The sequence below is a fragment of the Noviherbaspirillum sp. L7-7A genome (assembly GCF_019052805.1).
Classification (GTDB): Bacteria; Pseudomonadota; Gammaproteobacteria; order Burkholderiales; family Burkholderiaceae_D; genus Noviherbaspirillum_A.
Genome location: NZ_JAHQRJ010000001.1, coordinates 338276 through 453060, shown reverse-complemented (window position 1 = coordinate 453060; position 114785 = coordinate 338276). Strand labels below are relative to the sequence as shown.

The following is a 114785-nucleotide window of genomic DNA, read 5'->3' as shown; positions in this document are numbered from 1 at the left end:
CTGTCCTGCAACAAAGCTTCTTTACAAAAACCGCCAATGATTCGCCGAAATTCATATATACCCATTACCAGCCTTCTTTCACGATAAATGGATTTTCACCTACTTATATAGATACCAAGGCACCGATATCTTCTCTATTTCAAATAATTAATGACGAATAAATTTTTTATCAAATTTGCAATCCAAACAGTACGGCAGACTTTGCTGTTGAAAATATATTGCGTTAAGATTTTCTACATACGGTTATGCGAAAAGTGTTTTGCAAGCTAACAAGCGAAATGAATTATTAATTATCAGACTTCATTTCATTTCGAAGAAAAACATCTCAATCTCTCAATATAGCCACACCACAATGTAATAACTTGTCCGTCAATAAGGTCGGAATGCATGGAATTCTGAAGTTATCAATTGGGCTGCCCTGCAAATGTTCCGAGCACTTGAGGCCATCACGGTGCTGTGATCGTTACCCTTCTGCTCACTACTCGCTGCACAGTTTGCTTGTATGCGCACTATTCGAACATTAAGTATCGGACATACCTGCTTCGTTCCTCGCAGGGTTCACGGCTTTGAAAAAATGGTTTGAGTTCGCTTGTCTGTATGCACAAAAAAGCCCGCATCGCGGCGGGCTGGAAGGGAGTATGCAGGACAAGCCTACTCGCTATCACCGTCATCGGCAGCCGCTTCCTCTACAGGCAGTGACAACGATGCAGGTGGCTGATAAGAAGCCAGCAATTCCACCCGGCTCTGCGGCGTCTCCAGGCTCACCCTGCCCAGCGCGCCACTGCGGTAATCCTGCAGCAAGGTGTGTGCCGCCTTCTCCAGATCCGGCTCGCCGCCCTTCAGACGATAAGCCCGGCGCTGGGCGACACCCTCGATCACCGCAACGCCATCGATGCCCTCGGTCGGAAAGCCATAGCGGGCGCTCACCAGCGCCGGATAGCGCGCCAGCAGCATCTCGGCAAGAAAGGTGGCGACCTCCTCCTCGATCAGTGCATTGCTGCCAATGGCATGGCTGGCGGCCAGCATCAGGCCATCGCTTGGATGTTCGATTTTTGGCCACATCATGCCGGGGGTGTCGATCAGCACGATGTTATTGCCCAGGTAAAGACGTTGCTGCGTCTTTGTGACGGCCGGTTCGTCGCCGACCTTGGCGACGCGTTTCTTCAGCAGCGCATTCATCAAGGTCGACTTGCCGACGTTGGGTATGCCCATGATCATGATGCGCAGTGGCTTCAACGCGGTGCCGCGGTTGGGTACCAGCTTGATGCACAGTTGCGGGATCTTGGCGACGTCGGACGGCTTCTTGCAGCTCAAGGCCACCGCATTGACGTCCTTCTGCTGGTTGTAATGCTTGATCCAGGCGCTGGTGGCGGCCGGGTCGGCCAGGTCGGCCTTGTTGAGGATTTTCAGGCAGGGCCGCTGCCGGAACAGGCGCAGCCTTTCGATCATGGGATTGCTGCTGGCCTGGGGAATGCGCCCGTCCAGCACTTCGATCACCATGTCGACCTTCTCCATGGATTCTTCCGCCTTCTTGCGGGCGGCGTTCATGTGACCGGGGAACCATTGAATAGACATGTGGCGCTTCTCTGAAAATGAAGGCCGTATTCTACCCGCAGCGACCGCGCCGGCCGCGCTTACTCCAGTTCGGCCAGCGCCTTCAGGTGCGCCACCACGCTGCGCGCCAGCGCTGACAGATTGTAGCCGCCTTCCAGGCAGCTGACGATGCGACCTCCCGCATGCTCGTTCGCCACCGCCATGATCTGGCGCGTGATCCACGCGTAGTCCGCCTCGACCAGGCCCATCTGCCCCATGTCGTCTTCCCGGTGCGCGTCGAAACCGGCGGAAATGAAGATCATCTGCGGCCGGAAGGCACGCAGCGCCGGCAGCCATAACTCGGTGACCAGCTGCCTGACCTTTTCGCCGCCGGTATAGGCAGCCACCGGCACATTGACCATGTTGGGATTGAATTGCGACTCGCCGCCGACGCCGCTGTACGGATAGAAGGGATGCTGGAAAAAGCTCACCATCATCACCCGCGGCTCATAGACGAAGGCTTCCTCGGTGCCATTGCCGTGATGGACGTCGAAATCGACGATGGCCACCCGCTCCAGGCCATGCACTTCAAGCGCATGGCGGGCGGCAATGGCGACATTGTTGAACAGGCAGAAACCCATGGGCTCGGATGGCCTGGCATGGTGGCCGGGCGGACGCACGGCACAGAAGGCATTGTCCAGGTCGCCGGCGATTACCGCGTCCGTGGCCGCGATCGCGGCGCCGGCGGCGCGCAGCGCCGCTTTCCAGCTGTGCGCATTGAGCAGCGTGTCGCCGTCGATCGGGTAGTAGGCGTCAGCTGGGCTGCCGGGTGGCGGCACGTTGTCCCGTACCCGGGCGATGGCGTCCTGGTGATGCACCCGGGCGATGGCTTCGACGTCAGCCAGCGGTGCATCGCGGTGGTCAATGCAGCTGTCGATACGGCTGGCGATGAGCTGGTCTTCGATCGCCTGCAGCCTGGCCGGCGACTCGGGATGCCAGCCGCCCATTTCATGGGCCAGGCAGTCGGTGTGGCAGTAAATGGCAGTGGTCATGTTGAGGAACGCTGCACGCACGTTCTCGCATAGAATGCCCGTAGTTTAACGAAAAACCGGTTTTTGCATGCCATTTTATTCACTGCTGCTCAAACAAATGGTTTATCGGAAGCAATAAAACAGGACGTTGCCATACTACAATAAGGTCCTGCATCCGGTTTTTCATATCGCCCCAGCTCCCAACAGGAACACTATGTACTCCAGAATTCATGCCGTTGCCGCGCAGGTCGGAGAAGTCATCGTTGGCAAGGAAATGCAGATACGGCAGGCGCTGGTGTGCCTGCTGGCAGGCGGGCATCTGCTGATCGAGGATGTGCCGGGCGTGGGCAAGACGACGCTGGCGCATGCGCTGGCGACGTCACTGGGGCTGAAATTCAACCGGGTGCAGTTCACCAGCGATCTGCTGCCGGCCGACGTGGTGGGCATCTCGGTGTTCGACCGCGACAAGAACGGTTTTTCCTTCCACCCAGGCCCGGTATTCACCCAGGTGCTGCTGGCCGATGAAATCAACCGCGCCACGCCCAAGACCCAGTCAGCCCTGCTGGAGGCGATGGAAGAGCGGCAGGTATCGGCCGACGGCATGACGCGCGAGTTGCCCGACCCGTTCTTCGTCATCGCCACCCAGAATCCGACTCACCAGATCGGCACCTTCCAGTTGCCCGAGTCGCAACTGGACCGCTTCCTGATGTGCCTGTCGCTCGGCTATCCGGATGCGGCGGCGGAACGGGCGCTGCTGATGGGAGAGGACCGGCGCGCCATGGTCAAGGCGATGCGTCCAGCGATGACGCCGGGCGAGCTGGCCGATGCCCGCGCAGGGCTGCGCGACGTGCATGCCTCCGCGGCGCTGGTGAGTTATGTGCAGGCGCTGGTGCAGGCGTCCCGCCAGGGCGGCCTGTTTGCCGAGGGCCTCAGTCCGCGTGCGGCAATCGCGCTGCTGCAGGCGGCACGCGCCTGGGCGGCGCTGGAAGGCCGCAACCATGTGCTGCCCGAGGATGTGCAGGCAGTCCTGTTGCCGGTTGCGGCGCACCGGCTGCGGCCGCTGCGTTCGGCCGGCGGCAGCGCCGCTTCCAGCCGCGACCTCGTGCTGCAACTGATGAAAACCGTTCCCGTCTGACGCCTCCCATGCGCACGACGATGACGCAAACCTTGCGCGGCGCAACGGATCGCTGGCTGTTCAGGCTGCATGGCGCCGAACGCGGCGAAGTGGTGCTGAACCAGCGCCGGGTCTTCATCCTGCCAACCAAGCCCGGGCTGGCGTTTGCCGCCCTGCTGATGCTGCTGTTTGTCGGATCGCTGAATTACAACCTGGCCATGGGCTATGGACTGACTTTCCTGCTGCTCAGTTGTGCGCTGATCGCTATGCATCTGAGCTTTCGCAACCTGGCCTATCTGCATCTGAACCCAGGCCGCGCCAGCCCGGTATTCGCCGGCGAGGAGGCGCAGTTCGAATTGCACCTGTCCAACCGCCGTCCCTACTGGCGTCATGCGATCTGGATCGGGTTCACCGGCGACGGCCTGCCGGCGCGCGAGCAGCCCTGCGACATTCCGGCCAGAGGCGACTGCGTGATCGCGCTGCAGGCGCCCGCCACGCATCGCGGCTGGCTGGCCGCGCCGCGCATCCGGCTGCACACCAGCTTTCCGCTCGGGCTGCTGCGCGCCTGGAGCTACTGGCAGCCGGAGCAGAAGGTGCTGGTCTATCCGCGTCCGGAAGACCATGCGCCGCCACTGCCAATTGCCGAGGCGCTGATGAACGAGGGCCACGGCATCGGCGGCGAGGATGATTTCGCCGGCGTGCGCGCCTACCAGACTGGCGATTCGATGAAACGACTGGCCTGGCGCCAGATTGCCCGCCTGGGCAATGATGGCACGCTGGTCAGCAAGCATTTCGAAGGCGGCGCCGCGAGCGAGATGCGCATCGATTTCGCCGCCCTGCCCGCTGCCATGGATACCGAAGCCAGGCTGTCCCGCATGACGCGCTGGGTGCTGGAAGCCGAGGCGCGCGGCATGCCCTATGCCTTTCGCCTGGGATCGGCAAGCCATCCGTCTGCGCTGGGCGGCGCGCACCGGGAAAGCTGCCTGCGCGCGCTCGCGCTGTACGGGCAGGAAGCATGAATAGCACTGCTGCGCGCGTGGCCACGTGGCGCGAACGCCTGATGCGCGGCCTGCCGCGCGAAAAGTCCGACACCCTGTTGCTGCTCGGCGCCTGCGCGCTGGTGATGATGCCGCATGCCTGGCACCTGCCCAGCTGGGCCAGCCTGGCGGCGTCGGCACTGCTGCTCTGGCGCGGCTGGATCACCTTTCACGGCAACCGCATGCCGCCGCGTCTGCTGCTGCTGCCGGTAGTGGCGCTGCTGATGCTGGGCGTGTATGCCAGCTACGGCACCTACCTCGGGCGCGAGGCCGGCGTTTGCATGCTGGTACTGCTGCTGGCGCTGAAGCTGCTGGAAATGCGGGCGCGACGCGACCTGTTCGTCGTCACCTTCCTCAGCTTTTTCGTGTTGCTGACCACCTTCTTCTATTCGCAGACGATTGCCAGCGCCCTGCTCGCCAGCGCCGGCGTGATTGCGGTCCTGACGGCGCTGATGTCCTTCCAGTACACGGGCGTGCATCCACCGCTGCGTCGGCGGCTCATGGCCGCATCGCAGCTGTTCCTGCTGGCCGCGCCGCTGGCCGTGGTGCTGTTCGTGTTCTTCCCCCGCATACAGGGGCCGCTCTGGGGCATGCCGCAGGATGCGGTGCGCAATGGCACCGGCCTGTCCGACAGCATGGAGCCGGGCAGCATTTCCGAATTGACTCTGTCGCCGGAAATCGCCTTCCGGGTGCGCTTTTCCGACGCGGCGCCGCCACCGTCCGCGCTGTACTGGCGCGGTCCGGTGCTGGGCCACTACGACGGACGCCGCTGGACGCCCCTGGCAAGCGCATTGCCTTCGTCGCGCCAGGTGCTTGGCCGCGGCAAGCCGGTGCATTACCAGGTCACCCTGGAAGCCAGCGGCAGGCGCTCCCTGTTCGCGCTCGACCTGCCGGCCGGCCCGCCGCAGCTGGAGAATAATCCGGTGCAGATCCAGCCGGACTTCCAGCTGCTGGCCAGCCAGCCCATCAGCCAGCGCATACGCTACGACGCCGTCTCCTCGCTGGACTACCGGCTGCAGGCCAATGAATCGGCGGTGACGCTGCGCGACTGGATGGACCTGCCGCCGGGCTACAACCCGCAAACCCATGAATTCGCGACCCGCCTGCGGGCACGGTCGGCCAACGACATGGACCTGGTCAACGCGGTGCTGCAGATGTTTCGCGAGCAGAATTTCCGCTATACCCTGCGCCCGCCCACGCTGGGCCGGCATGGAGTGGATGAATTCCTGTTCGCCACCCGTGCCGGATTCTGCGAACACTATGCCGGCGCCTTCGTGGTGCTGATGCGCATCCTGGACATCCCGGCGCGGGTGGTGACGGGTTACCAAGGCGGGGAACTGAACAAGGTCGATGGTTATCTGACTGTTCGCCAGTCGGATGCCCATGCCTGGGCCGAAGTCTGGCTGGCCGGACGCGGGTGGGTCCGCGTGGACCCTACTGCCGCCGTGGCGCCGGACCGGGTCGAGCGCAACCTGTCGGCGGCGCTGGCGCCCGGCGCGTTCGGCAGTTTCTGGTCCCTGCAAGGGCCGCAGGGCCCGTGGCTGACGGTGCTGCGCAAGCTGCGCGACAACCGGGACGCGATCGATAATGCCTGGAACCAGTGGGTGCTGAACTACACACCGGCGAAGCAGCGCGGCTTCCTGCAGTCGCTGGGCATCGACAATCCTGACTGGAGCACCCTGGCGATCCTGGTGATGACCCTGGGCGCGGCGGTCACCGCGCTGGTTGCGTTGCCCCTGATCCGTCACCGTGAAAAGACCGACCCGGCCGATATGCTGTACAAAAAGCTGTGCCAGGAGCTGGCGCGCCAGGGCCTGCCGCGGGCGGCGCACGAGGGCCCGCTGGCCTACCGCAAGCGCCTGCAGCAGAGCGGATTGTCAGCGGAGCGCCGGCTTGCCGTGCTGGGTTTTCTCGAACTTTACGAGACAATACGTTACGGCTCCCCAGCCACGGTCGACGCATTGCGCCGCACCCGCTATGGCACGCCCATCCAACAACTCAAGACCTTACTGATTCAATCCCGATGAACTGCACCCGGCTTTTTCTTTCCCTTTTTCTCGCCTCCGCTATCCTCAGCGGTTGCCACACCATGGCCGCCGAACCGGCGCAGCGCGCAGCCAAGGCGCGCAAGCCAGCCGTCGAGGCGGACGACGCCGGCGAGTTCGCCAGCTTTGCCCAGTGGCGCGAAGTCAGCGCCTTCATCGATGACATGGTGGCCAGGCACGGCTATTCCCGCGCCGAACTCGAGGGCACGCTTTCCAGGGTGCGTTTTGTCGACAGCGCGATCCAGTTGATGAAGCCGGCCCCGGCCAGCAAACCCAAGAACTGGGTAGCCTACCGCGCCCGCTTCGTCGAGCCGGTTCGCATCAATGCCGGCGTGAGATTCTGGAACGACTATGCCGACGCCCTTCAGCGCGCCGAAGAGCAATTCGGCGTGCCGGCCGAGATCATCGTCGGCATTCTCGGCGTTGAAACCGTCTATGGCCGCAACACCGGCAACTTCCGCGTAATGGACGCCATCACCACGCTCGCCTTTGCCTATCCGGACACCCCTACCCGGCAGGCCCGCATGGAATATTTTCGTGGCGAGCTCGCCAACACCCTGCTGTTTGCACGCGACAATGGCATCGACCCGTTCTCGCTGCGCGGCTCCTATGCCGGCGCAATAGGCTGGCCGCAGTTCATGCCCGGCAGCATCCGCAAATATGCGGTCGACTTCGACGGCGACGGCAGGATCGACCTGCGCAATTCGCCGGTCGACGCCGTCGGCAGCATTGCCAACTTCCTGGTCCAGCATGGCTGGAAACGCGGTGAACCCACGGTCTTCCCCGCCTCCCTGGACCAGTCGTCAGGAAGCGGCTGGGAAATGTTCCTGAACCAGGGACTGGAGGCAAAGTTCCGCCTCGATGAAATCCGCGCGGCTGGCGTCCAGACCCCGGCGGAACCGCCCAATGACATGCTGTTTGGCCTGGTCGATCTGCAAAACGGCGCCGCGCCGACCGAGTACTGGCTGGGCGCCAATAATTTCTTTGCCATTACACAGTACAACCGCAGCTTCTTCTACGCGATGTCGGTAATCGAGTTAGGGCGGGCGGTGCGTGGCGCGCGCGGCATCTGAACAGTGTCGCCGGCGTTGTCACAAAAAGGTTTTTCCGGAGAAATTCCTGCACATACGTGCCAATTTTGTATCATTTGAAGCCTGAAGCAGCATCGCGCGGCGCCTGAAGATTGCAAACGCAAGGGACTTTCGCAAGGTTCCTTGCGCTTTGGTGCAATCCGCCGGGTTCCAGCCATTACAATACCGGCGTTGCCCGATCCCGGGATCGACCGCAATATGTTCAAGTCGTTATATCAAGGTGGAGAGTGTTATGCAGGGTGATACAGCAATCATCGGAGTCCTGAACAGTTTGCTCACCGGCGAACTCACCGCGGTCGACCAGTACCTGATCCATGGCGAGATCTACCGGCATCTCGGCCTGAACCGCCTGGCCGACATGAGCCTGCACGAGTCCGACCATGAACGCCAGCATGCGCGCGCGCTGATCCAGCGCATCCTCTTCCTCAACGGCACGCCCGACCTCAGCAAGCGCGACCCGCTCAACATCGGCCGCACCGTGCCCGACATGCTGCAGGCCGATCTCGACCTCGAATACCATGTCGCCGACGCACTGAGGAAGGCCATCGCCGCCTGCGAGAGCGTGAAGGACTATGTCACCCGCGACATGCTGCTGGTGCAGCTGGAAGACACCGAAATGGATCATGCGTATTGGCTGGAACAGCATATGGAACTGATCAGACTGGTTGGCCTGCAGAATTATCAGCAGAGCCAGATGGATGCGTCCTCCCCCACTTAAACAGGAGAAAAGAATATGAAAGGCAATCCCCAGGTCCTGAGCACGCTCAACCAGGTCTTAAAGAACGAACTCACCGCCATCAACCAGTACTTCCTGCATGCGCGCATGTTCCGCAACTGGGGCCTGGAGCGGCTGGACAAGTACGAATACAAGCAGTCGATCCGGGTGATGAAGGAAGCCGACAAGCTCATCGAGCGCATCCTGTTCCTCGACGGGCTGCCCAACCTGCAGGACCTGGGCAAGCTGCTGATCGGCGAGGATCCGGCCGAATGCCTCAACTGCGACCTGCAATACGAGCGCAGCTTCCATCCGGTGCTGACCCAGGCGATTGCCCTGTGCGAATCCACCCAGGACTACGTCACCCGCGACCTGCTGGAAGAGCTGCTGGAACACTGCGAATATGCGATCGACTGGCTGGAAACCCAGGAACGCCTGATGCAGGACATCGGACTGCAGAACTACCTGCAATCGCAGATGGGCGAGAAGGACGACTGATACGGAGATGAAGTTTGCCGGCGCCGCTGGATGGCGTCGCCGGCAAAATGCGGAACAGCGCAGCAGACCCGCCCCGTCATGGATTGCCATGACGGGGCGGATTCACATGGGCGATCAGAAATCGATCGTGGCCGACACCGTCAGGGTGCGCGGCGCGCCCAGCACCAGATAACCCAGGCCCGGATAACCGCCGGCCGATGCCCAGTAGTCCCGGTCGGTCAGGTTCTCGATCTGGCCACGCAGGGTGACTGCCTGCTTGCCCCAGTTCGTCACATAGCGCACGCCGGCGTCGAAACGGTTCCAGGAGGGCAGCTTCTGCGTATTGGCCGCATCGGCGTATTGCGAAGCGGTATGCAGCATGCGGCCGTTCAGCGCCAGTCCGCGCACGCCGGGCACATCCCATTCGGCGCCGAGGTTGGCCTGCATCTTCGGCGCGCCGATCACGTCGCGGCCATCATTGACGCCGCCTGCCGTCTTCCGCTGTTCCGCGTCGAGCAGCGTGAGGCCGCCCAGCAGGCGCAGCCCGCGCATGGGCGCGCCATACACGGTCAGTTCAGCGCCGCGGTTACGCTGCTCGCCATCGATGCCGAACAGGTTGGTGGCGCTGTTGATCACGCCCATCGGCTGGGAGGTGGAGAACAGCGCCAGGGTCACGCCATATTGGCCGGCATCGTATTTCGCCCCGATTTCCTTCTGCCGCGAGCGATATGGGGAAAATACTTCGCCCACATTGCGCACGGTGCCGCTCGCCACCGCGCCGCGCGTCAGGGCTTCCACATAGTTTGCATATAGCGACAGGTTCTGCATCGGCTTGACCACCAGGCCGGCAATCGGCGTCACCGCGCTCTTGTCATAGCTGCCTTCTTGCGCGCCGGTAGCGTATGCGTAGCTGCGGTCCTTGATGCTCTGCTGGCGCGCGCCGACGGTGACCAGCACCCGGTCCTGCGCAAACGACAGCGTGTCGGCCAGCGCGAAGCTGGACAGCTCGGTGCGTTGCGTGAGCAGAGGATTGCCCAGCACGCCGCCGGTGAAGAAGCTGGGCGCTGGCGCCGCTACCGCAACCGGCGCATACAGATTGGAGGCAAAGCCGCTGAAGTCGCTCAGTCCATACGCATTGCGCGATTTCTGGTCGAAGCTCGATGCGGTAGCGCTCAGCGTATGGCCGATCTCGCCGGTACGCAGCTTGCCGCGGATGCCGATCTCGCCGGTGCGCACCGTGTCGCGCCGCGCATTGTCGAAGCGATAGGTGCTGGTATCGCCGGCGGCATTGATCACCGTGGGATTGGCCAGGCTGTTGCGCTCGGTGCCATGGCGCGCGCCAGCGGCGGCCCAGGCGGTGACATCCGGCGACAGGTCGAATTCACCCCGCACCGTTCCAAAGGTGTCACGCTCATTCGAATAAGACCATGGCTGTGCGAAGTTGGACGAAGCATTCGGCGCATCCGGCACCGGCACGCCGGCGCCCAGCATCACGCTGGGGCGGGCCTGCTTGAGATTGTGTTCCTGGAAGCCGACATCGGCGGACAGGCGGAAATTACGGCCGCGGTGATCCAGGCCTAGCGACGCCACGCTCAGTTCGCGCTTTTCGCGGTCGATTGCGGTATTGCCATCGCGACGCACCAGGTTCAGGCGTGCGCCAGTGGCATTGTCTTCACCGAAGCGGCGGGCAAGATCGGTTGCCAGGTAACCCTGGCCACCGCTGTCAAAGCCAGCGGTGAATTGGGTCAGCGGCGTGTTCGGTGCGCGCTTGGGCACCAGGTTGATCGCGCCGCCAATGCCGCCGCCGCCCGGCGTTGCGCCATTGATGAAGGTGTTCGCGCCGCGCAGCACTTCCACCCGCTCCAGCAGTTCGGTAGCGACGAACTGGCGCGGCAGCAGGCCATACAGGCCGTTATAGGCCAGGTCATCCGAATTGACCGGGAAGCCGCGAATCATGTACAGCTCCTGGTAATTGCCAAAACCGCGCGCCACCCGCACCGTCGGGTCATTCTGCAGCACGTCCGCCACGCTGCGCGCCTGCTGGTCCTGGATCAGCGCCTGGGTGTAGGCAGTGCTGCTGAACGGCGCACTCATCTGGTCGACATTGCCAAACAGGCCGAGACGGGCGCCGCGCGCCACCTGGCCGCCGGCATATTCGGCCGGCAGGCCGCCGGCGGATGCATCGGCGGAAGCATTGACGTTAACAGTCGGCAGCGTCTGCGCCGCGGTGGTTTCTTGCGACTGGGCCTGGGCGCCGGCACACAGTGTCATCAATACGGCAAGGCTGATTCTGGAACGTCGAAACTGAAAAGCGGGCATGAAAGTTGACCTGGTTAGTGAAGCAACAATTGTAAATGTAAATGAGAATGATTATTATTGCATGAACGTATTTCATGTTGGCAATCACTTTTTATTGCCGATGTTGCGGTGAACGCACACAAAATTTCCAAAACTCAATGACACCCACTGCCATTCGCCGCTGGTCCTTGATCCATAAATGGAGCAGCCTGGTCTGCACGGTTTTCATGCTCCTGCTCTGCCTGACGGGCCTGCCACTGATCTTCCATCATGAAATCGGCCACCTGCTGGGCACCGAGGTGGAAGCGCCCCAACTGCCGATAGCAACGCCGCGCATCAGCCTGGACCGGGTAATGGAAACGGCGATCGCCCGCTATCCCGGCAAGCAGGGCATGTTTGTGTCGCAGGAGCCGGACGACGACCGGGTCTGGTACGTGACGCTGGCCGATACGCCAACCTCGGACAAGGATCTGAAACAGGTTGCGGTAGACGCCCGCACCGGCCAGCCGCTGGCTGAACCCAAGCTGGACGAAGGCTTCATGCACATCATGCACAGCCTGCATGTGGACCTGTTTGCCGGACTGCCCGGCACCCTGTTTCTGGGCTTCATGGGCGTGCTGCTGATGGTGGCGATCGTGTCCGGCGCGGTGCTGTACGCGCCCTTCATGCGCAAGCTGGCATTCGGCACGGTCCGACGCGACCACACGCCGCGCACGCGCTGGCTGGACATGCACAACATGCTGGGCATCGTCACGCTGGCATGGGCATCGGTGGTCACGCTGACCGGCATCATCAACACCCTGGCCGACCCGCTGATCGACCTGTGGCGTTCCGACCAGGTCAGCGAGATGACGGCCCGGTACAAGGGACTGCCGCCACCGGCGCGCATGGGTTCGCTGCAGGCGGCGGTCGATGCGGCGATGGCACTGGAGCCGGAAATGAAGATCCGCTTCATCGCCTTCCCCGGCACCACGTTCTCCAGTCCGCATCATTACGGCGTCTTCCTGCGTGGTGAATCGCCGCTGACAGCGCGCCTGTTCAAGCCGGTGCTGGTCGATGCCCGGACCGCGCAGGTGACCGACAGCCGCGCCCTGCCCTGGTACGTGACTGCGCTGTTGCTGTCGCAGCCGCTGCACTTCGGCGACTACGGCGGCACGCCAATGCAGATACTTTGGGCTCTGCTGGATATCGCCACCATCATCGTGCTTGGCAGCGGACTCTATCTATGGCTGCGGCGTGGGGTCCGCACGATGGAAAACAGCAGGCTGGCAAAACCGGGCGGCATGCCGCGCGACGTGGCAGCGCAACCGCCCCTGCTTTCCGGGAAAAACCAATGAAGCGTTCGCTCCTGCAAATGTGGGGCTGGCCCATTGCGATTGCGGTCTCGACGCTTGCGGGCCTGATCGCCGGCCTCGTCGGCGATGGCGCCTGGGATCTGCTGGCCGCCGTTGCGCTCGGCGTTCCGGCACTGGCCTGTGTCTGGCTTGGCAGCCGGCGCAGCACCAGACGGCACAGGCAGGCTAACCGGGCGCCTTGAGCAGCGTGAAGTCGACCTGCAGCGGCTCGCTGCCGTTGCTGATCCAGATCTGGCCATCCTGTACCGTGCATTGCAATTGCATGCTGCGGTTGGCCATGGCTTCCAGCGCCAGGCTGGTTTCGCTGGCAAGGTTATAGACCGACAGATTGCGCGCGCGCTCCACCCGGTTCCCCATCTGCCCCCACCAGATGGCGCTGGTGCTGCTGTAGCTGTAGACCACGACCTGGCTGGCGCGTCCGCAGGCCTTGAGCATACGACGCTCATCCGGCTGGCCAACGTCGATCCACAGGTCGATCGCGCCGGTCAGGTCCTTCTGCCAGAGATCCGGCTCGTCGACATCCGACAGGCCCTTCGCAAACACCAGCGATTCATTGGCATGCCGCACGAAGGCAAGCAGCCTTACCATCAGGCGTTCATCGGTTTCGGAAGGATGCCGCGCCAGCGTCAGGCTGTGATCCTGGTAGTAATGCCGATCCATATCCGCAATCTGCAGATCGGCTTTATAAATCGTCGACTTCAAGGCCATAATTCGAGTCCAAACATTTCAAACATTTTCCAAGGAGCGCAAGAATAGCCGATCAGCGCAGTGCAAAAGGCATGCGCGGCTCTTCTCGCATCAAAAAACATGACGACCACTCATTCCGGCTCGCATCAGGAGGTAATCAATGCAGTTTCAACCTGGCTGGAGCGCGCCGTGATCGGGCTCAATCTCTGCCCTTTTGCCAAGGCGGTTCATCACCGCGGCCAGGTCCGCTATACCGTCAGCGAAGCGACTGAACCGGAGCAATTGGTTAGGGACCTGACGCAGGAACTGCAGCACCTGCATGACTGCGACCCTGCAGTGACCGACACCACCCTGCTGATCCATCCCTGGATCCTGCAGGATTTCGCTGAATACAATGAATTCCTTGGCATTGCCGAACTGATCCTGTCCAGCATGGGAATGGAGGGAGAAATTCAGATTGCCAGCTTCCATCCCGACTACCAGTTTGCCGATACCCACCGGGATGACATCAGCAATTTCACCAACCGCTCGCCCTATCCCATCCTGCATTTGCTGCGTGAGGACAGTATCGAAAGAGCTGTCGCAGCGTATCCGGATCCCGATGACATATACAAGAGGAATATTTCCACACTGGAAAAGCTTGGTCAAAAAGGCTGGAATGCCTTATTCAATAAAAACGAACGAGATTGAAAGAATCTATGGTTTTGTGCGGTAAAAGAATTGTCGATTCCCATATTAATCAATATCTTGCAATTTAAAGCACGATTGCAAAATACTCATCCACTTTTCGTGACAACGATTAAAGCCTTGGATAGAATTCCCCGCCAGAGCTAACGCTGAGCTCATCAGGAGAACAGCACTCGGTTTCTCAGTGGAAAAATTATTTCTTTTTTTCTATTTTTTTGAGAAACTTCGCGTCTGCACGAAATTATCTGTTGGCATATTGCACTAACGAATTGTCAGTTTATTAAATACTGGCGCTTTGTGGACCGGAAAGACGTGCAGCGTCACTAACGCCTTTCTCGTCCTTGACCTAGTACCGTGGAAGTCATCCCGACCATGAATAATCCCCATGAACAACCTGCCAGCCTGCTTAATGAGCCGGTCGGTTACGATCCGAACAATCTTCTGGACTCGCTGATCGAAAGGCTGAATCTGAAAAATGATGCGGCGCTTTCCCGCGCTCTTGAAGTGGCCCCTCCCGTGATCAGCAAGATCCGGCATCGCCGTCTGCCGGTGGGTGCATCGCTCCTTATCCGTATGCATGAAGTGAGCGATCTCACCATCCGCGAATTGCGCATCCTGATGGGCGACCGGCGGGAAAAATTCCGCATCAGCGACAAGCAGTTCAAGCCGAAAAGCGCCACGGCCGACGCTGCTTCGGACGAGTAATCCGCTTTGAAGACTGGATGCCGTCCTCAGGCGGGAAACACACCGGTAGAGAGGTAACGATCGCCACGATCGCAGACAATGAAGACAATCGTGGCGTTTTCCACCGTCTGCGACACGCGCAAGGCCACCTCGCAGGCACCAGCAGCAGAAATCCCGCAGAAAATTCCTTCTTCCACTGCCATGCGGCGCGCCATATGCTCCGCTGCCGCCTGGCTGACGTTCTCCACCTGATCGATCCTTGAACGGTCGAAGATTTTCGGCAAATACGCTTCCGGCCATTTACGGATGCCGGGGATCTGCGACCCTTCCTCCGGCTGCGCGCCAATGATCCGCACTTCCGGGTTCATTTCCTTCAGATAGTGCGATACACCCATGATCGTGCCGGTCGTGCCCATCGCACTGACAAAATGGGTAACCCCGCCTCTGGTATCACGCCAGATTTCCGGGCCGGTCGTTTCGTAATGCGAGCGCGGGTTATCCGGATTGGCAAACTGGTCGAGGATGATGCCCTGCCCTTCCTTCTGCATCTGCTCCGCGAGGTCGCGGGCGTATTCCATGCCACCGGTCTTGGGTGTCAGGATGATCTGGGCGCCATAGGCCGCCATGCTCTGGCGCCGCTCGAGGCTCAGATTCTCGGGCATCAGAAGCACCATCTTGTAGCCGCGCATCGAGGCGGCCATTGCCAGCGCGATGCCGGTATTGCCGCTGGTTGCTTCAATCAGCGTGTCGCCAGGCTTGATGTCGCCGCGCGCCTCGGCACCCTTGATCATGGCGAGCGCTGGCCGGTCCTTCACGGAGCCTGCGGGGTTATTGCCCTCCAGCTTGCCCAGAATGACATTGTTGCGCCGGGCAGCCTCTTCTCCTGGGATACGCTTCAACTGGACCAGGGGGGTATTGCCTACGGTGTCTTCGATGGTGGGATATTGCATGGTGGTGTGCATCCACGTTAAGTAAAACAGCATTCTAATCGGAGACGCCAGCGGCCGCAGAAAGCCCTCAGCGCTAATAAAGAGCCTCGACCATGAAAAAGCCCCGCACTGGCGGGGCTGGTGCAGCAGGCAACGATTCGTTCAGGATTTCTTCGCTTCGTCTTTCTTGGCAGGCTTGCCCGCCGGTGCTGCCGCAGTCTTTCCGACTGCCTGCCCATTAACGCGCAGCCCGGCTTCGGACAGTTTTGCGGCCTTTTTCTCCTTGACGCCCTTGACCCGTTTTTCAACATCGGACCAGTCCTTGAAATCGCCTTTCTTGCGCTCTTCAACGATGGCCTTGGAGAGTGACGGACCGATACCCTTGACGCCGTCAAGCATGGCTTGATCAGCCTTGTTGATTTCCACATCGGCCGCGAAGGCGGCACCCATGGCGGACAGGCAGAAGACGAGAGACAACAGGACTTTTTTGAACATAAGAATTTCCCGAAAGCACTTCAAACGACAAAGGTGATTCGGACATGATCCATGCCTGCCCGCCTTAACGGCTCAAGCCATCCACGGTTGACACAGCGGCATTCAGAACCCGAACAATTCTTCCCGGGTGACAGTCGCTGTACCCAGCTTGCCCACCACGATACCGCCTGCTCGGTTAGCGATCTCCACTGCGTCCTCCAGCGGCACCTTGGCGCCCAGCATGCTGGCCAGGGTAGCAATCACGGTGTCACCCGCGCCGGATACGTCATACACCTCGCGTGCCATCGCGGGGAAATGCCTGACGCCGCCTGCCGTATAAAGCGTCATGCCTTCTTCCGAGCGCGTCACCAGCAACGCTTCCAGGGCGAGTTCTGCCCGCAGGTTCTGGGCCTTGACGGTCAGTTGCTCCTCGGTCTTCCAACTGCCGACAATGTGCTGCAGTTCAGCGCGGTTCGGCGTAAGCAGAGAAGCGCCCGCATAGGGTGAAAAATCATCGCCCTTGGGGTCGACCAGCACCTTTTTCCCCAAGCTACGTGCGGCCTTGATCATGGCCGCGACATTGACCAGGGCACCCTTGGCATAGTCGGACAGCACCACGATGTCGTACTCGGGCAGGAGGGCGTTGAACTTGCTGAGCTTGTCGCGCAGCACGATGTCGCTCGGCGCTTCCTCGAAATCGATGCGCAGCAACTGCTGCTGGCGACCGATGACGCGCAGCTTGATGATGGTTGAAATCGCTGTATCGTGGTTCAGATAGCTTGCCGTGCCGGTCTCCTTCAGCATGCGCTCGACAGCAGCACCCGCTTCGTCCTCGCCAACCACGCCCATCAGGCCAGTCTGCGCACCGAGCGCACTGGCATTGCGCGCTACATTGGCCGCGCCACCAAGGCGCTCTTCCCGCCGCTGCACACGCACTACCGGGACCGGCGCCTCGGGCGAGATGCGGCTGACTTCACCAAACCAGTAGCGGTCCAGCATGATGTCGCCGGCAATGAGCAGGCGGGCGGAATGGAGGGCGGCAGGGGCCGGTACATGTTCGGACGGCGTCATCGATGGAGGAGTCATGGAATAGTCTGCTCAGTTCATTACATTCAATTCTTCGGTGCGGCGCGGCGGATAGGTTTCCCACTGGCTGCAACCCGGACACTGCCAATAGAACTGCCGCGCCTTGAAACCGCAGTGGCTGCACTGGTACCGCGCCAGCTTCTGGGCATAGCCATGAACCAGATTGCGCACCAGTGCCAGATCCGACTGGTATTCTGCCGGGGCGCTCATCATTCGCGCTTCCAGCATCTTGTCCAGTCCCAGCAAGGTCGGAGTACGCTTCAGTTCGTCACGCACCAGCTGGTTGGCCGCTTCCACGCCATTCAGTTCCAAAACCGCCTTGTAGACCACTTCCAGCAAATCGATCGACGACGCTTCCGTCAGATAAAATTTCAACAGGCTGACGCCCTCCTGAGGCCGCCCTAATAAGCGATAACCGTCCATCAGGCGCTGTGCCACCAGGGCTACATGCGGCACGCTTTGCTGTTCCACCCGGCGCCACGTCAGCAGAGCCGCCTCGGTGTCGCCGCGCGCCAAGTGCACATCGCCCATCAGCATGGTAGCGCGCACATTCTTGCGATCCGCGGCAACCGCATTTTCCAGCATGACCAATGCCGCGTCCGGATGGGTATGCACCAGTTCATCCTGCGCGAGTTCGCAATAGAACTGGGCAATTTCCTTTTGCCGACTGCCGGCGCCGGATTCCTGCAGTCCACGGGCTGCCTCGATGGCGCGGGTCCATTCCTTTTCACGCTGATAGATTTCCAGGAGCGCGCGGCGGGCCTGCACCGAATAATTGGAGGCGACGAGCTTGTTGAACGCCTCTTCCGCGCGGTCCAGCAAGCCGGCCTTCAGGTAATCCTGTCCCAGCTCATACTGGGCCTGCGCCTGGTGTTCGGGCGGCAGGTCCGGCCGGGCAAGCAGGTTCTGATGGACCCGGATGGCGCGCTCGGTTTCTCCCCGCCGCCGGAACAGGTTGCCCAGCGCGTAATGCAGCTCGATGCTCTCGGGGTCGAGCTTCATGATCTCGATGAAGGCGTCGATGGCCTTATCCGGCTGATCGTTGAGGAGGAAGTTCAGCCCCTTGAAATACCCCGTCGGCAGGGTACGCGACTCGGACACCAGTTCGCGGATATCGACGCGGGCGGCAATCCAGCCCAAGGCAAAGAAGATCGGGATGCCAAGCAGCCACCAGGTTTCAAATTCCATGCGGATTCATCTGTTGTTATTCGGAGGCGGCTCGGCGGCCGGCTCTCGGTGTAAGTCGCTCAATAAGCGTCGGGATGCGCCGGCTGGCCGGTTGTTTGCGCCTCGTGGCCGGCGGGCGCGGCCGTGGCGACGGTTTTCTGGCGCACCTGGCTGCGACGATAGCGCAGCAGCGTCGGCATCATTGCCAGCACGCCCAGCACCGCGCCACCGCCGAAAAAGGCCAGCAGCATCAGCACCAGGGGCGCATGGACCTCGTAGCCAAGAAAAAAGCGCAGTGCGACTTCCTGGGTGTTTTTCAGTGCGAAGCCGAAAAACAGGACGAACAGGACAATGCCAGCGATGCGGGATAAGAACTTCATGTCCGGGATTCCTTGTCTTCCGGGCCAAAAACAGCCGAAATTGTACGCGAAAAAAAACGGCATCCGAGAATGCCGTTTTTCTTGTGCCGCAAATGACTCAATCTTCCTTGATCGGCTGCCCAACCATGGCGTCGACCCGCTCCCGCAGCTCCTTGCCTGGCTTGAAGTGCGGCACCCGCTTCTCGGGCACCATCACCTTGTCGCCTGACTTCGGATTGCGGCCGGTGCGCGGAGGCCGGATATTCAGCGCAAAGCTGCCGAATCCCCGGATTTCAATGCGTTGCCCGGTGGCAAGCGCATCGGCCATCGCATCCAGCAGCGTCTTGACCACGTAATCCGCATCCTTTGCAACCAGCTGCGGATAACGTTCGGCCAGACGGGCAATCAATTCCGACTTAGTCATCGATTACGACCTTATTGCTTGTTGTCGAGCTTCGCTTTCAGCAGCGCGCCCAGGCTGGTAGTGCCCGAAGCCGCGTTCGAATCGACAGCCATCTTCTGCATGGCTTCCTGAGTCTCGGCATTGTCTTTCGCCTTGATCGACAGCTGAATGCTGCGAGCCTTGCGGTCGATGTTGATCACCAGTGCTTCGACCTTGTCGCCGACTTTCAGGTGGGTACCGGCATCTTCCACGCGGTCGCGGGAGATTTCGGATGCACGCAGATAGCCTTCAACTTCTTCGGACAGCTGGATCACGGCGCCCTTCGGCTCCACCGACTTGACGGTGCCGTTAACCAGCGAACCCTTGTCGTTCATGGCCGCGAAGTTGTTGAACGGGTCGCCTTCCAGCTGCTTCACGCCCAGCGAAACACGCTCGCGCTCGACGTCGATGGCCAGAACCACGGCTTCCAGTTCGTCGCCCTTCTTGAAGCGCCGCACGGCTTCCTCGCCGCTTTCGGTCCAGGACAGGTCGGACAGGTGCACCAGGCCGTCGATGTTGCCAGGCAGGCCGATGAAGACACCAAAGTCGGTGATCGACTTGATCGCGCCGGAGACGCGGTCGCCCTTCTTGTGGGTCATGGCGAAGTCGTCCCATGGGTTCGGCTTGCACTGCTTCATGCCCAGGCTGATACGACGACGCTCTTCGTCGATTTCCAGAACCATGACTTCGACTTCGTCGCCCAGCTGGACAACCTTGTTCGGTGCCACGTTCTTGTTGGTCCAGTCCATTTCGGAAACGTGCACCAGGCCTTCGATGCCCTGCTCGACTTCCACGAACGCGCCGTAGTCGGTCAGGTTGGTGACCTTGCCGAACAGACGGGTGCCCTGCGGGTAACGACGGGACAGACCGGTCCACGGATCGTCGCCCAGTTGCTTGACGCCCAGCGAAACACGGTTCTTTTCCTGATCGTACTTGAGGACCTTGGCAGTGATTTCCTGGCCAACCGACAGCACTTCCGACGGATGGCGCACGCGACGCCATGCCAGGTCGGTGATGTGCAGCAGGCCGTCGATGCCACCCAGGTCAACGAACGCGCCGTAGTCGGTGATGTTCTTGACGATACCGGTGACGACGGTGCCTTCCTTCAGGGTTTCCATCAGCTTCTGGCGCTCTTCGCCCATCGATGCCTCGATGACGGCGCGGCGGGACAGCACGACGTTGTTGCGCTTGCGGTCCAGCTTGATGACCTTGAATTCCAGGGTCTTGCCTTCGAAAGGCGTGGTGTCCTTGACCGGACGGGTGTCGACCAGCGAGCCCGGCAGGAAGGCGCGGATGCCGTTGGTCAGAACGGTCAGGCCGCCCTTGACCTTGCCGTTGACGGTGCCGGTGACGATCTCGCCGGATTCCATCGCCTTTTCCAGCGACAGCCAGGATGCCAGGCGCTTGGCCTTGTCACGCGACAGGATGGTGTCGCCGAAACCGTTTTCCAGGGACTCGATGGCAACGGAGATGAAGTCACCAACATTGACTTCCAGTTCGCCGTTGTCATTCTTGAATTCTTCGATGGGGATGAACGCTTCGGATTTCAGGCCGGCGTTGACGATCACGAAATTGTGGTCGAGGCGCACGACTTCGGCGGAAATCACTTCACCCGAGCGCATGTCTTGACGCGACAGCGATTCCTCGAACAGAGCTGCGAAGCTGTCTGCTCCAGGAGTTCCGGACGCAGGGGACATTAATACTGTAGACATAGGTTAGATTGGGGTTAGCCAGTGCAACGCGACATGCGAAACATCTGGGTTAAGGTTTTTCAACACCGCGCAGGGCTTGGATCATGCGCGGCACCAGGTACTGCCAGAACTTCCTAAATGCCGCCGGAACGTGCGATTTTCAACCGGCGTCATGCCTTTTCTTTACAGCCGCGTACCAGTTAAGAACCTGACTGACGGCCTCATCGGCGCTCATGTCGGAAGTATCCAGCAGGTATGCCCCTTCGGCAGGTTTGAGGGGTGCTATAGAACGGTTGGCGTCGCGCGCGTCACGTTCAGTCAAATCTTGAAGAAGGTCGGCCATGTTAGCAGCAAAACCTTTTTCAATCAATTGCTTATAACGCCTCTGCGCACGAGCTTCCACACTTGCGGTGAGGAAAACCTTGAGTTGTGCATTGGGAAAGATCACCGTGCCCATGTCGCGCCCGTCGGCGACCAGTCCGGGCGGCTTGCGAAAGCCCAGCTGCAGGCCGGCCAGCGCATGCCGCACGGTGGGCAGCACGGCGATGCGGGAGGCGGTGTTACCGACTTCCTCCTTGCGGATCGCCTGGCTGACATCTTCCTTGCCCAGGTAAATATGTTCGCCGACGAAGGAACACGGCAGGTGCTCGGCCAGCTTGGCCAGCGCATGCTCATCCTTGAGCGAGGTGTCCTGGCGCAGCGCGCACAGCGCCGTCAGCCGGTACAGCGCGCCGGAGTCCAGGTAATGGAAACCCAGCCGGTCGGCGACGCGGTGCGCCACCGTGCCCTTGCCGGAAGCGGTGGGGCCATCAATGGCGATAACGGGAATGGGATGGCCAGGCATTAGAACAGCTCGTCCTTGGTGATCGATGCAAAGGCGTCGAAATAATCGGGAAAGGTCTTGGCGACGCATTTCGGATCGTTGATGCGGATGCGGCTGCCGCGCCGTGCCTGGCCAGTCAGCGAAGCCAGGGAAAAGCACATGGCCATGCGGTGGTCGTCGTAGGTATCGATTGCCGCCGGAAGGATGGTGGCCGGCGGTGTCACCCGCAGGTAATCGGCGCCCTCTTCCACTTCGGCGCCCAGCTTGCGCAACTCGGTGGCCATGGCTGTCAGGCGGTCGGTTTCCTTGACCCGCCAGCTGCCGATATTGCGCAGCGTCGACGGGCCGTCGGCATACAGCGCGGCCACCGCAATCGTCATTGCCGCATCCGGTATGTGGTTGAAGTCGGCGTCGATCGCCTTGAGTACGCCGTTGGAACGCGCCTCAACCCAGTTCTCGCCCATGCTGATGGACGCGCCCATCTGCTCCAGCGCCTCGACGAAGCGCAGGTCACCCTGGATGCTGTCGCGCCCCACGCCCTCGACCCTGACCGGGCCGCCCGCGATCGCGCCGGCGGCAAGGAAATAGGAGGCGGAGGAAGCGTCGCCCTCGACATGGATGCTGCGCGGGCTGGCATAGCGCGCGCCGGCCGGCACCGTGAAGGATTGCCAGCCATCGCGCTCGACCTCGACGCCAAAGCGGCGCATCAGGTTCAGCGTGATTTCGATATAGGGCTTGGAGATCAGCTCGCCGACCACGTTGATCGTCACCGGCTGCTCGCGAGCCATCAGCGGCGCGGCCATCAGCAAGGCAGTCAGGAACTGGCTGGACACATTGCCGCGCACCGCCATGCGGTGGGTATGGATCATGCCGCGCTGGATATGCAGCGGCGGATAGCCGACCTCGCCGGTATAGGCAATCCGGGCGCCAACCGCATTGAGCGCGTCGACCAGGTCGCCGATGGGCCGCTCATGCATGCGCGCCACGCCGTGCAGCGTGTAGTCGCCGCCGCTGACCGCCAGCGCCGCCGTCAGCGGCCGGATCGCGGTGCCGGCATTGCCCATGAAGAGGTCGGCCTGGTGGGTTGGAAATGCGCCTGCCACGCCGTGCACGGTGTAATCCTGGCTCTCGCCGGCCTGCTCCCAGCGCACGCCCAGCTTTTGCAAGGCCATCAGCATCACATGGGTGTCGTCGGACGCCAGCAATTCGCGGATGTCGGTCGTGCCCTCGGCCAGCGCGGCCAGCAGCAGCGTACGGTTGGAGATGCTTTTCGAGCCGGGCAGCCTGACCGTGCCGGCGGCATGGATAGCCGGCTGCAGGTCAAGTGTATGGGGATAGCGCTTCATCAGTCACCGCCTTGTCTTGTTTGCTTTTCCGCGGCTTCGATGGTGCTGATCCAGTCGTGCCGCGCTTTCTGCGCGTTCGCATACACCGCTTCCAGCGCGGCGCCGTCGGCAGCGGCCAGCATGGTGCGCAGCCGCTGGAGTTGTGCCAGGTAGGCATCGAGTTCGACCAGCATCGCGTCCTGGTTGGCCAGCGTGATGTCGCGCCACATTTCCGGCGAGGAGCCGGCAATGCGGGTAAAGTCCCGGAAACCGCTGGCGGCATACTGGAACAGCAGGTCGGCATGCGGCTTGCGGGCAATGTCGTCCACCAAGGCATAGGCCAGCAGATGCGGCAAATGGCTGACCGCGGCGAAGACCCGGTCATGCTCTTCCGGGCTCAGGGCATGGATCACCGCTCCGCAGTGTCGCCACGCCTGGGCTATCCGTTCGACATCGCCGACGGCATTTTCCGGCAAGGCGGCCAGCACCACTTTCTTGCCGACATACAGGTCGGCAAGCGCGGCATCCGGCCCGTTCTGCTCGCGTCCCGCGATCGGATGGCCGGGGACGAAACAGGCAATCTTGCTGCCCAGCGCGGCGCGCGCCGCAACGACCACGTCGGTCTTGGTGCTGCCGGCGTCGGTAACCACAGTGCCGGGCGCGAGATGGGGCTGGATGGACGCCAGAATCGCGCCGGTCTGCGCCACGGGCGCTGCGATCAGCACCAGGTCGGCGCCGTCGACCGCCTCGGCCGGCGATGTGGTGTAGGCATCGATGATGCCGAGCTCGCGCGCACGCTCGAGGGACTGCCGGGTACGTCCGGCGCCAACGATCTGCACGACGGCGCCGGCCTTCTTCAGCGCCAGCGCGAAAGAGCCACCGATCAAGCCAACGCCAAAGATGGCGATCTTGCGAAACAGTGGCGTTGCCATGCCTTGCTCCCGCTGCGCACCGGTCACTCGGCCAGCGCCTTCTTCAGCGCATTCAGGAATGCCGTGTTTTCCTGCGGCAGGCCGATGGAAACCCGCAGCCATTGCGGCAGGCCGTAGTTGTTGACCGGCCGCACGATCACGCCTTGCTTCAACAAGGCCAGATTGACGCGGCTGCCGGCGGCGTCGTCACTGCCCGCCTTCATCAGCACGAAGTTGCCGTAGGAAGGCACATATTCGATGCCCATTTCATCAAACGCCTCGGTCAGCTGTACATAGCCGGCCGCATTCATCTGCGCGCTCTTGTGCAGGAATTCCTTGTCGTTCAGGGCTGCGATGGCCGCCGCCTGCGCCAGGCTGTTGACGTTGAAGGGCTGGCGTATGCGGTTCAGCAGGTCGGTCAGCTGCGGCTGGGCGATCGCAAACCCAACGCGCAGGCCGGCCAGGCCGTAAGCCTTGGACATGGTGCGCGACACCAGCAGGTTGGGGAAACGCCGGACCCATTCCACCGACTCGTACTGCAGCTGCGGCGCCAGGTATTCGTTATAGGCTTCGTCCAGCACCACCACAACCTCGGGCGGCACCGCAACCAGGAACTTCTCGATCTCGGCAGCGGGCACGAAGGTGCCGGTTGGATTATTGGGATTGGCAATAAAAACCAGCCGCGTGTCAGCCTCGATGGCGCGTGCCATGGCGCCCAGATCGTGGCCATAGTTCACCGACGGCACCACGATGGCCCGCGCGCCCACGCCCTGGGTTGCCAGCGCATAGACGGCAAAGGAATATTCGGAATAGACGATGGACTGCTGCGGCTGCACGAAGGCATGCGCGGCCAGCTCGAGGATGTCGTTGCTGCCATTGCCCAGGGTGATCCAGTCTTCCGGCACCTTGTATTTCTCGCTGATGGCCTTCTTCAGTTCGAAGCCGTTGGCGTCGGGATAGCGGCCAATGTCAGCCACCGCCGCCAGCATGGCCTGGCGCGCCGATTCCGGCATGCCCAGCGGATTTTCGTTGGAGGCAAGCTTGACGATGCCCGCCTCATCCAGGCCGAATTCACGGGCCACTTCGGAAATCGGCTTGCCGGCCTGGTAAGGCGCCAGGCGGCGTACATATTCGGGTCCAAATTCTGTAGGCATGATGATCTGTAATTCAGTGGTTGACGTGACAGCAGCAGGAAGCAAGCGTCATGCGGCGAACGACCGCGGCTGACGCTCTAGGAGAGACTGCAGGGATAGGAACCCAGCACCTTGAAGAAGGCGGCGTTTTCCTTCAGTTCGGTCAGGGCCCGGGCCATGCGCTCGTCGTTGCAGTGGCCTTCGACGTCGACGTAGAAATAATATTCCCAGGTACCCATGCGGGCCGGCCGCGATTCGAAGCGCGTCATGGACACGCCATGCTTGGCCAGCGGCGCCAGCAGGTTATAGACCGCGCCCGCCTTGTTGGCCACCGACAGCACCAGCGAGGTATGGTCATGCCCGCTTGGCGCAGTGCGCAGCCGGCCGATCACGGCGAAGCGGGTACGGTTATGCGGATCGTCCTGGATATGGGCATTGACCACCTGCAGGCCATGCTTTTCACCGGCGATCTCGCCAGCGATCGCCGCCACCGCCGGGTTCTCGGCGGCCAAGCGCGCCGCTTCGCCATTGGACGATACCGGATTGCGCTGGATGGACGGATAGTGCTGGTTCAGCCAGGCCTGGCATTGTGCCAATGCCTGCGGATGCGCGCAGATCTGGCTCACGCCTTCCATCGAGCCGCTTTTCGTCATCAGGCTGTGATGCACCGGCAGCGACACCTCGCCGCTGATGGTCAGCGGCGTCTGCAGCAGCAGGTCAAGGGTGCGATTGATTGCGCCTTCGGTGGAATTCTCCACCGGCACCACGCCGAAGTCGGCCGTGCCAGCCTCGGCGGCGCGAAACACTTCGTCGATCGAGGCGCACGGCATGCCTTCCACTGCATGGCCAAACTGCTGATACACAGCCTGCTCACTGAAGGTGCCAACCGGACCGAGGTAAGCCACCGTGACCCGCTTCTCCAGGGCCCGGCAGGCCGACATGATCTCGCGGAAGATGGTCTGCACGTCTGCATCCGCCAGCGGGCCCGAATTGCGCTGCGCCGCATTGCGCAGCACCTGCAGTTCCCGTTCCGGCCTAAACACCGGCGCATTGGTTTCCGCCTTCACATGCCCGACTTCCTGGGCCACGCCGGCGCGCTGATTCAGCAAGTCGAGAATCTGGCTGTCGATCGCGTCGATGCGTTCCCGCAGCGGGGTCAGCTTGTCATCACTCATGTCTTGGTCCCTTGCGCCCGCCTGGTTTATTCCTGTTCCGCCGCCGGCGTGTCGGGCGCCTCTGAAACATCGGCGCTGTCTTCATCCGCTTCGGCCACATCCGATTCCACGATACGCTGCAGACCCGACAGATGGGTGCCGTCTTCCACCGCAATCAGGGTCACGCCCTGGGTGGCACGGCCCATCTCACGGATTTCTGCAACCCGGGTGCGGATCAGCACGCCGCCGGTGGTGATGAGCAGGATCTCGTCACTGACATCGACCAGGGTCGCTGCCACCACCTTGCCATTGCGCTCGCTGGTCTGGATCGCGATCATGCCCTTGGTGCCGCGGCCATGACGGGTGTATTCCGTGATCGGCGTACGCTTGCCGTAGCCGTTCTCGGTGGCCGTCAGCACGGATTGCTGCTCGTTTTCCGCCACCAGCAGCGCAATGACCTGCTGCCCTTCTTCCAGGCTCATGCCACGTACGCCGCGTGCGGTACGACCCATTGGACGCACATCGTTCTCGTCGAAGCGCACCGCCTTGCCGGAGTCGGAGAACAGCATCACGTCATGCTCGCCATCGGTCAGTGCAGCGCCGATCAGGAAGTCGCCTTCGTCGAGATCGACCGCAATGATGCCGGCCTTGCGCGGATTGCTGAAGTCGGACAGCGGCGTCTTCTTGACCGTACCCAGGCTGGTTGCCATGAAGATGTAATGATCTTCCGGGAAGGTACGGTTCTCGCCCGACAGCGGCAGCACGACGGTGATCTTCTCGCCGTCCTGCAGCGGGAACATGTTGACGATAGGCCGGCCACGCGAATTGCGCGAACCCTGCGGCACTTCCCATACCTTGAGCCAGTACAGCCGGCCGCGGTTGGAGAAGCACAGGATGTAGTCGTGGGTGTTGGCGATGAAGATCTGGTCGATCCAGTCGTCATCCTTGGTCGCCATCGCCTGCTTGCCGCGGCCGCCACGCTTCTGGGCGCGGTATTCCGAGACCGGCTGCGATTTCATATAGCCGGTATGCGACAGCGTGACCACCATGTCCTGCGGCGTGATCAGGTCTTCGGTGCCAAGGTCGGTGGCATTGTTCTCGATGGTCGAGCGACGCGGATCCTTGCCGCCGCCATACTCGTTGCGGGCGGCGTTCATCTCGTCGGCGATGATCGAGGTAACCCGCTCCGGCCGCGCCAGGATATCGAGCAGATTGGCGATGGTTTCCATCACTTCGCGGTACTCGTTGACGATCTTGTCCTGCTCCAGGCCGGTCAGGCGCTGCAAGCGCATCTGCAGGATTTCCTGCGCCTGGTCGTCCGACAGCTTGTACATGCCATCGGGCTGGATGCCATAATGACGCGGCAGGTTGGCCGGACGGAAGGCATCGATGCCACCAATATTGTTTTCGCCGGTGCGGGCCAGCATTTCACGGACCATGGACGAATCCCAGGCACGGGCCATCAACTCGCCCTTGGCCACCGGCGGCGTCGGCGCAGCCTTGATGATGGCGATGAAGTCGTCGATGTTGGCCAGCGCAACAGCCAGTCCTTCCAGCAAATGCCCGCGCTCGCGCGCCTTGCGCAATTCGAACACGGTGCGACGCGTCACCACTTCGCGACGGTGCGACAGGAAGGATTCCAGCAGCTGCTTCAGGTTCAGCAGCTTGGGCTGACCGTCCACCAGCGCGACCATGTTCATGCCGAAGGTGTCCTGCAGCTGGGTCTGCTTGTACAGATTATTGAGCACGACCTCGGCGACTTCGCCGCGCTTGAGCTCGATCACCACGCGCATGCCCGACTTGTCGGACTCGTCGCGGATATCGGAGATGCCTTCCAGCTTCTTGTCGCGCACCAGTTCGGCGATCCGTTCCAGCAGCGACTTCTTGTTCACCTGATAAGGCAGTTCATCGACGATGATCGCCGTGCGATGCTCCTTGCCGAATTCCTCGAAATGGGTCTTGGCGCGCATCACCACGCGTCCGCGGCCGGTGCGATAACCATCACGCACGCCGGAGATGCCATAGATAATGCCGCCGGTCGGGAAATCGGGCGCCGGGATCCGCTCGATCAGTTCATCGACCGTAGCGTCGGGGTTGTGCAGCACATGCAGCGCGCCATCGATGACTTCCGTGATGTTGTGCGGCGGAATATTGGTGGCCATGCCCACTGCGATGCCGGAAGAGCCGTTGATCAGCAGATTGGGAATCCGGGTTGGCAGTACCGACGGCTCTTTTTCCTTGCCGTCGTAGTTGGGCACGAAGTCGACGGTTTCCTTGTCGATATCGGCCAGCATCTCGCTGGCAATCTTGTCCAGCCGGCACTCGGTGTAACGCATCGCCGCAGCGCCGTCGCCATCGACCGAGCCGAAGTTGCCCTGCCCGTCCACGAGCATGTAGCGCAGGGAGAACGGCTGGGCCATCCGCACCAGCGTGTCGTAAATCGACGCGTCGCCGTGGGGATGGTATTTACCCATGGTTTCGCCAACGACACGCGCGCATTTTACGTAGGGCCGGTTCCACACATTGTTCATTTCATGCATGGAAAAGAGGACCCGCCTGTGCACCGGCTTCAAACCGTCCCGCACATCTGGAAGCGCGCGTCCAACGATTACGCTCATCGCGTATTCGATATAGCTCTTGCGCATTTCTTCTTCCAAAGAAATGGGAATAGTTTCTTTTGCGAATAAATCCATGGGATGTTCAGTTCAACTGATTCAGGTTGGAAGCAAGGCAGGCACAAGGGATTAAGCCGGCCTCAAAACCCATCATTTTATCATGACGCGGCAAGTGGCAGGCGTTGTGCCCTGGGAAACAACTCACCGAAATCGTGGCGCTTGCCGACAAGGGAAGATTCAAAGTTCAACAACCGGCAAGGCGTTCCTTGCTGCAGAAAAATAAGTCTACAATTGACAACACTTTGCTATTTTGCAATACCGAAAAGCGTGGGAGGTTCAAAATAAACTGAAGTTGCACCGTAGAAGAACGAACGCATTCCTGGCTCCGCCCAAAGACGTTGCATAAAAACTACAAAGTATCAAAATCGTGGTTTAGGCTATTTGACAAGCCCCGTTTGGGCCATCAGCCTGTGGCAAAATGTAGGTTAGTTAAGATCATTGCATATAGTCAATCCTTTATATGTCATGGCCTAAACCGCATGGTATTATCCGTTCACCAACTATTTTGATGTGTCGATTTGTTGCGCAGTTCATCTGCGGATATCTCACCCGAGAGGAGAAACATGAATAAATTAGGAAAACTCGTCTTCGCTGCGTCCGCAGTCGTGGCTTTTTCTGCATCCGCGCAAGTGGTTACCGATATCAAGGCCAAGACCCCGAACAGCGCATATGTACAGGACTCCCGTGGCGTGATCGTACGCGATCCGTTCGGCCTGTGCTGGCGCACTGGCACCTGGACTCCGGCTGACGCAGTTCCAGGTTGCGACGGTCCTCTGGTCCAGGCTCAGGCACCTGCCCCGGCACCTGTTGCCCCGGCACCTGCTCCGGCACCGGCCCCCGCTCCTGCTCCTACCTCCGAGAAAGTCACTTTCGCTGCAGACACCTTCTTCGACTTTGACAAATCCGTTCTGAAGCCGGACGGCAAGGCCAAGCTGGACGACCTGACCTCCAAGCTGAAAGGCATGAACCTGGAAGTCATCATCGCTGTTGGTCATACCGACTCCATCGGCACCGACGCTTACAACCAGCGCCTGTCGGTCCGTCGCGCTGAAGCTGTCAAGGCCTACCTGGTTTCCAAGGGCATTGAAGCAAACCGCGTCTACACCGAAGGCAAGGGCGAGAAGCAACCAGTCGCAGACAACAAGACTGCTGCTGGCCGCGCCAAGAACCGTCGCGTTGAAATCGAAGTCGTTGGTACCCGCAACAAGTAATTGCATCTGTTCTGACAACCCCGCTTCGGCGGGGTTTTTTTATGTCTGGCCAGCTTGCTGTCCATTCCTTGCCGCAGTCGGACTGCAAGGTCTTCGCTTTCCCGCTATCATTCCCGCCATGAATGCCGACCCTCTAGAACTCCAGAAATTCAGTGACCTCGCCCATCGCTGGTGGGACCCGACGTCCGAATTCCGTCCTCTCCATGAAATCAACCCACTGCGACTGGAATGGATCAACAACATTGCCCCGCTGGCTGGCAAGACGGTGCTCGACATCGGTTGTGGCGGCGGCATCCTGGCGGAGTCCATGGCGCGCAAGGGCGCCAATGTCACCGGGATCGACCTGTCGGAAAAGGCATTGAAGGTTGCCGACCTGCATAGCCTGGAAAGCGGCGTGCAAGTCCGGTATGAACTGATTTCCGCCGAAGCCATGGCTGGCCGCGAGCCGGGCACCTACGACGTGGTCACCTGCATGGAAATGCTGGAACACGTGCCGGATCCGGCGGCGGTCGTCCACGCCTGCGCCACCCTGGTCAAACCCGGCGGCCATGTATTTTTCTCGACCATCAACCGCAATCCGAAGTCCTACCTGTTCGCGGTGCTGGGTGCTGAATACATCCTGCGCCTTCTGCCGAAGGGCACGCACGACTATGCCAAGTTCATCAAGCCGGCCGAACTGGCGCAATACATTCGCAACGCGATGCTGGATCTGAAGGGCCTGAAAGGCATGACCTACAACCCGCTGACCAAGGTCTACTCGCTGAATCAGGACACCAGCGTCAATTACATGGTTGCGGCAACGCGCCCGGTCAAATCGTGATGCAGGAAATGCCGACTTCCGACCTGGCGCGGCAGCCTCAGGCCATACTTTTCGATCTGGACGGCACGCTTGCCGACACCGCGCCCGACCTGGCGCAAGCGCTCAACAAGCTGCGGCTTGAGCGGGGCCTGCAGCCTGCGCCCTATGAGAGCCTGCGTCCCTATGCGTCTGCCGGCGCACGCGGGCTGATCGGTGCAGGACTGGGCTTGACGCCGGAAGCGGCCGAATACGAGGCCTTGCGCATAGCCTTCCTGAACAATTATGAAGCCGCCATTGCGGTGCACAGCCGCCTGTTTGACGGTGTGCCGGAGTTGCTTGCGCAACTGGACCGCTCGGGGATTGCCTGGGGCATCGTTACCAACAAGGCGATGCGCTTCACCGATCCGCTGGTGCCGATGATTGGCCTTGGCCATGCCGCCTGCGTCGTATCGGGCGACACCACGCCGCATGCGAAACCCCATCCCGCGCCGCTTCTGGAAGCCGCGCTGCGTCTGGGCAAGGCGCCCGAACAGTGCTGGTACGTGGGCGACGACATGCGCGACATCCAGGCCGGACGGGCAGCCGGCATGCTGACCATCGCCGCTGCTTGGGGTTATTGCGGCAGCGAAGGGCCGACGCAATGGAACGCGCATGCCATCGCACAGGAACCGCTGGAGCTTCTTCAATTGATTTTCCGCATTCCCTCTTGAAAGACGGGAAGGCAGCCACATCTTCTGCGGTACAATCTCGTTCTGCTTATGGGGGCGACCTGGTTTCGACAGGGGTTGCAAAGCAGCGCAGGGCATACCGAGGGCTGGTCACCTCGTAAATCCAACCGGAATTGCTTAACTGCAAACGACGAAGCTTACGCACCAGCAATGGCAGCGTAATACCCCTAGCGGCTTAAAAACCCGCTAGCTCTGCACCATCTCGTCCCTGGGGTGGGTTGGCAACAACGGCAGAGTCATATACAGGGAATCGCGACATGTCGGGTTACTTGGCATGAAGTTAAATTTAGGTGACTCGTCCAGCCGTAGCGTGCCCGTCCGCGGCGTCTGGGTTAAATCAAATGGCAAGGCTAAGTATGTAGAACTGTCTGTAGAGTGCCTTTGGACGCGGGTTCGATTCCCGCCGCCTCCACCATCAATAAAACGCCGCCGAAAGGCGGTTTTTTATTGATGGTGTCATTTTTAGCTCGCACCCGCGCGATGCGGGGCGAAGGCAGGGTTGAGATTTGCATGCGTGCCGTTGCCGTAAAGGATGCGGCCGCACGCATCACGCTAGCCACCGTTGCACGTCAACATACTGGCGCTGGTAAAAAGCAGGCGATGACCTGTTACTACGATAATCGCCTACTCATTCTCCAGGCTTGCCGCTAGCTCAGTGCGCCGTGGCCGGTGATCCGGCCTGAAGGCGCATCCGAGTCACCTGATTATTTGGATGCAACGTTTCCTCAAAATTTTTCCCGGATCAAGGTTTTGATTGTCCATCCACCTTGCCAAGCCCTACTTAGCGCCCCTTCTCCGGCTTGCCCCGCAAGCCGAGACTGACCACCACCGGATCGTGGTCGGACGAACGGTACGGCGTGGCGCTGTAGAGGTCCTGCGGCTTGAACTCGGTGTTGTAGTCGATCACGGATGGCTCGTCGGCGTTGATATGCCACTCCGCCGCGCCCAGCACCTGCGACTGCAGCGGCGCACTGGCCAGCGCATGGTCGAGATAGCCGGCTTCGCCGTCGAATACATAGGAATATGGCACCCCTCCGCGCCGTACGAAGCGTTCGATCTGGTTCTTGAAACCGTAGTCGCCCAGCAACCGGATCGGATCCTCGGCGCCGTAGGCGTTGAAGTCGCCCATCAGCAGCACATCGGGATCCTGCGCAACCTCACGTACCTGCGGCACGAAGACCTCGGCCAGGCGGCGCGCCTGCTGCAGGCGGGTGGCGTTCCAGCAACCCTGGCCGTCGCCGCGGTCGGCGTCCGGGCTGCCGGCATCGGGGCAACTGCCCTTGGATTTCATGTGATTGACGATCAGCGAGAAGCTGCCGCCATTGGCGGCGACGAAGGTCTGCGCCATCGGCGGGCGGCTGTTCACCGGGTCGGGGTCGGACAGCGCCGGGCCGGCCAGCCGCAGGCTCGATGGCTTGTAGATCATCGCCACCCGGATTGCGTCGCTGCCGGTCTGCTCCGGACGTGGCACCACCGCATAGCGCTGGGCGCCGGCGGCGGCGTTGAGCGCCTCGACCAGGCTGGCGACGGCGACGTCGCCATTGTTCTGGATTTCCATCAGGCCGAACACGTCGGCGTCGATGGCCAGCATGGCGGCGACGATCTTGGCGCGCTGGCGCCGGAATTCGACGAGGTTGTCGGCCCCGCGGCAATTCGATTTCGCTACCGATGCGCCCAGGCTGCAGCCCTGCCCGCTCTGGCCGGATGCCGTCGTGCCATCGCCGAAGGTGGTGAAGAAATTGAGGACATTGAAGCTGGCCGCCTTGACATTGCCGAGCGGCAGGCGCGGCGGCGCGCTGCGCGGATTGTCGCGGGCAAACTGGGGCACGGCGCTGGGTTGCAGCTTGTAGCCGGACGGGCCCGGATTGGATGCCGTGATCAGGCCGAAGTCGATTACGCCGGTCAGGCCGGTCACGGTGTCGCCGGCGCGCAGGGTGTTGTCGGCGCCGATATAGGGAACCGGCACCGGGTTCTGGCTGGTCTTGCCGTCATCCAGCACGATCATGCTGGCGGCATTGGCGGCGGCCGCGGCCAGCGCCTGGGCCGAGCCGGCCGGATAACGATTGGTCGGCTTTTCCAGACGGCCGGCCGACAGCGTGACCTGGCCATAGCGGCCCTGGAAATAATTCTGGCTGACCGTCAGCGGCGCGCCGAACTGCACCAGCATGCCTTCATGCCGCTCGAAGTCGGCAGCGCTCATCGGCAGGGTCACCGCTGCCGGCGCTACGCGGTTGTTCTTAGACAGCAGCAGCATGCCGCGCACGCCCGTCAGCTGGGTCACGGGGCGGCTGGCGTCGCCGGCATTGAATTCAGCCACGGTGGCGGCCAGGCGTATGCGGTCGCCCACGGCCACTGTCGGCGCCGCGCCGGTGAAGACGAAGATGCTGTCCGAGGTGCCGGGGTCGCCATCGCCTTCCGGGTCCTGCAGGTAGAAGCCGTTGGCAACGAGGAGCGTCACCACGCCTTCGGTGGTCTGCATGGTGCCGGCATAGGGACTGGCGGCAGCCGCGCCCTGGATCTGCGGGATGGTGCGGGAAGTGGCCAGCGCCGCCTGCACGGCCAGCTTCACCATGCAGCTGGCTGTTTGCGCCTGGTTGTTGGCAAAGGCCAGCGTCAGTACATGCTCGCCGGCAGGCACCATGGCCGACACATTGATCAGGAAGGAAGCCGCGCCGCCCGGCGCCGCTGCCAGGGCTTGCGGCGTTAGCGTGATGCCGTCGACCGCGCCTGACAGCAGCGAGGCGAAATTGATGATGCCGTCGGCGTCACTGGCCGATACCGCGGTAGCGCCGCCGCTGCCGGCGGGCACGCTGTAGGCGTCCGGACAGGCGGCAATGATGGGCGCGCCGGCAGCGGCCTGGCAGACATGGAAGGCGGTCACGCCATTGCGCGGCATTGGCGTGGTGGCGGCGAAGTCGGTCGCATTATTGTTGCTGTCGCCGCAGCCGCCGGCCGCGCGCAGGATGGCCGTGGTGTTCGACGGCGCGGGCGCCGGCGCGATGCCTTCAAAGGCGCTGGCGCCGGCGCCGAAGCCGACCAGGTCCACCACCGCCGGCGCGCCGGCCGAAGCAATCGTGGCGGTGCCATTGACCAGCGCGACCTTGCCGGCACTGGCAGCGAGGGACAGATTGCCGCTGGCTTCGGGCGCAGGCAGCGGCGCACCCGCGCCGGCGCCGGCGGCCTGCTGCATCAGCAGGTACTGGCCGGGCTGTAGCGTCAGGTCCGGCAAGGGCGCAACCTGCCAGGCGCTGCCGGTGGCCGGTGCATATTGCACGCTCCAGCCGCGCAGGCTGACAGGCACCGCATCGCGGTTGAACAGTTCGATGTAATCGTTGCGGTATGGCGCGCCGCTGTTGCCGCCGCCGCCATAGACCTGGCTGATCACGATGGCTGGCGCGGCCACGGCCGGCAACGAGGCAAGGACGAGGGAAAGGAAAGCCGACTGCAGAATCGGGGGGGACATGCGCTGCTCCGCAAAGAATGGCGCAGCGCCAGGGCGGCTGCGCGACGGGTTCAAAGACCGGGAGGCTACAAGCCGCCTGTGACACCGGCATGACGCCGCCATGGCGAAGGACGGCCGTGGCGGTTGCGACAGGACCCGGAGCGGGATGGCATGCGCGTCGCGCATGGCTTGCTTTTGCGTGGAAGGCCGGTTGAGTAACCGTATGCGGCGGCAGGTGCGGGGCGCCGAAGGATATTTTTGACGAGGCGAAGTCGCAAGACGGGTACAGGACGACATCGGCCGGCATGGCGCCGGCCGATGTAAGCGAACATCAGCCGCCCAGTTCGTCCTCGATATGGCTGCGGATCACGCTCTCGAAGTTGGCGTCGCCTTCCAGCCCGAGGGCGCGGGCACGGCTGACGTCCCAGGCGCCCGGCCAGCTCTGCACGATGCGCTCCACCGCCGGATCAGGCGCAAAACGGATGCGCGCAGCCACTTCCTGGCCCGCCACCTTTCCCAGCGCGGCCACCATCTCCGCCACGCTGACCGACAGGCCGGGCAGATTGATGGTGCGGCTGTTGCCGAGCTTCTCGGCCGACAGTTCATGACCGGCGATCAGTGCGGCGATCGCGCGGCGCGGCGACAGCAGCCACAGACGCAGCGAGGGCGCCACCGGGCAGATCGCCTCCTGCTCGGCCAGCGGTTCGCGGATGATGCCGCTGGCGAAGGACGATGCCGCCTTGTTCGGCTTGCCCGGCCGCACGCTGATGGTGGGCAGGCGCAGCACCCGGCCATCGACGAAGCCCTTGCGGCTGAAGTCGTTGAGCAGCAGTTCGCCGATGGCTTTCTGGGCGCCGTAGGACGACTGCGGATTGAGCGCGGTGTCGTCCCGCACCACGTCCGGCAACTGGCCGCCATACACGGCCACCGAACTGGTGAACACCACCCGCGGCTTGTGGCCGGCGGCGCGGCAGGTTTCCAGCAGCAGGCGCGAGGCGTCGAGGTTGATGCGCATGCCCAGGTCGAAATCGGCTTCGGCCTGGCCGCTGACGACCGCGGCCAGATGGAATACCGAGCTGGTGTCGGCGTCGATGAGACGCGACATCAGCGCCGGGTCGGTGATGTCGCCGGTGACGACCTTTACCCGGGCGTCGCCGAAATCATGGGCCGGCATGACGTCCGCCAGCACCAGGCGGTCTATCTTCTGCTGGCTGCCGTCGGGGCCGGACAGGGTGCCGCGCTGCAGCAGCGCATGGGCCAGTTTCTGGCCGAGAAAGCCGGCGCCGCCGGTAATGAGTACGTTCATCGGTTTTTCCTTATTGGTTGCAGGCAGCCAGCCAGGCCAGGCCGTCCTCGGTGCGTCCGCGCGGACGGTATTCGCAGCCTATCCAGCCCTCGTAGCCCTCTTCGTCGAGCAGGCGGAACAGGTAGGGATAATTCACTTCGCCGTCGTCCGGCTCGTTCCTGGCGGGCACGCTGGCAATCTGCACATGGCCGATATCGCTGAACCAGCGCTTGAACTTCATTGCCAGGTCGCCTTCCATGATCTGCGCATGGTAGAAGTCCATCTGCACCTTCACGTTCGGCTCGCCGCATTCCTCGCGCAGCGCATGAGCATCGGCCTGGGTTTGCAGGAAGTAGCCCGGCATGTCGCGGCCGTTGATCGGTTCGAGCAGCACGCTGATGCCGTGCAGGCTGCATTCGCGGGCGGCGTGGCGCAGGTTGGAGAGATAGGTGGCGCGGTGGCTTGCGACATCGGCGCCGGCCGGAACCAGGCCGGCCATCATGTGCAGCCGCTTCGTTCCCAGCGCCCGGGCATACTCGATGGCGCGCGCCACGCCGGCGCGGAACTCCTCTTCCCTGCCCGGCAGCGCGGCAATGCCGCGTTCGCCGGCGGCCCAGTCGCCCGGCGGCATGTTGAACAGCGCATTTTCCAGCTGGTTCTCGCGCAGCCATCCGGCCACTTCGGCCGGAGTATGGTCATACGGGAACAGGAATTCAACGCCTTTGAAACCCGCGGCGGCGGCGGCGGCGAAGCGCTGGGGAAACGGCACTTCGTTGAACATCATGGACAGGTTGGCGGCAAATTTGGGCATGGCGTCTCCGGGTGTGGTTCTGCAGATGAATTCAGATGTCGAGCGAGAAGGCCGATTTCAGTTCGGCGATCTGCTGCGCGTTGAGCGGATTGACCGGCACGTCGCGCAGCAGCAGAAAGAGCTTGGCGGTCTCTTCCAGTTCCTCGGCGGCATACACCGCCGCTTCCAGGCTGGAACCGGACACGACCGGGCCATGGTTGGCCAGCAGCACCGCCGAATGCTTCCGCGCCAAGCTGCGGATGGCGCCGGCCAGCGCCGGGTCGCCCGGCCGGTGGTAAGGCACCAGCGGCAGCCGGCCGATCTTCATCACGAAGTACGGCGTCAGCGGCGGTATGCAGTCGTCATGGTTCAGGCCGCACATGCACGATACCGCGGCCGAATGGGTGGAATGCAGATGCACGATGGCGCGGGCCTGCGGCCGCTCCTGGTACATCGCGCGGTGCAGGAAGGCTTCCTTGGAAGCGGCGTCGCCGTCCAGCAGCCGGCCTTCCCAGTCGAGCCTGGACAGCCGCGCCGGGTCGAGCCGGCCGAGGCTGGCGTTGGTGGGCGTGAGCAGCCAGCCGTCGTCGGTGCGCACGCTCAGGTTGCCGCTGCTGCCGGCGGTGAGGCCGCGCGCAAACAGCGAGGCGCCGAATTCGACGATCTGCTCGCGCAGGCGCGACTCTTCCGGCCGGGCATGGATGGCCGGGCTCATGGCAGCCGGCTCCAGGCCTTGGTGAAGAAGTCAACGCTGCCGAAGTTGCCGGACTTGAGCGCCAGCACCAGCGGCTGCGGCTGGGCGTCACCCTGTTCCTGCAGCGCCGCGGTCCAAGGCACACCGGGATCGATCTCGGGGCCGATGCGCAGGCCGGTCACGCCGAGCGCCTTGACCACCGCGCCGGAGGTTTCGCCGCCGGCCACGATCAGCTGGCCCACGCCCAGCCGCACCAGGCCGCGGGCAATCTCCGCCAGCGCCCGCTCGACCAGTTCGCCGGCCTCGGCCACGCCGAGTTGCGCCTGCACCGCCCTGACCTGCTCCGGGCTGGATGTGGCATAGACCAGCACCGGCCCTTGCTGCAGCAGCGGTTCGGCCCAGGCCAGCGCCGCGCCGGCCACGTCCTCGCCGCGCGCCAGGGCCAGCGGGTCGATTGCAAAAGAAGGCGCGCTTTCCTGCATCGACGCCACCTGGCTGCGGGTCGCTACCGAGCAGCTGCCGGCGATCACGGCCCGCAGGCCGCCGGTGGCCGGCAACTGCTCGGCCACGTCGCTTTTGGCCAGCAGGCCGCGGCGGCGGAAGTTTTCCGGCAGGCCGAGGGCGATGCCGGAGCCGCCGGTGACCAGCGGCAGGTCGGCGCAGGCCGCGCCCAGGGTGATCAGGTCGTCATTGGAAATCGCATCGGTGATCGCCAGGGTGCAGCCCTCGGCGCGCAAGGCGGCGAAGCGCGCGGCAACCGCTTCCGCGCCCCGGGCGACGCTGCGATGCTCGACCAGGCCGACCTTGCCCCTGCTCTGCGCCTGCAGCACCCGCACCAGGCTGGGGTCGGTCATTGGCGTCAGCGGATGGTTGCGCATGCCGGATTCGGACAGCAGCTCGTCGCCGACGAACAGATAGCCCTTGTAGATGGTGCGACCGTTGGCCGGGAAGGCCGGGCAGGCAATCGTGAAGTCGGTGCCCAGCGCTTCCATCAGCGCCTCGGCCACCGGGCCGATATTGCCTTCGGGGGTGGAATCGAAGGTCGAGCAGTACTTGAAATAGAACTGGCTGCAGCCGGCCTGCTGCAGCCAGCGCAGCGCCGCCAGCGAATCGGCGATCGCTTCCGCGGCGGGCACGGTGCGCGACTTCAGCGCGATCACCACCGCATCCACATCCTGCGGCGGCGGACCGTCGGGCACGCCGATCAGCTGCACGGTGCGCATGCCGGCCTTGACCAGCATGCCGGCCAGGTCGGTGGCGCCGGTGAAGTCGTCGGCGATGCAGCCGAGCAGCACCGTCATTTTCCGTCTCCTTCCGCTGGCTGGCCGGCCTTGCGGGCGGCCGGCAGGGTAATGCCGGGGAACAGCTTGATCACCGCCGAGTCATCCTCACCGCCATGGCCGGCGGCCGAGGCCTGCATGAACATCTGGTGCGCGGTCGACGACAGCGGCAGCGGGAACACGGTTTTCTTCGCATAGTCCAGCACGATGCCCAGGTCCTTGACGAAGATATTGACCGCCGACAGCGGCGTGTAATCGCCCGCCAGGATATGCGGCACCCGGTTCTGGAACATCCAGGAACTGCCGGCGCTGTTGGAGATGACTTCATACAGCGCATCCGGATCGCAGCCGGCGCGCAGGCCCAGCGCCATCGCTTCGGCGGCGGCGGCGATGTGCACGCCGGCCAGCAGCTGGTTGATCATCTTGACCTTGGAGCCCTGGCCCGGCTGTTCGCCGAGGCGGTAGAGCTTGCCGGCGATCGCATCGAAGATGCGCTCGCAGCGGGCAAAGGCCTCCGGCGCGCCGGCCGCCATCACCGACATCTCGCCGGCCGCTGCCTTGGCGGCGCCGCCGGAGACGGGCGCATCGATGAAGCGCAGGCCCATTGCAACCAAACGCGCGCCGAGTGCCTCGGCAAATTCCGGGGCGACGGTGGCGCAGGCAATCACGACCGCGCCGGGCGCCAGCGCCGCCGCTGCGCCCTGCTCGCCGAACAGCACCGCTTCGGTCTGCTGCGCATTCACCACGACGATGATCAGCGCATCCACCCTGGCGGCGAGTTCGGCCGGGCTGGCGGCGGCATGCGCGCCGGCGTCGGCCAGGGATTGAACCGCTTCCGGCCGGACGTCGCAGGCATGCACTTCGAGGCCGGCACGCAGCAGGGATTTGCCGATGCCCATGCCCATTGCGCCCAGGCCGACTAGGCCGACGCGGCTGATCTGATCTGCCATGTTTCAGGTGCTCCCTCAGGATGTGATTCGCGCCAGCCGGGGTGCGGCCAAGGGAAACGGCTGCGGGCCTTGGCTGGCGCGGGTGGATGTTGTCTCGGCTTTTATTGCTTTTTTGAATCCGGCGCGGAAGCGGCGCCAAAGTTGTATGACAACATGGTATGCAGCGGTTTTCAGACTGTCAAGAACTAGTTCGGTGACCGGCTTGGAAGCGGCACCAGCGCGGGAAGGTCGTTTCCGGCATCGTAAGCGGCCAAGGTTTTATTACCCGGCGGCCTGCTGCAGGGCGGCCCGTTCCCGCCTGCCGCGGGCCAATTTTTCCTGTGCCGCATGACACTTCGGCCCCGCAAACTCTTCCGCCATCGCATCCAGAAAGGCACGGGTGCGGCTGGGCATGAGCCGGCGGCCGGGAAACACCGCCCAGGCGGTATGCGATGGCGCAGTCCATTCCGGCAACACCTGCACCAGTTGGCCGCCTGCCAGATAAGGCTCGGCAAAATGCTCGACCAGCATCGCGATGCCGGCATCGGCGCAGGCCAGGCGCAGCAGCACTTCCGGCGAATTGATGGTGGCACGGCCGGGCGGCACGGCTTCCCATGTCGCTTCGCCGCGCGTCAGCCGCCATGGCGCCGGGTCGCCGCTGCGCGACAGCAGGCGCAGGGTGTCATGCTGCATCAGGTCATCCGGGTGTTCCGGCGCGCCACGTTGCCGCAGATAGGCCGGCGACGCATACAGGCCGTTGGAGAACACGGCCAGCTGGCGCGCTGCCAGCGTGGCGTCGTCCGGCAGGCTGCCCATGCGGATGGCGACATCGAAGTTCTCGCCCACCAGGTCCACCCGGCGCGGCGTCAGGTCCACTTCCAGCGTAATGGCGGGATAGCTGGCCATGAAGCGCGCCAGCATCGGCCCCAGCATCACGTTGGCGATGTCGTTGGGCATGGACACCCGCAGCCGGCCGCCCGGTTCGGCCTGACGATGCTGGGCCAGCGCCGACACCGCTTCCACTTCCGCCAGCACCGAGCGCGCATGCTCGAGCATGTCGGCACCGAAGTCGGTGACGGTGAGCTTGCGGGTGGTGCGCAGCAGCAGCCGTTCGCCAAGCTGGGCCTCCAGCAGCGCGATGCGACGCGACACGGTGGACTTGGGCAGGCCGGCGCGCTCGGCGGCTCGGCTGAAGCTGCCGGCAGCGACTACCTGGGCGAACAGCAGCAAGTCATTCGGTTCAATGTTCATTGCCTGAGGCACTTTCTGAAAGTTATCTTGGCGATAGATTGTTCCATCAACGGCACAATGTAACCCAATTTTATGGCTTCCGTGATGGTTTTTGGGTCACTAGAATGCTTCCATACCGCTTTCTCACAGAGGAAAACATCATGAACATTCTGCAGATCAATTCCAGCGCCCGCAGCGAGGGTTCCCAGTCCAGCCGCCTGGCCGGCAGCATCGTCGAACGCCTGAAGGCAGCCCAGCCGGACGCCAGCGTCACCGTGCGCGACCTGGCTGCCCAGCCACACCCGGCGCTGGATGAGCCCGCACTTGGCGCGCTGTTCACGCCGGCTGACCAGCGCACCCCCGCACAGAATGCCCGCGTGGCGCTGGACGATGCGCTTATCGCACAAATCCAGGCTGCCGATGTCGTGGTGCTGGGCGTGCCGATGTACAACTTCGGCGTGCCCACCCAGCTGAAGAACTGGATCGACGCAATTGCCCGCGCCAAGGTGACGTTCCAGTACACCGCCAACGGCCCGGAAGGCCTGTTGAAGGGCAAGAAAGTGTATGTCGCGCTGACCCGTGGCGGCTTCTATCGCGACACCGAAGCCGACAGCCAGGTGCCTTACCTGAAGATGGTGCTGGGCTTCCTCGGCATGAAGGATGTGGAATTCGTCTACGCCGAAGGCATGGCCATGGGCCCGGAAGCCGAGCAGAAGGCCATCTCCTCGGCGCTGCAGCAGATCGAGGAAGTGGTCGCCGCCTGACCTCTTGCTGATGCATCGCAAGCCCTGCGCGGGCCGGCCAGACGCCGGCCCGCGCCGCTTCCTATGATGGAAGGCACAGCAGTCTTGCAGGAGCATTTGCGATGGAACTCATACTCTGGCGCCATGCCGAAGCCGCGCCCGGCGCACCGGATGAAGCACGGCCGCTGACCGATGCCGGCCGGCGTCACGCCCAGGCCATGGCGCAATGGCTGCGGCCACGCCTGCCGGCCGATCTCCATATCCTCTGCAGCCCGGCGCTGCGCGCCCGCCAGACCGTCGGGCCGCTGGCGCTGCCGCATGACATTCACGAAGCCATCGCCAAGGATCGGCCGGCCACCGACCTGCTCAGGGCAGCCGACTGGCCGGCCAATCGCCGCAACATCATGCTGGTCGGCCACCAGCCCGCCTTCGGCGAACTGATCGCCATCATCCTCGGCACCTCGGTGACCTGGTGGGACATGGCCAAGGGCGGCGTCTGGTGGTTCAGCGATACCCAAGAAGAAGAGAAGACGGAAGTGTATGTGAAGGCGGTGATGGCGCCGTGGATGCTGGATGGCCGTAACTGAGTGGTTACATCCTGCTGTAGTTAGCGCGGACAGCTTGCGCCGGACTGGTTGGCTGGAGCTTGCGCCTTGGGTGCGGCGTGATGGCCTGCATCCGTAGGCAGCCGGCGCGCGAGTGCGGCTTGTGACCAAGGGATGACGCGGTAGTCGCCGCGACAGTAACGCATGAATTCAGCGATGCCGGTGTCGGCAACTGCCAAGCCGTCCGCAGTAGGAAAAACCACAATCCATCGCGTTGATTCTTCAGGCACTTGTTCCGCCGCGTCAGTCATACCGTCGGGATCAGACCCGTCGTCGACATCGGTGTCCTGCCCCGTTCCCCAGCAATCAATTCCGCCCTTCCAATAAGACGTTTTTTGGTTGGAAAAGGCACTCGTCTGATGCTGAGCTCGCGCCTGCTCCATCAGGCTTAAGCCGGCTGTCTTCATGCCTGAACGGCGAAAGGGATAGATGTGATAGCGTTTGGCGAGATTTACCAACTTCCCTGTTTTCAAATCAAAGGTGGTAGCAGAAAAATTGAAGTTGCTGTGTGCACCGCCTACATAAGCATAAACGCCTTCTCCGACAGCGAAGTAACGCGTGCCTGTAACAAACGCAGTGTTATAAAACTCGGCTTCGCCACCGACACGGGAAGTATTGTAAAGAACCTCACTGATCTGCCATTGAAACTGCTGTTCTATATTTGCATTAATCCTGCGCAACGCCGCGCCGACAGGCGCTTTGGTCAGAAAAGGCATGCTGACCTTCGATCTCGGTTCGGTAACCATGCGCCAGCGGACGGCGCCACGCCCTTGCTCGATCCCCACCACCCTCGAGCCCGCCAATTGCAATACCCCAACTTGTGCATCTACGTCGGCAGCACCCGGCATCTTGTCGGCCTTGCTAAGCAATGCTTTAAGCGGCTGATCGTCTGGCTTGGCACGCCAGTCCACGAGTGCTCCGTTGCGCATTATTTGCACAATCCAGTAGCCGCTTGGCTCGCTGCAGCCACCGCTTTCCTCTTCCCGCCATGTTGGCATGCATTCGATAAATCGCTGCTGTGCGGCAGCATAAACAAGCAGAACTTCCCTGCCGGTGTCGCGGTAAAAATAGCTTCCCGACATAGGCACTCCTCGTGCATTCGACTTAAAGCGGGCGACGAGCTCACGATCGCCCAGCTTGCCGACATAGGGCCCATATTCAGTGAAATTTTCCTTTGCCAGCACGCCTGCATGGCCACGCGCAACAGGAAAGGACAACAGGCTAAGCAAAGCGATACAGCAAATGGGCAGTATCAGTTTCATGCAGGCTTTCAAGTGTTGCAGGCCGGTTGGCAGTGCAATTGGTCAAGCAGATTCGGCTCTCCCGCTCTGAGTCAACGGCCTGCCGGGTTGAAGGGCAGTCGAGGACAACCTTTGCAACTTGGACGAGCAAGAAGTTCACGTCTTGCGCCGTCTTGGAACGGCTCGGACCTTGCCTCTAGCGCGGCATTACAGGCGCCTGCCGCCACGCTTTCTCGATCAGGCGCAGTCCCTGCAAGGCGCTGATCGCCAAACCCACATCCGCGCCCTGCGGCGCACGCGGATTAATGCGCACCAGCGGCGCGCCAATCCGCTCGGCCTGGTGCCGCACCGAGGGCACATCGACACCCGCACCCAGTTCAACCACCACCGGCTTGCGCGCACGCTGCAGCCAGCGCGAGAACCTGTCGAGTTGCCGCTCGCTGCGCTGCTCCAGCCAGGCGCCGTCATTGAACATCAGGATATTGGGCCGCGCCACCTCGCCGCAATGTGGACAGCGCGGCAGCGGCGACAACAGCCGGCACTGCGCCATATCGACTTGCGGCACGAAGCCGTCGGCCGGCCAGATGGCGTCGGTGCAGGGCTGGCTGCATTGCAGAAAATGGATGGAGCCATGGCACTCCGCCACCTGTTCATCGGCAAATCCGGCCTCCTGAAACTGGCCGTCGACATTACTGGTGAACACGAAGCCGCCGTGCGCCGTGCGTGCCGCCATCTGCCGCAACAAGTCGAAGCCGGCATGCGGCACAGTGGCACGGTACAGCGCGAGCCGATGCCCATAAAAGCCCCAAGCCAGGCGGGGATCATCGCGAAAGGCAGCCGGGTTGGCGATCTCGACGAAGCGGATGCCGGCCCGGGCAAGCGGCGGATAGGCCTGCCAGAAGCCCTGGTCCCCGCGAAAGTCCGGCAGGCCGGAATCCACTCCCATGCCAGCGCCGGCGGCGATCAAGATGCCGTCCGTCTTTTGCAGCAGCGCGACAGCCCTTGCAATTTCCTTCTCCATGTCTGCTCCTGTTGCGTCGCCTGGAAGGCAGAACAAATTACATTCTGGCGTATTGCACGAATCGCTGCAGCGCGGCACGTTACGGCCGCGGTCACGCGCAGCGACCGTTGCCGTTGCCGTTGTAGTTGCCGTTGCCTTTGCCGTTGCCTTTGCCGTTGCCTTTCACCCCCGTTGAGCGCGCCGTGCCGGCGGTGCCCCGAGCGGGAAAAGGTGCGGCGTCTGTCTGAGCGAAGCGCAGCGTAGCGAGTTTAGCCGCGCCCCGCTCGGGGTACCGCCGGCACGGGAACCCCGCGCAGCGGGGCGCGATCATCGGGGCCGCCTTTTTTGCTTACTTTTTTGGCGGAGCAAAAAAGTAAGCCGGCCGCCGGGACGGACTCCCGGCTTGTCTCCACGGCAGTGCAACCGCCTTGCGTCACCCGGCAAGGCACGGGCAGCACTGTCGTTGTTGTCGTTCGACGTGGCTCGAGAAAAACCCTTAACGTCAAAAGCAACTGCTGCTTCGCAGTGACGTCCTTACGCCGGGTGAAACAACCCCACTGCACTGTCGTCATGACCAGGCCGGGTGTTCGCCCCGGCAGGCGACCCTCTTTTTTGCTTCGCCAAAAAAGAGGGGCAAAAAAGGCGACCCGGTGATCGCGCCCCGCTGCGCGGGGTCCCCGTGCCGTCGACGCCTGAAGCGGGGCGCGGCTAAACTCGCTACGCTGCGCTGCGCTCAAACAGACGCCGCACCTTATCCGCTTCAGGCATCGCCGTCACGGCGCGCTCAACGGGACTTAACAGCAACAGCAACGGCAACGGCAACGGCAACTATCGCTATGCGTAATTGAACCGCTACCGCTTTCGTAGGGTGCAATACCCGAAGGGCATTGCACCGCGTTCGCAAACCGGGACAGCCTTATCGGCCAACTTCCGTGGTTCACCATCCGTGGAATGTCCCTTCGGGGTATTCCACCCTACGAAAGACGCCGCACCTTATCCGCTTCAGCCCTCGCCGTTACGGCGCGCTCAACGGGACCTGAAAAGCAACGGCAACACCACCTTCATCGTTCATGACCGGGCCAAGTCGTCCCGCCTTAACTGACCCGCCGGTACAACCCCGAATCCGCATGCACCGCCCTGAAATCCACATCATTGGGCAAGTGATTCAGCGCATCGGCCGGATGCACGCTCAGGTAGCCAAACACCGCGAGGCTTTCATGGAACAACCGCAGCGCGCGCTGGCGCAGGGCCGGCTGCAGGTCGGACAGCGCGCCACGGCAGACGATCAGCTGGAATTCATTGAAGGTGGCATCGGTGGCCAGGTTGTATTGCGCCCAGATGATGTTCCTGCCCAGCTCGGGGCGGAACGACAGGTTGCCATCGGTATCCGGCTCGCCGCTGACCAGGTAATCGGCAAGCGTGTGGCGGCCGCCGCTGCGCAGGTAGTTCTGCTGGTAACGGCCCAGTTCGCTGGCCGGGAAGCGGCCGGCGCGGGCGGCGTCGAGCATGGCTTCGCTGGAGGCGGTGGCGAACAGCAGGGTCTTGTCGTAGAACCCCTCTTCCCGCAACAGGATGGCCAGCGTAAAGACATCCTCGGCGCCGCCGCATTCGGATATCCAGACGCGCGCCACCGGACAGGAACGCAGCCACGGCCCCAGTGTCTGGCGCAGCAGCGCAATCCGGGCCGGGTCGTCGAACAGGGCGGCCGGACGCAGGCACAGGCAGCGCAGCAGTTCGACGCCGAGCGCCTGGTCATGCAGCACCTCGGCCTGCACCGCCGACAGCGAGGCCAGGCCGCGGCGGCGCATGAAGGCCACCAGCCGCGGGCGCAAGGCCGCGCGGTCCATCTCGCGCAGGTCGGTGCCGTACATCCGGTACAGCGCCTCGAGCAACAGCTCGGTCTCGATTTCCAGGACCGTGCTGACCGCGGCCGGCACGGCGCTCACCGGGACAGCCATACACGCATCAGCGACAGCAGCTGGGCCACGTCGACCGGCTTGGTGATGTAGTCGGATGCGCCGGCGGCAATGCACTTGTCGCGGTCGCCCTTCATCGCCTTGGCGGTCAGGGTGATGATGGGCAGCGACTTGAACTGCGGGATGTTGCGGATGGCGCGCATGGTGTCGTAGCCATCCATCTCCGGCATCATGATGTCCATCAGCACGATTTCGATCGACGGGTCCTGCCGCAGCAGCTCGATGCCGTCGCGGCCGTTCTCGGCGAACGATACCGCCATGTTCTGGCGCTCCAGCGCGGTGGTCAGCGCAAAGATGTTGCGCAGGTCGTCGTCGACGATCAGCACCCGCCGGCCCGCCAGGCCGCTCTGCGCCGCATGCACTTCTTCCAGCATCTTGCGCTGGAACTCCGGCAGCCGCGCCGGCGAGCGATGCAGGAACAGCGCGGTTTCGTCCAGCAGCCGCTCGGGCGAGCGGGCATCCTTGATCACGATGGTCTTGGCCACCCGCCGCAGCCGCGCCACTTCCTTGCGGTTCAGGTCGCGCGCAGTGTAGATGACGATCGGCGTGCGCCGCATGTCCTCGTCCTGGCTGATCGTATCGAGCAGGGCAAAGCCGTCGATGTCGGGCAGCGTCAGGTCCAGCACCGCGCAGTCGAAGCGCGATGCCTTCAGCGCCGCCAGCGCCTTCTCGCCCGAGTCCACGGCAGTGACGTCGAGATCGGCGTCGCCGATGAGCTCGACGATGCGCTGGCGCTGGACATCGTCGTCTTCCACGACCAGCAGGCTGGGCTTGCTGCGCACCAGGAACTGCTGGATGCGGGTGAATTCCTCCTCCAGCCGTTCCGCCGGCACCGGCTTGACCAGGTAGGAAATCGCGCCCTGGCGCAGGCCGCGCTCCCGCTCGTTGATATGCGACAGGATATGCACCGGGATATGGCGAGTGGACGGGTCGCGCTTCAGGCGTTCCAGCACGGTGAAGCCATCGGTGTCGGGCAAATCGATGTCGAGCATGATGGCCGTGGGCAGGTAGTCGCGCGCCAGCGTCAGCGCCGAGTCGCCGTGATAGGTGACGATGCCCTTGAAGCCCTTTTCGCGGGCAAGGTCGAGCAATTGCTTGGCATAGTGGATGTCGTCCTCCACGATAAGCACGGCTGCGTCGCCAGGCGAAACGGTGTTTCTGTCGTCGCCGGATTCATGGCCGAGATACAGGGCCGGATTGTCCGCCGCCTGCACCGCGTCGAGCAGCTGCGCCGCCATGCGGGCAGCCTGCGAGCTGGCCTGGCTATTTGCATCCGCGGGCTCGGCCGGCAGCTGCCGGAAGTCGGTATAGCCCTTGCGGTGGTAAGGCAGGTAGAGCGTGAAGGTGCTGCCCACGCCGACCGTGCTGGTGACGCGGATTTCGCCGCCCAGGAGGCGTGACAGCTCGCGGCTGATCGACAGGCCCAGGCCAGTGCCGCCGTACTTGCGGGCGGTGCTGCCGTCGGCCTGCTGGAAGGCTTCGAAGATCAGCTGCAGCTTGTCGGCCGGTATGCCCACGCCGGTATCGGTGACGGCGAATGCCAGCACCGCGTCGGCCGTGCGCAGCAATGCATGGTCGGCGCTCCAGCCCGAGGCCACCAGGCCGATATGCAGCGTGACCTGGCCGCGCGCGGTGAACTTGAATGCGTTCGACAGCAGGTTCTTCAGGATCTGCTGCAGGCGCGTGGTGTCGGTCATCAGCGACGATGGCAGCTGCTCGTCGAGCTTGATCTCGAAGCTGATCTGCTTGGCCTCGGCCATGTGGCGGAAGGTGCGCTCGACGAAGTTGGCCAGCTGCGGGAAGCGGAATTCGCTCATTTCCAGCGTCACCGTGCCGGACTCGATCTTGGACAGGTCGAGGATGTCGTTGATCAGGGTCAGCAGGTCGGTGCCCGAGCCATGGATGGTGCGGGCGTATTCGACCTCGCTCAACGACAGGTTGCCGTTCGGGTTGTCGCGCAGCTGCTGCGCCAGGATCAGCAGGCTGTTCAATGGCGTGCGCAGTTCATGCGACATGTTGGCCAGGAACTCGGACTTGTACTTGGACGACAGCGCCAGCTGGGTGGCCTTCTCTTCCAGCGCCAGCTTGGCCTGCTCCACCTCGCGGTTCTTGCGTTCGACCTCGATGTTCTGCTCCGACAGCAGCCGCGCCTTTTCCGCCAGCTCCATATTGGTCTGCTGCAGCTCCTGCGCCAGGCGCTGCGACTGGGTCAGCAGCGACTCGGTGCGGCTGTTGGCCTCGATGGTGTTGAGCACCACGCCGATCGATTCCATCAGCTGGTCGAGGAAGGACAGATGGGTGTCGGTGAAGCGGTCCAGCGAAGCGATCTCGACGACTGCCTTGACCTGCTGCTCGAACAGGATGGGCAGCACCACGATATTGCTCGGCGGCGCCGCGCCCAGGCCGGACGAGATCTGGATATAGTCGCGCGGCACGTTGGTAAGCCAGATGCGGCGCTTCTCGATGGCGCACTGCCCGACCAGGCCTTCGCCCGGCCCGAAGGACGTGGGCAGCTTGCGGCTGGAACGGTAGCCATAGCTGGCGATCATCTGCAGGCGTGGCGGCTCGGTCTGCGCATCCATCATGTAGAACACGCCGTGGTGGGCCGATACCAGCGGCGCCAGTTCCGACAGGATCAGCCGGGTCACGGCTTCCAGGTCGCGCTGGCCCTGCAGCAGGCGGGTGAACTGGGCCAGGTTGGTTTTCAGCCAGTCCTGCTCGGCATTCTTCTGCGTGGTTTCCTTCAAGTTGCGGATCATCTCGTTGATGTTGTCCTTCAGGTCGGACACCTCACCGCGCGCTTCCACCTGGATCGAGCGCGACAGGTCGCCACGGGTCACCGCGGTGGCCACCTCGGCAATCGCGCGCACCTGGGTCGTCAGGTTGGCCGCCAGCTGGTTGACGTTCTCGGTCAGGTCCTTCCATGTGCCGGAAGCACCCGGCACGCTGGCCTGTCCGCCCAGCTTGCCCTCCACGCCGACCTCGCGGGCCACCGTCGTCACCTGGTCGGCGAACACCGCCAGGGTGTCCGTCATTTCATTGATGGTATTGGCCAGCGCCGCGATCTCGCCCTGGGCCGCCACCGTCAGCTTCTTCTTCAGGTCGCCGTTCGCCACCGCGGTCACCACGCCGGCAATGCCGCGCACCTGGGCGGTCAGGTTGGCCGCCATGAAGTTCACGTTCTCGGTCAGGTCCTTCCAGGTGCCGCCCACGCCCTTGACCTGCGCCTGGCCGCCGAGCTTGCCCTCGGTGCCCACTTCACGCGCCACGCGGGTCACCTCGGATGCGAAGGAGCTGAGCTGGTCCACCATCACGTTGATGGTGTCCTTCAGTTCCAGGATCTCGCCCTTGACGTCCACCGTGATCTTCTTCGACAGGTCGCCGTTGGCCACCGCCGTGGTCACCTCGGCGATGTTACGCACCTGGCCCGTCAGGTTCGACGCCATGAAGTTCACGTTGTCGGTCAGGTCCTTCCAGGTGCCGGACGCACCCGGCACATTGGCCTGCCCGCCCAGCCTGCCCTCGGTGCCCACTTCACGCGCCACGCGGGTCACCTCGGATGCAAAGGAGCGCAACTGGTCCACCATGGTGTTGATGGTGTCCTTCAACTGCAGGATCTCGCCGCGCACGTCCACCGTGATCTTCTTCGACAGGTCGCCGTTGGCCACAGCGGTGGTCACGTCGGCGATGTTCCTCACCTGCGAGGTCAGGTTGCCGGCCATCGAGTTGACCGAGTCGGTCAGGTCCTTCCAGGTACCCGCCACGCCCGGCACGTTGGCCTGGCCGCCCAGCTTGCCCTCGGTACCCACTTCACGCGCCACGCGGGTCACTTCGGAAGCGAAGGAGCTCAGCTGGTCCACCATCACGTTGATGGTGTCCTTCAGCTCCAGGATCTCGCCCTTCACGTCGGCGGTGATCTTCTTCGACAGGTCGCCGTTGGCCACCGCGGTAGTCACCTCGGCGATGTTACGCACCTGGCCCGTCAGGTTCGATGCCATGAAGTTCACGTTGTCGGTCAGGTCCTTCCAGGTGCCGCCCACGCCCTTCACCTGCGCCTGGCCGCCCAGCTTGCCTTCGGTGCCCACCTCACGGGCCACACGGGTTACTTCCGATGCAAATGAGCTCAGCTGGTCCACCATCACGTTGATGGTGTTCTTCAGCTGCAGGATCTCGCCCTTGGCATCGGCGGTGATCTTCTTGGACAAATCGCCGTTTGCCACGGCGGTGGTCACGTCGGCAATGTTACGCACCTGGCCGGTGAGGTTGCCGGCCATGGAATTGACCGAGTCGGTCAGGTCCTTCCAGGTGCCCGCCACGCCCGGCACGTTAGCCTGGCCGCCGAGTTCGCCTTCGGTACCCACCTCACGCGCCACGCGAGTCACCTCGGATGCAAAGGAACGCAGCTGGTCCACCATCACGTTGATGGTGTCTTTCAACTCCAGGATCTCGCCCTTGGCGTCGGCGGTGATCTTCTTCGACAGGTCGCCGTTCGCTACGGCAGTGGTCACGTCGGCGATGTTACGCACCTGGCCGGTGAGGTTGCCGGCCATGGAGTTCACGTTGTCGGTCAGGTCCTTCCAGGTGCCGGCCACGCCGGGCACGTTGGCCTGTCCGCCCAGCTTGCCTTCGGTGCCCACTTCACGGGCCACGCGGGTGACTTCGGAAGCGAACGAGCTCAGCTGGTCCACCATCACGTTGATGGTGTTCTTCAGTTCCAGGATTTCGCCCTTCGCATCGGCGGTAATCTTCTTGGACAGGTCGCCGTTGGCCACCGCGGTAGTCACGTCAGCGATGTTACGCACCTGGCCGGTCAGGTTGCCGGCCATCGAGTTGACCGAGTCGGTCAGGTCTTTCCAGGTACCGGCCACACCGGGCACGTTGGCCTGGCCGCCCAGTTCGCCTTCGGTACCCACTTCACGGGCCACGCGGGTGACTTCGGAGGCAAAGGAACTCAGCTGGTCCACCATCACGTTGATGGTGTCCTTCAGCTCCAGGATCTCGCCCTTGACGTCCACCGTGATCTTCTTGGACAGGTCGCCGTTCGCCACCGCCGTGGTCACCTCGGCGATGTTTCTCACCTGACCCGTCAGGTTCGATGCCATGAAGTTCACGTTCTCGGTCAGGTCCTTCCAGGTGCCGCCCACGCCCTTCACCTGCGCCTGGCCGCCGAGCTTGCCCTCGGTGCCGACTTCACGCGCCACCCGGGTCACTTCCGATGCAAAGGAGCTCAGCTGGTCCACCATCACGTTGATGGTGTTCTTCAGTTCCAGGATCTCGCCCTTGGCATCGGCGGTGATCTTCTTCGACAGGTCGCCATTCGCCACGGCGGTGGTCACGTCGGCAATGTTACGCACCTGGCCCGTCAGGTTGCCGGCCATGGAGTTGACCGAGTCGGTCAGGTCCTTCCAGGTGCCGGCCACGCCCGGCACGTTGGCCTGGCCGCCGAGCTTGCCCTCGGTGCCCACCTCACGCGCCACACGGGTGACTTCCGATGCAAAGGAGCTGAGCTGATCCACCATCACGTTGATGGTGTCCTTCAGTTCCAGGATCTCGCCCTTGGCATCGGCGGTGATTTTCTTGGACAGGTCGCCGTTGGCCACGGCAGTGGTCACGTCGGCGATGTTACGTACCTGGCCCGTCAGGTTGCCGGCCATCGAGTTGACCGAGTCGGTCAGATCCTTCCAGGTGCCCGCCACGCCTTTCACCTGCGCCTGGCCGCCCAGCTTGCCCTCGGTGCCTACCTCACGCGCCACGCGGGTTACTTCGGACGCGAAGGAGCTGAGCTGGTCCACCATCACGTTGATGGTTTCCTTCAGCTGCAAAATCTCGCCACGCGCATCGGCCGCGATTTTCTTCGACAGGTCGCCGTTGGCCACCGCCGTGGTCACCTCGGCGATGTTACGCACCTGCCCCGTCAGGTTCGACGCCATGAAGTTCACGTTGTCGGTCAGGTCCTTCCATGTCCCGCCCACGCCGGGCACATAGGCCTGGCCGCCGAGCTTGCCTTCGGTGCCCACTTCACGCGCCACGCGGGTCACCTCGGATGCAAAGGAGCGCAGCTGGTCCACCATGGTGTTGATGGTGTCCTTCAACTGCAGGATCTCGCCGCGCACGTCCACCGTGATCTTCTTCGACAGGTCGCCGTTGGCCACAGCGGTGGTCACGTCGGCGATGTTCCTCACCTGCGAGGTCAGGTTGCCGGCCATGGAGTTGACCGAGTCGGTCAGGTCCTTCCAGGTACCCGCCACGCCCGGCACGTTGGCCTGGCCGCCCAGCTTGCCCTCGGTGCCCACCTCACGCGCCACGCGGGTGACTTCAGAAGCAAACGAACTCAGCTGGTCCACCATGGTGTTGGCGGTGGCCGCGGCGCGCAGGAACTGGCCTTCCAGCGGCCGGCCATCCACATCCAGCGACATGGTCTGCGACAGATCGCCCTTGGCCACTGCGCCGATGACGCGCGCCATTTCCGTGGTCGGCCGCACCAGGTCGTCGATCAGGGTGTTGACCGAATTGACGATCGTGCCCCAGCCGCCCGACACATTGGCCGCCGTCGCGCGCTGCAGCAGCCGCCCTTCCCGGCCGACCGTCTGGCTGACGCTGGCGATCTCCTGCGCCATCAGACCGCTGTTTTCGATAATCTCATTCAACGTATCGGCGATCTTGCCATCCAGGCCAGTCAGGTCGGTCGGCATACGCACCGAGAAATCGCCTTTCTTCAGGGCCGTCAGGGCGGCCAGCAACATCTTGCGGTCGAGGTCGTGCGGGAAATCGGTAATGGCATGCATAGTGGGCTTGTCTCCAATGAACTTTGACATTCTCCATTGGCGCTGATAGCCTTGCAAGCGGTTTTGTTGCCAAAAGAAAACTTGCTGTCATGAATTTTTGAATACCGAAAGTAATTTAAAAGAAGAAACAATTTCGGCAGGATTCATTGCATTGGGATAAACCGCGTTCCGGCAGTACGGGCAAAATGGAGCCCCGACAATTTCAGCCATTTCGGTCCAGCGAGACCGCTTCCACTCAGGTACTCTCATTTCACCAGGGCAAGCCCGTGCAAAAACCCGATAAGCCCAAGATCCTGATCGTCAATGATGACCCGGCCAGCCTGTTCGCCCTGGCCAGCCTGCTGGCGCGCTGGTCGGAAGAAAACGGCTGCGAGGTGCATACCGCGCGCTCGGGCGAGGAAGCCTTGCGCCAGGTGCTGCAGCATGAATTCGCCGTCATCCTGCTCGATGTCAACATGCCTGGCATGGACGGATTCGAAACCGCGGAAGCCATTCATTCCCGTCCGCGCTCGGCAGCCGTACCCATCATTTTCATCACCGCTTACCTGGCCGACGAAATGCACCGGCTGAAGGGCTATGAGAAGGGCGCGGTCGATTACCTCTTCACGCCGGTGATCCCGCAGATGCTGCAGGCCAAGGTGGGCGTCTTCGTGGCGATGGCGAAAAAGACGCTGGAACTGCAGAGCCAGACCGCGGAGCTGCGCAAGCGCACCCACGAGCTGTCCGCCGTGAACAAGCGGCTGGAACTGGAAAAGCGGGAACGCGAAGCCGCGGTCATGCAGAACAAGGCCAAGGACGAATTCCTGGCGATGCTAGGCCATGAACTGCGCAACCCGCTGTCGGCCATCAGCAGCGCCGCCACCCTGATCGGCCTGGAAGGCGTGAGCATGGAGGCGGCGCAGCGGGCGCGCCAGATCATCGGCCGCCAGTGCCAGCACCTGAGCCATATCGTCGACGACCTGCTCGACCTTGGCCGCGTGATGTCGGGCAAGATCCTGCTCGAGCGCAAGCAGTTCGACCTGTCGGCGATGCTGCACACCTGCATGGAAACCTTGGCAGCCACCGGCCGCACCCGCGGCTACGAAGTCACGGTGCATACCGAGCCAGCCTGGATCGATGCCGATCCGACGCGGGTCGAGCAGATCATCACCAACCTGCTCGACAACGCGCTGAAATACACGGCGCCAGGCGGCAGCATCGCGGTTACTGTTGGCTTGGAACAACACCAGGCCTTGCTGGAAGTGCGCGATACCGGCGTCGGCATCGGCCCCGACCTGCTGCCGCATGTGTTCGATGTGTTCGTCCAGGGAGAAAGCTCGCTCGACCGGGCGCAGGGTGGCATGGGCATCGGCCTGGCGCTGGTGAGCCAGCTGGTCAGGCTGCACGACGGCAGCATCGAAGCCCATAGCGAGGGTACCGGCTGCGGCAGCCGTTTCACGCTGCGCCTGCCCCGGGTGGAGGCGCCGTCGGACCTGCTGGCGCCCGCTGGCTCCATGCAGGCGGCGCAGGCCGAATGCAGCGCCCTGATCGTGGAAGACAATGCCGATGGCCGTGAAATGATGGCCATGCTGCTGGGCTCCTTCGGCACCCGCGTGCTGCAGGCGGCCGACGGCGCGGAAGGACTGCAACTGGCGCTGGCGCACCGGCCCGACATTGCGCTGGTCGACATCGGCCTGCCCGGCATGGATGGCTATGAAGTGGCGCGCCGCATGCGCGCCAACCCGGCCACCTGCAACATCAGGCTGGTCGCCCTGACCGGGTACGGCCTGCATGAAGACCAGCAGCGCGCACTGCAGGCGGGCTTTGACCTGCACCTGGTCAAGCCGGTGCCGCCGGACCGGCTGCGCGAAGCGATCGCCTCCTGCATGAACATCGCCGTGAACGGATGAACCAGGAAGTACTGACAGACGACCTGCGGCGGTTCATCTTCTCGATTCCGTCAATTCCGCACCTGGAAGCGATCCTGCTGATGCGTCGCGAGGCGGGGCGCTGGGACGCCGCCAGGCTGGCGCAGCGGCTCTACCTGCCCACCGAGCGCGCCGCCGCCCTGCTCGCCGAGCTGGCAATGGCGCACATCTGCCGCCAGGCCGATGCCACCGCGCCGGCCTGGCGCTACCAGCCGGCCACCGATGAGCTCGATGCGCTGGTCGGCAGCCTGGAGCGTTACTACGGCCAGAACCTGATCGAAGTCACCAACATGATCCATGCCGGCACGCGGCGCCATTCCCGCATCCGGGAATTTGCCGACGCCTTCAGATGGGGGAAGAAAAAACCATGATCCAGACGATCATCTATGGCTTGTGCGGCCTGACCTCGCTGCTGTCGGCGGTGCTGCTGTGGCGTGGCTACCGGGCCAGCCGCTACCGCCTGCTGATGTGGAGCGCGCTGTGCTTCACCGGCCTCACGCTGTCGAATATCGCGCTGATGATGGACAAGCTGTTCTTCCCCAATGTCGACCTGCTTCCGCTGCGCCTGGGTTGCGCGCTGGTCGCCCTGCTGCCGCTGCTCTACGGACTGATCACGGATGAATGAATACACCGGCACCAGCCTGATGATCATCGGCGCCATCGCGGCGCTGTCGTTCGTGATCGGCTGCTTCTTCCTGCGCTTCTGGCGCGTTACCCGCGACCGGTTCTTCCTGCTTTTTGGCCTGTCGTTCTGGATAGAGGCGGCCAACCGGGTGCTGCTGGGCGCCGTTCCGGCCTGGCGCGAGGATACGCCGGCCTACTACCTGGTGCGCCTCCTGGCCTATGGGCTGATCCTTTACGCGATCATCGACAAGAACCGGCGCCGGGACTGAGACTGAGACTAAGGCCGGAACCGGCCCCGCGCAGGCGATGTCCTGTTACAAGTTTTCACAGATGAAACATTCGCCGTCTAGCAACTGAGTTCGCTCATCGTTAATCTGTGCTTATACCGAACTTCGGTGCAGACCAGGAGCGATGATGCAAACAGTACAAACCACCACGAAGATCCACCCCCTGATGGCCGGCGCCGCTGCTTCGGTGATGGTGGTGAGCCTGGTTGGCGTGGCGGCGATGACGGGCCTGCTGCCCGACTCGCATGGCGAGGCAAAACAGGTTGCAAGCGCCGCGCCCGTGGTGGAAAAGACGGTAGCCGCGGAGCAGGAAGCCAAACCCGTGCAGCAACCGGTGGCGAGAAAGGCAGCGGTCAAGCCGGCCGTCCAGCATGCCGCCGCACAGCGCTATGCACAGGCAGCCAGCGATCAGCAGCCTCGCTACCAGCAGCCGTCGTATCAGCAACCTACTTACCAGCCGGCCTATCAACCGGCCCCGGCGCAGCAGCCGTCCTACCAGCAGCCGGCGCCGCAGATCAGCCCGGTGGGCATTGCGGCCGGCGCCGTGCTCGGCGGCGTGCTGGGCAACCAGGTAGGCGGCGGCAACGGCAAGAAGCTGGCAACCGTCGCCGGCGTGATCGGCGGCGGCTACCTCGGCAACGAAGTGGCCAAGCGCTACGGCTACTGATTCCTGCTGCCGCAGGCTCCTAGTGCCGCGGCTTGCGGTGTTCCAGCATGTGCACCACGGCCTTGACCACCGCATACATCAGCGCATGCTGGCGGTCCGGATAGTCGTCCGGATGCACCGACACCGGCCCCGCATGCACGCAGTGCGCATGTGAAGCGCCGGCCTCGCGGTCGAAGCGGATATCGATCTCGTATTCGGCGATCAGTGGCGCGCAGGCGGCCCAGTCGCGGGTCCATTTCGGCATGGCGGTGGTGCCGTCCCACAACGTGCCGGCATCCTCATAAAACTCTTCCACCTTGTGGCCCAGCAGATGGGCCAGTTGCCGCTCCCTGGCAACGCAGCTGCGGAAGTACTCCTCATCGCTCATCAGCATCGTGGTCTCCTTGATCGGCTTGCGGATTTGTCCGTGCGCATTGCCCACATTGTAGGAGCGGCCGGTTCGATCCACCCGGTGCGCCGCGAAACTAGGCGACCTGCGTCAATGCCCGCGAGAGCGCTCCGCCCGGCCGCATCGAACCAAGCGGCCGGGTCCGCGATGAAGGCGCTTGTACTTGACCAAAGGGCGCCCATGCATACCTCAGACGATTTCCCTGCTGACTGCGCTGCACAAGATATGCGATAACAACAGCCTGGTGTCGAAGGGACAGCTGGAAGCTACGCTCTCCAGCCTGATGAAGGATGCTGTCAGCGTTTCCGATCACAGCCCAATGCGCAACCGCCGCTTATTGACTGCCGTGCGTACATTTCCCGACAACGTTCATGCGGACGTGCTGCATCATCTGCTTGAAATGATGAGCAACCCGGGTCTGGCGCATGCCGACGTCCTGTTTTCCAGTGTCGTTGAAGCGGCCGGTGCATTGCCGGATGCACTGCGGACTAAGGTGTTGAAGACAGCGGCATCCCAGCTCAGACATTTTCCGGAATATAGAACGTACCTTCCTGCCGATCCGACAAACTTATGCAAGTACAGAGAGACGCAATTCGAGAAAAAGTACCCTGGCTTGCGAGCATCCGACCCGGAACTGCATGACTATGTTCAGCTTGGCTGCGTCACACCCATGGAAGGATTCGGCCAGCTACTGGAGGCAATGGCTGCGCTCCCGCCCCGGTACCAGACAAAGGTGCTGAGTATTCTTTGTAACGAGGACAATTTTTTCCGGTTTTCCAACGGCCGTATTTCCGATGAAGAAGCATTGGAATGCAGCATGCGCCTTTTAAATTTGATCATCAGTATGCCGGATGAAATGGCGATCAATCGCGGCAAGGTGTTTTTTGACTGGCTGGATCACTTCGATTTGACTTTTCAGGGGAAACATCATGCGCCGGCTGAAAACAGCCTGCTCGCCATCCTGTTCGCATTGCCGGCGAAGGATGGCGAGCCGATGTTCAGGGCCTACCTTGCAACGATCACTCATGCGCCGAAAAAAGCCGCACTGCAGGAGCGCGCCAGATTGCACTGGAAAACCACGTAAAGCGCAGCCAGTGATCACGCTGCGCCAGCAGGCGCCGCTCAGGAACGCGCCAGCCTGACGCCGCCGAATTGCCAGCGCGCCGTCGCCGGAAAGAAGTTGCGGTAGGTCGGCCGCGCATGGCCTGCCGGCGTGGCGCAGGACGAGCCGCGAAGCACATACTGGTTGGACATGAACTTGCCGTTGTACTCGCCCAGCGCGCCAGGCTGGGACGCATAGCCCGGATACGGCCCGTAACTGCTGGATGTCCACTGCCAGCAGGCGCCGAACAGGTCTGACAGCGCGCCTTCGCCCGATGCGGCCGGATGCAGCGCGCGCGCTGCAGTGTCGTTGATGCCGCTCGCCGCATGCTCCCATTCGAATTCGGTTGGCAGGCGCGCGCCGGCCCAGCGCGCATAGGCATCCGCCTCGAACCAGGAGACATGGGTCGCCGGCCGCTGCAGGTCCAGCGGTTGCAGGCCGTGCAGCGTGAATTCATGCCACTGGCCGTCCCGCTCATGCCAGTACAGCGGATGGCGCAGCCCTTCGCGCATGACCCAGTCCCAGCCTTCGGACATCCACAATGCCGGATCGCGATAGCCGCCGTCGCGCAGGAAGGCGAGATAGTCGCCATTCGTGGCCAGCCGCGACGCCAGCCGGAAAGGCTCGATGAACTGACGATGGCGCGGCAGTTCATTATCGAAGCAGTGGCCGTCGCCCGCATGGCCAATCTCCACCACGCCGCCATCGAATTCCAGCCAGCGCAGCGCAGGCGCGGCAGGCGCGGGCGGCAGGGGACTGCCGGCATACGCCGGCAGCAAGGGGTTCATCGACAGCAGATGCTTGACGTCGGTCAGCAGCAGTTCCTGGTGCTGCTCTTCATGCTGCAGGCCGAGCTCGACCAGCGCCATCAGCTCCGGCTTGCCGGCGTCGAGCAGCCCGCCCATGCGGGTGTCGACCGCATGCCGGTAGGCCAGCACCTCGTCGAACGAGGGCCTGGTGATCAGGCCGCGCTGCGCCCGCGCATGCTTTTCGCCAACGCCGTTGTAGTAGGAGTTGTACAGCATGCGAAAGGCCGGGTGATGCGGCGCGAAGCCCGGCTCATGCGGCTCCAGCAGGAAGGTCTCGAAGAACCAGGTGGTATGCGCCAGATGCCACTTGACCGGGCTGGCATCCGGCATCGACTGCACGCAGCAATCTTCTTCCGACAGCGGCTCGGACAGGCTCACCGAGCGCCGCCGCACCGCGTTGAAACGCTGGCGCAGGGCGGACCGCGTTGTATGTTCGCGCTGCAGTAGCGGATCGTTCATGGTGGTCTCCTTTGCTGCCCGTCGTTGGCCGCGTGTCAGCCCCGGCGCGCGTGGCAGACCATGAACCAGCCGGCCTCGTCGGTCCATGATTGCGCCAGCCGGTAGCCCGCTTCACCAAGCAGCGCGGCAAAGCTTTCCGGCGTGTACTTGTAGCTGTTCTCGGTATGGATGCGCTCGCCCTCGGCAAAGCGCCGCTCGCCGCCCTGCCAGCGCACCGTCAGCGCATGCCGCGCTTCCAGGTGCATCTCGATGCGCGACAGCGCCGGGTTGAAGAAGCCGCGATGGCGCCATTCGCGCAGCTTGAAGTCGGCCCCAAGCAGCCGGTTCAGGTGGTTCAGCAGGTTCAGGTTGAAGCCCGCGGTCACGCCCAGGGCATCGTCATAGGCCGCGTCCAGCACCGCATGGTCCTTCACCAGGTCGATGCCGATCAGCAGCTCGCCATCGGCCGCGCGCAGCCGGCGCAGGAAAGCCAGCGCCTCGTCCGGATGGAAATTGCCGATCGAGGAGCCCGGATAGAAGAACAGCCGGCGCGACCGGCTTACCTCATTCGGCAACGCCAGCGTGGCGGAAAAGTCCATGCCCAGCGGCAGCATCCCGATCTGCGGAAAGCGCTGCCGCAGCTGCTGCACGGCGTCGTGCAGGAAGTCGGCCGAGATGTCGATGGGCACATACTGCGCCGGCGACAGCAGGGGAAACAGCCGCGCCGCCTTGGCGCAATTGCCGGCGCCCAGGTCGATCAGGGTCACGCCGCTGCCCACCGATTCGGCGATGTCGGCGCCATGCCGGGTGAAGATCGCGGCCTCGGTGCGGGTCGGGTAGTACTCGGGCAGCTCGCAGATGGCCTCGAACAGTTTCGAGCCGAGCGCGTCGTACAGGTACTTGGGCGACGCCATTGCCTGCGGCGCGGTCAGCCCGGCGATCAGTTCATCGCGGATGACATTGGCATCGGTATCGCGGGTAGGGATAAGGTCTGCCAATGTCGGGTCCTGTTCTATTTCAAGAGTTCGAGTATGGGCGCCTGCTGCTTCGGGTCGTCGTAGTCGGCTTCCCCGATCAGCTGGTAACGCAGCATGCCGCGGCGGTCGACCAGGAAGCTGGCCGGCAGCATGCGCACCCGCCATGCCTTCATCACTTCCGATTCAGGGTCGCGCAGGATGGTGAAGGACACGGGCGTGCGCTCCAGGAACTGCCTGATGCGCGGCGCGCCTTCGCCGATATTGACTGCGACCACCCGGAAGGGCTTGCCGGCCAGCTTCCTTTCCAGGCGCTGCAGCGAAGGCATTTCTTCCCTGCACGGCTCGCACCAGGTGGCCCAGAAGTTGACCAGCACCACCTCGCCCTTGAACGAGGCCAGATCGACTTCCCGGCCGGACAGGTCCGGCAGCGACAGCGGCGCCGGCGCCTGCCCGCCTTCGGTGGAAAACGCCTTCCACTCGGCGGCATGGGCACTGGCCGCCAGCATCAGCGACATCGACAGCAGCGCGCCGGCACAACTCTTCAATTGAAGCATCATCGGGACATCGTTTTCATGCGGTCAAACAATGATTTCGCGCGCGGTGATGGTGTAGCGGAAGTTTTCCGGGTCAAGACTGTCGATGCGCGACACCCGGCCCATCTCCGCCACTTCCGCGTTCGGATACATGAAGAAACCGACCGGGCCGCGCGCGGCTCCCGGCAGCTTCACGTCATGCGCATAGTTGTAGGCCAGCCAGTTCATTTCCCATGAGCCGAACAGGCGCTTGCGTGCTGCTTCCACCTTGGCATCGTTCAGCGGCAGGCCGCCATTCTCTTCCAGCACCACCTTGCGCACGTCGGCCGGATCGACCGGCACCCAGCCGTGGCCGGCCAGCCAGAACTCGGCGCGGCAGTGCTGTGCCTTGGAAATGTCGCCCGACTTGCCCAGCGACTTGTAGCCCAGCTTCGAATCGGCAACCCGGATGCCGTACACATCGCGCGCCGGCACGCCGACGGCGCGCATCAGGCCGACGAACAGTGCATTCAGGTCGCCGCACTTGCCGCCGAGGTTGTTGGATTCCAGCATGGCGCGGATGTCCCCGACGCCGCAGCCGCGCACCTTCGGGTCGCGCTGTGTGTTCTCGACGATCCACTCATACACCGCATGGGCGCGGTCGAGATCGGTCTTGGCATTCTTCGTGATGTCCAGCGCGGTGGTCCTGACGATGCCATCGGTTGGCAGCAGTTCGGTCGCGGCCAGGTACTTGGCGCGCTCGGCTTCCGACAGCACCGCGCCGCTGCCCGGCCCATCCAGATTCACCGCGCGGTCGCGGGTGGCGAAGCGGCTGGTGGTTTCCAGCACCGGCCGCACGCCGCCGCCAAACTGCGCGGCAACGATGCCGGCGCCATACACCGGGTCCTGCACCAGTTGCACGGTGCCGCTGGGGCTGCTGTAGCGGGTGTCGACCAGCTTCTGATAATCGGTGTCGACCGACGGTGCCGGAATCCAGACGCGCGACGGGCCGCCTTCTTGCAGCTCGACCCGGGTGGTCACCTCGAAGGTGCGCCAGGGGCCCTGCTCGGCCGCGGCAAGGCCGAATGGGGCGACGCCCGCGGCCGACAGGGCAAGGCCCGTTTTGAGAAAGGAACGTCTGTCCATGCTAACTCCTGGAATGTTTGATCTTGTTGGAACGGACTTGCCGGCGGCCATGCTGTCAGCGGCATATGGCCGCTTCCACTAAACTGGCGGAGTTTATCGTATCCAACCATCCTCTGCTCATGACCACTCAGCAGTTCCCGGGCATGCCCCGGAGCGGCACGCCATGAAGCGCGACAGCACACCGCCCGCGCTCGAATGCCGTGGCCTGCACAAGCGCTATGGCGAGCGCATCGTCCTGTCCAGCCTGGACTTCACCCTGGCGCCCGGCGAGTATGTCGCGGTGATGGGCGAGTCGGGCGTCGGCAAGTCGACCCTGCTCAACCTGATCGCCGGCCTCGACCATGCCGACGGCGGCGATCTGCTGATCGACGGCGTGGCCATGTCCGGCCTGGACGACGACGCCGCCACCCTGCTGCGCCGGCAGAAGCTCGGCTTCATCTTCCAGGCATTCCATATCCTGCCGCACCTGACGCTGCAGCAGAATGTGGCCCTGCCGCTGCTGCTGAACGGACTGCCGATGACGCGCGCCACGGAGCTGCTGGCCGCGGTTGGCCTGACCGGACGAGGCGCGGACTTCCCGCGCCAGCTGTCCGGCGGCGAACTGCAGCGGGTGGCGATTGCACGGGCGCTGGTGCACCGGCCGCGCCTGCTGCTGGCCGACGAGCCCACCGGCAACCTCGATCCCGATACCGCGCATGACGTGCTGCGGCTGCTGCGCGAGGAGATCAAGGCCAGCGGCGCGTCGGCCATCATGGTGACCCATTCCCACGCGGCGGCGGCCAGCGCCGACCGGGTGCTGCTGCTCACCCGCGACGGGCTGCATCCGGCCCCGGCCAGCGTTGCGCTATGAATGCCTCTCTCGCACGCTGGCTGCTGGCCGGCGAATGGCGCATGCATCCGGTGCGCGCGCTGGTGGCCATGGGCGCGATTGCGCTCGGGGTGGCATTGGGCTTTGCGATCCACCTGATCAATGCCGCCGCCTTCAATGAATTCACCGCGGCCGTCAAGAGCGTCTCGGGCGTGTCCGACCTGCAGGTGCGCGGCGCCCAGGCCAGCTTCGATGAAGCGCTGTTTCCCCGGCTTGCGCAGCGGGAAGGCGTGACGCTCGCCAGCCCGGTGCTGGAAGTCGACGCGACCGTGCGAGACCGTCAGGGCACATTGAAGATCCTGGGCGTGGACGTGTTCCGCGCCGCGGCCATCGCGCCCGACCTGGTCGGCGTGCCGCAGCAGGGCCGCGCCTTCGACACCCTGATGGACGACACCATCTTCCTCTCGCCTGCCGCCATGTCCTGGCTCGAGGTGAAGGCGGGCGACATGCTGACGCTGCGCTCGGGCACTGTCGATATCCGGCTGCGGGTTGCCGGCGGCCTGGTGCGGGCCCGGTCGGGGCAACGCATCGCGGTGATGGATATCGCGGCGGCGCAATGGCGCTTCGACCGGCTGGGCAAGCTGTCGCGCATCGAACTCAAGCTCGAGCCCGGCATCGACCGCGAAGCATTCCGCGCCAGCCTGCAGCGCGAGCTGGGCGCGGCGTATCTGCTGACCGAGACCGAAGACCAGGAGGCGCGCAGCAACAACATGTCGCGCGCCTATCGGGTGAACCTGAACGTGCTGGCATTGGTGGCCCTCTTTACCGGCGCCTTTCTGGTGTTCTCGACCCAGGCGCTGTCGGTGATCCGGCGCCGCCAGCAGTTCGCGCTGCTGCGCGTACTGGGCAGCAGCCGGCGCCAGGTGCTGGCCCAGGTGCTGGCCGAAGGCGCCCTGCTGGGCGTGGCCGGCTCGCTGCTGGGCCTGGCGCTGGGTTACCTGCTGGCGGCGCTGGCGCTGCGGGCCTTCGGCGGCGACCTCGGCGGCGGCTATTTCCCGGGCGTGCAGCCCAGCGTGCGCTTCCAGCCGCTGGCGGCGCTCGTGTTCTTCCTGGCCGGTTCCGGCATCGCGATCCTGGGCAGCGCCAGCCCGGCCTGGGAAGCGGCGCGGGCCCGTCCGGCGCCGGCATTGAAGGCCGGCAGCGAGGACGTGGCGCTGGCGCGCCTGGCGCGGCCCTGGCCGGCGCTGGCCTGCCTGCTGCTGGGCGCGGCGCTGACCCGGCTGCCGCCGGTGCATGGCCTGCCCATCTTCGGCTACCTGGCGGTGGCGCTGCTGCTGATCGGCGGCATTGCGCTGATGCCGCGCTTCGCCGCCTGGGTGTTCAATGCCGCCGCCAGTCTGCGCGCCCGACGCGGCGCGGTCGGCACGCTGGCGCTGGCGCGGCTGGCCAATGCGCCGAACCAGGCCTCGATTGCGCTCGGCGGCGTGCTGTCGAGCTTTGCGCTGATGGTGGCAATGGCCATCATGGTGTCCAGCTTCCGGGTCTCGGTCGACGACTGGCTGCGCCATATCCTGGCGGCCGACCTGTATCTGCGCAGCCCGGCCGCGGCCGATGCCGGCGGCCTGGGCCCGGAACAGCAGCGCCGCATCGCCGCCCTGCCCGGCGTGCTGCGCGCCGACTTCCAGCGGGTCACCCAACTGTCGCTCGATCCGGCCCAGCCGGGCGTGGCGCTGATTGCCCGCCCGATCGACGCCGCCGACCCCGGCCGCACCCTGCCGCTGACCGGGCCTTCGATGGACGCCGGCACTGCGCGGCCGGTATGGATCTCCGAAGCCATGGTCGACCTGTATGGCTACCAGGTCGGCAAGACCATCACGCTGCCGATCTCCGGCAGCCCGCAGCCGCTGCTGGTGGCCGGCGTCTGGCGCGACTATGCGCGCCAGAGCGGCGCCATCCAGATGCAGCTGTCCGACTACCAGGCGCTGACCGGCGACATGACTGTCAGTGACGCCGCGCTCTGGTTGAAGCCCGACGCCCGGGCAAGCGATGTGGCCGCCGCGGTGCGCGCCCTGCCCTTCGGCGCGGCGCTGGAACTGGCCGAGCCGGGCGAGATCCGCGCGCTCAGCCTGAAGATCTTCGACCGCAGCTTCGCCATCACCTACCTGCTAGAGGCGGTGGCCATCATCATCGGCCTGTTCGGCGTGGCCGCCACCTTCTCGGCGCAAACCATGGCCCGCGCCAGGGAATTCGGCATGCTGCGCCACATCGGCGTGACGCGCCGCCAGGTGCTGGCCATGCTCGCCACCGAAGGCGCGCTGCTGACCGCGGCCGGCATCGCGGTCGGTTTCCTGCTGGGCTGGTGCATCAGCCTGATTCTGGTATTCATCGTCAATCCGCAATCCTTCCACTGGACCATGCAGCTGCACATGCCATGGCCGACGCTGGCCACGGTGGCGGCGGCGCTCCTGGCCTCGGCCGCGGCCACCGCGCTGTTGGCCGGCCGCCAGGCGGTGTCGGGCGATGCGGTGCGCGCCGTCAGGGAGGACTGGTAATGCTGAAAGCCTTGTTTTTTAGCCTGCTGCTTTTGATGCAGGCACAGGCGCCCGCCGCGCCGCCGGCATTTGCGCCGGTCAAGCCCGGCGTGCCGCTGAATTTCCCGCGCGACCATGGCGCCCATCCGGACTACCGCACCGAATGGTGGTACGCCACCGGCTGGCTCAGCACGCCGGACGGCAAGCCGCTCGGCTTCCAGGTCACCTTCTTCCGCGCCGCCACCGAGCACGACCGGGCCAATCCCAGCAAGTTCGCGCCGGATCAGCTGATCATTGCCCATGCCGCCCTGTCCGACCCGGCCGAGGGCCGGCTGCTGCATGACCAGAAGGCAGCCCGCGCCGGCTTCGGCCTGGCCGGGGCAAGGACCGGCGACGCCGACGTCACGCTGGAACGCTGGAATTTCAGGCGCGACGCCGACGGCACCTACCGCACGCGGGTCGATGGCGCAGAATTCGCGCTCGACCTGACGCTCACGCCAACCCAGCCGGTGATGCCGCAGGGCCAGGCCGGCTTTTCGAAAAAAGGCCCGCGGCCGGAACAGGCCAGCCGCTACTACAGCGAGCCGCACCTGAAGGTCAGCGGCAGCATCAGCCGCCACGGCAAGCCGGTGGCGGTGACCGGCAGCGCCTGGCTGGACCGGGAATGGTCCAGCAGCTATCTCGACCCCGATGCCCAGGGCTGGGACTGGACCGGCGTCAATCTCGACGACGGCTCGGCGCTGATGGCCTTCCAGATCCGCGGCAAGGACGGCAGGAAGCTGTGGGCCTATGCCACCGTGCGCGACGCCGCCGGCCGCGTCACCCATTACACGCCCGACCAGGTCAGCTTCAGTCCGCAGCGCACCTGGCGCTCGCCGCGCACCAATGCCAGCTACCCGGTACAGATCGAGATCCGCACCGGCGACGCCCGCTGGCTGCTCAACCCGCTGCAGGACGACCAGGAACTCGATTCGCGCGCCTCGACCGGCTCGGTCTACTGGGAAGGCGCGGTGACGGTGGACCGCGACGGCCGGCGCGCCGGGCGCGGCTACCTCGAACTGACCGGCTATGTCGAAGCCCTCAAACTATGAAGACAATATGAAACAGGATGTCATGCAGCGCCGCTCCACCTTCGCCACCCTGGCCGGGCTATTGCCCTTCATGGCGCCGTACAGCAGGCGCTTCCTGCTGGCCGGCATTGCGCTGCTGGTGGCCGCAGGCGCCACGCTGGCAATACCGGTCGCCTTCCGCCAGCTGATCGACCTGGGCTTCGTATCGACCGCCACGGGCGCCGGCGCGCGCCATATCAATTTCTATTTCCTGGCGCTGTTCGGCGTGGCCTGCGTGCTGGCCGTGGCCACCGCGGCCCGCTTCTACCTGGTGTCCTGGCTGGGAGAACGGGTCACCGCCGACCTGCGCAGCGCGGTCTATGGCCATGTGGTGACCCAGAGCCCGCAGTTCTTCGAAACCACCCGCTCCGGCGAAGTGCTGTCGCGGCTGACCGCCGACACCACCCTGATCCAGGCGGTGGTCGGCACCAGCATCTCGATGGCGCTGCGCAATGCGCTGCTGTTCGCCGGCGGCATGACCATGCTGTTCATCACCAGCGTCAAGCTTTCCTCCATCATCCTGGTCACGCTGCTGGCGGTGGTGCTGCCCATCGTGCTGTTCGGCCGCCGCGTCAGGAAGCTGTCGCGCCAGTCGCAGGACCGGATCGCCGACGCATCGGCGCTGGCCGGCGAGATGCTCAATGCAGTCGGCATCGTGCAGGCCTACACCCATGAAGCGCAGGAAGCGCGCCGCTTCGGCGCGGCCGTGGAAGAAGCCTTCCAGACCGCGCTGCGCCGCATCCGCGCCCGGTCGCTGCTGACGGTGGTGGCCATCCTGCTGGTATTTGGCGCCATCGTGTTCGTACTGTGGCTGGGCGCCCATGCGGTGATCGAAGGCACGATGAGCGCCGGCCAGCTTGGCCAGTTCATTCTCTATGCCACCATCGTGGCCGGTGCGATCGCGGCGCTGTCGGAGGTGCTGGGCGAGGCGCAGCGCGCCGCCGGCGCCACCGAGCGGTTGCTGGAGCTGCTGGCGGAGCAGTCGCCGATCCGTTCGCCCGAGCAGCCGGCCGCGCCCGGCACCTGCAGCGCCGGCGGCGCCGCGCTGTCGCTGCGCCAGGTGGGCTTCCACTACCCTTCCCGGCCGCAGTCACCGTCCATCGCCGCGCTGTCGGTCGATATTGCCCCGGGCGAGACGGTGGCCATCGTCGGCCCGTCCGGCGCCGGCAAGACCACGCTGTTCCAGCTGCTGCTGCGCTTCTACGACCCGCAGCAGGGCAGCATCCTGCTCAACGGCGTCGACATCCGCCGGCTCGACCTGCATGCGCTGCGCGGCGCGATCGGCATCGTGCCGCAGGACACGGTGGTGTTCTCGGCCGATGCGATGGACAACATCCGCTATGGCCGCGACGGCGCCAGCGACGCCGAAGTGATTGCGGCGGCCAGGATGGCTGCCGCCCATGAATTCATCGAACGCATGCCCGAGGGCTATCGCACGTTCCTCGGCGACCGCGGCGTGCGCCTGTCCGGCGGCCAGCGCCAGCGCATTGCGATCGCCCGCGCCCTGCTGAAGAATCCGCCGCTGCTGCTGCTGGACGAAGCCACCAGTGCGCTCGATGCCGAATCGGAACGGCTGGTGCAGGGCGCGCTCGAAACGGCGATGCAGAACCGCACCACCCTCGTCATCGCCCATCGCCTGGCGACGGTGCAGCGCGCCGACCGCATCCTGGTGATGGAACATGGCCGGCTGGTGGAAACCGGCACTCATGCCGAACTGGTAGCCCGCGGCGGCCTGTATGCCGGGCTGGCGGCGCTGCAATTCAATCTGGCCTAGAAAGGTTGGCCGCGAAGTGCTTCTTGGCGCAGTTCATTGGAAAGTCGCCGGGCAGCGTCAGCAGCATTAATTACCCCTGTTGTGAACCGTCGAGATTTTCCCGTAACGAATCCGATTATCGGAATGACTTTACCGGGAGAACAGTATGGAAACGGACAAGTCCCTGCAGGCATCCCTGTTCTCGCCCTTCAAGCGCCGCTTCGGCCCGGGCAGGCTGGCGCGCTGGCTGGTCGAAAAAATCCACCTTATGTTTCTGGATGCCGGGATGGTCTACGCCGGCCTGGCGATGCTGCGCCTGGCCGGCAGTGCCAGGCAGCACGCTGACGACCGGTTTGCCGATCAGCTGATCATGCTGGACGAGGATGCGGCAGGCCTGTTGCTGCGTTATGCGGACAACAATGTGCTGCGCCACAAGGTGCGGCGCATGCTGGCCGCGCGTGCCGCCTGGTTCGCGTCCAGGGCAATGAACCTGCAGCCGCAGGCATTGGACCGCATCGATGACGCCCTGGCCGATTTTCTCGCCCGGCGCAGCGACGCGCTGCATGCCTGCTTTTTCGCGAAAACGGCCAGGGACATCCTGCGCCGGCGGCTCTAGCAAAGGAGCGGACGCCGCCCTTCAGCCGCCATGCATGCGCCGATGCATGCGGCGCAGCCCGAGCCAGACGCCGGCCGCCACCACCGGCACCAGCAGCCCGGTCAGCAGCTCGGGGTTGACCGGCCAGCCGGCCGCCTTGGCCGCCTTGCCGGCATAGCCGAGAAGGCCGATCACATAGTAGGAAATCGCCGCCACCGACAGGCCTTCCACCGCCTGCTGCAGCTTCAGCTGCTGGGCCGCGCGCCGGTTCATCGACTGCAGGATCTGCCGGTTCTGGCGCTCCTGCACGATGCCGACCCGGGTGCGCAGCAGGTCGTTGGTCTGGGCGATCCGGCGCGCCAGCGCCTCCTGCCGGCTGGCGATGGCGGCGCAGGTGCTGACCGCCGGCGTCAAGCGCCGGTCCATGAATTCCTCCACCGTGGGAAAGCCTTCCATACGCTCTTCCCGCAACTCCTCGATGCGCGACTGCACCAGCCGGAAATAGGCCTGCGACGCGGAGAACCGGTAACTGTCATCCACCGCCAGCTTTTCCAGCCGCGCCGCCAGCCGGGTGATCTTGCCCAGCAGTTCCTGCTCGTCGTCGCTGCTGTCGCCGCCCTGGCGGTCGTCGGTTGCCACCATGGCCGCGGTCAGCTCGGCCAGTTCGCCCTCGATCGCATTGAGCGCCGGCGTGGCCGCATGGGCATGCGGCAGGCCCAGCAGGCACATCATGCGGTAGGTCTCGATTTCCAGCACCCGCTGCACCAGCCGGCCGGCCTGCTGCTCCATCAGCCCGACATCGCGCACCACCATGCGCGAGAAGCCATCGGCCTGGATCAGGAAGTCGGTCCACAGCTCGGCATCATGCAGCACCCGGCTGCCAACCAGCAGATTGCCTTCGAACACCCGGCGCAGCCGCCGCGCATATTCCTGCGGCGGCGCGTCCGAGCCGTCCAGCGCCACATGGGTCGCCACCATGATCTTGCCCTGCAGGCTGGCCAGCCACTGCTGCGGCGCATGCTGCAGCGGCATGCGGTCGAATGCTTCCTCGATGGCTGGTGCGACGTCATGGCGCTGGGCGAAGGTATAGGTCGCGAATTCGGTGTGGCATTCCCACTTCAGGCGGAAGCGGCCAAAGTCATGGAAGAAGAACTTGGCCTCGGCCGCCGGCGCGGCCACGCCGAAATGGCCGCACAGGCTGGCCAGGAAGGCATGCTGGATCGCGCTGTTGGCGGCGCCGGCCGGCTTGCCGTTGCCGGCATAGACCGCCAGGTGGGTGATCGCCTCGGCGCCGTGCAAATGCAGGAAGGGACGGGAATGGACTTCGGCGGCGAGCGGCACGCGCAGGTCATGGTTGAGGCTGGAAAAAATCATGGGCGGAAGCGCAATGCTGGATATCGGGATGACGGGCATTCTAGCCGTGAACGCCATTCCGGCCGCGAAAAACCTCATCGGTGCGCCGGCTACGGCAACCGAACCAGGCGGCTGGGTTACGGTAAAATACGGCCGCCATGAAACCCTACCTCGACCTCGTACGCACCATCCTCGACACCGGCAGCTGGTCTGACAACCGCACCGGCATTCGGACCATCAGCATCCCGGGCGCCATGATGCGCTATGACCTGGCCGAAGGTTTTCCGGCGGTGACCACCAAGAAGCTCGCCTTCAAGGCCGTGGTGGGTGAACTGGTCGGTTTCCTGCGCGCCTCGCGCAGCGCGGCCGATTTCCGCGCGCTGGGCTGCAAGGTCTGGGACCAGAACGCCAATGAAAACGCCGACTGGCTGGCCAACCCCTACCGCGAAGGCCCGGACGACCTCGGCCCGGTGTACGGCGTGCAATGGCGCCGGTGGCCGGCCTACAAGCTGCTCGACGCCGATGCCGCCGCCCAGCTGGAAGATGCGCAAAAGCGCGGCTTTCGCGTCGTGTCCCGCGTGCAGGACGAGGGCCGCGACAAGATCCTGCTCTACAAGGCGGTGGACCAGATCCGCGACTGCGTCGACACCATCATGAAGAACCCCGGCAGCCGCCGCATCCTGTTCCACGGCTGGAATCCGGCCGAACTCGATGCCATCGCCCTGCCCGCCTGCCACCTGCTGTACCAGCTGATACCGAACGCCGCCACCCGCGAGATTTCGCTGTGCCTGTACATCCGCAGCAACGACATCGGCCTGGGCGCGCCGTTCAACCTGGCCGAAGGCGCGGCGCTGCTGCACCTGATCGGCCGCCTGACCGGCTACAAGCCGCGCTGGTTCAGCTACTTCATCGGCGATGCCCACATCTATGAAAACCATGTCGACATGCTCAAGGAACAGCTGCAGCGCGAACCCTACCCGCTGCCGCGCCTGGTGATTTCCGACCGCATCCCCGACTTCGCGCAGACCGGCCGCTATGAACCGCAATGGCTGGAACAGGTAGAGCCATCCGATTTCTCGCTCGAAGGCTATGTCCACCATGCGCCGCTGACGGCGCCGATGGCGGTATAGGCGTTTGCCGGCCGCGGGCTTGCCGCGCCGGCCGAATCCAATCCCATCCCTCCCAGCGCAGGCGTTGGCCTGCCAGCTTGACCCCGCCTCATTGATGCAGTGCGCCGGCTCTTTCGAAACAGCCCGGTGGCTGGCCACATGCATCTGCCGATTTGAGGCAATACCGCCCGCCATACGCCCCAGTTCCTTCATCCCGGGTGCAGCAATCGTTTTCAGACCACTGACCTGAAACTGGCAACTTCCGCCGAAAACCTGCCTTGAATGGACATGCCACGGCACAAAGCCCCGGCGTGGAACCCCGGAACGGTTATGCATTACTAACTTCCGGATATTGTCGAGGCTGCGCCCGACACGCCCAGGCTGAAGTCACAGGCCATCACGAGATTCAATCAAGGAGACACCGCATGCATGCTCATGACATCGTCCGCGAATTCGGCGCCCTCGCGAAACTTCCGGAATTCGCCCTTGACGACCGCGGCATGGCCCGCATGCAGCTCGACAGCACCATCATCATCGACTTCGAGCACGACGCCACCAATGACGTGCTGCACCTGTACTCCAGCATTGCCCCGGCCCCCGACGACTGCACCGCACAGCTCAAGCTGCTGATGGAAGCCAATCTTTTCCTGGACCGCAGCGTCGGAACCACCTTCGCTCTCGACAGCATCACCGGCGAATTCATGTGCTGCCTGCGCCTGGAACCGGAAAAAATGAGCGCGGCGGATCTGGTCAAACACGTGGAGAGAATGGCCGACGCGGTCGAGCGCCTGCGCGCCGACCTGGACGGGCTGGAGGAGCCGGCCGAGCCGGCGCCGCTGTCGGCAATAGATCTTAACCAACTGCGCATGGGACCTCTGCGCGGTTGATGTTGCACCACTAACGCTGCGTTGCGCAGCCCCGTCACCCCGCGCCGTGCAGCGTCAGGCCTATCGTGTTGACCCCGCCCGTGCTGCGCGCAAACACCGTGCCGCCGTGCATCTTGGCGATGGCTTTGACGATCGCCAGGCCCAATCCATGGTTGTCCTGACTATAGGCGCGCGACGGATCGGCGCGGTAGAAGCGGTCGAACAGCCGGCTCAGATGCTCGCCCGGAATCTCCACGCCAGGGTTGGACACCGCCACCTCGATGCCGCGCGCCTCTTCCCGCATCTCCACCCGCAGCCGGCTGCCCGGCGGGCTGTACTGGATCGCGTTATGCAGCAGATTGCTCATCGCCCGCCGAAACAGCGCGCGGTCGACCGACGCCACCGCGTCGCCCAGGGTGTCCACCGCCAGCGACTTTTCCTCCATCAGCGGCTCCAGGAACTCAATGGTCTTGTGCACCTCGGCTGCCAGCGAAGCCTGGGCCAGGCCATTCGCGGTTTCGCCGCGGTCGGCACGCGCCAGAAATAGCATGTCATTGACGATGGCGCGCAGCCGCTCCAGCTCTTCCAGGTTGGACTGCAGGGTTTCCTCCAGCTCGGCCTTGCTGCGCTCGCGGGTCAGCGCCACCTGGGTGGCGCCGATGATGTTGCCGATCGGCGTGCGCAGTTCATGCGCGACATCGGCATTGAATCCTTCCAGTTGGGCATAAGCGGTTTCCAGCCGGTCCAGTGCGCCATTGAAGGAGGCCGCCAGCGGCGCCAGCTCGCTGACTGCCGGCGCGTCCAGCCGCTGCGACAGGTTGCGCGCATTCAGCCCCTGCGCACCGGCGCACAGCCGCGCCAGCGGACGCAGCCCGAAGCCGGATACCCAGTAGCCCAGCATCGCCACGCAGGCAATGCCGCACAGGGAAATGACCGTCAGCGCAATGGCGAAATCATGCAGCGTCCTGGCCTGCGACTCGGTGCTGATGCCCACCGCCAGATAGATTTCGGGATAGTCGGGAAAGGGTTTCAGGGTGTCGCCCAGCGTCTTGAGCGGATAGGGACTGTCCTTCACCGTCACCAGCTTGACGGAGCTGCCGAATTCCGGATGGCCGCCTTCCGGCGTGGAAAAGCCATAGTTCAGCGCAGTGTTCTCGCAGGCGATCCAGAACCGCGTATTGCCGTCGGTGGTGGTGATGGTGGTGAGCGTATTGCGCAACTGGTCCCAGCGTTCGACGCTGCGCACCTGGCTGATCAGCCGTGTCGCCACTTCCAGCTTGCCGCGCAGGTCGGTTTCCTGCTGGCGCTCCAGCGTGGTGGCCAGCGCCCTGTAGAGCGCAAAGCCGGACAGCGCGAACACCACCGCCGCCACCAGCCCGAAGGTCACCGCCAGGCGCACCGCAATCGATCGCATCATGCCGCCTCCCCGTCGCGCCGCGCTTCCAGCACATAGCCCATGCCGCGTATCGTATGCAGCAGCTTGCGCTCGAACGGCCCGTCGATCTTGTTGCGCAGCCGCTTGATGGCGACTTCCACCACGTTGGTATTGCTGTCGAAATTCATGTCCCACACCAGTTCAGCGATTTCCGTCTTCGACAGGATCTGTCCTTGGCGTCGGCCCAGCGTGGTCAGCAACAGGAATTCCTTGGACGTCAGGTCCAGCCGCATGCCGCCACGCGAAGCCTTGCGGGCGATCAGGTCCACATGCAGGTCGGCGATCTGCAACTGGGCCGCGTCCTGCGGCTTGCCGCGCCGCACCAGCGCCTGCAGCCGCGCCAGCAATTCAAGGAAGGAAAACGGCTTGACCAGGTAATCGTCGGCGCCGGCCTGCAGGCCGCGCACCCGGTCTTCCACACGGTCGCGGGCGGTGAGCATGATGACCGGGGTCTGGCGCCGCTGGCGCAGCGCTTCCAGCACGCCGAAGCCATCCACGCCCGGCAGCATCACATCCAGCACGATGGCGTCGTAATCGTTTTCGAGCGCCAGATGGCGGCCGTCCAGCCCGTTGCGCGCCACGTCGACCACGCAGCTATGCTCGGTCAGGCCCTTGTGGAGGTAGTCGGCGGTTTTGGTTTCGTCCTCGACGATCAGGATCTTCATCTGGCGGATTATCCCGCGAATGCAGGTATTGCTGGATTACAAAATTGTCAGATTCGTGACAGTATGGCGTCGGGGTTGCTTCCCTACACTCTGTCCTTATCGGTGCGCAACGGAACGGATGCGCATTGTAAGCCGGATGACAGCGCGCCGCCGATCCGGTTACCACTACCCCGGCCCACACTCAAGAGAACACGACCTATGAAATTTGCATCCCGCCTGTCCCTGTCCGCCATCGCCCTGGCTTCCCTGCTGTCCGCCGGCGCAGCCAGCGCCGCCGCGCCCGCAGGCAATTACAAGATCGACCCGGTTCATTCAGTCGCCTACTTTGAAGTCGGCCATGCCGGCGGCATCAGCCGCTTCATGGGCCGCTTCAACGACATGTCCGGCGACCTGGTCGTCGATACACCCGAAAAGAGCAAGATCCGTGTCGACGTCAAGGTCGACAGCGTCGACACCAAAAGCGAAGGACTGGACAAGCACCTGAAGAGCCCGGACTTCTTCAATGCAGTGCAATTCCCCACGCTGAGCTTCGTCTCGTCCGCCGTTACCCTCAACGGTAGCGGCGAAGGCACTGTCGCCGGCAACCTGACCCTGCATGGCGTGACCAAGCCGGTCACCTTCAAGCTCAAGGAAATCGGCGCCGGCCCCGGCCCCCGTGGCGACAGCCGGGTCGGCTATACCGCCAGCACAACCATCAAGCGCAGCGACTTCGGCATCGCCTATGGCATCCCGAAGGCGGCCACCGACGAGGTAGACCTGCGCATCAATATTGAAGCCATCAAGCAGTAATTCACGCAGCCCGCCGCGCCGCCGCGCCGCTTGCCGTGCCCGGCGGGCCTCATTGCCTGTTTTTCCCGTTCAGTTTCATTTCCTTTCCGCCGCTGCCATGCCCGATCCCTCCTTCCTGCTTCCCCTGCTGCTGCAAAGCCTGCTGATTCCCGCCGCCATCAGTGCCATGATCCTGCTGCTGTTCTCGGCCAGCCATCGGGTCTGGCCGGCGCCGCTGGCCGTTGCGGCTGGCCTGCTGGCGTCCTACGTGGCGACCTTTCATGCACAGTGGTCCTTTCCGCCGCATCAGGCCCTGGACTGGCTGCCGCTGATATTGGTTCTGGCGCTGGGCGCGATTGCCGCAGCGCGTAGCGACGGTCTGGCTCCGCGTTTGCTGCTGGCGCTGCTGGTGGCAGCCGTCGCCGCCATGCCGGCCCTGGGCAGCAACGGCACGGCCAGGACGGTGCTGCTGGTTTTCGCGGTCGCTGTTTTGATCACAGCCGTATGGAGCAGCCTTACGGCCGTCAAGGTGCGGGGGCAGGCCGCGTCGCTCATCCTGGCGATTGTCGCCGGTGGTGCCGGCCTGGCGCTGATGATCGATGCCAGCCAGCTCCTGGGCCAGCTTTGCGGTGCACTCGGCGTGGCGCTCTTTGTGTGCGCGCTGCAAAAGCGTGGTCGCCTGCAGTTCGGCCCGGCAGGCATCGGGTTGGCAACGCTCATCCTGGGCGCCCTGCTGGCCTACGCGCATATTTACGCCGGCTTTGGCCTGTTGATGGTGCTGCTGCTGGCCGGCGCATTGCTCGCCGCATCCCTGGCGATGCGGCAGGCGTCCGGGCCACGCGCATCGATCGCCGGGATCGCCGTCGCTGCATTGCCCGTCATTGCCGTTATCGGGCTGGCCGTCAAGGCAATGCAGGATTCCGGCGGCTATTAGCGATTAGGAAAAGCGCACGCCTTCGTGCGTGCGATCCATCCTCCATTCATCTTCTTTCAGTACAGGCGGTCGCTTCCCATTTGGCTTCTGGTTAACTCACATAAAGTTCAAGTTTCTTGCATGGTCCATGCATCAACTGGCGCTTTCGGGTTACGGAGCTTGGAAAGGATTCGACCATGCCCATTTCCATCCCCGCCGGGCGGCACCTTCTCTGGCTTGCGTTTCTTGGGCTTGCCGGTTGCGGTAGCGGCTCCAGTTCCCAAAATTCAGACCGGCTAGCCGATGTGCCGGCAGTGCTTTGTCCTTATGGCGACATGGCCACTGCCCGCACTGTCATTTTCGTTTCCCCAACTGGCAGCGACAACGACAGTTGCGGCGGCGCTGCTGAAACGGCCTGCGCTACCATCGCCGCCGCCATTGCACGCTGCAGCGTTGCAGACTGCGCCGTCGCGGTCCGGCACGGCCTGTATCCGACCACGCAAACCATCGTCCTGCGCGACGCCGTCAGCGTGCATGGCAGTTGCCGGTTTGGCGATGAGCCCGACTATCACTACCGAACCGTCATCGAAGCCTCGCCACCAGCAGGCACGCCGGCCATCGATGCCAACGGCATCAATTCCGACACTGTCATCAGCGGATTACTGGTGCTGGGCAAAGACGAAACCGCGCCGGGCGAAGCCAGCGTGGCACTGCGTGCGCGCTCGAGCAACGGGCTAATCCTGCAGTCGGTAACGCTGCTTGCCGGACGTGGGGGCGACGGCGCGCAGGGAAGCACTATGGCAGGCGCTCCGGGCGGCGACGGCGGCACACCTGCCGGCTGGTCGCCTTCGGATTACGGCGCTGGAGGCCGGGCATGCCCTTCCCGCTCTGAAGCAACCCGGGGCACCGGCGGCGCAGGGCGGGAGACAGTGAGGTTTACGACGTCTAATTGCTTTATTGACTGCGATTGCCATGCCGTCTCCTCGACACAGCCACTAGGCGAGCTTGTGGGCCAAAGCAGTGGCGCCGCAATAGGCGGTGGCAATGGCCGAGATGGGAATTTCGGCGGAAACTGCACTGGCCGTGTTGAATCAAACCCGACGCCCGGCAACGGCGGAATTGGCGCCAATGGTCAAATCGGCGATTGCAGCCAGGCTGGAGGCGAAACAGGTCCGGGTGTGACCGATTTAGGCAACATCACCGTCGGCCGATGGGCTGGCACGATAGCTGGCAAAGGCGGCGATGGCGGAAACGGAAGTGGTGGCGGCGGCGGCGGCGGCGGGGGCTATGGTGCTTATGTCCCGGCATTCCTGCCGAAGGCATTGTTCTACGGCTTTGCGGGCGGCGGCGGCGGCGGCGGCGGATGCGGTGGCCCCGGCGGCGGCGGTGGTCAGCAGGGAGGCGCATCCATCGCGCTGCTTCTGGTCGATTCCACCATCAGTAATCTTTTCAACGGCGCAAACATCATCCCCGGCCCCGGAGGCAACGGTGGCGCGGGCGGTTCTGGAGGCCTTGGGGGCCCGGGCGGCATGGGTGGCTTGCCTTATAACGGGCGACAAATTTCCACACCGTTCGTTGACTACAACGACGTCGTGATGCCGGGCTTTGGCAGCATGGGCGGTAAAGGGGGGCCCGGCGGAGCAGGCGCAGGCGGTGCGGGAGGAAGCGCTGGGCCATCCATTGGGGTTGCGCTGGTTGGAAATTCGACCGATCCAGGACCAGGTGTGATCTATGGAGACCAAGCCGGTGTACCCGGGAAAGGCGGCACCGGCATTGGCAATCCCACGGAAGACGGCAGCGCGAACAGCCAATGTCGCAGTGCAGATGGCAAAAGCGGTCTGGCAAGCGGCGCCTACGCGACGGTCCGATTTGAGGAGGGCTCCTGATGCAATGGAACATTTTTCACAGTCGCGCGGCGGTCTTCCCGCGCCTTTTCCTTAAGCCCTGCATCATTGCGCTTGTGACCGTTTGCTCCTTCCTGTACGACGCGGCAGTGGGTACGCGCCTGCTTGCTGCCATTCCCCAGACACAGCAGCAAGCGCAACAATCCTGCCCCAGCCTTCCTTTCGGTTCTTCCGGCCCTGACTTCAGCAACCAGGACCTTTCAAACAAGAACTTCAGCCGCCGCGATCTGCGTGGCGCCAATTTCAGCGGCGCGACACTGAAAGGCACGGTGTTCATCGGCGCCAATCTGGAAGGCGCGAACTTCAGCAATGCCCGGGTGCAGGCCAGCGACCGGGAGGACCTGCGTCCCACCGATTTCACCAGGGCCAATCTCAACCGCGCCTGCTTCAGCAATATGACGTTCAGCGGCCGTACCTATTTCACTTACGCCGATATCAGCTGTACGGACTTCTCCCGCACCAATCTTGCGTCAGGCCTGGCCATCTTCGGACCCAGCCCACTGAAGATTGATGAAAGCAGCTGCAAGCCTTCCTTCCGCGGCGCAACGATGCATTGCGAATTCGTGGCCGACTGGCCACGGCTTGACCTGGGCTCCGTCAACGACACTTTCCGCACCGACCTCAGCGCATGCGCCAGCCAGCTGGGCAACCTGAACCTGGACAAGGCAGACCTGAATCGGGCCAGGTTTGGCAATGCCGTCATGGATGGCATCAGCATGGCTGGCGCCAACCTGACCGGTGCCGATCTGCGTGGCGCCAGCCTGGGTTGCAGCAAGGGTCGCTGCGCCAATCTTGCGAATGCCATCCTCGACAACGCCAGGCTCAGCAACGCCACGCTGGATGGCATCAATCTCGCTGGCGCCAGCATGGCCGGCGCGCAGCTTGATCGTGCCAGCCTGCAGTGCGTCGACAAGCAATGCGCCAATCTGCAACAGGCGCGTTTGCATGGCGCCAATCTGGCCAGAGCAAACCTGTCCGGCGCCAACCTCTACGGGGCGTCGCTCGGCAAAGGCAGCATCGGGGTCGCTGCAACGCTGGCAGGTGCCCATCTGAAAAATGTGAACCTGTCGTTCTCCACGCTGACAGGCGCAGATTTCAACGGTGCAAACTTTTACAGCACTTATCCCGGCCTGTGCGTCACAACCGAGCCCAACCACGGCGGGACAACGCGGCAATGCGCCAGCGCTTATAAAGCGGAAATGACGGACACGAATTTTTCCAACGCCTACCTTTACGGCGTCGACTTCAGCGCCGTTCAGATTCGTGGCGGCCTGTTTGACAAGGCGGTTCTGACCGGAGCCAGCTTCGCCGCTGCATCGATCGGTGCCAATAGCGACGGCGTCCCCACCAGGTTTACCAACGCCCACCTCGAAGGCACCGACCTGGCTGGCGCCGCCTTGCTGGAGTATGCCGACCTGAGCAATGCCTATCTGGATTTTCGTCCAGACGGCAACCTGATCTATCTGAACCTTGCAGCCCTCCTGCACAACAGCTTCGCCTGCCCGTCCCGGGGATGCAATCCACCAGCAGCGACGGACGTTTGCTTACAACTGGCCTATGCTCCGGCGCCTGCGCCGCTGTCGAGAACAATCATCTGTCCGGATGGCGCGGCCGCCGGTGCAGATGGCGTGCCTGGTTGCGGCCCGGCGCGCACCGATGGCGGCAACCTGCGCTGGAAGTCACGCCTCGCTCCGGACGATCCTGCTGCATGGTATGCCAATGCAGCCACCTATATGCCCGCCGCCGCGCCAGCCAGCCTTTGCAACGGGTATCCAGAACGAGCACGCGCCGGCTGGTAATTCCATCACTCCTGGATCAGAGAACATGCCATGAACGTCGAAAAATATGCATTGCTTTCTCAACTGCTCAACAGCAGCCGCCTCACCCGCCGCCAGTTTCTGACACGCGCCGGCGCAGCGGGCATGGCCCTCGGCTTGCCGCCTGCGCTGTCCGGCTGCGGCGGGTCTTCCGGTGGCGGAAGGGCGATGGACGAGCGCACCTTGTTCTTCAATCTGTCGCATCTCGGCGGCGTGACAGACACCCATGTGCTCAACATCGCGGGAAAGCGTTTTCCGTTAACCCCCATTGCCGATGCACCGCATGTGCTGGCGCGTGCCAGCCAGAGCAATGCCTTCCTGAATGATGCCAATGTGGCCAAGCAGATCACGCACCACGTCGAGTCCGTGTCCCTGCCGTCCGACGTGGTGATGCTGGCCTATCTGACCTCGATGGAAGACCCGGAAAAAGGCACCTGGCAAATGAACATGATTCATCTTGTTCTGCCGCAGCAGGCCCATCAGCGCGCCTATGCCGCGATACGGGCCGGTACAGCCGGTGGTTTTCCCCACTCAGCCAAACGGATGCGTTATGGCTTGCCCGCGGCCAGCAGCGCCCGCGAGCTGATGGAAGAAAGCATGCTGATTGATGTAAGCGACCATGCCCAGGCCTTGATCGGCATGCATGCCGAACTGGCAAGCCTCGACCCGGATACCGCGGCGCACGTGCATGGCAGTTATATCGCATCCAGTCCCGCCACGCGCATACTGGCTGATCAGTTGGCAACCCTGGGCCCGGCAACGGTGCAGCAAACCCCTGGCCAGTCCAACCCGGACGGCTGGGCCACGCTGGTGCCAATGATGAACAAGCGCGTGCAGCCGCCAGTCCCTTACAAGAAAAGCGATGGCAAGCTCAATCTGTACCGTCCGGACTGGAACAGCCAGGTGGATTTGGGCGTGGCCTATGCGCTACGCTCGATCAAGCCATTGGTGGCAGATGATCCCAGCCTGGGCATGGATGTCACCTCGGTGACCAGGGGCCAGCCCTTGCGGCCAGACCAGGCCAGGGGCAAGTTGTGGAGTTGGCATCAGGGAGAAGCCTATCGCGCACGGAGCCCCATTCAAGGCAGGCGCGGCAGCCCCGACAGTCACCTTCAACAGCATGACCGCAGACACCGGGCTGGCTGTAGGCATGCCCACCGTGACCAATGAAGGTGCAACGGTGAAAGTCACACTGGATAACGTCAACAATTGGTTCCTGCGTTGGCTGGGTGTGTGGCTTCAGTTCCGGCAAGCTGGAACGAACGACCTGATTCCGATTGCGAGCCTGCCAGCCGATACGCTGGAAGGAAGAACCGGCCCGTCGCGGATGGACCGGCCGTTTGCCATGTTTGTCGGGATGATGCCCCCGGCGAGTGTGCTGGCGGGTATTCCCATTGACCCGGGCAGCTTTGCGCCTACCATCAAAATTCCACCAGGTGCCGCATCCACGGAAGTCCTTTATGGCGGCCTCGGCCTGTCTGGCATGAAGTCGGGGCTGGTCAGGGACGCCGACATGGCAGCGCTGGTCAAGCCCGGGGTGGCCATGACAGTGCTGGTCAATTACGTACTGGTAGAGCTGTTCATGGCCCTGGGCGCCACGCCCATGCCGGAAACGATCTCAGCCATCGTCGAACTGGTTGCAGAAGGGCTGGCAATCGTCATCGTCGACCTGATCGCGGAAGTGGATTTCAACAAGGCCAGCCCTGGCGAGGTCGTCCAGGCCATCGTCACCGAGCTGGCCCTGATGATCGTGACCAAGGGCGTGGACGATCTTATCGACAAGTTCATTGAAAAAGTCCTGCCAACCGCTCTGACCCAGGAAATCCTCGATGCGACGCCTGTGGTGGGCGTGATTGCGCGCGCAGTGGCGGACGGACTGGACATGCTGGAGATTGCGGAAACCACGGTAGAGATTGCGGTATCCCCGCCTGTCTACGACTTCAGCATGGTCTTGACACGCAATGTCACGGTGACCTTGCTGCCCGACTCGACGACAAAAGCCTTTCCGGTGAAGGAGAGCAATCAAATCTTCTACTACAAGCTCAGCTATCAGTTCGACAAAGGCCCCTCTCATGTGCTGACTGCGGTGGATCTGCCGCCGATTGGGAAAGATGCGCAATCGCTCCCCATTACATTGGATGGCCTACCGCTTGGCGGCAATGTCAACGTTACGATCACCATCTATGTGCGCGATGCATCCGTGCCCGCCGGCGCGAACGACTGGTGCGTGGCGCAAGCCAGCAGCGGGCTTCTGCCAAACGATGCCAGCCTGGCCCCGGCCCTGACGCTCGCCAACAATCGTATTCCCATCAACGCGACTACGGCTTACCTGCACAGGAGCCGCACCACGCTGGCTGCCGATGGCAGCCATCGCTGGCAAAACGACAGTAATCCGCCACCCTATATACCACCGCCCGGTGACCAGCAACCCGGCCTGGGGGCGTTGCGCAACATTACCTTGCGCGAAATGACCGTGCGCAATGCGGGCTATGTCGGTTACTCCTGGCAGGCATTCAGCAGCGGTGTCCCCGGTTGCGGCACCGACCAGGGACAATATGACTATCTTGCCAATGTCAACACCGACCCCGCCAATGCACAGCAAGGCTATGCCAGCAGCCCATGCGGCCTGCAGAGCGGCGCACAGTTGAGCTACAGCCTGCTGTCGGACGACAATCTCAATCTCTACCTGGACCCCGCGCAGCTTTATCTGCGCCCGATCCAGTTGGGATCGTCCCCTTCCTTTGCAGGTACCGGGCTTGCCTTTGGCCAGCTCAACGTGGAATCGAGCGCATTGTTGCTGCATCCGGCAGGGCATGTTGTGAGCATCAACCAGGAACATCATCTTCTGGAAACGCTGCGCCTTCCCGGGAAAGCGCTGGACGAAGCGACTGCCGCCAGAACCTATCGTGCACGTGTGCACGCGGGAAGGGGATCGCGGCCCGGCCTGATGAACAAACCGGTGGCTGCCGTGGTTTCCGGGGATGGCGTCATTCTGGTACTGGAAGCCAGCGATACGAACAACCGCATCCAGGCCTTCGACCTGGGCGGCAATCCTGTTTCCTATTTCAAGGGGCAAACGACACCGTCGTTCTTTTACCTGAAGGCCACGCCGAATGCGATTTATCTGGATATCACGGTCGAATTTGGCGGCTATATTTACGTGCTCTCCCGAGACGACGCCGGCGTTCACAGGCTGGATATCTACGCGAGCGGACAACAGGGTACGGACCCTATCTGCACCACATTCAACTTCAATGCATCGGCGATCGCCGTTGATTACTATCGCACTTTGTATGCCCTCAACTACCAGGCACTGACCTTGCCAGGCGGCGCCTTGCCCGCGCTGACCGAGCCGTCCATCAGCCGCTGGAGCCCGCCAGCACCCTGATGAAGATTGCCAGGTCTATGGGTTACGCAAAGCGGCGCGCCGCGTCCAGCGCCAGGCCGGTGCCGATGCTGCCGAACAGGTCTCCCTCCACCCGCCGCGCCATCGGCACCTGCGCTGCGATGCGTTCGCGCAGCAATTGCACGCCGCTGGCGCCGCCAGTGAAGAACACTGTGTCGACCGCGTCGGGCGCCACGCCCGCGTCGTGCAACAAGGCCTGCACGGTCTGCTCCACGCTATCGATCAGATGCGATACCGCGCGTTCGAAGCCGGTGCGGGTGAGCGCCAGATCAACCGGCGGCGCCAGGCGGTCCAGCGCGAGCGTCGTTTCGGTTTGGGCAGACAGCGCAATCTTTCCTTCCTCGACTTTCAATGCCAGCCAGTGCCCGGCACGCTCCCCGATCAGATTGCGCAGGCGGTCCAGCGAAACGGTGTCGCAGGCGTCCCGGTACAGATCCTTCAACTGAGACATCGCCTTTTGCGTGTAGGCGAAGTTGATGGTGTGCCAGGTGGCCAGGTTGAAGTAGTAACTCGACGGCACCTCGTTACCGCTCCTTAAGCGGCTGCCCAGGCCAAGCAGCGGCATTACGGCCGCCAGGCTCAGGTACTTGTCGAAGTCAGTGCCGCCAATGTGCACGCCACCATTGGCCAGAATGTCGGCACGACGATCTATTAATTGCGCTCGTTGTGGCGACAATCGCACCAGCGAAAAATCCGAGGTGCCGCCGCCGATGTCCGCTACCAGCACCAGTTCTTCCCGAGTGATGCGCGACTCGTAATCAAAGGCGGCGGCAATCGGCTCGTACTGGAATGCCACATCACGGAAGCCCACCGCCAGCGCAATCTCACGCAGGGTGTCTTCCGCTAGGCGATCCGCCTGTGCATCGTCATCGACGAAATGCACCGGACGACCGAAAACCGCATGCTCGAACTGGCAGCCAGCCGCCGTCTCGCCGCGGCGCCGCAATTCGCCGATGAACTGTGTCAGCAGGGCGCGAAATGGCAGCGCCCGCCCCAGCACCTCGGTCTGTCCATCAATCAGCGGGGTGCCGAGCAGGCTTTTCAGGGAACGCATCAGGCGTCCTTCATAGCCGGCAAGATATTCAGCCAGGCCGGCGCGGCCAAAGCTGGCGCGCTCTTCCTCCGCATTGAAGAACACCACGGAAGGCAGGGTTGGCTTGCCGTCTTCCAGCACCAGCAGCGCCGGCGCATCCGGCCGCTGCCAGCCCACCGTGGAATTGGAAGTGCCGAAATCGACGCCGCAAGCAGATGCCATGACCATGTCCGGGAAAATAAGGAAGGCGGGGATTTTAAAGCAGATTCATCCGTACCTGCTCGGACCGGACCGGGGCCAGCAGTCACTCAGAAAAGTATATCGGCGCGCCTTGGCGGCGCTGATCCTGCCACGCGCAAGGTATTGACAGGATAATCGGCCGACATGAACGCGCTTTTCAATCCAGTACTGTTTTGAGGCATACTCGCTGCCGCCGTCCGGTTTGTATCCGGACGTAACAAACCGGCAGCAAGGTTCAAACAGATTTACACTTTTACTATTGCATTTCTGGAGATCGTCGTGAAACCCGCAAGATTGATTCTGACCGCGACGCTGCTGCTTGCCGGGCTCGGCGCCGCCGGCACCGCATTGGCGCATGGCGGACATGGGCATCGAGGCGGCCATGCCAGCCTCGGGCTGTACTTCGGCGTGCCGCTGGCAACGCCCTACTACTACCCGCCCGCCTATTATTACCCGCCGCGCTATTATTACCCGGCGCCGGTGGTCGTGACACCGGCCGCGCCAACCTACTATCTGCAGCAGGACGTTCCGCCCCCGCCACCGGCAGGCTACTGGTATTACTGCCGCGATCCGCAGGGCTATTATCCGCAAGTGCAGCAATGTCCCACGCCGTGGCAGCAGGTTCCGGCACAACCTTCAACTCGATGAGCGCAAGTCCATGTCACTTCTGAAGAGAACCCTTCCATTCCTTGGCATCGCGGCGCTCGCCGCCTGCACCACCATGCCCAGCGGACCAAACGTGATGGTGCTGCCGGGCAGCGGCAGGAACTTTGACCAATTCCGCGCCGACGACTTCCAATGCCGTCAGTACGCTCAGTCGCAACTGGGCGGCGCCACGCCGGAAACGGCCATGGGCGATAGCGGCGTGCGCAGCGCCGCACTGGGCACCGTGCTCGGCGCTGCGGCCGGCGCGGCGCTCAACGGTGGCCGCGGCGCGGCGGTGGGTGCGGGAACCGGCCTGGCCTTCGGCGGACTGGCCGGAACCGGCACCGCCCAGGCGTCCGGTTATGGCCAGCAGCGTCGCTATGACTATGCCTATATGCAATGCATGTATGCCCAGGGGCATCGGGTGCCGTCGGCCGGGGGGTATGCCAGCGACCAGCGCATGGCGCCGTCCTATGTGCCCCCGGCCAGCTATACCGCGCCATCCAGTTCCGGTTCCTCTTACCCGAGCCCGCCCCCGCCGCCCCCAGGCCCTGCGCCAGCGCCGCCACGCTGACTGCCGATATAGGCGTCGGTCAGCGCCAGCGTCGTCAAGGCATTCGGCACGGCGGCGCCGCTGGCGGTGTTATCGAAGATGCACCACACTTCCCGCCCCTGGCGCTGCTGCCGCGCCAGCCAGGCCGCATTGCGGCGCAGGCAGTCCTCGGAGTAATCCGAGTGATAGATGACCGGCGACCCATGCAGCCTCACATACACCAGCCCGTGGTAGAGCGCCGGCATCGGGTCGAGCGCCACCTGCGGGTCTGCCAACACCCTTCCTATCTGAAACCGCGCCAGCAATTCCGTGGCTTCCTCGGCGAACCAGCTCTGATGACGCGGCTCGCAGGCGATGCCTGTCTGCAAACGTTCCCGAAGACGGCTGAATAGCGCACTGGCCGCGGCATGATCAAAAGCCAGGCTGGGCGGCATCTGCACCAGCAGGCAACCAAACCGGTCGGCCAGCTGGCTGGCTGCATCCAGGAATACGGCAATCGGTTCGCCGATGTCACGCAGCCGGCGTTCGTGGGTAATTTCCTTGGGTAGTTTGAGGGAAAACCGGAATCCAGGCGGAACGCTGTCGCGCCAGCGGGCATAAGTCGAAGGCTTGTGCGGCCGGTAGAAGGACGAATTGATTTCCACCGCTGGAAACACTCGGGCATAGCGTTCAAGGTGACTGCCCTCTCCCGGAAAGCGCGGCTGTACTGCAGAAGACAAACTCCAGCCGGCGCAGCCCACCATGATTCCGGCCGGCGGTGCCGGTATGGCTTGTTCATCGAATAATGTGCCTTGATGCACTTGATCTGACATAGGCGCCCTGTTTGAAAACCCGTGCCGCCATCTTGTCGCGACAGAAGCCTGGGCCGCTTTGCGGACATGCAACCTCAGGCCGCTTTTCCGTTATTCCTACAGCGGTATGGGTTGATGTCCGATTCATGACACAACTGTTGACTGATAGGCTGTTATCAATCAATCCACGCAAACCGATCAATCGATTGAGAGGACATCGGAGGACGGAATGGGCAAATATTTTCTGGCATGGCTACTCGGCGTACCCGCGATCGTGCTGGTGCTGATTTATTTCTTCATGCATTAAATGACGGAGCTGCAAGAATAAGCCATGCATACAGCCGCCATACCGAACCAGGTCATTGGACTGGAAAGCAACCATGGCTTTCGCATTTTGCTGATCGATGACAACCGCGATGCCATCGATTCGATGGGCGCGCTGCTGAGCCTGCTCGACTACGACGTGCGTACTGCCGAGGATGCGGAATCCGGCCTGGAAATTGCGCAGAATTTCAAGCCGCACCTGATTTTGTCAGACATTGGCTTGCCTGGCATGGATGGCTACGCGCTGGCGCCGGAGCTGCGCAAGGCGGCTGGTGCGCGAAAGCTGATCCTGGCCGCCGCCACCAGCTACGGACTGGCCAGCGACAAACGCCGGGCGCGGGACGCCGGCTTCGACTATCATCTGGTGAAGCCGTTGGATGCAGACCTGCTCATCAGCTTCGTCGCAAGGCAACAGAACGAATTCTGAGTATCAGGCCGGCACTGGCCGGCAAATGCACCACCGGCAAGATCTGTTTTCCCTACCAGCCTGACTGGTTTCTTTTATCGGAGCATCCATGAACAGCACTCTTTTCACCGGCATTGCCATGATTTGCGCCGGCAAACTGCAGCGGGGCGCTGGCTGGCTCATCGGCAGCCGCAACCATCAGATTCTCGGTTTCGATCTGGAATTGCGCGGCAGGACTGCCATTGCATCGAGCCAGGCGGACCGCACGCAGCAACTGATCCCGGTGCGGATACAACAGAAGCGCCGCCATAACAACCGCGGCTGAAATGGCAAAAGCCGGCGTGGAAGCCGGCTTTTTCTATTCTGGTGGGAAGTGCTGGTTTCGAACCAGCGACCTATCGCGTGTGAGGCGATCGCTCTACCCCTGAGCTAACCTCCCGGGTCGGCGCGAATTATCGCACAGATACGCTGGCGAAATCAATTCGCCGTCAAAGTCCGCCAGATACAACTTCCGCGCACTTCCTTGTCCAGGCTGTTCATGACCAGTTCATGGGCTGCGACTTCGTCTTCCGCAGCATGCATCACCAGCACCTCGGCCAGCGCGCCGGCGGTCAATCCTGTATCGCCTTGCCCCGCGGTTTCCTCCACTTCCAGGTCGATGGTCAGGCTGTTCTGGCCACGCGTCATTGCCAGATACACTTCTGCCAGCAGTTCCGCATCCAGCAGCGCGCCGTGCAACACCCGGTGGGAATTCGAAATGCCATAGCGATCGCACAACGCATCGAGTGAATTGCGCTTGCCCGGATACATGCTCTTGGCCTGTACCAGGGTGTCGATCACGTCCGCCACATGCTTGCGGAACGGCGGCACCCCAAGCCTGGCAAATTCCGCATCCAGAAAGCCGACGTCGAACGGCGCATTGTGGATAATGATTTCCGCGCCGCTCAGGTAGTCCAGCAATTCGGCCGAGATCTCGGCGAACTTTGGCTTGTCGCTCAGGAATTCCGTGGTCAGGCCATGGACGGCAAGCGCGCCTTCTTCCGAATCCCGCTCCGGATTGATATAGAAGTGCAGGTTGTTTCCGGTGAGACGCCGGTTGATCATTTCAACACAGCCGATTTCAATGATGCGGTCGCCCGAACGCGGGTTAAGGCCGGTGGTTTCTGTGTCAAGGATGATCTGGCGCATGGCGTTATGGACTCGTTGCTTGTGGAACGGGAGGCGATTCTACCGGCACGGGGCCGGAATTCACATGACAGAAGCGCAACCCCGGTTGGCCAGCTGATCGGCGCGCTCATTGCCGACATGGCCCGAATGGCCGCGTACCCAGCGCCACTCCACCCGATGCCGCGCCTGCGCCGCATCGAGCGCCTGCCACAGGTCGGCATTCTTGACCGGTTCCTTCGATGCGGTCTTCCAGCCGCGTTTTTTCCAGCCGTGTATCCATTCGCTGATGCCCTTCTGCACGTACTGGCTGTCGGTATGCAGCACGACATTGCAGGGCCGGGTAAGCGCGCTCAATGCCTCGATCACCGCCATCAGTTCCATGCGGTTATTCGTGGTGTTGGGCTCGCCGCCGCAGATTTCCTTCTCATGCTCGCCGGTCTTGAGCCAGGCACCCCAGCCGCCGGGGCCGGGATTGCCCTTGCAGGCGCCGTCGGTAAATATTTCAACCTTGTCCATACTTACTCTTGTGATTGATATGCTTGTTGGCCACTGGCACCTGCTGCCGAGCGCCGGCCTTCTTCTTGTTCCAGGCAGGGCCGATCAGCCGCATGCCCTTGACCCGCTTGATGGCCTGCACTATATAGACACCGCCCAGAAATGGCCACCAGCGCATGCCGGCCCGCTCCATGAAATCGAAGCGCTGCAGCCAGCGCTCGGTGTCGCAGGGCGGCGCGTAGCAGCCGAAATGTCCCGGGTAGACTTCCATGTCCAGCAGCTTCAGCCAGTCCTTTATGCGCGGCACGCCGATCAGCTCGCCGCTCTCGGGCAGGAACGGCCGTTTCGTCAGGCGGGTGGCAGCCTGGCGTGCGCCCCAGAGGCTGGCGGGATTGAAGCCGGTGACGATCACCTGCCCTTCCGGAATCAGCACGCGGTCGACCTCGCGCAGGATCTGGTGCGGTTCATGCGCAAATTCCAGAACATGCGGCAAGACCACCAGGTCCAGGCTCTGTGTGGCAAATGGCAGCTCGGCAAAATCGTGCATCACGATTGCCTGCAGGCTGCTGCGGCGCGGTATGTCCGTGTCGGCAATCCAGCGGTGCGGCATGCGGCTTGCCGCCAGCCCGTCGATCTCCGGCACCCCGATCTGCACGGCATTGAATCCGAAAATATTGGTGGTCAGCGCCGCCAGCTGCGCCTCTTCCCATGTCCGCACATAGAGTCCGGCCGGGCTGGTGAGCCAGGATGCGAGCGCTATAATTGGTTTTTCGCTAAACGAACTGTTCATGCGTATGTCGCTCCCCAGACCTCTCAGTGTATTGGCTGTTCCCGCGTTTGCCGACAACTATCTGTGGCTCATCCATGACGGCGTTCATGCCGCCGTGGTCGATCCCGGCGATGCTGGCCCGGTTTTGAAGGCCTTGCAGGACCATAGTCTGGCGCTGACTGCCATTTTACTCACCCATCACCATGCCGACCATGTGGGCGGCGTGCCGGAACTGCTGGCACGCCATCCGGTGCCAGTGTACGGCCCGCGCCATTCCCGGATTGCCGGCATCAGCCATCCGGTGTCCGAGAACGACCAGGTGATCTTGCCGGAACCGGGTTTGAAGCTGGACGTTCTTGCCGTGCCCGGCCATACGCTGGACCATATCGCCTATGTTGCGCCAGATCTGAATTGGCTGTTTTGCGGCGATACCCTGTTTGCAGGCGGTTGTGGCCGCCTGTTTGAAGGAACGCCGGCGCAAATGACGCAATCCCTTGCTAAACTGACAGCATTGCCAGATGAAACTGCGGTGTACTGCGCTCACGAATACACACTTTCCAATTTGAAATTCGCACGTGAGGTCGAGCCGGATAACGTGAACCTTTTGGCAAGAATTGCTGCCGAAGAGAAAAAACGTGAACAAAATCAGCCTACTGTGCCCACTTTCATCGGTCTCGAAAAATCCACCAACCCGTTTTTGCGTTACACTGAGCCCGCAATTGTGGACCGGCTGACAACCAGTGGCCGGCTCGCAGTACGGGAAGCGATTCCTGCTTTCGCAGCCCTGCGGGAGTGGAAAAACTCCTATCGGTAACAATCTTAGGCGCCGAAACGGATTTGTCGGAAATACCAACTGTCAGCATGGCGGCTGATGGATTTCCTGCAGTGCATCGCCGCTGCAGCCAGCTTCGGCATTCCCTGTGTGTCCGGCTGTCACAGCCGGTAAACAAGAAAAAGTGATTCCATGCATCGACAATCGATCAAGACCGCGGTCTGCGCCGCATTTCTATCGCTGAGCGCACCCTTCGCAGCGCACGCAAACGACATCTCCATCTTTTCCTATCTGGCCAGCCAGCCGCTCGATGCCAATGACCCATTGATGCAGGTCATGTCGATGGAGGAAGTCGATGTCTGGGCCCGCATCCGCAAGGGCTTTGCGATTCCGGATCTCGACAATCCGCTAGTAACGACCCAGACCACCTGGTACAGCTCCCGCCCCGACTACATCGACCGCACCACCACCCGCGCCTCGCGTTATCTGTTCCACGTAGTGCAGGAACTGGAAAAGCGCAACATGCCCACCGAACTGGCGCTGCTTCCCTTCATTGAATCGGCATTCAACCCGCAAGCCCTGTCCACTGCCAAGGCTGCCGGCATGTGGCAATTCATGGCTGCAACGGGGCGCGATTTCAATCTGAAGCAGAACATGTTCCAGGATGAACGGCGCGACGTGCTGGCTTCCACCGACGCGGCGCTGAATTACCTGGAAAAACTGTATGCCATGTTCGGCGACTGGCAACTTGCGCTGGCGGCCTATAACTGGGGCGAAGGCTCGGTGCAACGCGCCATCGCCAAGGCCGCCGCCGCCGGCCAGCCAACCGACTTCAACAGCCTGTCGGCCTACATGCCGGCCGAAACCCGCAATTACGTGCCCAAGCTGCAGGCGGTGAAAAACATCATCGCCACGCCGGCCGAATACGGCATCGTGCTGCCGCGCGTGGAGAATCAACCGTATTTCGTCACCGTTCGCAAGACGCGCGATATCGACGTGCAGGTCGCCGCCAAGCTGGCCGAACTGCCGATCGAGGAGTTCAAGGCGCTCAATCCCCAATTCAACCGCCCGGTCATCGTCGGCAGCCCGGATACCCAGATCCTGCTGCCCAAGAGCAATGCCGAGAAGTTCAAGACCAATCTCGGCAAATGGACTCAGGCTTTGTCCTCCTGGACCGCGCACAAGGTCACCACCGCGCGCGAACGCATCGAGACCATCGCCGCGCGTTTCCGTACCACGCCGGAAGTGATTCGCGAGGTCAACAATATTCCGCCGCGCATGGTGCTCAAGGCCGGATCCACCATCCTGGTGCCGAGGCCGGAAGAGCAGGAAAAGGACATCGCCATGGAAGTGGCCGAGACAGCCACCCTGGCGATGGAGCCCGACCGTCCGGCCACCCGACGCGTCAACATCAAGGTGGGCAGCAACGATACGTTGACTTCCATCGCCGCCCGGAACGGCGTCTCGGTGGCCGACATCAAGGAATGGAACAAGCTCTCGCGCGACAGCGTGTCGCGCGGCCAGACCCTGGCGCTGCAGGTTCCCAACCAGGTGCGCATGATCCAGGCTGCCACGCTATCGAGGCAGCCGCTACGGCGGCCGGCTACCCGGATTGCCACCGCCAAGGCCCCCGCCAGCCATGCGCCCCGTACAGTGCTGGCCGGCGGTCCGCGCAGTCTGCGCTAGCCAGCGAAGGCATCATTTAAAACGGCAGCGTTGACGCTGCCGTTTTTTTTCGACCCGTCGCAGGGCAACCGAACCTTTTCCGGAAGTCACGGTACCCACGCCAAGCATTCTTAAGAGCGCCTAACAAATATTCCGGGTTTTGTTATATCGGCTTGGCCGGACGGATGTCATTAGGCGCTTTAGGCACGACCAACATTTGCGGGCGGAGGTTACATGGCACGGTTCTCTATTCACTGGATGGCAAGGCTTACCTGCGACGAGCAGGCAAAAACCTGCATTGCTTGCCTGCTTGCATTCGTCGCGGGCGGCGTGAATGTCATCGGCTTCCTGTCCACGGAATGGTTTGCATCCCATTTATCCGGCGCTGTCACTGGTGCATCCGCTGCCCTGTTTGACAGCAACAGGGAACTGGCCATCGGATACGCCACCCTGGTCTTCAGCTTCATCTGTGGGTCAGCATGTGCTGCATGGCTGATCGCCTGGAGCCGGGCCCGCCACATGCGTAGCGAGTATGGCATTGCCCTGCTGATCGAAGGATGCCTGCTGCTTGGTCTTGGCATCAGTGCCGAGCATGTGGCGCACAGGCAGTTCATGTTCGTACCGATAATGATCGTTGTGCTGTCCTTCCTGATGGGCATGCAGAATGCGCTGATCAGCAAGCTTGCCCATGCCAGCGTGCGAACCACCCATGTAACCGGCATGCTGACCGATCTCGGCATCGAACTGGGCAGGCTGGGCAAGCGCCTGATCACGCGGCGTCGCGCCCTTCAGGACGACCATGCGGCAAACCTGCCGAAACTGGCGCTGCTGGCCCTGATGGCAATGCTGTTTTTCGCCGGCGGGCTTGCCGGGTCGCTGGGCTTCCAGCATGCGCGCTACCTGACGTTGGAGCCGCTTGCAGCCATGCTGATTTTTGTAGCATGGGCCTCGTCTGGGAAACATGGGAACAGCCCGGCCCGACAGCAGCAACGCTGATCTGGGCCTGTCGTCGCTTGCCGTCGCGGCATGGCCCTTCAGCACAGCTCGCCTCCTTCTGCCAGAATTGCGCTTTCTTCCCAGTGATGGAGCCGCTCGATGAGCCAGTTGTTCACCCCCTATGCCCTTGGTCCCCTGACTGTGCGCAACCGCATCGCGATCGCGCCGATGTGCCAGTATTCCGCGGAAAACGGCGACGCCACCGACTGGCACATGATCCATCTCGGTCATCTCGCCCTGTCCGGCGCCGGCGCGCTCTTCATCGAGGCAACCGCCGTCGAGCCGGAAGGCCGCATTACGCCAACCGATCTTGGTCTTTGGTCGGACCAGAACGAAATTGCGCTGCAGGGCGTGGTGCGGGCGATCCGCCGTCATTCATCGATACCTTTGGTGATCCAGCTCGCGCATGCCGGGCGCAAGGCGTCCAGCGCGGCGCCCTGGGAGGGCGGCCAGATGCTTTCGCCGGAACAGGGCGGCTGGCAGACGGTAGCGCCGTCGGCCCTGCCGCATGCGCCGCAGGAAGCGGCGCCGCTGGCGCTGGACGTTGCCGGCCTGCGTCGTGTGCTCGCCGGCTTTGTCGACAGCGCCAGGCGGGCGCATCGCCTTGGCCTGGAAGGCATCGAGCTCCATGCGGCCCATGGCTATCTGCTGCATCAGTTCCTGTCGCCAATTGCCAATGTGCGCAGCGACAGCTATGGCGGCACGCTGGAAAACCGGATGCGCTTCCCGCTGGAAGTGTTCGAGGCGGTGCGTGCCGCGGTGCCCGAGGCGATGTCGGTGGGCGTGCGCATCTCCGCTACCGACTGGGTCGATGGCGGCTGGGACATCGAACAGAGCGTGGCCTTCGCCCAGGAATTGAAGAAGCGCGGCGTGCACTTCATACATGTGTCCAGCGGCGGCGTCTCGCCGCTGCAAAAGATACCGGTCGGGCCGGGCTATCAGGTCGAATTCGCGGCCCGCATCCGCCATGAAACCGGGCTGCCCACCATCGCCGTGGGCATGATCACCGACCCGGCCCAGGCCGAGTCCGTCATCGCCAGCGGCCAGTCCGACATGGTGGCGATGGCGCGCGGCATGCTGTACAACCCGCGCTGGCCGTGGCATGCGGCGGCGGAATTGGGCGGCACGGTGGAAGCGCCTCAGCAGTACTGGCGTTCGCAGCCGTCGCAGTACAAGCAGCTGTTCGGCGCCACCCGCACCGGGCAACGCTAACCCGCCGCGCCGTACCAGTCAGGCATCGACCGCGGCCGCGCTGTAGGTCGATGCCGCCAGCAGCCTCTGGGTATAAGGCTGCGACGGCGCCGACAGCACATGGTCGACATCCCCCTGCTCGACCACCCTGCCGTCCTTCATCACCAGCACGCGGTGCGCCATCGCGCGTATCACGGCAAGGTCATGGCTGATGAAGAGATAGGCTATGCCATGCTTGCGCTGCAGTTCGGCCAGCAGCTGCAGCACCTGCATCTGCACCGATACGTCGAGCGACGAAGTCGGCTCATCCAGCAGCACCAGCGCCGGCTTCAATACCAAAACACGGGCAATCGCAATGCGCTGGCGCTGGCCGCCGGAAAACTCGTGCGGATAGCGTTGCATCATCGCGGCCGATAGACCCACTTCCTCCAGGGCGGCGGCGACCGTGTCGCGCAAGGCCTGCGCGCCCAGTTGCGGCTGGTGCAGCGCCAGGCCTTCGCCGACGATCTGCTCGATCGTGCGGCGCGGAGACAAGGACGCAAACGGGTCCTGGAACACTACCTGCATCTGCGAGCGCAAGGGCCGCAAAGCATTGGCCGACATCTCGCTGATGGCATGCTCGCGAAACCGGATGGTGCCCGATACGCGCGCCGCCGACAGCCGCAGCAGCGCCATGCCCAGCGTGGACTTGCCCGAACCCGATTCGCCGACAATGCCCACCGTCTCGCCGGGCCGCAACGCCAGCGCCACATCATCGACCGCAGCAAAGCTGCGCCTCTTGAACCAGCCTTCCTTGATCTCGAAGGTGCAGCGTACCTGCTTCGCTTCCAGCAGCGGTGCGCCGGCGGCGTCGACCTTGTTGACCATGCGCTGCGGATGGCTGGCCAAAAGCTTCCTGGTGTAGGTTTCGCGCGGGCTGGCAAACAGATCATGGACCGGAGCGGTCTCGATCAGCCTTCCCTTTTCCATCACGCCCACCCGGTCGGCGAAATGACGCACCAGGTTCAGGTCATGGCTGATCATCAGCACCGCCATGTTTTCCTCGCGCTGCAACTGGTTAAGCAGTTCGAGGATCTGCACCTGTATCGTCACATCCAGCGCGGTGGTGGGTTCGTCGGCGATCAGCAGGTGCGGCTTGCAGGCCAGCGCCATCGCAATCATCGCGCGCTGGCGCTGGCCGCCGGAGAGCTGATGCGGATAGGCCAGCGCGCGCCGCGCCGGCTCCGGTATGCCGGTCTTGTCCAGCAGCTGCACGGTGCGCTGCGCCGCCGCCTTCGCCGACAGGCCTTCATGCAGCATCAGCACTTCGGCGATCTGGTTGCCTATCGAAAACAGCGGGTTCAGGGCCGTCATCGGCTCCTGGAAGATCATTGCCGCATCCTTGCCGCGCAGCCGGCGCAAGGCGGGTTCGGACATCTTCAGGATGTCTTCGCCATTGAACAGGATGCTGCCCCGGTAGCGCGCATCCTGGTTCAGCCGCAGCGCCGACAACGCCGTGACGGTCTTGCCGGAGCCGGACTCGCCAACCAGCGCGAACTTCTCGCCGGGCGCGATGGCAAAGCTGACATCGTCGACCACGACGGCATCGCCGAAGGCAACGCTCAATCCCTGTACATTCAGCAAGCTCAAGACTTCCTCCGCACGTCCAGCGAATTGCGCAGTGCATCGCCGATATTGGTCAGCAACAGCAGCGTGACCGTCAGCACCATGAAGGTCGACAGCGCGATCCACCAGGCGTCCAGGTTGTTCTTGCCCTGTGCCAGCAACTCGCCCAGGCTGGGCGTGGAAGGCGGCACGCCCAGCCCGAGGAAGTCCAGGCTGGTCAGCGCAAGGATGGCGCCGCTCATGCGAAACGGCAGGAAGGTCACCACCGGCGTGAGGCTGTTGGGCAGCACGTGGCGCCAGATGATCTGGGCATTCGACAGCCCCAGCGCGCGCGCCGCCTGCACATACTCCAGATTGCGGTTACGGAGGAAGTCGGCCCGCACATAATCCGACAGGCCCATCCAGCCAAACAGTGAAAGCAGCAGCAGGAGCAGGCCGATGCTGGGGTCGAAGATGGAAGCGAAGATAATCAGCAGGTACAGCTCGGGCATCGAACTCCATATCTCCATGAAGCGCTGGAACAGCAGGTCGGTGCGGCCGGCGAAATAGCCCTGCACCGCGCCAGTGATCAGGCCCAGCAGCACGCCGGTCACCGTGAGCGCAATGCCGAACAGGATGGAAACCCGGAAGCCGTACAGCAGCCGCGCCACCACGTCGCGGCCGCGGTCGTCGGTGCCCAGCCAGTTCTCGCCGGAAGGCGGCGCCGGGTTGGGCGCCTTGGCGAAATAGTTCAGCGTGTCATAGCGGTAATGATTCGGCGGATAGACCGCCCAGTTGCCATCTTTTTTGAACTGGTCCTGGATGAAGGGATCGAGGAAGTCGGCCGGCGTGTCGAAGTCGCCGCCGAAGGCCTTTTCCGAGTAGGTTTGGGCAATCGGGAAAATGATCTTGCCGTTGTAGCGCGCCACCAGCGGCTTGTCGTTCGACAGCAGTTCCGCGCCCAGGCTGAGCGCGAACAGCACCACGAAGATGACCAGGCTCCAGTACCCGCGCCGGTTCTGCCTGAAGCGCAGCCAGATGCGGCGGCCGGGCGAAATGGATACGGCGCTCATCGTGCCAGGCTTTCGAACTGGACCCGCGGGTCGGCCCAGACATAACAGAGGTCGCCCAGCAGCTTGACGACAAGGCCGATCAGCGTGAACAGGTAGAGCGTGCCCATCACCACCGGATAGTCGCGCCGCACCACCGATTCATACGACAGCAGGCCCAGGCCATCCAGCGAGAACAGGGTTTCGATCAGCAGGCTGCCGGCGAAGAAGGCGCCGATGAAGGCGGCCGGAAAACCCGTCACCAGGGGAATCAGCGCATTGCGAAACACATGCTTGTACAGCACCGTGCGCTCGGACAGGCCCTTGGCGCGGGCCGTCAGCACATACTGCTTGCGGATCTCTTCGAGGAACGTGTTCTTGGTCAGCATGGTCATCACAGCGAAGGCGCCGGCCACCGATGCCGTCACCGGCAGCGTGATATGCCACAGGTAGTCCAGCACCTTGCCGCCCCAGGACAGGGTTTCCCAGTTGTCGGAAGTCAGGCCGCGCAGCGGGAACCATTGCACGAAGCTGCCGCCGCCAAACAGCACCAGCAGCAGCACGCCGAGCACAAAGCCGGGAATCGAGTAACCGATCAGCACCAGCATGCTGGTCACCATGTCGAAGCGGCTGCCCTCGCGGATTGCCTTGGCCACGCCCAGCGGCACCGAGATGAAGTAGGTCAGGAAGAAGGTCCATAGGCCGATGGAAATCGAGACCGGCAGCTTGGACTTCACCAGGTCCCAGACATCCTTGTGATGGTAGAAGCTCTGCCCGAGGTCGAAACGGGCAAAGCCCTTCAGCATTTGCCAGAAGCGTTCAAGCGGCGGCTTGTCGAAGCCGTACAGCGCCTGGATCTCCTTGACCCGCTCGGCATCCACGCCTTGCCGACCGCGATATTGCGAGGCGCCGCCGCCGCTGGCTTCGCCGCCGCCGGTAGCCTGGCCCTTGCGCAATTCCATCAGTGCCTGCTCGACCGGACCGCCCGGCACGAACTGGATCACGGCGAAGGTGATCGCCACCACGCCCAGAAGCGTCGGCACCATCAGCAGCACCCGCTTGGCAATATAGGCCCACAGATTCATGCTTGTCCTTTCATCGTGGCTTGGCCTGCCACCAGGTGGAAATCACATAGGGGTCGGCCTGGTAATACAGCGGCGCGGTGGCCGGGATGCCGAAGCGGTTGCGGTAAGCCACCCGGTGCGTCGAGGAATACCAGTGCGGCACCACGATGTACTTATGCATCAGCACCCGGTCCAGCGCCCGCGCGGCCGCCACCAGTTCGCGCCGGGTGTTGGCCGCCACCAGCGCATCGACCAGCTTGTCGACCACCGGGTCTTTCAAGCCCCAGGCATTGTTGGAGCCCTTCTCGTCGGCGGCCTTGGAGCCGAACATGTCGTACATCTCATTGCCCGGGCTGGTTACGTCCGGGAAGCGGTTGGTGGTCATGTCGAAGTCGAATTCTTCCATGCGCTTTTGCAGCAAGGCGAAATCGGCGGTGCGCTGGTTCACCTGCACGCCCAGCTTGCGCAGGTTGCGCACATAGACGCTGATGACCCGCGACAGCGCGCCCTGGTCGTCGATGATCTCGAACGCCAGCGGCTCGCCCCTGGCATTGCGCAGCGCGCCGTCCCTGTATTCCCAGCCGGCCTGCCGCAGCAGCTCGCGCGCCTGCATCAGGTTGGCGCGCAGCGACGAAGGCTCCTCGGTCGACGGCGGCAGCGGCGCCGGACCGAAGACCGCGGGGTCGAGCTTGTCGCGCATCGGCGCCAGCAGCTTCAGTTCGTCTTCCGACGGCATGTCGCGGGCGCCCAGTTCGCTGTTGTTGAAGAAGGAATGGATGCGCTTGTACTGGCCATAGAACAGCTGCCGGTTCATCCATTCGAAGTCCAGCGCCAGGCCCAGCGCCTGGCGTACCCGGATGTCCTGGAACTGGCCGCGCCTCAGGTTCATTACGAACCCCTGCATGCCGGCGCCGTTGGAGTGCGTCAGTTCACGCTTGATGATCTCGCCGCTGCGGAATTTCGGGCCGTTATAGCTGCGCGCCCAGTTCTTGGCGCTGTATTCCACCACCACGTCGAATTCGCCGGCCTTGAAGGCTTCCAGCCGGGCGGTGTCATCCTTGTAGAAACGATAGAAGATGCGGCCGAAGTTGAACATGCCGCGCCGGGATGGGACCGCATCGCCCCAGTAATCGGGATTGCGCTTGTAGGTGATGGCGCGGCCGACATCATAGCGTTCGATCAGGTAGGGGCCGCTGGCGATCGGCGCTTCCAGCTGTATCTTGTCGAAGCTGGTCTTGGCGCCCCACTTGCGCGAGAACACCGGCATGCCGCCGGCAATCAGCGGCAGCTCGCGGTTGAGCTGGCGGAAGTCGAAGCGCACGGTGCGCTCGTCCACCACCACGCATTGTTTTATGTCGGCGAAAACCGATTTGAACTGCGGCGCGCCCTTGGCCATCAGGGTGTCGAAGGAATGCTTCACATCGGCGGCCAGCACCGGGTCGCCATTATTGAAGCGGGCCTTGGGATTGAGGCGGAAAATGATTGCCATCCGGTCCGGCGCCAGTTCCATGTCCTCTGCCAGCAGGCCATACATGGTGGCGGTTTCATCGGAAGAGCTGACCGCCAGGGTTTCGAACATCAGGTTGGACACGCCGGCCGCGGCCACGCCTTTCAGGGAAAACGGGTTGAACTTGTCAAAGCTGGTGCGCCGGTCCGGGTTGGCCAGGTACAGTTCGCCGCCCTTGGGCGCGTCGGGATTGACGTAGTCGAAATGGTGGAAGCCGGCCGGATACTTGGGGGTGTCGTACAGGGCGAAGGCATGCGCCGCCAGCGCGCCGTTGCTGCCGGCAATGCCGGCGGCCAGGAAAAGAGTTGCCAGTAGTTTTGCCATGCCTTGTCGGTCACCCCATGTTGGATGCAAGCCGCCGTGGGCGGTGCCGGGGTATTGTACCCAAAGGTACCGGGCATGGTCGGTGAGTCAGATACGCACACTGCGGCCCGGATGAGTGTGATTTTGAAAAGCTAGTGGCTTTACCGCGAACCAAGGGCAATGCTACAGATGCTTCCTCTGCCGTAAATGGCCCGGTTCTCCTTCGCCCGGGCCAATGCCAGAGTTGTGAACATCAAAGGATTACACAACATTCCGCCGGCGCATTCGGGTTTGCCTGAGCCGTGTTTGCCGTGCTCTCGTTGTACAGATTCAAAAATTTCCTGAAATCTTCGCCCTCGGCGAAAGCATCTCCGGGCAACCATAGGCAACCCCTGGCACTGGTGCGTGGTACCTCCTTGACGTTACCGCCGACCTTTTCCCGACACCGGGTGCTATGAGGCCGCCGTTCAAAGGTTTGCGAGTCATCCGACATGTAAAGCGACACAGCAGGCAGTCGGCCCGCTCTGCTTGCGTGCTGATTCAGCAAAGATTCAACGCCTGGCGCGTCAGGCACGAGATCGGGGGAATGACTCCTGCCGATCTGAACCACGACATGAGGATAAAGGTCGGATGCAGCCGCAATCTGCTCGGCGAAAGACTTATTGGCCACCATGCGCTCGTTCAGTTCAGGTTGAATTTCGTACAGAAACGCGCTGTCCATATGGCTCCAGATCAGTCCCAGACTAGCCTTGTCCACCAAGGTATCAGCTTGCGGATTTAGCGCTACAGACGCTGCCGCGCTCAGTTCCCTCTTACCATTTGGTGTGCGAAATTGATCTGCGTCCTTGTTCAGTTCGCGCTGCAAGGCAGCAACTGCCTGCCGCTGATGAATCGGATTCTGCGCATTATTGATTTGCTGTTTCCAGGCTTCCCAACGAAACTTTGCACTTGCAGAAACAGCCGTCTCTAACCCAATGATGCGGAATCCGGCCCGGATCAAGGCCTTCAAATAGGCCGGTGTACTCGGATTCTGGAAAATCTCCTCTTTGCTGCAACCCTGAGGCAGGCGTTCAAACATCATGACGAGGTCGTCTTTCTTGAAAGAATTCAAGTTATCGAGGTTCCTGAACAAGTATCTCGCTGCATGCGAGCATTGATGATCTTCCGAAAGAAGCAGCACGGACGCATGCTGAAAGACTTTGTCAGGACTTGTCATTTCGACTGCCGAAGTACCATGCGCAATGGATTTGTTTGCGGCGTCAACATCGAAAGCGTCAGTCCATAACGTATGACCGTTTCCGGAAGGTGTTTGCCAGGCAGGTCTCTGTCCATGGCCGGGTAAAGGTGCTGCCGGCCGGGCTGAATAGTTTGCATCCACAAATATCTCCAGATTAATTTCAAAACATGTTGGCAATCGCACTCACATTCAGTAGCGTTAATCGCAGGATCGGTCCTTGTCTGCCTGCCATTCGGATAAGTCCAAGCAGCTCTTAACGTCCCATCGAACCGGGCCGACGCTCCTCAAAATCTCGTTTGCCGCTGCCAAAGTTGCCCTCCCCGCCGCTACCCCCTACAATCTTGCCGATTCAAAACCGGCGCCCTTCGCCCACCGCCCACTTTCCTGGAGTTCCCATGGCTTTCCTGCAAGGCAAAAAAATCCTGATCACCGGCCTGCTGTCGAACCGGTCCATCGCCTACGGCATTGCCCAGGCCTGCAAGCGGGAAGGCGCGGAACTGGCGTTTACCTATGTCGGCGACCGCTTCAAGGATCGCATTACCGATTTCGCCAAGGAATTCGACAGCGAACTGGTATTTGACTGCGACGTCGGCAGCGACGAGCAGATCAATGCGCTGTTTGCCGACCTGGCCAAGTCGTGGGCCCAGCTCGACGGCCTGGTGCATGCGATCGGCTTCGCGCCGCGCGAGGCGATCGCCGGCGACTTCCTCGACGGCATGACCCGCGAGAACTTCCGCATCGCCCATGACATTTCGGCCTACAGCTTCCCGGCCATGGCCAAGGCCGCCGCGCCTATGCTGTCGCAGCACTCCGCACTGCTGACGCTGAGCTACCTGGGTTCGATGCGCGCCCTGCCCAACTACAACACCATGGGCCTGGCCAAGGCATCGCTGGAAGCCAGCGTGCGCTACCTGGCCGAATCGTTGGGCAAGAAAGGCGTGCGGGTCAACGGCATTTCCGCCGGCCCGATCAAGACCCTGGCCGCCAGTGGCATCAAGGACTTCGGCAAGATCCTCAATTTCGTCAAGGAACATGCGCCGCTGCGCCGCAACGTGACGATCGAGGATGTCGGCAATACCGCCGCCTTCCTGCTGTCGGAGCTGGCTGGCGGCATTACCGGCGAAATCACTTATGTCGACGGCGGCTTTTCGCATGTGGTCGGCGGCATGGCCGAGTAAAACTGTTTCTTATGCGAATCAGCCAGGTAATCCGGCCGATTCGCAAACCAGCGGTAATAAAGGGTGGACAGAACACTGCCATGGCAGTTACAATATGGTTTGTGCGATGCAATAAAAGTCCGCACTTCCGCAGCACCGCGAACCCTTAGCATTAACGATAAAGCCCTCCCGCCTCCTGGTGTCGAAGTCACATGACACCGTCCCGGCGCAAAGCTTTTGTGCCGAAATCTCTTTCGAGTTTTCCTCGCTGTTTCGTTGGTTGGCGATGCATCTTCGCGCCCAGCACTGTGATGGCCCCGTTGCCGTCGTGCCGCGCTAATTTACGATTTACGAAAGAAACTGATGACATTCGAAGCACTAGGCCTGCACGCGTCCGTATTGAAAGCATTGACCGAAGCTGGCTACACCAAGCCGACCGGCGTCCAGGAACAGGCCATTCCCGCGGCCCTCGCCGGCCGCGACCTGCTGGTCTCTTCCCAGACCGGCTCCGGCAAGACCGCTGCATTCATGCTGCCGGCGCTGCACAAGTTTGCCTCGGTCGAGCCGAGCGCCGATGCCGCCCGCACGCCCAACCAGCAATCCCAGTCGGCCCGCGCCCGTGGCGAGCGTCCGCGCTTCCGCGCCGCCCAGCCGAAGATGCTGGTGCTGACCCCGACCCGCGAACTCGCGCTGCAGGTCACCACCGCCACCGATAAATACGGCGCCTTCATGCGCCGCGTCCGCGCCGTCTCGATCCTGGGCGGCATGCCTTATCCGAAGCAGATGCAACTGCTGGCCAAGAACCCGGAAATCCTGGTGGCTACCCCTGGCCGCCTGATCGACCATATGGAATCGGGCAAGATCGACTTCTCGCAGCTGGAAATCCTGGTGCTGGACGAAGCCGACCGCATGCTGGACATGGGCTTCATCGAGGATATCGAGAAGATCGTTGCAGCCACGCCGGCATCGCGCCAGACCATGCTGTTCTCGGCAACGCTGGACGGCGTGGTCGGCAACATGGCCAAGCGCATCACCACCGAGCCGACCGTGATCCAGATCGCCAGCTCGACCAGCCGCCATGAAAACATCCAGCAGCGCGTGCACTTCGTGGACGACCTGTCGCACAAGAACCGCCTGCTCGACCATCTGCTGCGCGACGAGACCATGGACCAGGCGGTGGTGTTTACCGCCACCAAGCGTGATGCCGACACGATTGCCGACCGGCTGAACATTGCCGGCTTCGCCGCCGCCGCGCTGCATGGCGACATGCACCAGGGCGCGCGCAACCGCACGCTCGACAGCGTGCGCCGTGGCCAAGTGCGCGTGCTGGTGGCAACCGACGTTGCCGCCCGCGGCATCGACGTGCCGACCATTACGCACGTGTTCAACTACGATCTGCCGAAGTTCCCGGAAGACTATGTGCACCGTATCGGCCGCACCGGCCGCGCCGGCCGCAATGGCCTGGCAATCTCGCTGGTCAACCATGCCGAAGGCATGAATGTAAAGCGCATCGAGCGTTTCACCAAGCAGCTGATTCCGGTCAACGTGATCGAAGGCTTCGAGCCCAAGCGCACCGCGGCACCGCGTCCGCACAAGCCCAATGGCTGGAAACCGGGCGACAGCCGCGGCGGCAAGCCGGGCCAGCGCAGCTTCGCCAAGCCAGGCACGCCGCGTCGTGAAGGCAGCAGCTACGGCGCCGGTTCGGGCAATGGCAGCAGCTTCGGCAAGGGTGCGCGCGGCGCTGACGCCGGCGCGCGTCGCTCCTACGGCGATCGCTGATTGACATTCCGGCCGCAGTAAGGGGCCGGTAAAAAAGCCCCTGGCGCTTTGCGGCGCCAGGGGCTTTTCCTTTATGGGCATCACAATGCGCAGGTGCGAAATCCAATCAGGACGTCATTGCGCTCGGGCATATAAAAGTTGCGGTATTTTGGCGAACGCATCCGGCCCCGGGTGGCGAAGGAAGCGCCGCGCACCGCCTGGTGGCTGTGAAACCATGGCGCCGAATACTCACGATAGGCATCCGCCGTGAAGCCCGGATACGGCTCGAACGGCGAGCAGGTCCATTCCCACAGATCGCCCCAGTGCCAGGCCGGATGGCCCGTCATGGCCGCATATTCCCATTCCGCCTCGGTCGGCAGCCGGCGTTCGGCCCACATGCAGTAAGCCTGCGCCTCGTACAGGCTGACATGGCGCACCGGGTCGTGCGGCGCCAGCGTGGCCGGCTGGCCGAAGCGCACGCAGCGCCAGTGCCGACCTTCCCGTTCCCAGTCGCGCGGCGCCGAATGTTCCTGGCGCATCAGCCACTCGCGCCCCGCCCGGCTCCAGAACTGCGGCCGGTCATAACCGCCATCGGCGATGAATTCCGCAAACTGCTCATTGGTGACCAGCGTGGAATCCATTACGAAGGAAGGCACATAGGTCGGATGCGCCTGGCGCTCATTGTCGAACACGAAGCCCTTGCCGGCGCTGCTGCCCATCTGCAGGGTGCCGCCTGGAAAGCGCACTTCGCCTTCCGCCCAGGGCCGCGGCGGCCGCGCGTCGATGCCTTGCGGCAGCGGCACGCCCAGGGTCTGCATGGTGTAGAAGAAGGCTTCGCCGTGCATGTCCTCGTGCGCCAGCGCCAGCCGGTAGGGATAGAGCGCGGCATCGTCGTCGCCGGCCTGGCTGAGCCGGTCGAGCACCCGGTCGAGCACCTCATGGCAGTAGGTCTTGATCTGGCCGGCCGAAGGCAGGCCCAGCTTCCAACGGGCGTTGTGCGGCACGGTGTTGGAGTCGAACCAGTCATCGCCCTTGGTCAGCAGGGAATGGCCTTCGGCGGCATCGGGCGCGCTCGACGTCGCGCGCCGCAGAATGTACCACTCGGCAAACCAGGCGATATGGCCCAGCTCCCACAGCGGCGGATTGACCACCGCCAGCGGCGGCACCCGGACGGGGTCAGCCAGGCCGGCGTCGCTGAAGCGGTCGAACAGCGCCAGCGTATAATCGCGGGCATCTTCCAACGCACCGGCCAGTTCGGCTGGCGTCGCGGTTCGAAAGGAAAAATTCATCAGGCTCCACAGGCATAACGATGTTGAACAAGCTGCGCATTCTGATCGCCAGTCCGGCCTCGGCCGCCTCCAATAATGGCAACTGGCAGACTGCGCAGCGCTGGGCGCACTTCCTTGAGCCACAATACCATGTCGAAATCACAAGAGGCTGGGACCACGCAAGCAATCCGCCGGATCTGCTGATCGCCCTGCATGCACGGCGCTCCGCCGATTCGGTGGCAGCATGCGCCGCCGCTGGCCGGCCCTGCATCCTGGTACTGACCGGCACCGACCTGTACCGCGACATCAGGCATGATGACCACGCCCGGCGTTCGCTGCAACTGGCGCAGCATCTGGTGCTGCTGCAGGAAGCCGGCCTGGCCGAGTTGCCGGACGAGTTGCATGCCCGCTCCCGCGTCATCTACCAGTCCGCTTCCGCCCTGCCGCCGCTGCCGGCATCCGATGGCAGCCTCAGTGTGGTGATGATAGGCCATCTGCGCGCCGAAAAGGATCCCACAAACTTCATGCGTGCGGCCAGGCTGGCCTCGGCGCCCGGACTGCGCTTCCTCCAGGTCGGCGGCGCGCTGGAGGAAGCGCTGGCGCAGCAGGCGCGGCTGACCGAAGCGGATTGCCCGGCCTACCGCTGGCTGGGCAACCTGCCCCATGCCGATACCCGCGAACTGCTGCGGCGCAGCCAGCTGCTGGTGGTGCCCTCGCTGATGGAAGGAGGCGCCAATGTGATCATCGAGGCGGTGACCAGCGGCGTGCCGGTGCTCGCCTCCGACATTGCCGGCAACCGCGGCATGCTGGGCGCCGGCTATGGCGGCTATTTCCCGGTCGGCGATGCCGCCGCGCTGGCCAGGCTGATCGGACGCTTTGCTACCGACGCCGGCTTCGCGCAACAGCTCAGGGCCGAATGCGCACGGCGCGCGCCGCTGTTCGCGCCGGAGCACGAGCAAGCAGCCCTTCTGCGGCTAGTGGATAATGCGCTGACTTCACACAGGACCTCATCATGAATGCACCGGACAACCTCCCAGTCAAACTCACTTCCTTTTCGCACGGCGGCGGCTGCGGCTGCAAGATCGCGCCCGGCGTGCTGTCGGAAATCCTGAAAAAATCCAGCGGCTTTCCGGTGCCGCCGCAACTGCTGGTCGGCATCGAAACCGCCGATGATGCAGCGGTCTACAAGCTCAATGACGAGCAGGCGCTGATCGCCACCACCGACTTCTTCATGCCCATCGTCGACGATCCCTACGACTTTGGCCGCATCGCCGCCACCAATGCGATTTCCGATGTCTATGCAATGGGCGGCACGCCCATCATGGCGCTGGCGCTGGTGGGCATGCCGATCGACAAGCTGCCGCTGGACACGATAGGCAAGATCATCCAGGGCGGCGAATCGATCTGCGCCGAGGCCGGCATCCCGATCGCCGGCGGCCACACCATCGATTCGGTGGAGCCGATCTATGGCCTGGTGGTGATGGGGCTGGTGCATCCTTCCAAGATCAAGCGCAATGCCGATGCCCGCGCCGGCGACAAGCTCATCCTCGGCAAGCCGCTCGGCGTGGGCGTGCTGTCGGCGGCGCTGAAGAAAGGCGCGCTTGACGACGCCGGCTACGCGGCAATGATCGAAAACACCACCAAGCTCAACAAGCCGGGCAAGGCGCTGTCCGAACTGCCAGGCGTGCATGCGCTGACCGATGTCACCGGCTTCGGCCTGCTGGGCCACCTGCTGGAACTGGCGCGCGGCGCCGGCCTGGAAGCGCGGCTGGAAATGGATCGCATTCCGCTGCTGCCCGGCGTGCACGAACTGGCATCCAAGGGCTTCGTGACCGGCGCCTCGGGACGCAACTGGGCCGGCTACGGGCATCAGGTAACATTGGCCGATCGCATCACCGCCGCCCAGCAGATGCTCCTGACCGACCCGCAGACCTCGGGCGGACTGCTGGTGGCCTGCGCGCCAGAGACGGTGGATGAAGTGCTGGCGCTGTTTGCCCGCGAAGGCTTTGCCGATGCGGCCGTGATCGGTGAAATGCAGGCCGGCGAGGCCGGCGTGAAGGTTGGATAAGAACTGACGGTCAGTTCTGCGGCGCCGGACGGGTATTGCCCGCCGCGGGCGCTGTCAGCAGATCGGCGCGCGGCAGTCCCCACTGCGGCACGCCGCGCTCGCAGCCACGCTCGCCAGGCTCCACCAGCACCAGCGTGGAAAAGTTGCCGCGCGGGCTGCTGGCATAGCGGGCATCGGAGGCGCTGTCGCGCTCCAGCCAGGGCATGCGCGCAAAGCGCATCCAGTCACGGAAGTGGCAATCCTTGCCCGCCAGCTCACGCAGGCGCGCCAGCGGCGTTTCATGCCGGGCCTGCAGGGCGATGGCGGCAGTGGCGTCGGCCGGCAGCGCGCCTTCCAGGAAGGCCGGCGGACAGGCCGATACCGGCAGCCGTGACGGCGCCAGGCTGACGATGCCCCGGCTGACCCGGAAATCAAGCTGCCCTGACGTACGTTCAACAGCGACAAAATTCCAGCAAGCCGGATTGGATGGATAGGGCGACATCGCCGCGTCCAGCAATACCGCCTGCGGGTCGGCAGCCTGCAGATGGCGCGCCACCAGCTGGCGCGCCTGCGCCGACATGCTCGCCTGCACCGCAATGAAGCCCAGGCCAAGCGCCACGCCGGCCAGCAATGGCGCCAGCCGCGGCCGGCCGTCATGGCTTTTCGTTCCCGCCAGCGCCAGCGCTGCCATCATGGCCAGCAGCACGGCCAGCGATTGCCAGACCAGAAAGCCGCGCCAGCCGAGATAAGCCATGACCAGCGCCATGGGCAGCAGCAGCCAGCGCATGGCAAGCCGGCGCGCGCTCATGATCATCGGCACGCCGAAGGCCAGCCAGAACACCGGTTCCAGGATGAATACCATGTCGCCGTACACCCAGCGGGAATCGATCGGATGAAACGGATGCAACCCATAGGAGTTGAGGTAATCCATCAGAAGATGCAGCGCAAACCCGGTTGTCAGCGCCAGCAGGAAACCGATGCGCGCCGTGGCACTCTGACGCAGCAGGCGCCGTGCATTCGGCCACAGTGCCCAGGTCAGCGCGGCCAGCAATAGCATCTGGGGCAAGGCGTAAAGCAGGGTATGGGTATGGCCGCGGTGATGCAGCAGATAGCCCAGCGGCGCCGGCAGCAAGGGTGTCAGCACCAGGTCGAGATCGGGAAAGTTGCCAGCCAGCGCACAGGTGAGGAGCATCAGCCGACGCCGCAGGCCATGGCTGTTTTCATCGGCCTCCGGCGGCAGGCTGCGATGCATGATTTCACCGGCAAGCAGGCTGGCGACGGAATGGCTGAGATTATCCATGATGAGATGTTACCGAACAGTGGAAAGAAAATTTTCCTTCTTGTTTTTACGAAGGAATTATACGAATTATTTCGGTTTTTACGTTGCACTCAACAGCTTATCATAGTGCTCGCTTGATGGTTTTCCGCACGATTTTCCAATGGGCGGACAATGGCCAGGCATGTCACGAATTGCTGCAATACGCTGTTTCAGGAGAAAGATGATGTCCGAACAAAAGTTTGAACAAGCTGAATGGGAAGTGGTGGAAGGCACTGGCCCGGAGGCGCCGCCGAAAGCTACGCGCGCGGCCATGATGCGCGCCATGCTGGGTCCCTGGTGGCGCTGGAAGATCGCTGGTTTTGTCACCGCCGGCTGCATCATCCTAGCGCTGGTGGCAGCGCTTGCCAGCGTGTTTTTCGTTGCGGGCGTGGCGGTGCTGCTGGTGTCGCTCGTGGTTGCCAAGGTCAGGCAGATGTTGCGCAAGCACGGAAATTCGGTCACCCCCCGTTAGCCGTGATGGAACAATAAGCACCGACGCCTATCGAACCCTGTTTGGAGGCCTCATGCAAAACCAGCCCAGCAATCAACCGCGTCCGGCAGCCGATCGCGACGATATCGCTCCGGAGCAGCGCGACGACGTGAAGCATGTGATCGACACCGGCCTGCCACCGGGCATCAATCCCGACGAAGCGGCCGACCCGGGCAGCCAGACGCCTGGCACGTCGCCCGATTTCGTGCGCGGGAAATAGCGGCCTCAGGCAGACAGCCTTCTTTGTAACAGGCTTGACGCAATGCCGACATACGGCCGACAAGGCCGCGGCGCAGACTGGGCTTGCATGCGATCATGCATGCCTTTTCCTGTCCCGGATGTCTGCCATGCACCACCCTACCCGCGCCCTGATCGTCGATGACGACAAGGAAATCTGCACCCTGCTCTGCACCTACCTCGCCGACTTTGGCATCGAGGCGCGCGGCGTGCATGACGGCGCCGCGATGCGGCGCGCAATTGCCGAGCAGACGCCGGACGTCATCATTCTCGACCTGATGCTGCCCGGCGAGGATGGCCTGGCGCTGTGCCGCCATCTGCGCGCCACCGGCAATATCCCGGTCATCATGCTGACCGCCCGCGGCGAACCGGCCGACCGGGTGGTGGGCCTGGAACTCGGGGCGGACGACTATGTGGTCAAGCCCTTTGATCCGCGTGAACTGGTGGCGCGCATCCACACCGTGCTGCGACGCGCCCGCGGCGAACGCGCCGCGCCGGCCGGCGGCGACAGCGAGCGCGTCAGTTTCGAAGGCTGGACGCTGGACGTGAACACGCGCGAGCTGACGACGCCGCGCAAGATGGTGGTGCCGCTGTCGAATGCGGAATTCCGGCTGCTCTGGACCTTCATCGAACGACCGCGCCGGGTGCTCAACCGCGACCAGCTGATGGACGCGGCGCGCGGTCAGGCCAGCAATGCCTATGACCGCAGCATCGACCTCCTGGTGTCGCGGCTGCGCCAGAAACTCGACGACGACCCGCGCGACCCCAGGCTGCTCAAGACCATCCGTGGCGAGGGCTATCTGTTCGACGCCCGCATCACCCGATGAAGCGCCTGCTGCCGGACACCATCTTTTCCCGGCTGTTCCTGCTGGTGCTGGCCGCCATCATGATCAGCCATCTGATGACCTTCGTGCTGCTGCTGGGGGTGTATGGCGACCGCCACCGGCCGCCGGGGCCGCCATCCGGGATCAGCGCGACGGACAGCCCGCGGCCAGCGCAACGCCCGCCGCCCTATCGCAGGCAGACGATCGACATTGCCGGCCACAGCGTGCGCACGCCGCCGCCGGCCTTCTGGATCGGCCTGATCAGCCAGCTGGTTGCGCTCAGCCTGGCGGCATGGCTGGGCGCGCGGATGCTGGCGCGGCCGATACAGAAGCTGGGCCAGGCAGCCGCGGAACTCGGCGTGGACCTGAACCGGCCGCCGATTACCGAAACTGGCACCGCGGAAGCGCGGCAGGCGGCGCGGGTGTTCAATCGCATGCAGCAGCGCATCCGCCTCAACGTGGAAGAACGCGGCCGCTTCCTGGCCGCGGTATCGCACGACCTGCGCACGCCCCTGACGCGCATGAAGCTGCGGGTGGAGCGCATGCAGGACGACGCGCTGCGCGACAAGCTCAAGGAAGACATGGCCGAAATGGCGGCCATGCTCAATGCCACCCTGAGCTACCTGCGCGACGAGGCATCGAACGAGGCATGGCAGATGATGGATGTGACGGCGCTCCTGGAATCGATGGCCGAGGACGAGACCGACGCCGGCCATGACGTCAGCCTCAGCGGCAGTGCCCGGCCGCTGCTGACGCGCCCGCTGGCGCTGCGGCGCTGCCTGTCCAACCTGCTGCAGAATGCGCTGCGCTACGGCCAGTGCGCCCGCATCGTGGTCAGCGACAGCGCCGAGGGACTGCAGATCGAGATACAGGACCAGGGGCCGGGCATCCCGGAAAACAAGATGGAAACCGTGTTCGAGCCGTTTGTGCGGCTGGAGGATTCACGCAACCGGGCCACTGGCGGCGTAGGGCTCGGGCTTGCCATCGCCCGCGAGGCGGCGTCGCAGTGCGGGGGTACGCTCAGCCTGGAAAATGCGGCTGCAGGCGGGTTGATCGCGCGGCTGGTTTTACGGCGCGCCTAGGCACTTGTGTGGAAGAAAAGGCATGCCTGGGCGCCTGCTTGGCAGAGGTCGGCGAAGTTGAACACCCGGCGATTGTGTCTGGTTCGATACCAAGCCCACATACTGTCGATACAGCAACAGGCGACACTGACAGTTCAGGCAGATCCACACCGTTCCTGGCAGAACGCTGGCGGTCTGCGTGGATGCATGAACTGCAATCTCCTCCCCTGGATATCCTGGCAGATATCCCTTGCCCGCCGCCCGGCGGGCTTTTTTCATGCATGGACACGGCATGCCCGCCGGTGAATGGCAACAGGCGTGGCAGCTGTGGACAAATGTAGGGCGGAATACCCCGCAGGGGCATTCCGCGGATCGGCGATCACGGGAAATAGCCAGCATCGCCATACCGGTTTGCAACCCACGGTGCAATGCCCCTTCAGGGTATTGCACCCTACTACCCTTTGATCTTAAAAAGAAGCAATCGCACCACCCCCGAAAAAAAACGCCGGCTAACGCCGGCGTTTTTCAACAGCATGACTTCCGTTCAGGCAGGCACCGCAGTCTTGTCTTCCGCCTTGACCGCCTCGGCGCCATCGGCAGGCGCCGAAGTGCGGATCAGGTGATCGAAGGCCGACAGTGCCGCCTTGGAGCCCTCGCCCATGGCGATCACGATCTGCTTGAACGGCACCGTGGTGGCGTCGCCGGCGGCGAACACGCCCGGCACCGAAGTGCGGCCGTGGGCGTCGATCTCGATCTCGCCATGCCTGGACAACGCCACGGTACCTTTGAGCCAGTCGGTGTTGGGCAACAGGCCGATCTGCACGAAGATGCCTTCCAGGTCGATGCGGTGCGACGCGCCGGTCTGGCGGTCGGTGTACTGCAGACCGGTGACCTTGTTGCCGTCGCCATGCACTTCGCTGGTCAGCGCCTGGGTGATCACGGTCACGTTCGGCAGGCTCATCAGTTTGCGCTGCAGCACCGCGTCGGCACGCAGCTTGACGTCGAATTCCAGCAGCGTGACATGGGCGACGATGCCGGCCAGGTCGATCGCGGCTTCCACGCCGGAGTTGCCGCCGCCGATCACCGCCACGCGCTTGCCCTTGAACAGCGGGCCGTCGCAGTGCGGGCAATAGGCCACGCCCTTGTTCTTGTATTCCTGCTCGCCCGGCACATTCATCTGCCTCCAGCGCGCGCCGGTGGCAAGGATCACGGTCTTGGCCTTCAGGCTGGCGCCGCTTTCGAGCTTGACCTCGATTACTTCGCCCGGCACCAGTTCAGAGGCGCGCTGCAAATTCATCACGTCGACGTCATAGCTCTTGACATGCTGCTCCAGCGCCGACACCAGCTTCGGTCCTTCGGTTTCCTTGACCGAGATGAAGTTCTCGATGCCCATGGTGTCCAGCACCTGGCCGCCGAAACGCTCGGCCAGCACGCCGGTGCGGATGCCCTTGCGCGCCGAGTAGATCGCCGCCGACGCGCCGGCCGGGCCGCCGCCGACGATCAGCATGTCGAACACATCCTTCTGCGAAAGCTTCCTGGCGTCGCGCTCGGCGGCGCCGGTGTCGACCTTGGCCAGGATCTCTTCCAGGCCCATGCGGCCCTGGCCGAAGATTTCGCCATTCAGGTAGACGGTCGGCACGGCCATGATCTGGCGCGCATTGACTTCATCCTGGTACAGCGCGCCGTCGATCATCACGTGGCGCACGTTCGGGTTCAGCACCGCCATCAGGTTCAGCGCCTGGACCACTTCCGGGCAGTTCTGGCAGGACAGCGAGATATAGGTCTCGAACAGGAAGTCGCCTTCCAGGCTCTTCACCTGCTCGATCACGGCGGCGTCGGCCTTGGGCGGATGGCCGCCCACCTGCAGCAGCGCCAGCACCAGCGAGGTGAACTCATGGCCCATCGGGATGCCGGCGAAACGGATGCCCATGTCGCTGCCGGTGCGGTTGAGCGAGAAGGAAGGCGCGCGCTCGCCGTCGGCCGGGCGCTCGGTCAGGGTGATCTTGTTCGACAGCGCCGCGATATCCTTCAGCAGCGCCAGCATTTCCTGCGACTTGTCGGTCGTATCCAGGAAAGCCACGATCTCGATCGGCTGGGTCACTTTCTCGAGATAGGCTTTGAGTTGGTTTTTCAGGTTGGCATCCAGCATGATGGCTCGCTTTTCAAAAAGGGTTGCTACGGTATGGTGGAGTGCAGTACTACCGCCCAATCAGCCTGGGCTGCCGGGGTAAGAGGCTGATCGGGGGGTGGCACTGCTTGCCGGGCCGCTGTCCTGGCCCGGCTTCGCGTCCCGCGGGTGCTGCTGCGCGGGACAAGAGGGTCAGAACTCAGATCTTGCCGACCAGGTCCAGCGACGGTGCCAGGGTCTCGGCGCCCGGAGTCCACTTGGCTGGGCAGACTTCGCCCGGATGGGATGCCACGTACTGGGCGGCCTGCACCTTGCGCAGCAGTTCCTTGGCGTCGCGGCCGATGCCGTTGTCATGGATCTCGCACAGCTTGATCTGGCCTTCCGGGTTGATCACGAAGGTGCCGCGCAGCGCCAGGCCTTCTTCCTCGATCATCACGTCGAAGTTGCGGGTGATCGCGCCGGTCGGGTCGCCGATCAGCGGGTAGGTGATCTTGGCGATGGTTTCCGAGGTGTCATGCCATGCCTTGTGGGTGAAGTGGGTGTCGGTCGACACGCCGTAGACTTCCACGCCCAGGGACTTGAAGGTGTCGTAGTTGTCAGCCAGGTCACCCAGCTCGGTCGGGCACACAAAGGTGAAGTCTGCCGGGTAGAACACGACTACGGACCATTTGCCTTTCAGGTCGGCATCGGATACCGGGACGAATTTGCCGTTGTGGTAAGCGGTGGCGTTGAAGGGCTTGACGGTAGTATTGATCAGTGACATTGGATTTCCCTTTGGTTGAAGAATCGGTAGGAAGGATGATAGGGTAGATTTATCGAAACGTGAAATCGATAGTTCCAATTAATGCCATAGCCTATGTTTATCGCATTAACAGGCCGACATCCTGGCAAGAAAAGATCGTGTCGTTTTTGCCGAACTCAAGCCCTTCTTCAGACACATTCCTGACGACAAGGCAGTCCAAGCATGCTGGCCAGGAGCGGCAGGCTTTCCTGCAGCGGCAGGTCGACCTTGAGGGAATAAAGCGTGTCGGCGCGTGTCTTGCCGGCGGTCAGTGCGGCCAGCGGCTTGCCGGCTTCCGCAGCCCGGGTGCAGAGCCGGTAGCCAGAATGCACCATTACCGAAGACCCGAGCACCAGCAGTGCGCTGGCACGATTG

Annotated in this window: 103 protein-coding genes, 1 tRNA gene, 1 other RNA gene and 1 pseudogene (2 of these 106 running past the window's edge); 52 read left to right on the top strand and 54 right to left on the bottom strand. The window is 63.2% G+C overall.

Annotated elements, in window-relative coordinates:
- The 3 genes from KTQ42_RS02055 to KTQ42_RS02045 all read right to left on the bottom strand — a co-directional run.
- Positions 1 to 65: the beginning of a hypothetical protein gene (locus KTQ42_RS02055; protein ID WP_217343988.1), read on the bottom strand. Its footprint begins 388 nt before the window's first position; only the first 65 of its 453 coding nucleotides appear in the window; it begins with the start codon at positions 63 to 65; the stop codon falls past the left edge of the window.
- A gap of 586 nt (positions 66 to 651) precedes the next feature.
- On the bottom strand, positions 652 to 1575 hold the full coding sequence (gene ylqF / locus KTQ42_RS02050) for a ribosome biogenesis GTPase YlqF (protein ID WP_217343987.1): 924 nt from the start codon (positions 1573 to 1575) through the stop codon (positions 652 to 654).
- A 59-nt stretch (positions 1576 to 1634) separates the two neighbouring features.
- Positions 1635 to 2585 (bottom strand): histone deacetylase family protein, encoded by a 951-nt coding sequence (locus KTQ42_RS02045; protein ID WP_217343986.1) that lies wholly within the window; start codon positions 2583 to 2585, stop codon positions 1635 to 1637.
- 193 nt (positions 2586 to 2778) lie between these two features.
- On the opposite strand from KTQ42_RS02045, the gene KTQ42_RS02040 reads away from it, so the two are divergent.
- The 6 genes from KTQ42_RS02040 (at position 2779) to bfr (KTQ42_RS02015) (ending at position 9064) form a co-directional block, all read left to right on the top strand.
- Positions 2779 to 3699 carry a MoxR family ATPase gene (locus KTQ42_RS02040; protein WP_217343985.1) on the top strand — a complete coding sequence of 307 codons (921 nt, stop codon included), beginning with the start codon at positions 2779 to 2781 and terminating at the stop codon, positions 3697 to 3699.
- Positions 3700 to 3719: 20 nt separating this feature from the next.
- Positions 3720 to 4697, top strand: coding sequence for a DUF58 domain-containing protein (locus KTQ42_RS02035; protein WP_249222614.1), 978 nt, complete (start codon positions 3720 to 3722; stop codon positions 4695 to 4697).
- Positions 4694 to 6742 carry a DUF3488 and transglutaminase-like domain-containing protein gene (locus KTQ42_RS02030; RefSeq protein ID WP_249222613.1) on the top strand — a complete coding sequence of 683 codons (2049 nt, stop codon included), beginning with the start codon at positions 4694 to 4696 and terminating at the stop codon, positions 6740 to 6742. Before KTQ42_RS02035 ends, KTQ42_RS02030 begins: the two co-directional genes overlap by 4 nt.
- A 62-nt stretch (positions 6743 to 6804) precedes the next feature.
- A complete protein-coding gene (gene mltB / locus KTQ42_RS02025; RefSeq protein WP_249222612.1) occupies positions 6805 to 7833 on the top strand; it encodes a lytic murein transglycosylase B in 1029 nt (342 codons plus the stop codon).
- Between the two features lie 250 nt (positions 7834 to 8083).
- The gene (bfr, locus tag KTQ42_RS02020) at positions 8084 to 8569 is read left to right on the top strand and encodes a bacterioferritin (protein ID WP_217343982.1); all 486 of its coding nucleotides are present in this window, start codon (positions 8084 to 8086) and stop codon (positions 8567 to 8569) included.
- A 15-nt stretch (positions 8570 to 8584) separates the two neighbouring features.
- Entirely contained in the window at positions 8585 to 9064 is a 480-nt protein-coding gene (gene bfr / locus KTQ42_RS02015) for a bacterioferritin (protein ID WP_217343981.1), read from the top strand.
- Between the two features lie 114 nt (positions 9065 to 9178).
- Here bfr (KTQ42_RS02015) and KTQ42_RS02010 read toward each other — a convergent pair whose 3' ends face one another.
- Positions 9179 to 11314: a TonB-dependent receptor gene (locus KTQ42_RS02010; RefSeq protein ID WP_249222611.1), complete on the bottom strand. Its 2136-nt coding sequence runs from the start codon at positions 11312 to 11314 to the stop codon at positions 9179 to 9181.
- Positions 11315 to 11499: 185 nt separating this feature from the next.
- Between KTQ42_RS02010 and KTQ42_RS02005 the strand changes: the two genes are divergently transcribed.
- Both KTQ42_RS02005 and KTQ42_RS02000 read left to right on the top strand, forming a co-directional pair.
- Positions 11500 to 12678, top strand: a complete 1179-nt coding sequence (locus tag KTQ42_RS02005; protein ID WP_217343979.1) for a PepSY-associated TM helix domain-containing protein — start codon at positions 11500 to 11502, stop codon at positions 12676 to 12678.
- The gene (locus tag KTQ42_RS02000) at positions 12675 to 12878 is read left to right on the top strand and encodes a hypothetical protein (protein ID WP_217343978.1); all 204 of its coding nucleotides are present in this window, start codon (positions 12675 to 12677) and stop codon (positions 12876 to 12878) included. The genes KTQ42_RS02005 and KTQ42_RS02000 overlap by 4 nt, the downstream gene beginning before the upstream one ends.
- On the opposite strand, the gene KTQ42_RS01995 is transcribed toward KTQ42_RS02000, so the two are convergent.
- Complete coding sequence (locus tag KTQ42_RS01995; protein ID WP_217343977.1) at positions 12862 to 13404, bottom strand: YaeQ family protein; 543 nt, start codon at positions 13402 to 13404, stop codon at positions 12862 to 12864. The genes KTQ42_RS02000 and KTQ42_RS01995 overlap by 17 nt on opposite strands.
- Positions 13405 to 13503: 99 nt before the next feature.
- Between KTQ42_RS01995 and KTQ42_RS01990 the strand changes: the two genes are divergently transcribed.
- Both KTQ42_RS01990 and KTQ42_RS01985 read left to right on the top strand, forming a co-directional pair.
- Positions 13504 to 14073, top strand: a complete 570-nt coding sequence (locus KTQ42_RS01990; RefSeq protein ID WP_217343976.1) for a DUF1415 domain-containing protein — start codon at positions 13504 to 13506, stop codon at positions 14071 to 14073.
- A gap of 369 nt (positions 14074 to 14442) precedes the next feature.
- On the top strand, positions 14443 to 14775 hold the full coding sequence (locus tag KTQ42_RS01985; protein WP_217346777.1) for a hypothetical protein: 333 nt from the start codon (positions 14443 to 14445) through the stop codon (positions 14773 to 14775).
- 26 nt (positions 14776 to 14801) lie between these two features.
- On the opposite strand, the gene cysM is transcribed toward KTQ42_RS01985, so the two are convergent.
- From cysM to gyrA, 13 genes are all read right to left on the bottom strand, one after another.
- Entirely contained in the window at positions 14802 to 15704 is a 903-nt protein-coding gene (cysM, locus tag KTQ42_RS01980; protein WP_217343975.1) for a cysteine synthase CysM, read from the bottom strand.
- A 141-nt stretch (positions 15705 to 15845) separates the two neighbouring features.
- The gene (locus KTQ42_RS01975; protein ID WP_217343974.1) at positions 15846 to 16178 is read right to left on the bottom strand and encodes a DUF655 domain-containing protein; all 333 of its coding nucleotides are present in this window, start codon (positions 16176 to 16178) and stop codon (positions 15846 to 15848) included.
- 102 nt (positions 16179 to 16280) lie between these two features.
- Positions 16281 to 17228 carry a D-glycero-beta-D-manno-heptose-7-phosphate kinase gene (gene rfaE1, locus KTQ42_RS01970; protein ID WP_217346776.1) on the bottom strand — a complete coding sequence of 316 codons (948 nt, stop codon included), beginning with the start codon at positions 17226 to 17228 and terminating at the stop codon, positions 16281 to 16283.
- A gap of 27 nt (positions 17229 to 17255) precedes the next feature.
- Positions 17256 to 18431 carry a lipopolysaccharide assembly protein LapB gene (gene lapB / locus KTQ42_RS01965; RefSeq protein WP_217343973.1) on the bottom strand — a complete coding sequence of 392 codons (1176 nt, stop codon included), beginning with the start codon at positions 18429 to 18431 and terminating at the stop codon, positions 17256 to 17258.
- Positions 18432 to 18490: 59 nt separating this feature from the next.
- Entirely contained in the window at positions 18491 to 18790 is a 300-nt protein-coding gene (locus KTQ42_RS01960) for a LapA family protein (protein ID WP_217343972.1), read from the bottom strand.
- A 97-nt stretch (positions 18791 to 18887) separates the two neighbouring features.
- Positions 18888 to 19193, bottom strand: coding sequence for an integration host factor subunit beta (locus KTQ42_RS01955; RefSeq protein ID WP_194712875.1), 306 nt, complete (start codon positions 19191 to 19193; stop codon positions 18888 to 18890).
- Between the two features lie 11 nt (positions 19194 to 19204).
- On the bottom strand, positions 19205 to 20923 hold the full coding sequence (gene rpsA / locus KTQ42_RS01950; RefSeq protein ID WP_217343971.1) for a 30S ribosomal protein S1: 1719 nt from the start codon (positions 20921 to 20923) through the stop codon (positions 19205 to 19207).
- A gap of 139 nt (positions 20924 to 21062) precedes the next feature.
- On the bottom strand, positions 21063 to 21746 hold the full coding sequence (gene cmk / locus KTQ42_RS01945; RefSeq protein ID WP_217343970.1) for a (d)CMP kinase: 684 nt from the start codon (positions 21744 to 21746) through the stop codon (positions 21063 to 21065).
- The gene (gene aroA, locus KTQ42_RS01940; protein WP_217343969.1) at positions 21746 to 23071 is read right to left on the bottom strand and encodes a 3-phosphoshikimate 1-carboxyvinyltransferase; all 1326 of its coding nucleotides are present in this window, start codon (positions 23069 to 23071) and stop codon (positions 21746 to 21748) included. The genes cmk and aroA overlap by 1 nt, the downstream gene beginning before the upstream one ends.
- Positions 23071 to 23982 carry a prephenate dehydrogenase/arogenate dehydrogenase family protein gene (locus KTQ42_RS01935; protein WP_217343968.1) on the bottom strand — a complete coding sequence of 304 codons (912 nt, stop codon included), beginning with the start codon at positions 23980 to 23982 and terminating at the stop codon, positions 23071 to 23073. Before KTQ42_RS01935 ends, aroA begins: the two co-directional genes overlap by 1 nt.
- A gap of 23 nt (positions 23983 to 24005) precedes the next feature.
- Complete coding sequence (hisC, locus tag KTQ42_RS01930) at positions 24006 to 25115, bottom strand: histidinol-phosphate transaminase (RefSeq protein WP_217343967.1); 1110 nt, start codon at positions 25113 to 25115, stop codon at positions 24006 to 24008.
- Positions 25116 to 25192: 77 nt separating this feature from the next.
- On the bottom strand, positions 25193 to 26269 hold the full coding sequence (gene pheA, locus KTQ42_RS01925) for a prephenate dehydratase (RefSeq protein ID WP_217343966.1): 1077 nt from the start codon (positions 26267 to 26269) through the stop codon (positions 25193 to 25195).
- Between the two features lie 26 nt (positions 26270 to 26295).
- Positions 26296 to 28941 (bottom strand): DNA gyrase subunit A, encoded by a 2646-nt coding sequence (gyrA, locus tag KTQ42_RS01920; RefSeq protein ID WP_217343965.1) that lies wholly within the window; start codon positions 28939 to 28941, stop codon positions 26296 to 26298.
- Positions 28942 to 29486: 545 nt separating this feature from the next.
- Here gyrA and ompA point away from each other — a divergent pair.
- The 5 genes from ompA to KTQ42_RS01895 all read left to right on the top strand — a co-directional run bounded on the left by ompA (position 29487) and on the right by KTQ42_RS01895 (position 32312).
- On the top strand, positions 29487 to 30134 hold the full coding sequence (ompA, locus tag KTQ42_RS01915; protein ID WP_217343964.1) for an outer membrane protein OmpA: 648 nt from the start codon (positions 29487 to 29489) through the stop codon (positions 30132 to 30134).
- Positions 30135 to 30252: 118 nt separating this feature from the next.
- Positions 30253 to 30954, top strand: coding sequence for a bifunctional 2-polyprenyl-6-hydroxyphenol methylase/3-demethylubiquinol 3-O-methyltransferase UbiG (gene ubiG, locus KTQ42_RS01910; RefSeq protein WP_217343963.1), 702 nt, complete (start codon positions 30253 to 30255; stop codon positions 30952 to 30954).
- Positions 30955 to 30962: 8 nt separating this feature from the next.
- Positions 30963 to 31643, top strand: a complete 681-nt coding sequence (locus tag KTQ42_RS01905) for an HAD-IA family hydrolase (protein ID WP_217343962.1) — start codon at positions 30963 to 30965, stop codon at positions 31641 to 31643.
- 50 nt (positions 31644 to 31693) lie between these two features.
- Positions 31694 to 32076, top strand: a transfer-messenger RNA (tmRNA) gene (gene ssrA, locus KTQ42_RS01900).
- On the top strand, positions 32043 to 32312 hold the full coding sequence (locus KTQ42_RS01895; RefSeq protein WP_217343961.1) for a division/cell wall cluster transcriptional repressor MraZ: 270 nt from the start codon (positions 32043 to 32045) through the stop codon (positions 32310 to 32312). Before ssrA ends, KTQ42_RS01895 begins: the two co-directional genes overlap by 34 nt.
- Before the next feature lie 130 nt (positions 32313 to 32442).
- Here KTQ42_RS01895 and KTQ42_RS01890 read toward each other — a convergent pair whose 3' ends face one another.
- The 7 genes from KTQ42_RS01890 to KTQ42_RS01860 form a co-directional block, all read right to left on the bottom strand.
- The gene (locus KTQ42_RS01890) at positions 32443 to 35124 is read right to left on the bottom strand and encodes an ExeM/NucH family extracellular endonuclease (protein ID WP_217343960.1); all 2682 of its coding nucleotides are present in this window, start codon (positions 35122 to 35124) and stop codon (positions 32443 to 32445) included.
- Positions 35125 to 35434: 310 nt separating this feature from the next.
- Positions 35435 to 36409, bottom strand: coding sequence for a D-erythronate dehydrogenase (denD, locus tag KTQ42_RS01885; protein WP_217343959.1), 975 nt, complete (start codon positions 36407 to 36409; stop codon positions 35435 to 35437).
- Between the two features lie 10 nt (positions 36410 to 36419).
- Positions 36420 to 37199: a 2-oxo-tetronate isomerase gene (gene otnI, locus KTQ42_RS01880; protein WP_217343958.1), complete on the bottom strand. Its 780-nt coding sequence runs from the start codon at positions 37197 to 37199 to the stop codon at positions 36420 to 36422.
- A gap of 31 nt (positions 37200 to 37230) precedes the next feature.
- Entirely contained in the window at positions 37231 to 37893 is a 663-nt protein-coding gene (gene otnC, locus KTQ42_RS01875) for a 3-oxo-tetronate 4-phosphate decarboxylase (RefSeq protein WP_217343957.1), read from the bottom strand.
- Positions 37890 to 39173, bottom strand: a complete 1284-nt coding sequence (otnK, locus tag KTQ42_RS01870; protein WP_217343956.1) for a 3-oxo-tetronate kinase — start codon at positions 39171 to 39173, stop codon at positions 37890 to 37892. Before otnK ends, otnC begins: the two co-directional genes overlap by 4 nt.
- A complete protein-coding gene (gene ltnD / locus KTQ42_RS01865) occupies positions 39170 to 40102 on the bottom strand; it encodes an L-threonate dehydrogenase (protein WP_217343955.1) in 933 nt (310 codons plus the stop codon). The genes otnK and ltnD overlap by 4 nt, the downstream gene beginning before the upstream one ends.
- Before the next feature lie 261 nt (positions 40103 to 40363).
- On the bottom strand, positions 40364 to 41332 hold the full coding sequence (locus KTQ42_RS01860; protein ID WP_217343954.1) for a LysR family transcriptional regulator: 969 nt from the start codon (positions 41330 to 41332) through the stop codon (positions 40364 to 40366).
- Between the two features lie 140 nt (positions 41333 to 41472).
- On the opposite strand from KTQ42_RS01860, the gene KTQ42_RS01855 reads away from it, so the two are divergent.
- Together KTQ42_RS01855 and KTQ42_RS01850 are read left to right on the top strand one after the other, a co-directional pair.
- A complete protein-coding gene (locus tag KTQ42_RS01855; protein WP_217343953.1) occupies positions 41473 to 42075 on the top strand; it encodes an NAD(P)H-dependent oxidoreductase in 603 nt (200 codons plus the stop codon).
- Between the two features lie 101 nt (positions 42076 to 42176).
- The gene (locus KTQ42_RS01850; protein WP_217343952.1) at positions 42177 to 42641 is read left to right on the top strand and encodes a histidine phosphatase family protein; all 465 of its coding nucleotides are present in this window, start codon (positions 42177 to 42179) and stop codon (positions 42639 to 42641) included.
- A gap of 20 nt (positions 42642 to 42661) precedes the next feature.
- Here the strand turns inward: KTQ42_RS01850 and KTQ42_RS01845 are convergent, their stop codons facing one another.
- The 5 genes from KTQ42_RS01845 to KTQ42_RS01825 form a co-directional block, all read right to left on the bottom strand.
- Positions 42662 to 43921, bottom strand: coding sequence for a hypothetical protein (locus tag KTQ42_RS01845; protein ID WP_217343951.1), 1260 nt, complete (start codon positions 43919 to 43921; stop codon positions 42662 to 42664).
- Between the two features lie 175 nt (positions 43922 to 44096).
- Complete coding sequence (locus tag KTQ42_RS01840) at positions 44097 to 44921, bottom strand: Sir2 family NAD-dependent protein deacetylase (RefSeq protein ID WP_217343950.1); 825 nt, start codon at positions 44919 to 44921, stop codon at positions 44097 to 44099.
- 91 nt (positions 44922 to 45012) lie between these two features.
- Positions 45013 to 45231, bottom strand: coding sequence for a hypothetical protein (locus KTQ42_RS01835; RefSeq protein ID WP_217343949.1), 219 nt, complete (start codon positions 45229 to 45231; stop codon positions 45013 to 45015).
- Positions 45232 to 45994: 763 nt separating this feature from the next.
- Positions 45995 to 46858 carry a CheR family methyltransferase gene (locus KTQ42_RS01830; protein WP_217343948.1) on the bottom strand — a complete coding sequence of 288 codons (864 nt, stop codon included), beginning with the start codon at positions 46856 to 46858 and terminating at the stop codon, positions 45995 to 45997.
- A complete protein-coding gene (locus KTQ42_RS01825) occupies positions 46843 to 53661 on the bottom strand; it encodes a HAMP domain-containing protein (protein ID WP_249222610.1) in 6819 nt (2272 codons plus the stop codon). The genes KTQ42_RS01830 and KTQ42_RS01825 overlap by 16 nt, the downstream gene beginning before the upstream one ends.
- A 266-nt stretch (positions 53662 to 53927) precedes the next feature.
- Here KTQ42_RS01825 and KTQ42_RS01820 point away from each other — a divergent pair, with 266 nt between their 5' ends.
- From KTQ42_RS01820 to KTQ42_RS24190, 5 genes are all read left to right on the top strand, one after another.
- On the top strand, positions 53928 to 55550 hold the full coding sequence (locus tag KTQ42_RS01820) for a response regulator (RefSeq protein WP_217343947.1): 1623 nt from the start codon (positions 53928 to 53930) through the stop codon (positions 55548 to 55550).
- Positions 55547 to 55939, top strand: a complete 393-nt coding sequence (locus KTQ42_RS01815; protein WP_217343946.1) for a hypothetical protein — start codon at positions 55547 to 55549, stop codon at positions 55937 to 55939. The genes KTQ42_RS01820 and KTQ42_RS01815 overlap by 4 nt, the downstream gene beginning before the upstream one ends.
- A complete protein-coding gene (locus KTQ42_RS01810; RefSeq protein ID WP_217343945.1) occupies positions 55936 to 56193 on the top strand; it encodes a DUF5985 family protein in 258 nt (85 codons plus the stop codon). Before KTQ42_RS01815 ends, KTQ42_RS01810 begins: the two co-directional genes overlap by 4 nt.
- Entirely contained in the window at positions 56186 to 56461 is a 276-nt protein-coding gene (locus KTQ42_RS01805) for a DUF5985 family protein (protein ID WP_249222609.1), read from the top strand. Before KTQ42_RS01810 ends, KTQ42_RS01805 begins: the two co-directional genes overlap by 8 nt.
- A gap of 145 nt (positions 56462 to 56606) precedes the next feature.
- Entirely contained in the window at positions 56607 to 57146 is a 540-nt protein-coding gene (locus KTQ42_RS24190; protein WP_217343944.1) for a glycine zipper 2TM domain-containing protein, read from the top strand.
- 19 nt (positions 57147 to 57165) lie between these two features.
- Here KTQ42_RS24190 and KTQ42_RS01795 read toward each other — a convergent pair whose 3' ends face one another.
- Positions 57166 to 57519, bottom strand: a complete 354-nt coding sequence (locus KTQ42_RS01795; RefSeq protein WP_217343943.1) for an aminoacyl-tRNA synthetase — start codon at positions 57517 to 57519, stop codon at positions 57166 to 57168.
- A gap of 172 nt (positions 57520 to 57691) precedes the next feature.
- Here KTQ42_RS01795 and KTQ42_RS01790 point away from each other — a divergent pair, with 172 nt between their 5' ends.
- Positions 57692 to 58618, top strand: a complete 927-nt coding sequence (locus KTQ42_RS01790; RefSeq protein WP_217343942.1) for a hypothetical protein — start codon at positions 57692 to 57694, stop codon at positions 58616 to 58618.
- A 38-nt stretch (positions 58619 to 58656) separates the two neighbouring features.
- On the opposite strand, the gene egtB is transcribed toward KTQ42_RS01790, so the two are convergent.
- From egtB to KTQ42_RS01770, 4 genes are read right to left on the bottom strand one after another with little or no spacing between them, the layout of a single operon-like run.
- Positions 58657 to 59904, bottom strand: a complete 1248-nt coding sequence (gene egtB, locus KTQ42_RS01785) for an ergothioneine biosynthesis protein EgtB (protein WP_217343941.1) — start codon at positions 59902 to 59904, stop codon at positions 58657 to 58659.
- A gap of 35 nt (positions 59905 to 59939) precedes the next feature.
- Positions 59940 to 60881 (bottom strand): L-histidine N(alpha)-methyltransferase, encoded by a 942-nt coding sequence (gene egtD / locus KTQ42_RS01780; RefSeq protein ID WP_217347043.1) that lies wholly within the window; start codon positions 60879 to 60881, stop codon positions 59940 to 59942.
- 14 nt (positions 60882 to 60895) lie between these two features.
- Positions 60896 to 61417: a TlpA disulfide reductase family protein gene (locus tag KTQ42_RS01775; protein ID WP_249222608.1), complete on the bottom strand. Its 522-nt coding sequence runs from the start codon at positions 61415 to 61417 to the stop codon at positions 60896 to 60898.
- Positions 61418 to 61438: 21 nt separating this feature from the next.
- Positions 61439 to 62518, bottom strand: coding sequence for a transglutaminase domain-containing protein (locus tag KTQ42_RS01770; RefSeq protein WP_217343940.1), 1080 nt, complete (start codon positions 62516 to 62518; stop codon positions 61439 to 61441).
- 163 nt (positions 62519 to 62681) lie between these two features.
- On the opposite strand from KTQ42_RS01770, the gene KTQ42_RS01765 reads away from it, so the two are divergent.
- From KTQ42_RS01765 to KTQ42_RS01745, 5 genes are all read left to right on the top strand, one after another.
- Positions 62682 to 63368 (top strand): ABC transporter ATP-binding protein, encoded by a 687-nt coding sequence (locus tag KTQ42_RS01765; RefSeq protein ID WP_217343939.1) that lies wholly within the window; start codon positions 62682 to 62684, stop codon positions 63366 to 63368.
- Positions 63365 to 65878, top strand: coding sequence for an FtsX-like permease family protein (locus KTQ42_RS01760; protein WP_217343938.1), 2514 nt, complete (start codon positions 63365 to 63367; stop codon positions 65876 to 65878). The genes KTQ42_RS01765 and KTQ42_RS01760 overlap by 4 nt, the downstream gene beginning before the upstream one ends.
- Positions 65878 to 66948, top strand: coding sequence for a carotenoid 1,2-hydratase (locus KTQ42_RS01755; RefSeq protein ID WP_217343937.1), 1071 nt, complete (start codon positions 65878 to 65880; stop codon positions 66946 to 66948). Before KTQ42_RS01760 ends, KTQ42_RS01755 begins: the two co-directional genes overlap by 1 nt.
- A gap of 7 nt (positions 66949 to 66955) precedes the next feature.
- Complete coding sequence (locus tag KTQ42_RS01750) at positions 66956 to 68740, top strand: ABC transporter transmembrane domain-containing protein (protein WP_217343936.1); 1785 nt, start codon at positions 66956 to 66958, stop codon at positions 68738 to 68740.
- Positions 68741 to 68885: 145 nt separating this feature from the next.
- Positions 68886 to 69335, top strand: a complete 450-nt coding sequence (locus tag KTQ42_RS01745; protein WP_217343935.1) for a hypothetical protein — start codon at positions 68886 to 68888, stop codon at positions 69333 to 69335.
- Positions 69336 to 69356: 21 nt separating this feature from the next.
- Here KTQ42_RS01745 and KTQ42_RS01740 read toward each other — a convergent pair whose 3' ends face one another.
- Positions 69357 to 70688 carry a DUF3422 domain-containing protein gene (locus KTQ42_RS01740; protein ID WP_217343934.1) on the bottom strand — a complete coding sequence of 444 codons (1332 nt, stop codon included), beginning with the start codon at positions 70686 to 70688 and terminating at the stop codon, positions 69357 to 69359.
- 137 nt (positions 70689 to 70825) lie between these two features.
- Between KTQ42_RS01740 and KTQ42_RS01735 the strand changes: the two genes are divergently transcribed.
- Together KTQ42_RS01735 and KTQ42_RS01730 are read left to right on the top strand one after the other, a co-directional pair.
- Positions 70826 to 71797 carry a thymidylate synthase gene (locus KTQ42_RS01735; protein WP_217343933.1) on the top strand — a complete coding sequence of 324 codons (972 nt, stop codon included), beginning with the start codon at positions 70826 to 70828 and terminating at the stop codon, positions 71795 to 71797.
- Positions 71798 to 72201: 404 nt separating this feature from the next.
- A complete protein-coding gene (locus tag KTQ42_RS01730; RefSeq protein WP_217343932.1) occupies positions 72202 to 72663 on the top strand; it encodes a type III secretion system chaperone in 462 nt (153 codons plus the stop codon).
- A gap of 34 nt (positions 72664 to 72697) precedes the next feature.
- On the opposite strand, the gene KTQ42_RS01725 is transcribed toward KTQ42_RS01730, so the two are convergent.
- Complete coding sequence (locus tag KTQ42_RS01725) at positions 72698 to 74059, bottom strand: heavy metal sensor histidine kinase (protein ID WP_217343931.1); 1362 nt, start codon at positions 74057 to 74059, stop codon at positions 72698 to 72700.
- On the bottom strand, positions 74056 to 74742 hold the full coding sequence (locus KTQ42_RS01720) for a heavy metal response regulator transcription factor (RefSeq protein ID WP_217343930.1): 687 nt from the start codon (positions 74740 to 74742) through the stop codon (positions 74056 to 74058). Before KTQ42_RS01720 ends, KTQ42_RS01725 begins: the two co-directional genes overlap by 4 nt.
- Positions 74743 to 74940: 198 nt before the next feature.
- On the opposite strand from KTQ42_RS01720, the gene KTQ42_RS01715 reads away from it, so the two are divergent.
- The 6 genes from KTQ42_RS01715 (at position 74941) to KTQ42_RS01690 (ending at position 83532) form a co-directional block, all read left to right on the top strand.
- Entirely contained in the window at positions 74941 to 75531 is a 591-nt protein-coding gene (locus KTQ42_RS01715; protein WP_217343929.1) for a YceI family protein, read from the top strand.
- A gap of 97 nt (positions 75532 to 75628) precedes the next feature.
- Positions 75629 to 76444 carry a hypothetical protein gene (locus KTQ42_RS01710; protein ID WP_217343928.1) on the top strand — a complete coding sequence of 272 codons (816 nt, stop codon included), beginning with the start codon at positions 75629 to 75631 and terminating at the stop codon, positions 76442 to 76444.
- Between the two features lie 176 nt (positions 76445 to 76620).
- The gene (locus tag KTQ42_RS24185; RefSeq protein WP_283093246.1) at positions 76621 to 78309 is read left to right on the top strand and encodes a hypothetical protein; all 1689 of its coding nucleotides are present in this window, start codon (positions 76621 to 76623) and stop codon (positions 78307 to 78309) included.
- Positions 78309 to 80126 carry a pentapeptide repeat-containing protein gene (locus KTQ42_RS01700; protein WP_217343927.1) on the top strand — a complete coding sequence of 606 codons (1818 nt, stop codon included), beginning with the start codon at positions 78309 to 78311 and terminating at the stop codon, positions 80124 to 80126. Before KTQ42_RS24185 ends, KTQ42_RS01700 begins: the two co-directional genes overlap by 1 nt.
- A gap of 30 nt (positions 80127 to 80156) precedes the next feature.
- Complete coding sequence (locus tag KTQ42_RS01695; protein WP_217343926.1) at positions 80157 to 81314, top strand: twin-arginine translocation signal domain-containing protein; 1158 nt, start codon at positions 80157 to 80159, stop codon at positions 81312 to 81314.
- Entirely contained in the window at positions 81265 to 83532 is a 2268-nt protein-coding gene (locus KTQ42_RS01690) for a hypothetical protein (protein WP_217343925.1), read from the top strand. Before KTQ42_RS01695 ends, KTQ42_RS01690 begins: the two co-directional genes overlap by 50 nt.
- 22 nt (positions 83533 to 83554) lie before the next feature.
- Here the strand turns inward: KTQ42_RS01690 and KTQ42_RS01685 are convergent, their stop codons facing one another.
- Positions 83555 to 84805 (bottom strand): Hsp70 family protein, encoded by a 1251-nt coding sequence (locus KTQ42_RS01685; RefSeq protein WP_217343924.1) that lies wholly within the window; start codon positions 84803 to 84805, stop codon positions 83555 to 83557.
- Between the two features lie 297 nt (positions 84806 to 85102).
- Here KTQ42_RS01685 and KTQ42_RS01680 point away from each other — a divergent pair, with 297 nt between their 5' ends.
- Complete coding sequence (locus tag KTQ42_RS01680) at positions 85103 to 85471, top strand: hypothetical protein (protein ID WP_349292113.1); 369 nt, start codon at positions 85103 to 85105, stop codon at positions 85469 to 85471.
- A gap of 10 nt (positions 85472 to 85481) precedes the next feature.
- Entirely contained in the window at positions 85482 to 86042 is a 561-nt protein-coding gene (locus KTQ42_RS01675) for a glycine zipper family protein (RefSeq protein WP_217343923.1), read from the top strand.
- Here the strand turns inward: KTQ42_RS01675 and KTQ42_RS01670 are convergent.
- On the bottom strand, positions 85988 to 86740 hold the full coding sequence (locus tag KTQ42_RS01670) for a DUF72 domain-containing protein (RefSeq protein ID WP_249222607.1): 753 nt from the start codon (positions 86738 to 86740) through the stop codon (positions 85988 to 85990). The two genes, KTQ42_RS01675 and KTQ42_RS01670, sit on opposite strands and share 55 nt — an antisense overlap.
- Positions 86741 to 87143: 403 nt before the next feature.
- Between KTQ42_RS01670 and KTQ42_RS01665 the strand changes: the two genes are divergently transcribed.
- The gene (locus KTQ42_RS01665) at positions 87144 to 87563 is read left to right on the top strand and encodes a response regulator (RefSeq protein WP_217343921.1); all 420 of its coding nucleotides are present in this window, start codon (positions 87144 to 87146) and stop codon (positions 87561 to 87563) included.
- Between the two features lie 88 nt (positions 87564 to 87651).
- Entirely contained in the window at positions 87652 to 87867 is a 216-nt protein-coding gene (locus tag KTQ42_RS01660; RefSeq protein WP_217343920.1) for a hypothetical protein, read from the top strand.
- Between the two features lie 39 nt (positions 87868 to 87906).
- On the opposite strand, the gene KTQ42_RS01655 is transcribed toward KTQ42_RS01660, so the two are convergent.
- The 4 genes and pseudogenes from KTQ42_RS01655 to KTQ42_RS01640 all read right to left on the bottom strand — a co-directional run bounded on the left by KTQ42_RS01655 (position 87907) and on the right by KTQ42_RS01640 (position 89994).
- A tRNA-Val gene (locus KTQ42_RS01655) sits at positions 87907 to 87981 on the bottom strand.
- Positions 87982 to 88019: 38 nt separating this feature from the next.
- Positions 88020 to 88733 (bottom strand): annotated as a pseudogene (gene dnaQ, locus KTQ42_RS01650) (DNA polymerase III subunit epsilon); the annotation flags it as partial.
- A gap of 57 nt (positions 88734 to 88790) precedes the next feature.
- Positions 88791 to 89225 carry a ribonuclease HI gene (gene rnhA, locus KTQ42_RS01645; RefSeq protein WP_217343918.1) on the bottom strand — a complete coding sequence of 145 codons (435 nt, stop codon included), beginning with the start codon at positions 89223 to 89225 and terminating at the stop codon, positions 88791 to 88793.
- Positions 89212 to 89994 carry a class I SAM-dependent methyltransferase gene (locus KTQ42_RS01640; RefSeq protein WP_217343917.1) on the bottom strand — a complete coding sequence of 261 codons (783 nt, stop codon included), beginning with the start codon at positions 89992 to 89994 and terminating at the stop codon, positions 89212 to 89214. The genes rnhA and KTQ42_RS01640 overlap by 14 nt, the downstream gene beginning before the upstream one ends.
- Here KTQ42_RS01640 and gloB point away from each other — a divergent pair.
- The 4 genes from gloB (at position 89993) to KTQ42_RS01620 (ending at position 94618) form a co-directional block, all read left to right on the top strand.
- A complete protein-coding gene (gloB, locus tag KTQ42_RS01635) occupies positions 89993 to 90787 on the top strand; it encodes a hydroxyacylglutathione hydrolase (RefSeq protein WP_217343916.1) in 795 nt (264 codons plus the stop codon). The two genes, KTQ42_RS01640 and gloB, sit on opposite strands and share 2 nt — an antisense overlap.
- Before the next feature lie 150 nt (positions 90788 to 90937).
- Complete coding sequence (locus KTQ42_RS01630) at positions 90938 to 92431, top strand: transglycosylase SLT domain-containing protein (protein WP_217343915.1); 1494 nt, start codon at positions 90938 to 90940, stop codon at positions 92429 to 92431.
- A 213-nt stretch (positions 92432 to 92644) separates the two neighbouring features.
- Positions 92645 to 93406: a YoaK family protein gene (locus KTQ42_RS01625; RefSeq protein WP_217343914.1), complete on the top strand. Its 762-nt coding sequence runs from the start codon at positions 92645 to 92647 to the stop codon at positions 93404 to 93406.
- 99 nt (positions 93407 to 93505) lie between these two features.
- Positions 93506 to 94618, top strand: a complete 1113-nt coding sequence (locus tag KTQ42_RS01620; protein WP_217343913.1) for an NADH:flavin oxidoreductase/NADH oxidase — start codon at positions 93506 to 93508, stop codon at positions 94616 to 94618.
- Between the two features lie 18 nt (positions 94619 to 94636).
- Here KTQ42_RS01620 and KTQ42_RS01615 read toward each other — a convergent pair whose 3' ends face one another.
- From KTQ42_RS01615 to KTQ42_RS01595, 5 genes are all read right to left on the bottom strand, one after another.
- Complete coding sequence (locus KTQ42_RS01615; protein WP_217343912.1) at positions 94637 to 96226, bottom strand: dipeptide ABC transporter ATP-binding protein; 1590 nt, start codon at positions 96224 to 96226, stop codon at positions 94637 to 94639.
- The gene (locus KTQ42_RS01610; RefSeq protein WP_217343911.1) at positions 96223 to 97254 is read right to left on the bottom strand and encodes an ABC transporter permease; all 1032 of its coding nucleotides are present in this window, start codon (positions 97252 to 97254) and stop codon (positions 96223 to 96225) included. Before KTQ42_RS01610 ends, KTQ42_RS01615 begins: the two co-directional genes overlap by 4 nt.
- Positions 97251 to 98315, bottom strand: coding sequence for a microcin C ABC transporter permease YejB (yejB, locus tag KTQ42_RS01605; protein WP_194713440.1), 1065 nt, complete (start codon positions 98313 to 98315; stop codon positions 97251 to 97253). The genes KTQ42_RS01610 and yejB overlap by 4 nt, the downstream gene beginning before the upstream one ends.
- Positions 98316 to 98325: 10 nt before the next feature.
- The gene (locus KTQ42_RS01600) at positions 98326 to 100125 is read right to left on the bottom strand and encodes an extracellular solute-binding protein (protein WP_217343910.1); all 1800 of its coding nucleotides are present in this window, start codon (positions 100123 to 100125) and stop codon (positions 98326 to 98328) included.
- Positions 100126 to 100357: 232 nt separating this feature from the next.
- Entirely contained in the window at positions 100358 to 101482 is a 1125-nt protein-coding gene (locus KTQ42_RS01595) for a hypothetical protein (protein ID WP_217343909.1), read from the bottom strand.
- A gap of 254 nt (positions 101483 to 101736) precedes the next feature.
- Between KTQ42_RS01595 and fabI the strand changes: the two genes are divergently transcribed.
- Positions 101737 to 102519: an enoyl-ACP reductase FabI gene (fabI, locus tag KTQ42_RS01590; protein WP_217343908.1), complete on the top strand. Its 783-nt coding sequence runs from the start codon at positions 101737 to 101739 to the stop codon at positions 102517 to 102519.
- A 342-nt stretch (positions 102520 to 102861) separates the two neighbouring features.
- Positions 102862 to 104277: a DEAD/DEAH box helicase gene (locus KTQ42_RS01585; protein WP_217343907.1), complete on the top strand. Its 1416-nt coding sequence runs from the start codon at positions 102862 to 102864 to the stop codon at positions 104275 to 104277.
- 80 nt (positions 104278 to 104357) lie between these two features.
- Here KTQ42_RS01585 and senA read toward each other — a convergent pair whose 3' ends face one another.
- Positions 104358 to 105545: a selenoneine synthase SenA gene (gene senA / locus KTQ42_RS01580; RefSeq protein ID WP_217343906.1), complete on the bottom strand. Its 1188-nt coding sequence runs from the start codon at positions 105543 to 105545 to the stop codon at positions 104358 to 104360.
- Positions 105546 to 105565: 20 nt separating this feature from the next.
- Here senA and senB point away from each other — a divergent pair, with 20 nt between their 5' ends.
- Together senB and selD are read left to right on the top strand one after the other, a co-directional pair.
- Positions 105566 to 106540 (top strand): selenoneine biosynthesis selenosugar synthase SenB, encoded by a 975-nt coding sequence (senB, locus tag KTQ42_RS01575; protein WP_217343905.1) that lies wholly within the window; start codon positions 105566 to 105568, stop codon positions 106538 to 106540.
- A complete protein-coding gene (selD, locus tag KTQ42_RS01570; protein WP_217343904.1) occupies positions 106537 to 107592 on the top strand; it encodes a selenide, water dikinase SelD in 1056 nt (351 codons plus the stop codon). Before senB ends, selD begins: the two co-directional genes overlap by 4 nt.
- A gap of 10 nt (positions 107593 to 107602) precedes the next feature.
- Here the strand turns inward: selD and KTQ42_RS01565 are convergent, their stop codons facing one another.
- Positions 107603 to 108871: a metal-dependent hydrolase gene (locus tag KTQ42_RS01565; protein WP_217343903.1), complete on the bottom strand. Its 1269-nt coding sequence runs from the start codon at positions 108869 to 108871 to the stop codon at positions 107603 to 107605.
- A 199-nt stretch (positions 108872 to 109070) separates the two neighbouring features.
- Between KTQ42_RS01565 and KTQ42_RS01560 the strand changes: the two genes are divergently transcribed.
- The 4 genes from KTQ42_RS01560 to KTQ42_RS01545 all read left to right on the top strand — a co-directional run bounded on the left by KTQ42_RS01560 (position 109071) and on the right by KTQ42_RS01545 (position 111522).
- Positions 109071 to 109361 carry a hypothetical protein gene (locus KTQ42_RS01560; RefSeq protein ID WP_217343902.1) on the top strand — a complete coding sequence of 97 codons (291 nt, stop codon included), beginning with the start codon at positions 109071 to 109073 and terminating at the stop codon, positions 109359 to 109361.
- Between the two features lie 52 nt (positions 109362 to 109413).
- A complete protein-coding gene (locus tag KTQ42_RS01555) occupies positions 109414 to 109599 on the top strand; it encodes a hypothetical protein (protein WP_217343901.1) in 186 nt (61 codons plus the stop codon).
- A 127-nt stretch (positions 109600 to 109726) separates the two neighbouring features.
- Positions 109727 to 110443, top strand: coding sequence for a response regulator (locus KTQ42_RS01550; protein WP_217343900.1), 717 nt, complete (start codon positions 109727 to 109729; stop codon positions 110441 to 110443).
- Complete coding sequence (locus KTQ42_RS01545; RefSeq protein ID WP_217343899.1) at positions 110440 to 111522, top strand: ATP-binding protein; 1083 nt, start codon at positions 110440 to 110442, stop codon at positions 111520 to 111522. Before KTQ42_RS01550 ends, KTQ42_RS01545 begins: the two co-directional genes overlap by 4 nt.
- A gap of 523 nt (positions 111523 to 112045) precedes the next feature.
- Here the strand turns inward: KTQ42_RS01545 and ahpF are convergent.
- From ahpF to KTQ42_RS01530, 3 genes are all read right to left on the bottom strand, one after another.
- Entirely contained in the window at positions 112046 to 113650 is a 1605-nt protein-coding gene (gene ahpF, locus KTQ42_RS01540; protein ID WP_217343898.1) for an alkyl hydroperoxide reductase subunit F, read from the bottom strand.
- 178 nt (positions 113651 to 113828) lie between these two features.
- A complete protein-coding gene (gene ahpC / locus KTQ42_RS01535) occupies positions 113829 to 114392 on the bottom strand; it encodes an alkyl hydroperoxide reductase subunit C (protein WP_194713454.1) in 564 nt (187 codons plus the stop codon).
- 167 nt (positions 114393 to 114559) lie between these two features.
- Positions 114560 to 114785, bottom strand: partial view of an NAD-dependent protein deacetylase gene (locus tag KTQ42_RS01530; RefSeq protein WP_217343897.1) — the 3' end only. 632 nt of this gene lie beyond the right edge of the window; only the last 226 of its 858 coding nucleotides appear in the window; its start codon lies beyond the right edge, outside the window; its stop codon occupies positions 114560 to 114562.

Coding starts and splice junctions, on each gene's coding strand:
- ylqF (WP_217343987.1), bottom strand. CDS start 1,575: ATGTCTATTCAATGGTTCCCCGGTCACATGAACGCCGCCCGCAAGAAG.
- KTQ42_RS02045 (WP_217343986.1), bottom strand. CDS start 2,585: ATGACCACTGCCATTTACTGCCACACCGACTGCCTGGCCCATGAAATG.
- KTQ42_RS02040 (WP_217343985.1), top strand. CDS start 2,779: ATGTACTCCAGAATTCATGCCGTTGCCGCGCAGGTCGGAGAAGTCATC.
- KTQ42_RS02035 (WP_249222614.1), top strand. CDS start 3,720: ATGACGCAAACCTTGCGCGGCGCAACGGATCGCTGGCTGTTCAGGCTG.
- KTQ42_RS02030 (WP_249222613.1), top strand. CDS start 4,694: ATGAATAGCACTGCTGCGCGCGTGGCCACGTGGCGCGAACGCCTGATG.
- mltB (WP_249222612.1), top strand. CDS start 6,805: ATGGCCGCCGAACCGGCGCAGCGCGCAGCCAAGGCGCGCAAGCCAGCC.
- bfr (WP_217343982.1), top strand. CDS start 8,084: ATGCAGGGTGATACAGCAATCATCGGAGTCCTGAACAGTTTGCTCACC.
- bfr (WP_217343981.1), top strand. CDS start 8,585: ATGAAAGGCAATCCCCAGGTCCTGAGCACGCTCAACCAGGTCTTAAAG.
- KTQ42_RS02010 (WP_249222611.1), bottom strand. CDS start 11,314: ATGACACTGTGTGCCGGCGCCCAGGCCCAGTCGCAAGAAACCACCGCG.
- KTQ42_RS02005 (WP_217343979.1), top strand. CDS start 11,500: ATGACACCCACTGCCATTCGCCGCTGGTCCTTGATCCATAAATGGAGC.
- KTQ42_RS02000 (WP_217343978.1), top strand. CDS start 12,675: ATGAAGCGTTCGCTCCTGCAAATGTGGGGCTGGCCCATTGCGATTGCG.
- KTQ42_RS01995 (WP_217343977.1), bottom strand. CDS start 13,404: ATGGCCTTGAAGTCGACGATTTATAAAGCCGATCTGCAGATTGCGGAT.
- KTQ42_RS01990 (WP_217343976.1), top strand. CDS start 13,504: ATGACGACCACTCATTCCGGCTCGCATCAGGAGGTAATCAATGCAGTT.
- KTQ42_RS01985 (WP_217346777.1), top strand. CDS start 14,443: ATGAATAATCCCCATGAACAACCTGCCAGCCTGCTTAATGAGCCGGTC.
- cysM (WP_217343975.1), bottom strand. CDS start 15,704: ATGCAATATCCCACCATCGAAGACACCGTAGGCAATACCCCCCTGGTC.
- KTQ42_RS01975 (WP_217343974.1), bottom strand. CDS start 16,178: ATGTTCAAAAAAGTCCTGTTGTCTCTCGTCTTCTGCCTGTCCGCCATG.
- rfaE1 (WP_217346776.1), bottom strand. CDS start 17,228: ATGACGCCGTCCGAACATGTACCGGCCCCTGCCGCCCTCCATTCCGCC.
- lapB (WP_217343973.1), bottom strand. CDS start 18,431: ATGGAATTTGAAACCTGGTGGCTGCTTGGCATCCCGATCTTCTTTGCC.
- KTQ42_RS01960 (WP_217343972.1), bottom strand. CDS start 18,790: ATGAAGTTCTTATCCCGCATCGCTGGCATTGTCCTGTTCGTCCTGTTT.
- KTQ42_RS01955 (WP_194712875.1), bottom strand. CDS start 19,193: ATGACTAAGTCGGAATTGATTGCCCGTCTGGCCGAACGTTATCCGCAG.
- rpsA (WP_217343971.1), bottom strand. CDS start 20,923: ATGTCTACAGTATTAATGTCCCCTGCGTCCGGAACTCCTGGAGCAGAC.
- cmk (WP_217343970.1), bottom strand. CDS start 21,746: ATGCCTGGCCATCCCATTCCCGTTATCGCCATTGATGGCCCCACCGCT.
- aroA (WP_217343969.1), bottom strand. CDS start 23,071: ATGAAGCGCTATCCCCATACACTTGACCTGCAGCCGGCTATCCATGCC.
- KTQ42_RS01935 (WP_217343968.1), bottom strand. CDS start 23,982: ATGGCAACGCCACTGTTTCGCAAGATCGCCATCTTTGGCGTTGGCTTG.
- hisC (WP_217343967.1), bottom strand. CDS start 25,115: ATGCCTACAGAATTTGGACCCGAATATGTACGCCGCCTGGCGCCTTAC.
- pheA (WP_217343966.1), bottom strand. CDS start 26,269: ATGAGTGATGACAAGCTGACCCCGCTGCGGGAACGCATCGACGCGATC.
- gyrA (WP_217343965.1), bottom strand. CDS start 28,941: ATGGATTTATTCGCAAAAGAAACTATTCCCATTTCTTTGGAAGAAGAA.
- ompA (WP_217343964.1), top strand. CDS start 29,487: ATGAATAAATTAGGAAAACTCGTCTTCGCTGCGTCCGCAGTCGTGGCT.
- ubiG (WP_217343963.1), top strand. CDS start 30,253: ATGAATGCCGACCCTCTAGAACTCCAGAAATTCAGTGACCTCGCCCAT.
- KTQ42_RS01905 (WP_217343962.1), top strand. CDS start 30,963: ATGCCGACTTCCGACCTGGCGCGGCAGCCTCAGGCCATACTTTTCGAT.
- KTQ42_RS01890 (WP_217343960.1), bottom strand. CDS start 35,124: ATGTCCCCCCCGATTCTGCAGTCGGCTTTCCTTTCCCTCGTCCTTGCC.
- denD (WP_217343959.1), bottom strand. CDS start 36,409: ATGAACGTACTCATTACCGGCGGCGCCGGCTTTCTCGGCCAGAAACTG.
- otnI (WP_217343958.1), bottom strand. CDS start 37,199: ATGCCCAAATTTGCCGCCAACCTGTCCATGATGTTCAACGAAGTGCCG.
- otnC (WP_217343957.1), bottom strand. CDS start 37,893: ATGAGCCCGGCCATCCATGCCCGGCCGGAAGAGTCGCGCCTGCGCGAG.
- otnK (WP_217343956.1), bottom strand. CDS start 39,173: ATGACGGTGCTGCTCGGCTGCATCGCCGACGACTTCACCGGCGCCACC.
- ltnD (WP_217343955.1), bottom strand. CDS start 40,102: ATGGCAGATCAGATCAGCCGCGTCGGCCTAGTCGGCCTGGGCGCAATG.
- KTQ42_RS01860 (WP_217343954.1), bottom strand. CDS start 41,332: ATGAACATTGAACCGAATGACTTGCTGCTGTTCGCCCAGGTAGTCGCT.
- KTQ42_RS01855 (WP_217343953.1), top strand. CDS start 41,473: ATGAACATTCTGCAGATCAATTCCAGCGCCCGCAGCGAGGGTTCCCAG.
- KTQ42_RS01850 (WP_217343952.1), top strand. CDS start 42,177: ATGGAACTCATACTCTGGCGCCATGCCGAAGCCGCGCCCGGCGCACCG.
- KTQ42_RS01845 (WP_217343951.1), bottom strand. CDS start 43,921: ATGAAACTGATACTGCCCATTTGCTGTATCGCTTTGCTTAGCCTGTTG.
- KTQ42_RS01840 (WP_217343950.1), bottom strand. CDS start 44,921: ATGGAGAAGGAAATTGCAAGGGCTGTCGCGCTGCTGCAAAAGACGGAC.
- KTQ42_RS01835 (WP_217343949.1), bottom strand. CDS start 45,231: ATGATCGCGCCCCGCTGCGCGGGGTTCCCGTGCCGGCGGTACCCCGAG.
- KTQ42_RS01830 (WP_217343948.1), bottom strand. CDS start 46,858: ATGGCTGTCCCGGTGAGCGCCGTGCCGGCCGCGGTCAGCACGGTCCTG.
- KTQ42_RS01825 (WP_249222610.1), bottom strand. CDS start 53,661: ATGCATGCCATTACCGATTTCCCGCACGACCTCGACCGCAAGATGTTG.
- KTQ42_RS01815 (WP_217343946.1), top strand. CDS start 55,547: ATGAACCAGGAAGTACTGACAGACGACCTGCGGCGGTTCATCTTCTCG.
- KTQ42_RS01810 (WP_217343945.1), top strand. CDS start 55,936: ATGATCCAGACGATCATCTATGGCTTGTGCGGCCTGACCTCGCTGCTG.
- KTQ42_RS01805 (WP_249222609.1), top strand. CDS start 56,186: ATGAATGAATACACCGGCACCAGCCTGATGATCATCGGCGCCATCGCG.
- KTQ42_RS24190 (WP_217343944.1), top strand. CDS start 56,607: ATGCAAACAGTACAAACCACCACGAAGATCCACCCCCTGATGGCCGGC.
- KTQ42_RS01795 (WP_217343943.1), bottom strand. CDS start 57,519: ATGCTGATGAGCGATGAGGAGTACTTCCGCAGCTGCGTTGCCAGGGAG.
- egtB (WP_217343941.1), bottom strand. CDS start 59,904: ATGAACGATCCGCTACTGCAGCGCGAACATACAACGCGGTCCGCCCTG.
- KTQ42_RS01775 (WP_249222608.1), bottom strand. CDS start 61,417: ATGATGCTTCAATTGAAGAGTTGTGCCGGCGCGCTGCTGTCGATGTCG.
- KTQ42_RS01770 (WP_217343940.1), bottom strand. CDS start 62,518: ATGGACAGACGTTCCTTTCTCAAAACGGGCCTTGCCCTGTCGGCCGCG.
- KTQ42_RS01765 (WP_217343939.1), top strand. CDS start 62,682: ATGAAGCGCGACAGCACACCGCCCGCGCTCGAATGCCGTGGCCTGCAC.
- KTQ42_RS01760 (WP_217343938.1), top strand. CDS start 63,365: ATGAATGCCTCTCTCGCACGCTGGCTGCTGGCCGGCGAATGGCGCATG.
- KTQ42_RS01755 (WP_217343937.1), top strand. CDS start 65,878: ATGCTGAAAGCCTTGTTTTTTAGCCTGCTGCTTTTGATGCAGGCACAG.
- KTQ42_RS01750 (WP_217343936.1), top strand. CDS start 66,956: ATGAAACAGGATGTCATGCAGCGCCGCTCCACCTTCGCCACCCTGGCC.
- KTQ42_RS01745 (WP_217343935.1), top strand. CDS start 68,886: ATGGAAACGGACAAGTCCCTGCAGGCATCCCTGTTCTCGCCCTTCAAG.
- KTQ42_RS01740 (WP_217343934.1), bottom strand. CDS start 70,688: ATGATTTTTTCCAGCCTCAACCATGACCTGCGCGTGCCGCTCGCCGCC.
- KTQ42_RS01735 (WP_217343933.1), top strand. CDS start 70,826: ATGAAACCCTACCTCGACCTCGTACGCACCATCCTCGACACCGGCAGC.
- KTQ42_RS01730 (WP_217343932.1), top strand. CDS start 72,202: ATGCATGCTCATGACATCGTCCGCGAATTCGGCGCCCTCGCGAAACTT.
- KTQ42_RS01725 (WP_217343931.1), bottom strand. CDS start 74,059: ATGATGCGATCGATTGCGGTGCGCCTGGCGGTGACCTTCGGGCTGGTG.
- KTQ42_RS01720 (WP_217343930.1), bottom strand. CDS start 74,742: ATGAAGATCCTGATCGTCGAGGACGAAACCAAAACCGCCGACTACCTC.
- KTQ42_RS01715 (WP_217343929.1), top strand. CDS start 74,941: ATGAAATTTGCATCCCGCCTGTCCCTGTCCGCCATCGCCCTGGCTTCC.
- KTQ42_RS01710 (WP_217343928.1), top strand. CDS start 75,629: ATGCCCGATCCCTCCTTCCTGCTTCCCCTGCTGCTGCAAAGCCTGCTG.
- KTQ42_RS24185 (WP_283093246.1), top strand. CDS start 76,621: ATGCCCATTTCCATCCCCGCCGGGCGGCACCTTCTCTGGCTTGCGTTT.
- KTQ42_RS01700 (WP_217343927.1), top strand. CDS start 78,309: ATGCAATGGAACATTTTTCACAGTCGCGCGGCGGTCTTCCCGCGCCTT.
- KTQ42_RS01695 (WP_217343926.1), top strand. CDS start 80,157: ATGAACGTCGAAAAATATGCATTGCTTTCTCAACTGCTCAACAGCAGC.
- KTQ42_RS01690 (WP_217343925.1), top strand. CDS start 81,265: ATGACCGCAGACACCGGGCTGGCTGTAGGCATGCCCACCGTGACCAAT.
- KTQ42_RS01685 (WP_217343924.1), bottom strand. CDS start 84,805: ATGGCATCTGCTTGCGGCGTCGATTTCGGCACTTCCAATTCCACGGTG.
- KTQ42_RS01675 (WP_217343923.1), top strand. CDS start 85,482: ATGTCACTTCTGAAGAGAACCCTTCCATTCCTTGGCATCGCGGCGCTC.
- KTQ42_RS01665 (WP_217343921.1), top strand. CDS start 87,144: ATGCATACAGCCGCCATACCGAACCAGGTCATTGGACTGGAAAGCAAC.
- KTQ42_RS01660 (WP_217343920.1), top strand. CDS start 87,652: ATGAACAGCACTCTTTTCACCGGCATTGCCATGATTTGCGCCGGCAAA.
- rnhA (WP_217343918.1), bottom strand. CDS start 89,225: ATGGACAAGGTTGAAATATTTACCGACGGCGCCTGCAAGGGCAATCCC.
- gloB (WP_217343916.1), top strand. CDS start 89,993: ATGCGTATGTCGCTCCCCAGACCTCTCAGTGTATTGGCTGTTCCCGCG.
- KTQ42_RS01640 (WP_217343917.1), bottom strand. CDS start 89,994: ATGAACAGTTCGTTTAGCGAAAAACCAATTATAGCGCTCGCATCCTGG.
- KTQ42_RS01630 (WP_217343915.1), top strand. CDS start 90,938: ATGCATCGACAATCGATCAAGACCGCGGTCTGCGCCGCATTTCTATCG.
- KTQ42_RS01625 (WP_217343914.1), top strand. CDS start 92,645: ATGGCACGGTTCTCTATTCACTGGATGGCAAGGCTTACCTGCGACGAG.
- KTQ42_RS01620 (WP_217343913.1), top strand. CDS start 93,506: ATGAGCCAGTTGTTCACCCCCTATGCCCTTGGTCCCCTGACTGTGCGC.
- KTQ42_RS01610 (WP_217343911.1), bottom strand. CDS start 97,254: ATGAGCGCCGTATCCATTTCGCCCGGCCGCCGCATCTGGCTGCGCTTC.
- yejB (WP_194713440.1), bottom strand. CDS start 98,315: ATGAATCTGTGGGCCTATATTGCCAAGCGGGTGCTGCTGATGGTGCCG.
- KTQ42_RS01600 (WP_217343910.1), bottom strand. CDS start 100,125: ATGGCAAAACTACTGGCAACTCTTTTCCTGGCCGCCGGCATTGCCGGC.
- fabI (WP_217343908.1), top strand. CDS start 101,737: ATGGCTTTCCTGCAAGGCAAAAAAATCCTGATCACCGGCCTGCTGTCG.
- KTQ42_RS01585 (WP_217343907.1), top strand. CDS start 102,862: ATGACATTCGAAGCACTAGGCCTGCACGCGTCCGTATTGAAAGCATTG.
- senA (WP_217343906.1), bottom strand. CDS start 105,545: ATGAATTTTTCCTTTCGAACCGCGACGCCAGCCGAACTGGCCGGTGCG.
- senB (WP_217343905.1), top strand. CDS start 105,566: ATGTTGAACAAGCTGCGCATTCTGATCGCCAGTCCGGCCTCGGCCGCC.
- selD (WP_217343904.1), top strand. CDS start 106,537: ATGAATGCACCGGACAACCTCCCAGTCAAACTCACTTCCTTTTCGCAC.
- KTQ42_RS01565 (WP_217343903.1), bottom strand. CDS start 108,871: ATGGATAATCTCAGCCATTCCGTCGCCAGCCTGCTTGCCGGTGAAATC.
- KTQ42_RS01560 (WP_217343902.1), top strand. CDS start 109,071: ATGATGTCCGAACAAAAGTTTGAACAAGCTGAATGGGAAGTGGTGGAA.
- KTQ42_RS01555 (WP_217343901.1), top strand. CDS start 109,414: ATGCAAAACCAGCCCAGCAATCAACCGCGTCCGGCAGCCGATCGCGAC.
- KTQ42_RS01550 (WP_217343900.1), top strand. CDS start 109,727: ATGCACCACCCTACCCGCGCCCTGATCGTCGATGACGACAAGGAAATC.
- KTQ42_RS01545 (WP_217343899.1), top strand. CDS start 110,440: ATGAAGCGCCTGCTGCCGGACACCATCTTTTCCCGGCTGTTCCTGCTG.
- ahpF (WP_217343898.1), bottom strand. CDS start 113,650: ATGCTGGATGCCAACCTGAAAAACCAACTCAAAGCCTATCTCGAGAAA.
- ahpC (WP_194713454.1), bottom strand. CDS start 114,392: ATGTCACTGATCAATACTACCGTCAAGCCCTTCAACGCCACCGCTTAC.